This window comes from Aurantimonas marina (assembly GCF_017183135.1).
Classification (GTDB): domain Bacteria; phylum Pseudomonadota; class Alphaproteobacteria; order Rhizobiales; family Rhizobiaceae; genus Aurantimonas; species Aurantimonas marina.
On record NZ_JADDXW010000001.1, the window covers coordinates 57,672 to 169,887 of the forward strand.

Below are 112,216 nucleotides of genomic sequence, written 5' to 3' on the forward strand. Positions count from 1 at the left end.
AGGCGCCGACAGCGACCACAGGCCCCAGGTCAGGACCGCCGTATGCAGGATCGTGGAGACAACGACGCCGGATTTCATGGAGACCCGATTTGGCTATGCGTTGAGGTCTTGATCGGTGACGAGACCGATATTGCGGAAACCGGCCGCCGAGATCCGGGCCATGACCTTCATGACCGTGCCGTAATCCGCCGCGCGGTCGCCGCGCACGAAAATCCGCTCCTTGTAGCCAGCCTTCGCGACCGCTTCGAGTTTGGCGACGATCTCGTCGATCGGAATCTCGGCATCGTTCAGATAGACGGCGCCACTCGAGTTCACCGAGATGGTGATCGGCTGACTTTCCGAATTCAGTGCCTTGGCCTGGGTTTCCGGCAGTTCGATCGGCACGCCGACGGTCAACAACGGCGCCGCGACCATGAAGATGATCAACAGCACCAGCATCACGTCGACCATCGGCGTGACGTTGATTTCACTCATCGGTTGGCGCCGACCGCGGCGGCGGCGCGATCCCGGGGACCGTCCTGATCCCGCTGACATGCCCATGGCTGCTTACCTTTCCAGCCGAAAACGGCCGCTCTCGCCTAGCGCGATGTCAGCTTCTCGTCGATCTGTCGGGACAGGATCGCCGAAAATTCGTCCGCGAAGGCTTCGAGCCGCATCCCCAGCTTGCCGACATCCGACGACAGCTTGTTGTAGGCGACCACGGCCGGAATCGCCGCGACCAGACCGATCGCCGTCGCCAGCAGCGCCTCGGCAATGCCCGGCGCGACGACGGCCAGGCTGGTCTGCTGCGAACCGGCGATCGCCTGGAACGACGTCATGATGCCGATAACGGTGCCGAACAGCCCGACGAACGGCGCGGCCGAGCCGATGGTTGCCAGGAACCCCAGGCGCGACTCCAGACTGTCCATCTCACGGGCCAGCGTGACGTCCATGGCCTTGTCGATCCGCGTCTGCAGGCCGACCGGCGAGCGTGCGCCCTTCTCGAAGGATTTCTTCCATTCGCGCATGGCCGCGACAAACAGCGCCCCCATCCCCGACGTCTTGCGCTCCGACAGGCTGTGGTAGAGTTCCTCGAGCGACTGGCCAGACCAGAAATTGCTCTCGAACTTGTTGAGCTGGCGGCGGAAGCGCCCGTAGCGCATCGACTTGTCGATGATGATCGCCCACGTCCAGACCGACGCGAACAAGAGTCCGATCATGACCAGCTTGACCACGAAGCCCGCCTGCCAGAACAAATCCCACAGCGACACCGTGCCGGCGGCGGCTAGCGTTCCCTGAACGACTTCTCCGTCCATTCCCCAACATCCTCGATATGCAGAACTATTGGCCTGACAACCCGTGACGGGTCGCCTCTGCCTCGAACACGACCGGCTCGACATGCGCCGGCGTACCGCTCGCTCGCGTAAACCCTTGATGCCCTTTCACAAGCGAATCCGGTGAAAGAATGGCGCGCCTTGCGTAAGACTGGTCCAGTTTGATTGATGCATCGGTAGGGTTAACGATCCGTTAGCGCCCCACCGGCTCCTGAGCGACGCTCAATCCACCGCCGGCGCCAGTTGCGCCAGGACCGCGGCCGGCATCCGCATCGGCCTGCCCTCGGGCGAGATCACCGCCACCTTGACCTTGGCCTCGATCAGCGCCTCCTCGCCGCGCGTGATGCGCTGGATCAGCAGGATGCGCGCACCTCCGAGATGGTGTGTTCTGGTTTGCACGGTCAGGATGTCGTCGATCCGCGCCGGTCGCAGGAAATCGATATCCATGTGCCGGACCGCGAAGGCCATCGACGGTCCGTATTTTCCTGCCAGCAGCTCACCGTGGCCGATCCCCTTCAGACGCAGAAGATCCGACCGTCCTCGCTCGAGAAAATTCAGATAGCGCGCGTGATAGACGACCCCAGAAAAGTCGGTGTCCTCGAAATAGACGCGAATCCGCAGCTCGTGGCCGCTTGGTGTGAGGCGGCCGGCCAATTGATCGGTTATCAAGCGCCCCTCATCCCTGCGCGCCCCCCGGGGCTTCGGCTCACTCGGCTCCGCCACAGATCTCGCGCCTAGTCACATTCTACCACCAAAACGTCGCCTTCCGCATATCCGACGACGTCGGGCTGGACAAGGACATCCCGCAGGCCCGGACAGGCAAAGCGATCGGCACCGAAGGGGTATGGAAACATTGCCAGTTGCTGCATGTCGGGCCGAGCCTGTAGATGCCCCGCCGGACAGGCCGCGCCTTGCAGACCGGACCTCTGCTTATAGATCATAGCCCTCATTCTCCGATCTCCGGCATTCGAGGCCCAATGCGCGCACTTTTCCTTCAGTATTCCGAGCGCATCGGCGCCAGCTACTGGTTCATCCCCTCCATCATGGCAGTCGGCGCGGCAATCCTCGCCTTCGTGCTGATCGAGGTCGACCTTCGCGTTCCGCCGGATGCCTTTGGCAACAATCCCTTTTTCTTTGCCACTCAGCCCGACGGCGCCCGATCGATCCTCTCGGCCATCGGCGGCTCTATGATCGGCGTCGCCGGTACCGTGTTCTCGGTGACCATGGCGACCGTCGTCTTCGCATCGGGAAGCTACGGCCCCCGCCTGCTCAGCAACTTCATGAACGATCGCGGCAATCAGGTCACTCTCGGCGTCTTCGTCGCCACCTTTGTCTATTCGATGCTGGTCCTGCGCAGCGTTCGCGACGGTGGCAGCGAGGACATCTACGCCGCGATGTTCGTACCCAACATCGCGATCTTCGGCGCTATCGTCCTTGCGATCGGGTCGATCGGCATCCTGATCTTCTTCATCCACCATGTGCCGTCGACCATCCACATCTCGAACGTCATCGCCGGCATCGGCGGGGGTCTGCTGCGCGATATCGGCAACCGCTTTCCCAAACACCTCGGCGAGCCGGCGGAAGAGGAAAACCGCGCCGAGGTGCTTTGGCAGGTGCCCGCCTGCTTTCGGCCGGATGCGGCGGACGACGCCGCGCTGGCCCCCTATCGCGAGATCGAGATGGACTATACCGGCTATATCCAGGTCATCGACTACGAGACCTTGATGCACGCGGCCCGCGATCATGAAATCGTTGTCAGGATGAACTGCCGTCCTGGCACCTTCGCCCATTCCGGCCGGGTTCTCTTTGACGCATGGCCGAGCGAACGGGTGACGGATGAGGTACGCAGCGCCCTCGTCGCCGCGATCGCTCTCGGTCACACCCGAAGCGTGACACAGGACCTTCTCTTCCTGTTCGACGAACTGGTCGAAATCGCAGCCCGAGCCCTTTCACCCGGCGTCAACGACCCCTTCACGGCGCTCACCTGCCTGGATTGGCTCACCGCCGCGATGTCCGAGTTGGCGGGGCGTTCACCACCGGATTCGCTCCGTGTCGACGAGGACCACAAGCTCCGCGTGATCGGCGGCTCGATGGCCTTTGCCGGCTATGTCGACCATTCCTTCGGCCATTTGCGCCAATACGCGGCCGCAGACATGATCGCGGCCGAACATTTCATCGACTGTCTGGCGCGGGTTGCGCCTGCCTGTCGAAGGCAAGATGAACTGCGCGCGCTCCACGACCAGAAGGAGGCGTTGCTGGCCCTCGCCCGCGAAGGCCTCGGCGGCGCGTCGCTTGAAACCGTCGAAGCGGCCGGCCGGCGGTTCGACGAGCAACTCGCCCATCCCCGGCTCCGATCGACAGATCGCGGGCCGCTGTCATCTCCTGCACCGGAGCCGGCGGCGTAGCGCCGGCCGCGCGCCGGATTCCGACGACCTCCTGCGAATGATCAGTCGGAGGAACCGCCTTCCTCGAACAGGCCCGCCTGCGTCCCCTGGTAGGTCCGGGGCACGGCGAGCCCGATGTGCCGGAACGCATGCTGCGTCAACAGGCGACCGCGCGGGGTGCGCTGGAGGAAGCCCTGTTGCAGCAAATAGGGCTCGACGATGTCCTCGATGGCGTCGCGCGGCTCCGATAACGCTGCGGCGATGGTCTCGATCCCGACTGGCCCGCCGCCGAAATTCGAAGCAATCAGGTCGAGATAGCGCCGGTCGAGCTGATCGAGGCCAAGACTGTCGACCTCCAGCCGCGTCAGCGCGGCGTCGGCGACCTTGCGGTCAACCTCGCTCACGCCCGCGACATCGGCGAAATCGCGGACCCGCCGCAGCAGCCGGCCGGCGATACGTGGCGTGCCGCGCGCCCGGCGGGCGATTTCTCGCCCCCCCTCCTCGGCCATCGGCAGGCCCATCAACCGGGCGCCGCGCCGAATGATGTGCTCCAATTCCTCGACCGTGTAGAAATTCAGCCGCACGGGTATGCCGAAGCGGTCGCGCAAGGGCGTCGTCAAAAGCCCCACCCGCGTCGTCGCCGCGACCAGGGTGAATTTCGACAGGTCGATCTTCACCGAACGCGCCGCCGGCCCCTCGCCGATGATCAGATCGAGCTGGAAATCCTCCATCGCCGGATAGAGAATTTCTTCGACCGCAGGGCTGAGGCGGTGGATCTCGTCGATGAACAGGACGTCGCGTTCTTCCAGATTGGTCAAAAGCGCCGCGAGATCGCCGGCCTTGGCGATGACCGGTCCCGAGGTCGAACGGAAGTTGACGCCCAGTTCCTTGGCCATGATCTGCGCCAGCGTGGTCTTGCCGAGGCCCGGCGGACCGACGAAGAGGACGTGGTCGAGCGCCTCCCCCCGGGTCTTCGCGGCCTCGATGAAGACCTTCAGGTTGGCGCGCGCCGCCGCCTGTCCGACGAAATCGTCGAGCCGCTGTGGCCGCAGCGTTGCGTCTATGTCCTCGCCGCGTTGATCCGGGGTGATGAGACGGGTGTCGCTCATGAAAACACGATCATGTCAGCAATTCCATGCTCGCCAAATCTCTGGCGGCGTTCCGATCAAATGTCACCGTTCTCGCGCAGCCCTGTCCGTGATGGCGTTCGGCAATCACAGCGTCGGAGAAATCGACATTGCCTTCCTCGAACATCGAGAGGCATCGCACAATCGTATCGAAATCCTCGAAAATCAAAGAGCTCACTTCGAGTAGCTCGAAGAGCGTTCGCGACAGTTCGTTTCGCGGCAACTGATAGCGCGTTCGCAGCACCCAAAAGAGCTCGAGTATCACCGGAACCCCGACAAACCCTTGTTCGGCCGACGTCAGTTTTGACAGAAACCGCTGGGCCGCCGGTGACTGGACGGAATCATCGTTCAGAAGCGCCCGCAGCAGAACATTGGTGTCGACGCCGACGACACTCATGTGCCGCGCGACTCTTTCTCAAGATCGTCGCTGTCGAGATGATCGCTGATACCGGCACCGATCGCCGCATCATAGTCCTGCAGAGTGGTATTGGGTTTAGCGTGGGCCGACAGCCGTCCATAGAGTGTGTCGACCGGCCGGTTTCTTGGTACCAACCGCACGTCGCGCCCCACGGTGACGAATTCGACCCGGTCTCCTTCCCGCAGTTTCAGATGTTCACGCATCGCCTTCGGCAAGGTCAGCTGACCCTTCGACGTAATGGTAGCGGAAGTCATATCGTTTCCCCCAATTCCTTACATTTTCAAAATAGTAAGGATTTTCCCGTCGCACAACCCGCCTAGCGCCGGCTCAGCGCCTTCAGCCCCAGCCGGATCAGCGTCGCCGAATCCGCGTCCTCGGCTCCATCCCGCACGGCCGAGGCCACGGCATTGGCCGCCTGGTCCCGCGCATAACCGAGATTGACCAACGCCGAGACCGCATCGGTGATCGGCGCCGGCGCGACGCCCTCGCCAATTTCGCGTTTCAGCCCGAAGCTTTCGTCCGAGCCGGCGCCGGAAAAGGCCGGCACCTTGTCCTTCAATTCCGCGACGATGCGCGCCGCCACTTTCGGCCCGACGCCCGGCGCGCGTGCCACCATCGCCTTGTCCTGCAGCGCGATCGCGTTGGCCAGATCGCCGCTCGACAGCGTGCCGGTCACTGCCAGCGCGACTCTCGCGCCGACGCCCTGGACCGTCTGCAGCAGGCGGAACCAGTCCCGCTCGGCGGCGGAGGAAAAACCGTAGAGGCGGATCATGTCCTCGCGAACATACGTCTCGACGAAGAGCACGAACGCCTCGCCCGGCCCGGGCAAGGACGCCAGGGTGCGCATCCCGCAATAGGCGATGTAGCCGACGCCGTGAACGTCGAGGACGACATGATCTTCGCCAATCTCGTCGACGGTGCCCTTCAGCTTTCCGATCACGGGTGGGTCTCCGGCGAAATGATCTCGAGATCGGGAAAATAACTTCGGTAGCGGGAGGCGTCCCGCGTCAACAGCCGGTGACCACGAACGAGCGCGTGCGCGCCGATCAGAAAATCAGGCAGAGTGCGCTCCCGCCCCCCGCCGCGCGAGCGGTAGAACCGATGCGCCCGCCCGGCCGGAAACGCGGCCTCGAACGGAAACGGCTCCCGATGCGGCCGCATCCAAGCGACCCGCGAGAACAGCTCTTCTTCCCGCATCGGCACGGCGAGTTCCGCCCAGACGATCGCGCTGAGGACAATCTCGCCGCTCCGGCACTCTTGCCTGACGGCTTCGATCGATTCCTTGAAAAACCGCCCGGTGCCCAGCATGTCGATGAAGATGTTGGTATCAATCAACGTCGAGGTCTTCACGGGGTCCCCTCAACCAGTCCACATAGGACTTGCCGTCCATCCCGTCGGTATCGATCGTACCGCGCATCTCCGCCACATGCCGATCGAACGCCCGGTCCCAAACGACCGGATCGTCATCCGCACAGGTGCGAACGAGCCGCACCGCGTCACCCGCATCGACAAAGTCCACCTCGCTGCCGGGCACGATGCCGAGCTTGTCGCGGATCACCTTGGGAATCGTCACCTGACCTTTTTCCGTCACCCTCACCTGACGCTCGCCTTCCGTTTCAACAAAAGTAATACCTGCCGGTAATACCTATTGGCAGGAATGGAACATGTCAAGAACATCCGCCTCTGATCGACCACCGCATCAGCGCCCCGCCACCAAGGCCCGGGCCTGCGCCGACTGGCGATGATGTGTGTGGCAGATGGCGATGGCGAGCGCGTCGGCAGCATCGTCCGTATCGAAGCTGGCCTTCGGCATCAGCACCTTGACCATCATGTGGATCTGCTTCTTGTCGCCATGGCCGACGCCGATGACCGCCTTCTTCACCGCGTTCGGGGCGTATTCGGCGACCGGCAGACCGGCGAGCGCGGGCACCAGCATGGCGATGCCGCGCGCCTGGCCGAGCTTCAGCGTGGCGACGGCGTCCTTGTTGACGAAGGTCTGCTCGACCGCCGCCTCGTCAGGCTGATGGGTGTGGATCATCTTGGTCAACCCGTCATGCAACTGGCAAAGCCGCGAGGCGAGGTCCAGCTTGTTGTCGGAGATCACCGTGCCGCTCGCGACGAAGCGCAGCGAGTTGCCGAGCGTCTCGACGACGCCCCAGCCGGTGTGTCGAAGACCCGGATCGATGCCGACGATGCGAATGGATGCCTCCTGTAACACTTCCTTAATCTCCGATCTTAGCCGACTCGGAGCGCATCAGATAGGCAAATCATGAACGAAAAGAGAACGAAACGAGAGCAACCTGCGTAATGCTTCGGAAGGATCAACGAATGCGATGAATGTGCGCCTCAGGCGGCGGACAGCTTGGCCATCACTTCGTCGTCGACCTCGAAATTCGCGTAGACGTTCTGCACGTCGTCATCGTCCTCGAGATTGCCGATCAGCCGCATGACGCTTTCGGCCTTATCCTCGTCGACCGGCGTTCCGGTCTGAGGCCGCCAGATAGCCTTGACGCTTTCCGCCTCGCCGAGTGATGCCTCCAGCGCGGTGGAGACCTCGTTGATATCCTCGAAGGCGGTGATGATCGTGTGGCCGCTTTCGTCGGAGATCACGTCGTCGGCGCCAGCCTCGATCGCCGCTTCCATCACCTTGTCCGCGTCGCCCACCGAGGCCGCGTAGATGATCTCGCCGACATGATCGAACATGAAACCGACCGAGCCGGTTTCGCCCAGAGCACCGCCGGATTTGGTGAAATAGGAGCGCACGTTGGAGGCGGTACGGTTGCGGTTGTCGGTCAGCGCCTCGACGATGACGGCAACGCCGCCCGGCCCGTAGCCCTCGTACCGGACCTCGTCGTAGTTCTCCGCGTCGCCGCCTGAGGCCTTCTTGATCGCCCGGTCGATGTTGTCCTTCGGCATCGACTGCGCCTTGGCGTTGTTGATCGCCAGCCGCAGGCGCGCATTCATCGACGGGTCGGGCAGGCCGGCCTTGGCCGCGACCACGATCTCGCGCGCCAGTTTGGAGAACATCTTCGATCGAACCGCGTCCTGGCGGCCCTTGCGGTGCATGATGTTCTTGAACTGTGAATGGCCGGCCATGGAAAACCTGTCGATCGGATTGGAAGAAAAGCTGCCTGTCATATAAAAAATGCAGCGGGAAACGTCCAGAACGAGGTTCGCGATGTCCGATACCCACCAGTCCGAAGCCGGCCGAGCGAAGCGCAGTCCAAGTGTGCGGCTTCCGTCCCTGCCGCTCACCGGCGGCTGCCAGTGCGGCCAGGTTCGCTACGAAATCCGTAAGATCCCCCTCGTCTTCTACCTTTGTCATTGCACCGAATGCCAGCGCCACACATCAAGCGCCTATGGCGAGAGCCTTCGTGTCGAGTCCGCCAGCCTCGTCGTCACCGGCACGTTGAAAACGACCCGACGCGGGTCGCAAAGCGGTGCAATCCGGCTGGGCGATTTCTGCCCGGATTGCGGCGTGCGCGTCCAGCATCGCTCCGAAGGCAACCCGCACCGCGTCAACATCAAGGCCGGCACCCTCGACGATACGTCATGGCTGGCACCGGCGGGGCATATCTGGGTGCGCTCGAAGCAACCCTTTGTCGCTATCGACCCGGCCGAACTCGCCTATGACGGCCCGCCAGGCGATGCCGGCTCAGCGGCGATCGGCGCAAGATGGCGGGAGATGCTGGCCGCCGGAGAACAAGATTAGTCCGAGCGCGACGGGCTCCGGCAATGACGTCATCCGGCAATGACGTCATTATGATTTTGCTTCGTCGGCCCTCGGGTTAGCTTTCCCTCATGGTCGGCGAAACGGCACCTCTCATAGTCCCTACGGACACGACCGTCTCGGCCGACGGAGGACAAGGGAGATCGAGCCATGGGAGTCAGTGGCATGCGACATGGCGCGACAGTTCGACGCTTCGCGGTGCTCCTGGCGCTTCTGGCAGCGCCCGTCGCCGTGGCGACGGCCGAGACTCCACAGGAGGAATCCGCCGGCGCCATTGCCGTCGAGGCCGCGCCGGCGGAGCTCTTCGCCGCATTGAAAAGCGCGACATCAGAAGCCGAGGGACGCGCGGCGGAGACCGCGATCTGGCGTTTCTGGATGAGCGCGGCGCCCGATCCCATCGCGCGGCGCCTCGTCGACGACGCCATGAAGCGGCGCAACGATTACGATTTCGCGGGAGCGCATGACCTCCTCGATGAAGCGATCACGCGTGCGCCGGCTTACGCCGAGGCCTTCAACCAGCGCGGCTTCATCCGCTTCCTGCAGGACGATTTCGACGGCGCGCTCGAAGACGTCGATCGCGCCATCGAACTCGAACCCAGGCATTTCGCGGCCATGGCCGGACGGGCGCATATCCTGATGCGTCAGGGGCGGTTTCGGCTGGCCCAGGCGCAGTTGCGGGAGGCGGTCGACATCCACCCGTTCCTGAAAGAGCGCACGATGCTGGTGCCACCGGTCGGCACCGCACCTGCAAAGCCGGCGGGTGACGGCTTCGATTTGTGACCGCCTTGGGCCGCCCGGCCCGTCGTTTCAAAGGATCCAGCCAATGCACCGTGTCTTCGCCTTCGCTTTGCTCGCAGCCTTGCTGATCCTCGCGCCGCGCGAGGCCGCCGCCCAGTCCGTTCCGAGCACCTGCATCGCCGTTGCGGAAAACCTCCCTCAGACACTCCGCGCGACCTACGTTTCTCTGGACGCGAAGACGCCCATCCGTGTGGCCCAGCGCGGCCGAGACGAGGTTCGCATCACCTATGTCCATCATTCGACCTATCTGATCGAAAGCCCCAACGGCGTAACGGCGGCCACCGACTATTCCGGTTTCTCCGGTCCGACCGTCCCGGACATCGCCACGATGAACAGGGCACACACCACCCATTTTACGGAGTTTCCTGATCCGGCGATTGATCATGTCCTTAAGGGCTGGAATCCGCAGGGCGGCCCCGCCCGACACGCGCTCACCGTCGACGACATGTATGTGCGCAATGTACCGACCGACATCCGCTCCGTCGGCCGTGGTCTTGAGCCGGACGGGAATTCGATCTTCATCTTCGAGGTGGCGGGGCTGTGCATCGGCCATCTCGGCCATCTGCATCACCGTCTGACCGACGAGGACTATGCGGCGATCGGCCGCCTCGACATTTTGATGGTGCCCGTCGACGGCGGCTATACGCTCAGCCAGGAGGGCATGGGCGAGATCGCCAAGCGGCTGCGCTCCTCGATCGTCCTGCCAATGCACCGCTTTCGCGGGCCGATCGACCGGTTCCTCGATCGGCTGCCAGACTTCGCGGTCGACCGGCGCGCGGAGAACAGCTTCACCGTCTCGCTCCGCACGCTTCCCGGCCGGCCGACGGTGATCGTGCTCTCGGGCGTCTGACGCAGCGTTATCTCGCCCCGCTCAACCGATCGTCGGCGGCTCGCCATGCACTTGCGCCGGGACGGTACCGCCCATCCCAGCATTCAATACCGCAGCCTTCTGCCGCTTCCTCCGCGCCAGCATGTTCAGCCCTTCGACCAGGGCCGAGAAGCTCATGGCGGCGTAGATGTAGCCCTTCGGCACATGCACGCCGAAACCATCGGCGATCAGCGTCATGCCGATCATCAGGAGGAAGCCGAGCGCCAGCATCACGATGGTCGGATTGGCCTCGATGAAGCGCGACAGCGGTCCGGCGGCGACCAGCATCACCACGACGGCGACGATGACGGCGATGAACATGATCCCGAGCTCGTCAGTCATGCCGACGGCGGTGATGATGGAATCGATGGAAAACACCAGATCGAGCAGCAGAATCTGGAGGATCGCGGCGCCGAATGTCAGCGTCGCGGCCTTGCCGATCATCGTGTCCGGGTGATCGTCGGGATCGACGCTGTGATGGATTTCCTTCGTCGCCTTCCACACAAGAAACAGCCCGCCCGCGATGAGGATCAGGTCACGCCAGGAAAAGCCGTGGTCGAAGGCCTCGAACAGCGGCTCGGTGAGCTGCACGATGAAGGCAACGGTCGACAGCAGCCCTAGCCGCAGGATCAAGGCGAGACCGATTCCGACCCGACGGGCCCGCTGCCGGTGCTCCTCCGGCAGCTTGTTCGACAGGATCGAGATGAAGATCAGATTGTCGATGCCAAGCACGACCTCCATCACGATCAGCGTGGCGAGGGCCGCATAAGCGGTGGGGTCGGCGAGAAAGGCGAAGAAGTCGGCCATCGGGGCTCCTGAAGCGCGAGAGGTCGGCTAAGGTTGAAGGGAAGGTCGGGCGCGGCGCGCCAAAGGACAGAGGGCTGTCACCAAAAATCCGGCACGGCCCCGGTGAGCCTCGGTCCGATCCGTACCGGCGCGACCTTTTCGGCGAGGCCGGTCCGGTCGGATATCTCGACGGCAAGCCCTGCGAGCGTCGCCGGACCCTGCGCCGCCTCGAAGCGGCCACGCGGCACCTTGGCGACGAAGCGGTTGATCGGCTCCTCCTTCTCCATGCCGAGGGAGGAGTCATAATCGCCGCACATGCCCGCGTCCGACTGATAGGCCGTGCCGCCGACTAGGATCTGATGGTCGGCCGTCGGAACATGGGTGTGGGTGCCGACGACGAGACTCACTCGACCGTCGAGGAAATGCCCGAAGCACTGCTTTTCGCTGGTCGCCTCGGCATGGAAGTCGATCACGATCGCATCGGCCTGCTCCCCGAGCGGACAGGCGGAAACCAGATCGTCGGCGCAGGCGAACGGGTCGTTCAGATCCGGCGACATGAACACCCGGCCCATGATGTTGGTGACGAGCACGCGCGCGCCGTTCCTGGCCTCGAACAGCCCGGACCCGTTGCCAGGCGTGCCCTTGGGATAATTGGCCGGCCGGATGAAGCGGTTCTGGCGTGTCGCGAAAGCCAATGCCTCGCGCTGATCCCAGACGTGGTTGCCGGTTGTCACGACATCGGCGCCGGCCTCCAGCGTCCGTTGGAAAATCTCCTCGGTGATGCCGAAACCGCCAGCCGAATTCTCGCCGTTGACCACGACGAAATCGAGCTTCCAGTCGGAAATCAGACCGGGCAACTTGTCGTAGACGGCGGTGCGGCCTGACCGGCCGACCATGTCGCCAAGAAAGAGAAAGCGCATCAGGCGCGACCATTCCGGCTGTACAATCCCGCCTTGACAGAAGCGTCTTCATACTTCGGTGAACATTCTTCCGACATGATGACGGGTTCTTGGCCACGTAAGGGGGGCCAGGTGAAGCGATCGATCATGCCTAATCCTTTGCGGTCTGCGGTCCAGCGTACGAAGCTAGGACGGTGGTACGATGAAGGAAGAACGACGAACGCCGCATCCGGTCGCGAATCGGAACGGGCATCGACTACCCGAGGGTGTTGCAAAACTCATGAAAGCATTCATTCAGCGTCGTGCAAACGGCTTGAGTTTCGCTCTTACGCGATTTCTGGCCCTTCTTTCGGTCGCTGTCCTGGCGGCCTGTGTCGGATCGACCGGCGCGATCGACGTCGCCTCGACCAAAGCCCTGTCCGTGGATCGGGGCGTGGCGCTCGCCTCGATCAACGCATTCCGGGCACAGAACGGACTGGGCGCGGTCCGTTTCGACGCCGTATTGGACAAGGCGGCCGACCGGCAGGCCCGGGCAATGGCGGCGCGCGGCAATCTGAGCCATTCGCTTGACGGCGCCCTGCCGAGCCGCGTCGCATCCTTCGGCTACAACTGGGCTGCGGTCTCGGAGAATATCGGCTGGAACTATCGTTCCACCCCCGCGGTGATCACCGGCTGGAAGAACTCGCCTGGGCATCGCCGCAACCTTCTCAACCCCAACGTGACCGAGATCGGTTTCTCGGCGGCGACCGGCAGCAAGGGTGAGCCCTACTGGGCTCTTATCCTCGGCCGTCAGAAGCGGCGCTGAGCAACGGCGTTTCGCACGCCATCACCTCGCGTTCGGTGACGATCGCATGCAGCGGGATGTCGTGCGGCTCGGCCGGCACCGCGTCGACTTCCTGCACGGCGAAGCCGACGCCGATCAGGCGCGGCGCCTTGCCCTTCTCGCGCTGCCTGGCAATCGCCGCGTCGTAAAAGCCGCGACCATAGCCGATGCGGCCGCCGCTCCGGTCGAAGGCGGCGAGCGGCACCAGCATGACATCGGGATCGAGAACCGCCGCGCCCGGACCCGGCGCATAGGTGCCGAAGCCTTGTGGCTCCAGCGGCGCGCCGCGCAGAAGCTCCCGAAACCGCAGCCGATCTTCCACGATCGCCGGGACGCATAGCCGCGCGCCTCGGTCGGCAAGCGCCATCATCAATGGCCGTATATCGATTTCCGTGCGGATCGGCAGGAAGCCGGAGACGACGGAGCCAGGTTCGACCGCGACCATGTGCGCGCAGCGGTCGGCGACCGCGAGCGAGGCTTCGATCCGCGCCGCCTCCCCCATGGCGTCACGCCGCGCCAGTGCCTCCGCGCGCAGACGCTGTTTTGCTTGCCGCATGTCGTAGTCCCCGTCCCCCCTGCGAATGGGGTGCCGGATATCACCGGTGATGAGCAAGAGAAAGATGCCAAGATAGCCCGCATCGCCCGAACTCGGACGACCGTTGCGATACCCGGCCGGAACGAGGATGACGAGCCACCCGGCCGATGGAGATGTCGAACCCGGGAACCTACAGAGTAGGTGGGCGCCGTGTGCCCCGGCCCACGAGCCAAGGCAGGGACAGCTCCCTGGGAATGACTAAGGCCCCGAGATAATGTTACCCCTGTCGCACCGCGCAGCCCGCCGAAGCCAGATATAGGCCGGAATCGCCGCACTATCCATAGCAAGTGCGGCACCAGGCGATCTTTATTCGCGTGTGACCAAAGTCCGTCTGCCTCAGACGAAATGCTTCGACAGTTTCAAGCCCTGCGCCTGGTAGTTCGATTTGAGATCGAGGCCATACAGCCGGTCCGGCAACGCCTGCATCCGCTCATACACCAGCCGCCCGACGATCTGCCCGTCCTCGAGGATGAACGGCACATCGTGACTGCGGACTTCCAGCACGGCCCGGCTTCCCGTTCCGCCGGCCGCGGAATGGCCAAAGCCGGGGTCGAAGAAGCCGGCATAATGCACGCGGAATTCGCCGACCAGCGGATCGAAGGGCGTCATCTCCGCCGCGAAGGCCGGCGGCACATGCACCGCTTCCTTGGACACGAGGATGTAGAACTCGTCCGGATCGAGCACGAGTTCGCCGCTCTTGCCGCGATGGATCGGCTCCCAGAAATCGGCCAGCGGGTAGGCGCCGCGCCGGTCGACATCGACGACGCCGGTGTGCCGCTTGCCGCGATAGCCGACGAGCCCGTCGGCATCCCCCACCAGGTCGATCGACAGCGCGATACCGCCGCCGGAGATATTGGCCTCTGGCGCTGTCGTCAGCCGCTCATGGGCGTGGAGATCGGATAATTCCGTCTCGGACAGCAGCGGTTCGCCGGTGCGAAACCGAATCTGCGACAGGCGCGAGCCCTGCCGCACCAGGATCGGAAAGGTGCGCGGCGATATCTCGAGATAGAGCGGCCCTTCGTAGCCGGCGGGCAGCTTGTCGAACTCCTGCCCCGCGTCCGCGAGCACCCGCGTGAAGATGTCGAGCCGGCCGGTCGAGGATTTGGGGTTGGCCGTCGCCCGTACGCCTTCCGGCAGGCGCAAGGTTTCGAGCAATGGAACGACATAGACGCAGCCGGTTTCCAGCACCGCGCCCTCGGTCAGGCTGAATTCGTGCAATTGGAAGCGCGCAAGCTGCTGGGCGACGCTACGCCCCTGGCCCGGCAGAAAGCTCGCGCGAACCCGGTACGCTTTCGGCCCAAGCCGCAGGTCGAGACTCGCCGGCTGGATCTGGTCGACATCACGCTCAATCGGCGCCGCGATCGCGCCATTTTCGAACAGCGCCCCGATCTCGCTGTCCGGTAATATTCCGTCGGTCATCGGTTATCCCGTCATCGCCTGCATGTGCCCCGCCCGTGGACGGCCATTTGGTCCTCGATTGACGCCTAGCGGGATCGGGTCTATTTGCAAAGTCGAGAGTGGTGATTTGGCCGGCCGGCTTGCAGCCACGTAAAACAAGTCGCTAAAGGGCCGATCCGACGACTGGGTATTCGATGGACCGGCTTCGCGGCGTTGCTGCGGCCGGTTTTTGTTGTTCGGAGAAAAAGCGATGCTGAAGAAAGCGGAAGAGCGGCGCAAGTTGAGGCCGGCTACGGCGATGGTCCATGGCGGCACCATGCGCTCGGGTTTCGGCGAAACTTCCGAGGCGCTGTTTCTGACCCAGGGCTTCGTCTACGACAGCGCCGAGGCCGCCGAGGCGCGGTTCAAGGGCGAGGAGCCCGGCTTCATCTACAGCCGCTACGCCAACCCGACGACGCGCATGTTCGAGGAGCGGATGATGGCGCTGGAAGGCGCCGAGGATGCGCGCGCCACCGCGTCCGGCATGGCTGCGGTCGCCGCCGCCATGCAGTGCCAGGTGACGGCCGGCGACCATGTCGTCGCGGCCCGCGCTTTGTTCGGCTCGTGCCGTTATGTCGTCGAGACCGTGCTGGCGCGCTGTGGCGTCGCCTGCACGCTCGTCGATGGCCGCGACCTCGACGCCTGGCGCGATGCCGTGCGACCGGAAACCAAGGTGTTCTTTCTGGAATCGCCGACCAATCCGACGCTGGAGGTCATCGACATCGCCGCTGTCGCCGAAATCGCCCATGCGGCCGGCGCCTGTCTGGTCGTCGACAACGTCTTCGCGACGCCGATGCAGCAGCGACCGCTGGAGCTCGGGGCCGACGTCGTCGTCTATTCGGCGACGAAACATATCGACGGCCAGGGCCGCTGTCTCGGCGGCATCGTGCTGTCCTCCAAGAACTGGATCGACGAGAACCTCCACGACTATTTCCGCCACACCGGCCCGTCGCTGTCGCCGTTCAACGCCTGGACGCTGCTGAAGGGTCTGGAGACACTGCCGATCCGGGTCGCCCATCAGACCCGCTCGGCCGCGCGCATCGCCGACGTCCTCGCCAAGCGGCAAGAGGTCGCGAGAGTAATCTACCCCGGCCGCTCCGATCACCCGGACGCGGCCGTCATCACCCGGCAGATGAGCGGCGGTTCGACCCTGCTCGCCTTCGAGGTCAAAGGCGGCAAGCCCGCCGCATTCGCCTTCTCGAATGCGTTGGAGGTCATACTGATCTCCAACAATCTCGGCGACGCCAAGAGCCTGATCACCCATCCGGCGACGACTACCCATAAAAACCTGTCGCCGGAGGCACGCGCCGAGCTCGGAATCTCCGACGGGCTGCTGCGCCTGTCCGTCGGGCTGGAGGATGTCGAGGATCTGATCGAGGACATCGAAGGGGCGCTGGCAGCGGCTCGATGAACGGTCGCCGGTTCAGCCGAAGCTCTTGAGGCTCAGCCGGATTCGCGACACGAAGGTCCAGGTCGTCATCGCCGCGAACACATAGGCGATGACGGCGAAATATTGCGGAAACAGACAGAACAGCACGAAGGTAGTGATCGTCTCGGTCGCTTCCGCCAGCCCGGTGGTGAAGAATAGCGACTTCCTGCCCCGCTGCTCGGTGGCGAGCTTGCGTTTCTCGGCCATGATCGCGAAGGCGAGGAAGCTCGCGCCATTGGCGTAGAAGCTCATCAAAAGCACCGCCGCCGCCAGCCCGTTAGCCACCGGATCGAGAATCGCGAAGGCGAGCGGGATCGCGCCGTAGAAGACATAGTCGAAGACGATGTCGAGATAGCCGCCGAGATCGGTCGGGCCGGTATGGCGCGCCACCGCGCCGTCGAGCCCGTCGGCAAGCCGCGACAGAAGCAGAAGGGCCAGCCCGAGAAACAAGGAGCCGAAGGCGATCGCAACCGCCGCGGCGAGGCCGAGGACGAGGCCGGCGACCGTCACGCTGTTGGCGCCGACGCCCCGGCGACACAGGACGGCGGCGAGCCGGTTCATCGGCGGATCGATCCGCTTCTTCAGGACACCGTCGAGCAAAGTCTTCCCCGTCGCAAACTTCCCTTGCCGCCCGATTGACCCCGGCGCGCGGCACCGCGATAAAGGGGCGAGGCCACGCGACAGGCATTTGGATTGGGCCATGTACAAGGCGACGACCCAAGAGATCACGGTCACCGTGACACCCGCCTACCTTGAGGACCATTCCCAGCCGGACGACGGCCGTTGGTTCTGGGCCTACACGGTCGAGATTACCAACGGCAGCCGTGAACCGGCGCAACTGCGATCACGATACTGGCACATCACCGATGCCAACGGCCATGTCGAGGAGGTTCGCGGCCCGGGCGTCATCGGAGAGGAACCGACCTTATCGCCGGGGGACAGCTTCACCTACACCTCCGGCTGTCCGCTCGGCACATCCTCCGGCTTCATGCGCGGCCATTACGAAATGCAGGGGCCGGGCGGCAGGTTCTTCACGGTGGAGATCCCGGCGTTTTCGCTGGACGTACCCGTGCGGCAGCGAGTGCTGAATTAGGCCGAGACCATCGACATGAACGCGGTCTGATCCGTCTATTTTGACGCCGGCGCGTCGCCCGACGTCGCGTCCGCCTCGAATTCGGCCGGGTCGAACTCGTAGCCCTCGCCGCAGAACTCGCAGGTGACCGCGATCTTGCCGTCCTCGACGCTCTCGCCGATCTCCTCCTGGGAAAAGTTCGACAACACGTCGCGGATGCGTTCGCGCGTGCAGGAACAGTCGTCGGCGACGGGTTTGGCGGGGAACACCCGCACCCCGCGCTCGTGAAAGAGCCGGAACAGCAGCCGCTCGACGCCGACATCCGGGTCGGAAAGCTCCGATGCAGTGATCGTGTCCACTAACGCGCGAACCTCGACCCAGGCATCGTCCGGCTCGAAGCTTCCCTCGGGATCGTCGAAACCTTCCGGCGCGTCGCCGCCCGGCAGATCGGGCAGACGCATGCGCTCCGGCGCCTCGGGCAGAAACTGCGCGATCAGGCCGCCGGCCCGCCAGCCTTCGACGAACCCGTTCTCACCGCGCCGGGCGATCTTGGCGACCGCCAGCTTCACCGCCGTCGGGATCTGCTCCGACTGGCGGAAATAGGCCTCGGCCACCCCTTCCATCGACGTGCCGTTCAGTTCGACAACGCCCTGGTAGCGCTGCGTATAGGCGCCCTGATCGACCGTAAGCGCCATGACGCCCTTGCCCAGGAGTGCCTCGGAATTCGTCACGCCGGCGCTGATGGCGGCATCGAGCTTGGCGTCGTCGAAGCGGGCATAGGCCCTGACACTCGAGGGCGTGGCGAAATCGACGACAAGAAGGTCCACCGGCCCGTCGGTTTGGGTCTGTGCGATGAACTTGCCGTCGAATTTCAGCGATGTGCCGAGCAGCACCGTCAGCGCGATCATCTCGGCCAGCAGGCGCGCCACCGGCTCGGGATAATCGTGACGCCCGAGGATCTGATCGAGCATGGGGCCGAGCTGGACCGCCCGGCCGCGCGCTTCGAGCGCCTCGACGTTGAAGGGGACCACGGCGTCGTCGCCGGCATAGCCGAACTCGCCGAGCGCGCGTTCCGCCTCAGCCATGCGTCTTACCCGCTGTGCCCCGCTCCGACGGGCCCGTTCCGACTTCGCCGAAACACCAGGCCAGGATCGATTTCTGGGCGTGCAGCCGGTTCTCGGCTTCGTCGAAGACCACCGACTGCGGTCCGTCGATGACGGCGTCGGTCACTTCCTCGCCGCGATGGGCCGGTAGACAATGCATGAAAAGCGCCTCGGGCTTGGCATGCGCCATCAGGCGCTCGTTCACCTGATAGGGCATGAAGACATTGTGGCCGCGCGCTTGCTCCTCGCGGCCCATGGACACCCAGGTGTCGGTGACAACGCAGTCGGCGCCGGTCACCGCTTCCACCGGGTCGTCGGTAGTTAGGATCGAGGCCCCCGCATTGCGAGCCCTCTCGACGAAGCGCATGTCTGGTCCAGATCCGGCGGGCGTCGCGACCCTAAGCGCGAAGTCGAATCGGGCAGACGCCTCGACGAAGGAGGACAAGACATTATTGCCGTCGCCGGTCCAGGCGAAGGTCTTGCCGCGAACCGACCCGCGCTTTTCCTCGAAGGTAAGGAGATCGGCCATGATCTGGCAGGGGTGTGTGTCGTCGGTCAGCCCATTGATCACCGGCACGGTGGCAAACTCGGCCAGTTCCATCAGCCGCGCGTGCGCGGTCGTACGGATCATGATCGCGTCGACGTAGCGCGAGAGCACCCGTGCCGTGTCGGCGATCGTCTCCTCGCGGCCAAGCTGCATTTCGGCGCCCGACAGAAACAGCGTCTCGCCGCCGAGCTGACGCATGGCGACGTCGAACGACACCCGGGTGCGGGTCGAGGGCTTGTCGAAGATCATCGCCAGCACCTTGCCGGCGAGCGGCTTCGGACCGTTGCGGCCGAGCGCCTTGCGCGCCGCCGCGTCGCTCATGATGGCGCGAAGCTCGCCACTTTCGACCGCGGCGATATCGAGAAAATGCTTCGGATGTCCGTTCATCATCGTTCCGGCCTCATGCACTCTTGCGCCGGTTGCCCAGCGACAGGGAAGCAACGGCAGTTTCAATGCGCGCCATTCCTTCCCGGACTTCGTCCGCCGTCAGGATCAGCGGCGGCAGCAGTCGGACGACATTGTCGCCGGCCGGAACCGCCAACAGCCCCTCCTCCCGCATGCCCGCTACCAGTTCGGTGTTGGGGACTTTGGCCTTGAGGCCGAGCAGCAGGCCTTCGCCGCGGATCTCCTCGAGGACGTCGGGATAGCGATCGGCCAGCGATGCCAGCGACTGCTTGAACAACAGCGCGATGTCGCGGACATGCTCGAGGAAACCGTCAGCCAGCACGACGTCCAGCACCGCATTGCCCACGGCCATCGCCAGAGGATTGCCGCCATAGGTCGTGCCGTGGGTTCCCGGGGTCATGCCGATGGCTGCTTCCGCCGTCGCCAGGCACACGCCCATGGGAAAGCCGCCGCCGAGACCCTTGGCCGAGGCCAGGATATCCGGCGCGGCGCCCGAATGCTCGTAGGCGTAAAACGTGCCGGTGCGTCCAATCCCTGTCTGCACCTCGTCATAGATGAGCAGGATGCCATGCTTGTCGCAGAGCTCGCGCAACCCCCGCAGACACTGGGGCGGAACCTTGCGGATGCCACCCTCCCCCTGAATCGGCTCGATCAGGATCGCCGCGACGTCCGGCGCGGCCGCTGCCTGTTTCAGCGCTTCGTGGTCGCCGAACGGCAGTTGATCGAAACCCTCCACCTTGGGGCCGAAGCCTTCGAGATATTTCTTCTGGCCGCCGGCCGCGATCGTCGCGAGGGTCCGCCCGTGGAACGCGCCCTCGAAAGTGAGAATGCGAAAGCGCTCCGGCGCGCCACTGATAAAGTGATAGCGCCGCGCAGTCTTGATCGCGCATTCCAGCGCCTCGGCGCCCGAATTGGTGAAAAAGGCGCGATCGGCGAAGGTTGCGGCGGTCAAGCGTTCGGCAAGGCGCCGCTGGCCGGGAATTTCGTAAAGATTGGAGACATGCCAGAGCTTCTCTGCCTGCTCTTTGAGCGCGGCGACGAGATGCGGGTGGGCATGGCCGAGGGAATTGACCGCGATGCCGCCGCCAAAATCCATGTAACGTCGGCCATCGCGCGTCTCCAGCCAGACGCCCTCGCCGCGCTCGAAGGCGAGATCGGCGCGCGCGTAGGTCTCGAAGAGAGGCGATTGATGGTCCTTGCTGTCAGCCATGGCGATCGACTTCGCTGATGATCCGGTTCAGCTCCCGGGCGGGATCGTCGCGGATCGAGTTCTGGAAACGTCAAAGCCTGCCGAAAGGGCAGGCTTTGCGGGCAGCTCCGAATGCATCGGAACCCGAGCTATACCACGGCGGGTCGGGCGGGTGTCAATGAAACCCACCGGATGGCTTCGCCGACCGCGCCGTGGAGCCGGCCGCCGTGCGCTTCGACGCGAAGCTCGGAGAGTTCCTGCTGCCGTATGAGGCGGTTCGTGCCAGCGCCGATCCGGACGCGACGCTGATGGGGCTCCTACAGACGACCTACGAGGCGGCAGTCGAAACGGGCGGCTGGAATCGGGCCGCATTGGACTGCGAATTCGGCGTCCCACGCGTGCCGCGAAAAATTCACGGTCCCGGTTAACGCCCCATTAACCCACAAGTCTGGGGAAAAGCGCGAAAACGATTCGCGTGTGACACGCTGGACTCTTGTCACAGAGTCCAGCGATGGGTTAAATTGAGTTCAAGATACTAGATTTCGTGCGGCGGACCTAGTTCCTCAATAAATATAGTGCGTCACCTCGCGCACCGTTTGCGCGGGGTGGAAGGATTCCGCCCGCCCCACATTTTTGCTGTAAGGAGCTTGTCATGGGCTGGACCGACGAACGCGTGGAGTTGCTGAAGCGGCTTTGGACGGAAGGGCTTAGTGCCAGCCAAATTGCCGACAAGCTGGGCGGTGTCAGCCGCAATGCGGTGATCGGAAAGGTTCATCGGCTGAAGCTGGAGTCGCGTGCGAAATCTCCCGATGTCGCCGCGCCGGTTGCGGAACGTCCGGCGTCGCCCCATTTGAAAGAAGTCGAGAGCATCGAAATGGTGCAGCCAGCACGTTTTGTGTCGGCGCAGTCCGTTTCGGCTCGCTCGATGCCGCGTACCCTCGGTGCAACGGCTTTGAAAATGGAGCCCGAGGAGGTGACAGAAGTGATCGCTGAACCCCAACGCCAGTCCGGCGAGGTGGTCCCGATCGCGCGGAAGCTCAGCCTCGTGCAGTTGACCGAGAGCACCTGCAAATGGCCGGTGGGCGATCCGCTGAAGCCGGGTTTCCACTTTTGCGGCAACGGCTCGAACGAGTCATCGCCCTATTGCGAGTATCACGCGTCATTGGCCTTCCAGCCGGCATCCGAGCGGCGTCGGGTGCGCTGACAAGCGCACTTCCTTCCCTTTCGCTTGGAATTCGAGGCCGCCATTCGGCGGTCTCTTTGTATTGAGCGGTCGCGGTGTCGCAAAATGGTCGGCCTTGCGGATGCTCGTCCCTACGGCCGCGCGCTCTTCATCGATCCCGTCGCCGGCGATTTTGCGATGGCGCAGAATTGCTCGTCAAGGGCGTAGCCGGCACCACGAACCGTTCGGATCGGATCTCGTTCGCGGCCGCGATTGATTGCCTTGCGCAGTCGTCCGACATGGACGTCGACGGTGCGTTCATCCACATAGATGTCCCGGCCCCAGACGCCGTCAAGCAGTTGCTCGCGCGAGAACACCCGCCCCGGTGACTGCATGAAGAACTCCATCAGCTTAAACTCGGTCGGGCCCAGCCTGATCTCGCGGCCGGCCCGCCGAACGCGGTGGTTCTCCCGATCGAGATCGATGTCGCCGGCGGTCAGTAGCTTGGAGATCTTTTCGGGCTTGGCCCGTCGCAGCATCGCCCGGACCCGGGCGATCAGTTCCGGCGTCGAGAACGGCTTGACCACATAGTCGTCAGCGCCAACGGAAAGGCCCCGAACCCGCTCGCTTTCCTCGCCGCGCGCGGTGAGCATGATGATCGGCAACTGCTCGCTCTCGCCGCGCTGACGAAGTCTGCGGCAAAGTTCGACGCCGGACAGACCCGGCAGCATCCAGTCCAGGATCAGAAGATCGGGCAATTCCTCCTTCAAGCGCAGATCGGCCTCGTCACCCCGGGTGATGACGTCGACTTGATAACCCTCTGCCTCGAGATTGTAGCGAAGCAGAATGCCGAGCGCGTCCTCGTCCTCAACGACAGCGATGCGTGTCGCCATGTCGGTTTACCCTTTGGGTCCGGCTGGTGGCAGATTGGAGCCCGGCTGGACCAGCGACGGCGTGCTATCGCCCTTGGGTCGTTCCGCCTCCATCTGCTCGCCGGTCTGGATATAATAGATCGTCTCGGCGATGTTGGTCGCGTGATCGCCGATGCGCTCGATGTTCTTGGCGCTGAACAGGAGATGCGTGCAGGCGGTGATGTTGCGCGGATCCTCCATCATGTAGGTCAGCAGCTCGCGAAAGATCGAGGTGTACATCGCGTCGATCTGCTCGTCATTGTCGCGAACCGCCATTGCCCGAAGGTGATCGTGCTCGCCGTAGGCGTCGAGCACTTCCTTCAGCTGCACCAGCGCCAGTTCCGACAAATGCTCGATGCCGCGCACGAGTTGCACCGGCTGAGAATGGTCGTGCACGGCGATCACACGCTTGGCGATATTCTTGGCGAGATCCCCGATTCGCTCCAGATCGTTGGAAATGCGGATGGCGCCGACGATCTCGCGCAGGTCGACGGCCATCGGCTGGCGCTTGGCAATGGTGCGGATCGCCCGCTCGTCCAGATCGCGCTGGGCCGCGTCGAGCAGCACATCGTCAGCCACGACCGACTGCGCCAGATCCCAGTCACTGCGCATCAAGGCCGCGACGGACTGCTCGACCATGCGCTCGGCCTGGCCGCCCATCTCCGAAATCCGGCGCACGATGAATTTTAGCTCGTCCTCGTAGGACGTGACGGTATGCTCGGTCATCTGCGCGCTTCCCTCGTTGTTTTGGTTCAGCCGAAGCGCCCGGTGATGTAGTCTTGGGTGCGCTTGTCGTCGGGGTTGGAGAACATCTTCTCCGTATCTCCGACCTCCACGAGACTGCCCAGATGAAACATCGCCGTGCGCTGCGACACCCGCGCCGCCTGCTGCATCGAATGGGTGACGATCACGATCGTGTAGTTCTGCTTCAATTCGTCGATCAGTTCCTCGATCTTCGCGGTCGCGATCGGATCGAGCGCCGAACAGGGCTCGTCCATCAGGATCACCTCGGGCGAGACGGCGATGGCGCGGGCGATGCACAAGCGCTGCTGCTGACCGCCAGACAGGCCGGTGCCCGGCTCGTCGAGACGGTCCTTGACCTCGGCGAAAAGGCCGGCCTTGCGAAGACTCGTCACCACGATGTCCTCCAGCTCCGCCTTGGAGTTCGCCAAGCCGTGGATACGCGGTCCGTAGGAGACGTTATCGAAGATCGATTTGGGAAACGGGTTGGGCTTCTGGAAGACCATGCCGACCCTGGCGCGCAGTTCCACCACATCGATGTCGGGATCGTAGATATCCTGCCCATCGAGCGTGATATGGCCTTCGACCCTGGCGATGTCGATCGGATCGTTCATCCGGTTGAGACAGCGCAGGAACGTCGACTTCCCACAGCCGGACGGGCCGATCAGGGCCGTGACCTGACGCTCGTCGACGTCGAGATCGACGTCGAACAGGGCCTGTTTCTGGCCGTAATAGACAGACACCCTTTCGCCGCGCATCTTGATCGGACGGTTCGGTCGCACCGCGGCTCCCTTCGCTGACGTCGTTTGGATATCGTCCATCATGGCGGATTCCTGTCGCAAGATCACCAGCGCCTCTCGAAACGGCGGCGCAGAAGAACCGCGGTGAGATTCATCACTGTTAGGAACATCAAGAGCACGACGATCGCGGCGCTGGTACGCGCAACAAAGCCGCGCTCGGGACTGTCGAACCAGATGAAGATCTGGGTCGGAAGCGCGGTGGACGCGTCCATGATGCTGGATGGCGCCGACGTGATGAACGCGTTCATGCCGATCAGCAGCAAGGGTGCCGTTTCCCCCAGTGCCTGGGCCAGACCGATGATCGTTCCAGTCAGGATGCCGGGCAACGCCACGGGAAGAACGTGGTGGCCGATGACCTGCATCTCTGACGCGCCAACGCCCCTCGCGGCCTCGCGGATCGACGGCGGCACGCCCTTGAGCGCGCTGCGGGTCGTGATGATGATCGTCGGAAGCGTCATCAGCGCGAGCACGAGTCCGCCGACCAGAGGCGCTGAACGGGGCAATCCGAAGAAGCCCAGGAACAGCGCAAGGCCCAGGAGGCCGAAGACGATGGACGGCACTGCGGCAAGATTGTTGATGTTGATCTCGATGAAATCCGTCAGACGATTTTTCTTGGCATGTTCCTCCAGATAGACCGCGGCTCCGACGCCGAGCGGCACGGCCACCACCAGGCAGACGAGCAGCAGGAAGAACGAGCCGATGATTGCGCCCTTGAGGCCGGCCAGCTCCGGAAAGCGGCTGTCGGCATTGGTGAACAGACCCCAGTCGAATTTGGAGCGGATGCGCCCGGCCTGATCGAGCGCCTGATACACCTCGATCTGCCGGTCGCTGAGCGGACGCCGGCTGGCGTCCACCGTGGGATCGATCACGCCCTCATAGAGCTGCTCGTAAGGGTCGGACACAGGCACCCAGACGCTGATTCCCTCCGTGACGGCGGCGCCCGCCGCAGCGATCGCATCCCTGACGTCGTATTGCGCGCCGTCGCTGAGGATCGAGGTGATCGCGCGGCGCTCCTTTCGTTCCTCGGTCGCCGGAAAGAGCGACAAGATCGCCTCGTTGACCGCCGCCCGAGGGCTTTTTTTCGCGGCCTCCTCGACACTGGAAAACGGCGGTAATTCGATGCGAACCTGGGTCTGTGTCCAGGCGCCCATGGACGATGAGACGACCGACCCGACCAGGATCGCGAGCATCGCGAGGGCGAACAGGATCGCCACGATCCCGTACAGCTTCAAACGCGTCTGCGCGGTTTTACGCCGTTTCAGGCTCGAGCGGACCAGCTGCTGCGTGCGGGAGGTTTCGCCGCCTGAAGACACGATCTCAGTCATATTGTTCCCGGAAGTGCTTGACGACCTGCAGCGCGATGAGGTTCAGGCCGAGCGTCGCGATGAACAGCGTCAGACCGAGACCGAACGCGGCGAGTGTCTTGGGGCTGTCGAATTCCGTGTCGCCGGTGAGCAGCGAGACAATCTGAACGGTGACCGTCGTTACGCCTTCCAGCGGGTTGGCGGTCAGATTGGCGGTGAGGCCCGCGGCCATCACCACGATCATCGTCTCGCCGATCGCCCGGCTCGAGGCCAGAAGGACGCCGCCCACGATGCCAGGAAGGGCCGCCGGCAGCACGACGCGCATCACGGTTTCGGCCTTGTTCGCGCCGAGGCCGAACGAACCGTCCCGCAGCGACTGCGGCACTGAATTCAGCGCATCGTCGGAGAGCGAGGAGATAAACGGAATCAGCATCACGCCCATCACCAGGCCGGGAACGATTGCCGCCGTCGGCGAGACGGAGACACCGACAACCTCGCCGGCCCCTCGGATCGCCGGAGACACGACCAAAACCGCGAAGAAGCCGTAGACGATGGTCGGAATCCCGGCCAGAATCTCGATCAGTGGTTTGACGAGACCGCGAACAGCCCTCGGCGCGAATTCGGACATGTAGATCGCCGCGAACAGCCCGACGGGCAGAGCGACGATCATCGCGGTCGTGGCGATGACGAAGGTTCCCACGAAGATCGGCACGGCGCCGAATGCACCGGTGCTGCCGACCTGATCGGCACGAATGGCGATCTGCGGGTCCCATTTCGTTCCGAAAAAGAACTCGATCGGCGAGACCACCATAAAGAACCGGAAACCCTCGAACACCAGTGAGAAGAAAATTCCCGCGGTGGCCAGGATCGACACGGTGGCGCAACCGATCAGCAGCCATTTCAGGATCCGCTCGGCGTCGTTGCGCGCCTGGAACCGCACCCGGACCCGCGCCAGCACCCAGGCGATCGCGCCGGCACCGATAAGCATGAGGATCGCGGCCAGAATCCACCGCGACAGCGCAGCAGCGCTCTTGAATCGCTCCGCGGCTGCGACGACTTCCGCACTGGGCTCGCCGAAGGTAATACCCACAGCGGCCTGCCGGACCTCGCCGACGATGAGGCTGAGCCGGGATGGGCTCAGGCCGTCCGTCACTGACGACGGCAGCAGCGTGCGGATGTAAGCATTGAGCACGGCCGGCTCGAGCAACAGCCAGGCGACGATCAGCGCGAGACCCGGCACCAACACCAGCAGAACCGCCAGATATCCGTGATATTTGGGAAGCGAGTGGAGCCGCGCTTCGCTCGCCGCGCCCGAACGCCGCGCCTTGCGGCTGGCCAGAATGAAGCCGGCGATGCTCAATAGCACCGGAATGGCGAAGATGATGCTCAGCGGCACGGCCAGGCTCCATTGGGGTCCCCGCCGACCCGGAAAGGCCGGCGGGATTTTTTCAAGGCGTAGGCTAGCGAACGCCGGATGTCAGCCCTGAGGCGCTTCCATCGACACGCCGTTCACAGCCTTGTCCTCGACTTCCTTCAGTTTCTCATCCTTCAGCGGAACGAGACCGCGGTCCAACAGATAGCCGTCCTGCCCCATCGCGTTTTCGCTGACATATTCCGCGATGAACTCGTTGAGGCCAGGAATCGCCTCGCGATGGGCGTTCTTGATGTAGATGAACAGCGGACGGGATACCGGATACTCGCCCGATTCAACGGTCTCCTCCGATGGCGTGACGCCACCGATCTCCGCCCCCTTCAGCTTATCCTGATTTTCGTACAGGAAGGAATAGCCGAAGATGCCGAAGGCTTTCGGATCCGACTCCAGACGCTGAACGATGAGGTTGTCATTCTCGCCGGCTTCGACGAACGCGCCGTCGGTGCGCATGCGCTGGCAGACTTCGTCCTTGCGGCCGTCCTCGAGAGCTTCGATCCCGGCGAGCTCGCCGCAGCCTTCTTCCATGACGAGTTCGACCCAGGCGTCGCGGGTGCCGGACGTCGGCGGCGGGCCATAGACGAGGATCGGCTCGGCGGGCAGCGAGGCATCGATCTCATTCCAGCTCTTGTACGGATTGGCCTTGATCTCGCCGTCGACGGGCACTTCGGCGGCAAGCGCCTTGTAGAGCTGCTCTTTGGTGACGGACAGATCCGGACCGTTCTGCGACGACGCGAGCGACAGCGCATCATAGCCGAGCAACACCTCGGTGATGTCGGTCACGCCGTTCTTCTGGCACAACTCCCACTCGGACGGCTTCATGGCACGCGACGCGCCGGTGATGTCCGGGGTCTGAGCGCCAACGCCTTCGCAGAAGATTTTCATGCCGCCGCCGGTACCGGTGGATTCGACAACCGGAGAGGAAAACTCCGACTGGTTCGCGAACTGTTCCGCGACGGCCTGGGTGTACGGAAAAACAGTCGATGAGCCGACGATTTGGATCTGATCGCGGCTCTGCGCGCCGGCCTGGCCGGTCAAAGCGATTGCGGTGCCGAGCGCAAGGCCGGCGATGAGCTTGTTGTTCACGGGGAATATCTCCTTGAGGAGTTTCGTTGAGAACCGAGCGATTGAGTGCCACCCTGCTTGGCGGCTACGGTTCGCCGTCACCTCTATCGACGTCGCACGAACTCTATATGACAACTCGATCTCATTTTTATGACATCATAATACATTGATTGTTATGGTATTTACTGATCAATCAGAGTTTCCGGCCGGATCGGGGAAGCGCGCCGTGAAGACCGATCCCTCGCCGAGATTTGAAACGACCAGAAGCCGGCTGCGATGGCGCAGGAGGATATTGCGAACGATCGACAGGCCGAGGCCGGTCCCGTGCTTGGCGCGCGAGTTGCCAACATCCACCCTGTAGAACCGCTCGGTGAGCCGCGGCACGTACTCGGCGGGAATGCCGGGACCGAAATCGCGCACTGAAGCGTCGATCACTCGCTCGCCCCGTTCGCTGTTTCGGGACAGCTCCATTTCGACGCGCTCGCCGCTCTCACCGTATTTGCAGGCGTTTTCGACGAGGTTCGAGAACACCTGGATCAGTTCGTCCTCGTCGCCGGCAATGACAAACGCCTCCTCAGGCGCGGAAAAATCGATCGTCACGCCAAGTTCCGCGGCGAGCGGAGTCAGTTGTGATCGAACCTTGTTCAAGACCGCCACCAGATCGGCGGACGTCGCGACGGGCATATGGCGTTTCATCTCGATCCGTGACAGCGACAAAAGATCGTCGATTAGCCGCGACATCCGCGCCGCCTGCTCCCGCATGATCTGCAGAAAACGATCACGCGCGGCGGCATCGTTGCGGGCGGGTCCCTGCAGCGTCTCGATGAACCCGGTCAACGACGCCAGCGGCGTACGCAGCTCATGGCTCGCATTGGCGACGAAATCCGTCCGCATGCGCTCGATCCGCAATTCCGCCGTCCGGTCGCGGAACAAGATCAGGAAGAAATGCGGCCGCTCGCCCTGATGCGGCGGTATCGCCACGATCTCGGCTTGCCAGGTCCGCTCGGGCCGGCGCTCCTCGAGGATGGCCCGGGCCGGTTGGAGGCTTGCGATGGCGCCCTCGATCGTGGCGAGCAATTCCGGCGAGCGGAAGCGAAGCGAAATCGGGTCGCCGAGCGCCATGTTGCCGAAGGCGATCAGCGAGGCCGGGTTGCGGTAGCGCAAGAGCATCGCGCGGTCGACGATGAAGCCTGGTTCCTGCAGCGCCTCGACGACCGCCTTCATGCCCCGCCCCGGCCAAACCACCTGCGTTCCCTCTGCGGCAGGAGCTCGCCCGTGGGTGGCCCCCCGCCCCCGAGGCCAATGCATGACGAGCATGAGCACGGCGAACACGAGCAGCGCGCCGACCGCCGCCTCGGGAACCCACCAGGCGAGAGCGCCAAGCGCCACCGCCGCGGCAAAGCTCGTGCGCTTGGCGTGGGTGGCACCGATTACGCGGGTGGCGTCGGTGCTGAGTTCGTCTTCCGAACGTCCCGTCAAAGCCATCGGCATGCCTTTGCCGGGAAATTTGCGAATCGCAATGAAAGTTGCATGGAGCGAGTCTACGACGGTCCCGTCAGATTTCCATGACACGCTGACGGATTACCGCACCGCGCCGGACCAGCTGCCCATACCTTCAGTCGATCGGCCGAAGGCGAAATCCGTAGACATTGAGGTCGCGCGCGTTCCCGCCGACGCCAGGACCGATTGCAAGCTGCGCTGCTCCATCGGCGCTTGCCGGCACGTCCATCTCGAACACGAAGGTTTCCTCACCGATTGTCGTCGAAAACCGCTGCCGGCCACAAACCGTTTCGCCGGCGAACAGGCACCGGATGGTGAACTCGCGCGGCGTGTCGTCGGGCGAGCCGACGGTCAATTCGCCACGGGCCGTCAGACCGGCCAATCGTCCAACGATACCAGGCCCGATCAGTAGCGCGATTTCGGCCTCCTCCGCATCGGCCGGCCCCTCGATCTGGACGGCGGCGCGCCCGCCAGCCCCCTCGATCGTTTTTACCCGGCCACCGGTTTCGGCCGACACTCGGTCGATTTGTCCGCCGGCGAAAACCTCGATCCAGTTCTCCTGAGAGGCACCATCCGCGGGTCCCTCCGTCGGTCCGACACGGACACGACCTCCGGTGGCTTCCCGGTTCGACCTGACAGTCGACAGATCAGATGACGTGCCGTTCAGTGCGAACCAGGCGGCCATGGCAATGAGAAGCAGAATAACGAGGGCCATCGCCGGGACCACGAGGCGCCGAAGCGCCCGCCGAGTCGGCCGTGCGCGGCGGCGGCCCGGCAACCAGGCGTCGTCGGCCCGCGCGATGCGGTCTTCCTCCAGGTCGGCAAGGGTCGGCGCCGTATCGATCCCGCGTTCCCCCTTCAGCCGCGCGTCGCCGGCCGCAGCCGCACGCGGCACCGGTTCTTCGAGCGCCGCTTTCGGCACGCCCCTCCCATCATCGTCGAGCCCGCCGCGGGATGCCTCGCCAACGAAGGGGGGTTTGCCGCCGCCGGACGTGGCGGCCCCGGCGTCGATCGGAGCTCCCTCCCCGCCTTGCGGGTCTGGATAGGTCGCCGGAGGATAGTCGGCTTCGATCGCCTCGATGGCCGCCATCAACTCGTCGCGCTGGTGATTCGCCTCCGCCTCGCTCTGATTCTTGTCGGTCACCACGCGAAGCATGGCGCGCTCGGCCGCCTCATAAACCTCGACGCGGAAGTCCGGATCGGCCGCATTGCCCTTTTCCAGAGCGCGCCTGACACCCCGTTCGATCGCGCTGGCCACGATTTTCCGCCCCTGTCGGTAAGAAAAGCCGTGCCCCCTTCGATATAGCAAAAGAGGCACGCATGGCTTGTACCGGGGGGCGTCGCGGCATTCAATCCCGCATCTGCCGCGCGCGGGCGTCCTGGTGGTAGCGCGGTATGTGGATTTTGCTTCACACCGCGGCGAGCAATATCCTGCAGCGCGAAACCTCAGCGAACGAGCGAGCCAGCAATGTCGTCGAAGCAAGCGCCAGAGATTCCCAACCGCATCGCTGACCACGGGGTGATCGGCGACATGCGGACGCTGGCGCTGGTCGCCATAGATGGAACCATCGACTTCTTCTGCCATCCGAACATCGACTCGCCGACGCTGTTTGCCGGCCTCCTGGATCCGAAGAACGGTGGTTTCTTCCGGCTCGCGGCGAGCGGCGGGACGCAAGAGCGCAAGCATCGGCAGATGTATCTGCCGGACACCAACATCTTGATCACGCGGTTTCTGGACAATGACGGCATCGGCGAGGTCTGCGATTTCATGCCGGTTGATGGCTCCGGCCGCATCGTGCGCCGCGCCAAGGCCATCATGGGCGCGGTCACCTTCGAGCTGACGATCGCGCCACGGCCCGACTACGGCCGGCGCCCGCCTGTCATCCAGGCGATCGAAGGGGGTTTCACCGTCGGTTGGGAAGGGTCGAACGAAATCGTTTATTTCTACACGGAAATGCCCCTGGAGATCGACGGTGAAACCGTTCATGGCACTGCCCGCCTGGCCGAGGGCGAGACCTGCCATGTGGTGTTCTGTCCGGGCCGCAAGGACCAGCCGACGGTCGATGATCGTTACGTCGCCAAGGCATCGTCGCGCACACGCGATTACTGGCACGAATGGGTCCAGAGCGGCACCTATCCGACGTTTTGGCGCGATCTCGTTGTGCGCTCCGCGCTGACGCTGAAGCTTCTGACCTCGTCCGAATACGGCTCGATCGCAGCCGCCGCGACCTTCGGCCTGCCCGAGGTGATCGGTGGCGAGCGCAATTGGGACTATCGCTTCACTTGGGTGCGCGATGCCGCCTTCACCCTCTACAGCCTGTCGCGCCTTGGCTATTACGATGAAGCTGAGGCCTTCGTGCATTTCCTGATGGTGCGCGCCGTGGAAACCGGCGAATCGGGCCTGCAGATCATGTACGGCATGGACGGGTCGGAGAACCTTCCGGAATCCGATCTCGATCATCTCGAAGGCTATTTTGGGTCACAGCCCGTGCGGGTCGGCAACGAAGCCTACAGCCAGCGCCAGATGGACATCTACGGCGAGTTCATGGACGCGGTCTATATCGCGTCCAAGGCTCGCGGAAAACCCGCCTATTCCGTCTGGAAAAAGCTGTCCGGCATTCTCGACTGGCTCTGCGACAATTGGCAACTGCCCGACAAGGGCATCTGGGAAAGCCGGGGCGAGCCGCGGGAGTATCTGTCATCCCGGCTGATGTGCTGGGTGGCGCTCGATCGTGGCCTTCGTATCGCCCGCGACCAGTCGATGCCAGCCGATATCATTCGCTGGCGCGACCAGCGCGACCGGATACAGCAATCGATCCTCGAAGAATTCTGGGATCCGGACATTGGCGCCTTTACCCAGTTCAAGGGCAGCAAGGGGCTCGACGCCGTCGTGCTGCTCATGCCGCTGGTCAAGTTCATCAACCCGCGCGACCCGATGTGGACATCGACCCTGAAGGCCGTCAAACGCCATCTTGTCCACGACTGCCTGGTCAAGCGCTACATCAACACCGAGGAGAACCACGACGGCCTTGAGGGGGAAGAGGGCGCCTTTACCATATGCTCGTTCTGGTATGTCGAGGCGTTGGCGCGGACCGGATATGTCGCAGAAGCCCGGCTGCTGTTCGAAAAACTGCATACTTACGCCAATCATCTCGGGCTCTATTCCGAAGAACTTTCATCGGCCGGCGATCATTTGGGCAATTTCCCGCAAGGGCTGACGCATCTTTCGCTGATCTCCGCAGCCATTTGGCTCGATCGCGCGTTGAACGGTGACAGACAAGATCCGAACCATTTCGAGTTCCAAATGCTGGAGGATCCCGATGGCATCTTCTGAACGCCTCGACCTTGCACGGCAGACCGCCATCGTCACCGGCTCCTCATCCGGAATCGGCGCCGGAACGGCCAGGGAGCTGGCAAGCGCGGGCGCGGACGTCGTCATCAATTTTCACGGCTCGGAGCATGACGCTGATGCGCTCGTCGTCGATATCGAGGCCATGGGACGGCGTTCCTTCAAGATCGCGGCGGACGTTTCCAGCGAGACCGACGTCATCGCCATGTTCGATGAGGCGGAAACGCGCCTCGGCCCCATCGACATCGTCGTATCCAATGCCGGCGTGCAGAAGGACGCTCCGCTCGCGCAGATGAGCCTCGACGACTGGAACGCGGTGATCGGCGTCAACCTGACTGGCGCTTTCCTGGTCGGGCGGGAGGCGGTCCGGCGGTTCCGCGAGAAAGGAGTGAGGGAGGATGTCAGCCCGGCGCTCGGCAAGCTGGTTTTCGTTTCCTCCGTCCACCAGATCGTGCCCTGGGCCTTCCACGCCAATTACGCCGCTTCCAAGGGCGGCATCGACATGCTCATGCGCTCGATCGCGCAGGAAGTCGCGCTCGAGAAGATCCGGGTGAACTCGGTTGCGCCCGGCGCCATCGCAACGGCCATCAACGCCGAGGAGCGCGAGAACAACCATGACGCGATGCTCAAGCTAATCCCCTATGGCCGGATCGGCGAGCCGGCCGATGTCGGCCGCACCGTTGCCTGGATCGTCTCCGACGCGGCCGACTATCTGACCGGTCAAACCATCTTCCTCGATGGCGGCATGACGCTATATCCCTGCTTCAAGGGCAACGGCTGAAGGTCGACATCGACGCCGAAAGCCCCACCCTGCCCTTTTCCTTCGCATCTGCTATGGAACCGCGGTCAATCGCGTCGTTTCGCACGGTTCGCGACCGACGCAGCAAAAGGAGAAGCGCCATGGCCCTGGACGGCAAGGTCGCCATCGTTACCGGCGGTGCAAAGGGAATCGGCTACGCGATTTCGCGTCGCTTCCTCGAGGACGGCGCCAAGGTGGTTATCGCAGACGTCGACGAAAAGGCCGGCCTCGCAGCGTCGGCCGAACTCGGCGAGTTCGGTGAGGTTCACTCGGTCGTCTGCAACGTCGCCGACCGGCTGCATGTCCACAATCTCCTCGCCGCCGCGCTCGATCAGTTCGGCGACGTCGACATCCTCGTCAACAACGCCGGCATCGTCCACAAGGCGGATTTCCTCGATCTCGACGAAGAGGCGTTCGATCGCGTTCTGAACATCAATCTGAAGGGATCCTTCCTTTGCGGCCAGGCAGTCGCCCGCCATCTGGTCGAAAAGGTGAAAGCTGGCGGCGCGCCCGGCGCGATCGTCAACATGTCGTCGGTCAATGCCGTCTTCGCTATTGCCGATCAGGTCGGCTATTCGGTCTCGAAAGGGGGCGTCAATCAGCTGACCAAGGTCATGGCGCTGTCGCTGGCGCCGCACGGCATTCGCGTCAACGCCATCGGTCCCGGGTCGATCATGACTGACATGCTGCGCGCTGTCGCCGAAGACAAGGAAGCCTCGCGACGCATCTTGTCGCGCACGCCGCTGGGCCGGATTGGCCAGCCGGAGGAGATCGCCGCGATCGCCGCTTTCCTGGCGTCCGACGACGCCAGCTATATCACCGGCCAGACGATCTATGCGGATGGCGGCCGTCTTGGCCTCAACTACACCGTGCAGGTCGCCGAGGAAGACTGAGCGCTTCGACAAAGAAAGGCGACGCCGAAAAACTTCGACGCCGCTTCGTTCCCGCAAATCGGTGGGGAGCGCGCGTCAGCCCTGTTCCTCGCCGTCCTCCGGCTCGCTGCTGCGCATGGAGGTCAGCTTGGCGAAGACCGCGGCTGCGTCCAGTTCCTCGTCCTCGGCGGCTGCTTCGCCGCGGCCCCAATTCTGCGTCTGTGACGCCGACAAGAGCCGCTCTTCTTCCGCCAGTTCTTCCGGCCGCACGATACCGCGGGAGGCCTTTTCCACTTCCAGGTCGAGATCGATCTGCGTGCACAGACCGAGCGTCACTGGATCCATAGGCTGGAGATTGGCGGAATTCCAATGGGTGCGATCGCGAATCTGCTGGATCGTATTCTTGGTCGTACCGACCAGGCGCGAAATCTGCGGATCCTTCAGCTCCGGATGGTTGCGCACCAGCCAGAGGATCGCGTTTGGCCGGTCCTGGCGCTTGGAGACCGGCGTATAGCGCGGCGCCTTGCGCTTGGCTTCCGGCACACGGACCTTGGGCGCCGACAGCTTCAGCTTGCGATTGGGGTCCTTCTCCGCCGCCTCGATTTCGTCGCGCGATAGCTGCCCGGTCATAAGGGGATCGAGCCCCTTGATGCCTTGCGCCGATTCACCATCCGCGATCGCCTTGACCTCCAGATGATGCAGCGTGCAGAAATCCGCGATCTGTTCGAAGGACAGCGAGGTGTTGTCGACAAGCCAGACGGCCGTCGCTTTCGGCATCAATAATTGTTGTGCCATGAATACAATCCTCCTTAGTGCCTGCCCCGGGAGGCAGGCCGTGGATGTTCAACCACATGTCCGGGAATTCGGCCGCTCTTATAGGCGCCTCGCCGCGGCGACGCAAGGAAATCGAGACGAATTATCGGAATCGGAGGATCGGTACGGCGCGGGAGGCAGCGACATCTGATCGCGCGCTTGTGTAGGACGATGCAGTTGCACTGGGAAACGAGCACACCGGGCTACGATGCGGATTGGCGACGCGGACTTGCGTCCAGCCGACGCTTGATGGACAAGGCGGCGTTTTTCGCCGCGAATCCTTTCACGGCATGCGAAGCGACGGCGGTCGCCTCTGATCGAGACGGCCGCCAAAAGCGTCACTTGATGGTGACCGTGCCGAACATGCCGGCTTCCCTGTGCCCCGGAATCGCACATTCGACCGGGATATTCTCGCCGGTTTGCACCGGGACGATAAACCATTCGACCCTGCGGTTCGGCCCGACTTCCACCTCCGTCACGGGGCCTTTGATTTCGGCGACCAGCTCTCCGGACGGGTCCGTGATTTCCACCTTGCGCGTGAAGATCTTCTCGATGAATTCATGCCCTTCGAATTCGTGCTTTGCCTCATCGACATTTCGCAGCACGAGTTTATAGGCCTTGCCGGTCTCGAGCTCGATATGGTCCGGCTTGAAATACATCTTGTCACCGGATGCGCCCATCTCGATGACGATTTCCGTCGGGTCCGCCCGGCTGAGGTCGCCGGCGGCCTGCGCGGCCGACGACAACAACAACGCGGCGACCGGGAGCAGGATCGCGATCCGTTTCATCTGCCAATCTCCTTTGGAACGCCTTTGCCCTTGGGACCGTAGGTCGAAAGGCACTCGCGGTGATTGACCCAAATCAACGGGTTCGCTCTGCTCGGCCTCCATCGCCGCCGCCATCCGGCGGCCCGGACCTTTTCACGATCTCCGAGGCGGTACGCAAACGGCTGCGAGACGCTTATGCACCGGTTTCGATAGGCAGCCCCGCAGCTCTCCATTCCGGATAGCCGTCCTCCAGGCGATGCGCCACCAGTCCGCGCGAACGCAACGCGGCGACTGCCTCGAAGGAAAAGACGCACCAGGGACCGCGGCAATAGGCGACGATTTCATGGCTCGGATCGAGTTCGCCAAGCCGCGCCTCCAGCTCGCCGGGAGGGACGTTGATCGCGCCCGGCAGATGGCCGGAGGCGAACTCGTCCGCCGGGCGGACATCCAGGACAGTGACCCGGCCGTCGCTTGCGCGGGCCACCAACTCCTCGCGCGTCACGGGCTCGAGCGTGTCCCGCGCGTCGAAATACGATCGCTGGATCTGTGCGACCTCGTCGAGGGTTCGCGTCCCCAGCCGCGACAGCGCCGCCATCAGATCGAGCACGGCGTCGTCGGCGAGACGATAGCGCACGAATTTGCCGTCCCGCCGCGCCGCGACCAAGCCGGCGCGCTTCATCTGCTGGAGATGATGCGAGACATTGGCAAGCGGCAGCCTCACCCGCGTGGCCAGCCCTTCCACGCTACGCTCGCCCTGCGCCAGATGCTCCAGCATTTCCAGACGATGAGACGAGCCGAGCGCCTTCGCCACCACCGCGAACTCCGCGTAGAGGGCCTGCTTCGGGCCGATTGACATCACCGCCACGCTCTCACTATATCATTCAAAGCTTTGTTTGAATATAATTCGAAGCGGATCATATAACAAGCCGCTCGCGCAAAGGATGGCCGCATGACCGAGACCCTTCTGGCAAACGAACCGACCATCCGTCTGTCTTTCTTCCTCGCCATCCTCCTCGCCATGGCGCTCTGGGAAATTGCCGCGCCGCGGCGGCGGCGGGAGATACCTCGCCTCCTGCGCTGGACCAACAATCTCGGCGTCGTCGTCATCGACACGCTCCTTGTCCGCCTCACCTTTCCGATCGTGGCGGTCGGTCTCGCTCTTCTCTCCGAGGAGCGCGGCTGGGGCCTGTTCAACATCTTCGACGTGCCGAACTGGATCGCGGTGATCGTGGCGATACTGGCGCTCGATCTGGCGATCTATTTGCAGCATGTCATGTTCCACGCCGTGCCCGCCCTGTGGCGGCTGCACCGGATGCATCACGCCGATCTGGAATTCGACGTGACCACCGGCTTGCGCTTCCACCCGGTCGAGATTCTTCTTTCGATGGGGATCAAACTGACGGTCGTCGCGGCCCTCGGGCCGCCGGCGGCGGCGGTGCTGATTTTCGAGGTGCTCTTGAACGGCACCGCCATGTTCAATCACAGCAATATCCGCATCCCGCTGGCCGTCGACCGGGTGCTGCGCTGGTTCGTAGTGACGCCGGACATGCACCGGGTCCACCACTCCATCCACCCGAGCGAGACCAACAGCAATTTCGGATTCAACGTGCCGTGGTGGGACCGGCTGCTCGGAACCTACAAGGCACAGCCGAGGGATGGCCACGAGGCCATGACCATCGGGATCGAGCAGTTCCGCAACCGTCGCGACCTTTGGCTCGACCGGATGCTGATCCAGCCGGTGAAGGGGCCGGCGAGCGGCTACCCGATCAACCGAAGAAGCAAGCGATAATGATCGCGTCAGATTGCGATCGGAAGGCCATTTTGCGCGGCTTTGTCGGCCCTGAGCACCATGCCGAACAGATCGCGGGGATCGTCCGGGTCGGCGATCATGTCGAGCCGGTCGAAGAACGCCGTCGGCGCCACCTTTTCGCGCACATAACGAAGCGCCGAAAAATCCTCGATCGCGAAGCCGACGGAATCGAACAGTGTTGTCTGACGCGCATCCCGCCGGCCGACGGCGTTACCGGCGATCACCGTCCACAGTTCCGTCACCGGATGATCGGCGGGGAGCTGCTGGATCTCCCCCTCGACCCGGGTCTGCGGCGGATATTCGACGAAAATATCCGAGCGCAGCAGGATGTCATTGTGCAGCTCCGTCTTGCCGGGACAGTCGCCTCCGACCGCGTTGATGTGGATACCGGAACCGACCATGTTGTCGGTCAGGATGGTCGCGTATTGCTTGTCCGCGGTCACGGTCGTGATGATCTGGGTCCCCTCGACAGCGGCTTCCGCGCTGGCGCAGCCGACAATCTCGAAGCCCTTGCCCGCAAGGTTGCGCGTGCATTTCTCGGTCGCCGCCAGGTCGATGTCGTAGAGCCGCAGCTTCTTGACCCCGAGCAACGCCTTGAAGGCCATCGCCTGGAACTCCGACTGCGCCCCGTTGCCGATGATCGTCATGCACTCGGCCCCCTTGGGCGCCAGATACTTTGCGGCCATGGCTGACGTCGCGGCCGTCCTGAGCGCCGTCAGGATCGTCATTTCGGACAACAGCACCGGATAACCGTTGTCGACCCGCGACAGCACGCCGAACCCCGTGACGGTCTGCAGGCCCTCCTTGAAGTTCTTCGGATGCCCGTTGACGTATTTGAAGCCGTAGACCTCGCCGTCGCTCGTCGGCATCAGCTCGATCACCCCCTCGGCGGAATGCGAGGCGATGCGCGGCGTCTTGTCGAACAGGTCCCAGCGCCGGAAATCCGCTTCGATGAAGCCAGCCAGTTCCTGCAGGAAGGTCTCGATCCCGACGCTGAGGACGAGCTTCATCATGTTGTCGACGCTGACGAAGGGGACGATGTTGACGTTCTCCGGCGGTTTGGCGGTCATGGTCAGTAGCTCCTGGTGCGGCGGTCGAGAACCTGCCGGCCGAACAGGCTGGCGACGAGATCGACGATCAGTTTCGCGGTGCGGCCGCGTTCATCGAGAAAGGGGTTGAGTTCGACGATATCGAGCGATGCGACCAGGCCACTGTCGTGCAGCATCTCCATCACCAGATGAGCCTCGCGAAAGGTGGCGCCGCCGGGAACGGTCGTGCCGACGGCGGGCGCAATTTCCGGGTCGAGAAAATCCACGTCGAAACTCACATGCAGTCGGCCGTCCGCCGCCCGTACCCGATCGAGGAAGCTGCGTAGCGGCGCCGCAATGCCGAATTCGTCGATCGCTCGCATGTCATGAACCATGATGCCGGTCTCGACGATGCGGAGGCGCTCGGCCGCGTCGACCGAGCGAATGCCCATCATGCAGATGTTGTCCGGACGGATCGGCTCGTCGAGGGACGGAACCGCCCCCTCGAACCCCGGCGCTCCCGTAACGTAGGCGACCGGCGTTCCGTGCAGATTGCCGCTCTTGGTGCTGTCGAGCGTGTGCAGGTCCGGATGCGCATCGAGCCAGAGCACGAATGGCTCGCGGCCCTCCTGCCTGGCCCGCCGAGCGATTGCCGGCAGGGTTCCGGCGGCGATCGAATGATCACCGCCCATGAAGATCGGGACATGGTCACTGTCGAGCGATTGGCGGCAGACGTCGCCGAGCATGGCGATTAGAGCGGCGTAGCTGGCCAGATCATGAACCGTTGCGTTGGCGTGAGATTTCGATTCACCAGCTACCGCATGAAAATTGCCCAGATCCTCCACCCGGTGCCCCAACTCGGAGAGGGCCCCGACGACGCCGGCGGTCCGCAAGGCATCCGGCCCCATCAGGCAACCGGCATAGGCACCGCCGGTGTCGGCCGGGGCGCCGATCAGGGCGATGGAGCGTTGAGATGTCATCAGGGTCGCAATCCGAAAGAATTCAGTCCGAATATTCGATCTGGATCGGATGGCGGCGGCAATGCTAAAAGCCGATCAAAATGGGCAGGAAACCTCGTAAAATGGCAAGAAGAACTTCCGAAATGGACGATGTCGATCGTCGGCTAGTCGGCGCCTTGCGCCGGAATGCCCGCATGGCGATTTCGGATCTGGCGGCGGAGCTCGGCGTCTCCCGCGCCACGATCCGCTCTCGTTTGGAGCGGCTCGTCGCGAGCGGCGAAATCCTCGGCTTCACGGTGGTGCTCAGAGGCGACGCCACCGAAATGCCGGTTCGCGGCATCACGCTCATCGAAATCGAAGGCAAGGGGAACGAGCGGATCGTGTCGCGTCTCCGGGGCTTTCCCGAAATCCAGACCATCCATTCGACCAACGGGCGTTGGGATCTGATCGTCGAATTCGGCACCGAAACCCTGGCCGATCTCGACGAGGCGTTGAAACGCCTGCGTCTGATCGACGGCATCGTCGCCAGCGAGACAAGCCTTTATCTCGCGACCCAGCGCAGCAGCAAGGCAAGCGCCTCGGCGTCGAGATCACCGGGCTGACAGGCGCTGCTTGATTGGAGCGCCATTTGGCGGCGCACCGACCATTCGCCAGGATCAACCCTTCGAATGCTGTGTCGTCAGGATGATCTTGCCGACATGATCCTCGTCCATGTGCTGGTGCGCCTTGGCGGCGTCGACGAGCGGATAGAGCGTGTCGATCAGCGGCTTCACCTTGCCATTGGTGAAAAGCGGACCGACCTTGTGCTCGATCTCCCGCGCGATGGCGGCCTTGAACTCGACCGAGCGGTTGCGCAGGGTCGAACCAGTCAGCGTCAGCCGCTTGCGCATGACCAGGTTGAGATCGATCTGGACCTCCGGCCCCTTGAGAAATGCAATCTGGACGATGCGACCGTCCTCGGCCGCGACGGCGAGATTGCGATTGGTGTAATCCCCGCCGACCATGTCGAGTGTCAGATCGACGCCGCGCCCGCCGGTCGCCTCGCGCAGTACTTCGACGAAATCGTCGCTGCGATAGTTGACGCACCGTTCGGCGCCGAGCTGTTCGGCGGCACGGCATTTGTCGTCGCTGCCCGCCGTCGCGAAGACGGTGGCGCCGAACGCCTTGGCGAGCTGGATCGCCGTGGTGCCGATACCGGACGTGCCGCCATGGACCAGGAAGCTCTCGCCCACTTTGAGCCCGCCGCGCTGAAAGACGTTGTGCCAGACGGTGAAGAAGGTTTCCGGAACGCCCGCCGCCTCCTCGATCGACAGCGCGCCCGGCACAGCGATGGCGTTGGTCTCGGCAACGGTGGCGTATTCGGCATAGCCGCCGCCCGGTACGAGCGCCATGACCCGGTCGCCCAGCCCGTGCAGAACTGCCCCCTCCCCGAGCGCGACCACGGTGCCCGCCACCTCCAGCCCCGGCCAGTCCGGCGCGCCCGGCGGCGGCGGATAGGCGCCCTGCCGCTGCAGGACGTCGGGTCGGTTGACCCCGGCGGCTTCGACGGCGACGAGGATCTCGCCCGGTCCCGGCTTTGAAACGGGGCGGCGTCCGGCTTTCAACACCTCGGGACCGCCGAAGCCATCGAGAAGGACCGCCGTCATTTCCTGGGGGATCGCCATGAGTCTTGATATCTCCATGTGTCGGGTGCCGATGCAAAGGTAGCGGGAATCTTTCGAAGGCGGGAGCGGGTTAATCCTCAGGTAAGGTTTCCGGTGTTTAACTAACCCCGGTCCAGATTGATGCATTGGCAGCCTGATGGATAGACGAAGCGGCTTCCGCCTCGTTTGACGCCTCCCTGTTGTAAACTCCTGAGAGCCGCTCGCTGCGGCTCTTTTTTTTTCCGGCGATCCACCCGTTAACCTGAATTAACAATTGTGCGGGAGTTCGCTTGCAAACCGGCCGCTCTCGCAGCACCCTTTGACGACGCACGATGCCTTGGGTATCGCGGATTGCCGATCGTTGAATTTTACACTTTGGGGGACCGTCGCGGCCGATGACGATTCAGATGACTGGTTCGAAAGACGACGACCACACCATCCGGCTGGCTGAGCACCTCGCCTTCTCGCGATCCTTCCAGCCGCTGTTCAACGAGGGCATGACGCTCGTCGACGAGACGGCCGTCTATCTCGACAGCGATGGGCGTACGGACGCCAAAACGCTGTCCCGGCCCGCGGCGACGCTTTATGCGGCCGAATCCATGCGCCTGACCACGCGGCTGATGCAGGTGGCTTCCTGGCTATTGCTCCAACGCGCGGCGAACCAGGGCGACATGTCGCGCGCGCAGGTCGAGGCCGAGAAGGTCAAGGTCCGGCTCGAGGGTCTCGGAACCGCGAAGGATTCGCCCCAATATGGCCAACTTCCGGAGGCCTTCCGCCGGCTGGTCGAGCGCGCGCTGATGCTGGAACGCCGAATCGCCATGCTCGACCGTGAGATCTATGGCGAAGTCTCCCGCGAGACCCCAGACGGCCACAACCCGGTCGGCGAGCAGATCGATCTGCTGAAGACCGCCTTCAACGGCTAGCCACTTTCAACATATCTGGGCAAGGCTCGTAAGGGCACCGCGACCTGACGTCGCTCCTCCGATCGCCTGAGAACGCTTCTCATTTGTGCTTCAGGACCGGTTGCCGCCATTGTGGCGGGACGGAACTTGACCATGCTCAGGCGCCTGCCTGTGCATCGAGCGGAGCGCTTGGAGCGCATCGTCGGCGAGCGGCAGGCGCACGGCATGCTCGACCTGTTCGCGCCGCAGACCGGTAATGTCCTCCAGAATATCGGCATCGACCCCGAGTAGGGTCTGGAATGCCTCGCGCCGCAGGCGTTGTCGACGACGCTCCGCCGACCAGGATCGCAACCACGCGATCGCACTCGACGGCGTCCGAGATGAAGTGGCGTCGAGTGGTTTCGGAAGAAATACGGATCGCAGCATGATGGTCTCCCTTGTCCTGAGACCACCCTGCCGAAACGCTATTGATGAGTCGAACGATAAGTTGTAATGATTGATATGAGGTTTTCGAATAGAAATCCCTTCGCAAGGACCCCACCATGAGCCGCCCACTGGCATCGCTGCCGAATCTCGACATGGATCTGGCCCGCACCTTCGTGGCCATCTGCGAAAGCGGAAACTTCTCCAGGGCAGCCGAGCTCGTGCACCGCACGCCGTCGGCCGTCAGCCTGCAGGTCAAGAAGCTGGAGGATATGGTCGGTCGCGCACTGTTTCGCCGCGAACCGCGAGCCGTCGTACCAACCGGCGACGGCGAGATGCTGCTCGGCTATGCGCGCAAGCTCTTGCGGCTGAACGACGAGGCGATGGCGCGTTTCCTGGTTCCGCAGATCGAGGGGCGGGTCAGTTTCGGCGCGCCCAACGATTCGGGCATCTTCGCCATTCCCGGCATCTTGAAGCGTTTCGCCTCGACTCACCCGCAGGTCGCGGTGGCTGTCAGGCTCGATCACAGCGCCGAACTCCGGCGTCGTTGCGCCGCGGGCGAATTGGACGTGGCGATCGTCAGTTGCGGCGAGAAGCCCAATTCTTCGAGCGAGGAGATCTACAGCGAGGCGCTTGTCTGGGTCGGGCTGCGCAATGGCCGCGCAGTCGAGCAGACGCCCCTGCCTCTGGCCTTGGCCGATCCGGGCTGCTCCTGGCGCGGTCGGGCGCTCGATGCGCTGGACAGCGTCGGCAGGGATTACCGCATCGCCTATTCAAGCGAGCTTTGCCAAGGCCAGATCGCGGCCGTCGAGGCCGATCTGGCTATCGCTCCCCTGCCCGCGAGCGTGCTGTCGTCGACCCTGGTCCGGTTGAACGATCCGGAACGCCTGCCGCCGCTTGGCAGCTATCGCGTTTTCATGATGAAGCGGGACGGCGCCGGTCCAGCGGCTGATGCTCTAGCACAGCATGTGTCGGAGAGCTTTCGCGATCTTGCCGACCGCCAGACGCGCATTTTCGCCTGAGCAGCATCCCCTCGGCCCGGTATTTGCCCGACGGAAAAAGCCCGGCGCGCTCATCGCGGCCGGGCCGATGTCGTTGCGACGACCGGAGCAATGCTCCAGCCGCAAGCGACAGATTACATGCCGAGGCCTTCGTAGCGCTTCTTGAAGCGCGACACGCGGCCACCGCGGTCGAGAAGGTGCTGGTTGCCGCCGGTCCAGGCTGGATGACTGGTCGGATCGATGTCGAGATTCATCTTGTCGCCGTCCGAACCCCAGGTCGAGCGGGTCTGATACTCGGTACCGTTGGTCATCACCACGGTGATCGCGTGATAGTCGGGATGGATATCTTTCTTCATCGCCTTCGATCCTTGGTATTTGCCGGCTTCCCGACACGCCGACGCCGCAGCGTTCAGGCCGCCGAAACGTCTCGATGTCGTGGGAACAGGTCGGCGCAATCGCTTCCAAATTCGAGGAGGAGCCTATACATGAGGGCCGGGTCGGGCACAAGGGGCGACCGGGCCACGCAGAATGGGGAGGCGCGTTTGCGCGACATGACATCGGTCGACCGCGAGACAGAGCGGAAGCGACGCAATCTGAAGCCCCTCGCACGGCTGGTTCCCTATCTGAAGCGTTACAAGGGCAAGGTCGCCGGCGCGGTGTTCTTCCTCGCGCTGGCCGCGCTGACGACCCTATCGCTGCCGCTGGCCGTGCGGCGCGTGATCGACAACGGTTTTTCGGCGTCCGACACCGCCTTCATCGACACCTATTTCAGCATGCTGTTGGTGCTCGCCGCCCTCCTCGCCGTCGCCAGCGCCGGCCGCTATTACTTCGTCATCACGCTGGGCGAACGGGTCGTCGCAGACCTTCGCAAGGACGTCTTTTCCCATGTGACGCGGCTGTCGCCCAGCTTCTACGACCGGGCGCTGACCGGCGAAATCATCTCGCGGCTGACCGCCGATACAACGCAGATCAAATCCGCCGTCGGCTCCACGGCATCGCTTGCCTTGCGCAATGCCATCCTGTTCTTTGGCGCGGTGACGATGATGATCGTAACCAGCCCCGGCCTGTCGCTGATCGTGATCGGCGCGATCCCGTTGATCGTGCTGCCGCTCGTCGCCTTTGGCCGCTCGGTCCGCCGGCGCTCCCGCCTCGCCCAGGACACGCTCGCCAACGCCACCGCCTATGCCACGGAGGCAATCGGCGCCGTGCGCACCGTGCAGGCCTTCACCAGCGAGGCGGCGACGAGCGGACGGTTCTCCTCGGCCGTCGACCGGGCCTTCGAGGCTGCCCGTTCCTCGGTCAAGGCACGCGCGTTTCTGACAGCCTTCGCGATCTTCCTGATCTTCGCCTCGGTCGTCGCGGTCCTTTGGATCGGCGCACAGCAAGTGGCGGAAGGCACCATGAGCGGCGGCACGCTCGGCCAGTTCCTGCTCTATGCCGTCTTCGCGGCCGGCGCGCTCGGCCAGCTGTCGGAGGTCTGGGGCGAACTCGCCCAGGCCGCTGGCGCCGCCGAGCGCCTGACCGAACTGCTCGGCGAAGAGCCGGCGGTCAAATCGACCAGCGATCCGGTCGCGCTGCCGGTTCCGGCGCGCGGCGAAGTCGTGTTCGAGGGCGTCAGCTTCGCCTACCCGAGCCGCCCGGACGTCTCGACCGTCCACGATCTGTCCTTCACGATCCGGCATGGCGAGACCGTCGCTATTGTGGGCCCTTCGGGCGCCGGGAAATCGACGATCTTCTCGCTGATTGAACGCTTCTACGATCCGGATGCCGGGCGGATTCTCGTCGACGGCGTGGATGCGCGGCAGGCCGATCTTGAGCAGCTGCGCCAGCGCATTGCACTGGTGCCGCAGGATGTGACGGTTTTCGCCGCGAGCGCGGCCGACAACATCGGCTTCGGCGACCCGAATGCCTCGGCGGGCCGGATCAGAGCGGCCGCGAAATCGGCGCTCGCCGACGACTTCATTGAGGCGATGGACGACGGTTATCGCACGGTCATCGGCGAGCGCGGCATCACCCTGTCGGGCGGCCAACGCCAGCGGATCGCGATCGCCCGGGCGATCCTGCGTGATGCGCCGATTCTGCTCCTCGATGAGGCAACCTCGGCGCTCGACGCGGAAAGCGAGAAGCTGGTCCAGAAGGCGCTGGAAAAGCTGATGGAAGGCCGCACGACGCTGGTCATCGCCCATCGCCTCGCCACCGTCCTCAAGGCCGACCGCATTCTGGTCCTCGACGGCGGGCGGGTCATCGAAGAAGGCACACATGCGTCGCTGATTGCCAAGAACGGCATCTATGCCCGCCTCGCCCGCCTCCAGTTCGAGGCCGGGCATACGGACGCACTGCTCGGCGCGGCGGAGTAGCGCGGGCGGGCCGAGCGGGGTGTCCCGCTATTCGACCGCCGGCATCGTCGCCGTGATCTCGATCGCCGAATACCAGGCGGCGAGGTTGGCGATGTCCTCGTCGCTCAGGCCCGAAGCGATGATCGACATCTGCTGATGCTGACGGGACCCGGAGCGGAAGGCCTTCAGCTGTTCGGCGATGTAGAAGGCGCTGTCGCCGGCAAGATTGGGAGCGTCTGGCGCCTTGGCGATGCCATCGAGGCCGTGACAGGTGGCGCACATACCGGCCTTGTCCTTGCCAGCCGCAAGTTCCGCCGCGGCCACAGAAGAGCCGAGGCTCACCAGAACGAGCGGCACCGAGAGGATGCGGATCACGGTTGCGATCATGAGGATTTCCAGGATGCGTGGACGCGACCATAAATCTGGCGGCGCCTCGATAGAGTGATTGTGACAGCGGCATCCTCCTTGCGAGGTGCCCCGACCGAAACGTCAGCGCTGTGTGGGGAAACCGGGCGGCTTGGCGCCGCCCGGTTTTCAAGTCGGCGTCCCTATTTGTCGTAGGAGATGCGATAGAGCGCGCCGGCCAGATCGTCGGAGACCAGCAGCGATCCGTCCTTCATCATCTCCACGTCGACCGGTCGGCCGATATATTCGCCGCTCGACGTTAGCCATCCCTCGGCAAAGGGTTCGGACTCGCCAGCCGTACCGTCGTCATTGACCGGGGTGAACATGACGCGCGCACCCACCGGTTCGGTGCGGTTCCATGAGCCATGCTGAGCCGAGAAGATACCGCGCCGGTATTGGCGTGGGAAGCTTGTACCCGTGTAGAAATCCATCCCGAGATCGGCGGCATGCGCGACCATCTCGACTTCTGGCATGACCGCGTCGGTCGGCAACTCGGAATCCTTGTACTCGTTGGTGCGGACGCTGCCGCCGCCATAGACGGGGAAGCCGAAATCCTGTCCCGGTCCGGTGCTGCGGTTCAGCTCGCCGGGAGGAATGTCGTCCCCCATGCCGTCGACCTGGTTGTCGGTGAACCAGAGATCGCCGTTCGCCGGGTTGAACTGCATGCCGACGGAATTGCGCACGCCGGTCGCATAGACCTCACGCCCCGAACCGTCTCGGTTCATGCGGATGATCCCGCCGATGCCTTCCCGCTTGTAAAGATCGGCCTTCTCCGGCGGCGGCACGTTGAATGGCTGGCCGAGCGTTATGTAGAGCTTGTCATCGGGGCCGATGCGGCAGACGCGCGCGGTATGGTTGAACGACTCTTCCGCCGCTGGAACCAGCTTCCCCTTCTCCACCACGACTCCGACGGCGACATCCGGGCTTTCATAGAAGAATTCGGCGGCCGGCAGCACCAGCACGCGATTCTGCTCGGCGATATAGAGGAACCCGTCTTTGGAGAAGCAGACGCCATTGGGGATGGTGAAATCGATCGACGGGGCGAACTCCTTGACCTCGTCGGCGACGCGGTTCTTGTCGCGGTCGGTGACCACCCAGACGTTTTGCTTGCGCGTCCCAACGAAGGTGGCGACGCCCTGCGGCCCGATGGCGATGTGCCGCGCATCCGGCACGACGGCGTAGAGGTCGATCTTGAACCCGTCCGGCAGCTTGACGCTTTCGAGATTCTTGCGGAGTTGGTCAGCGTATTCCCCGGTCTGTTCGATGGTCTTGAAATCCATCGACGTGCCGGTCGACTGCATTCCCTGGAGTTTTTCCATGTTGTCGGCGGTCTGTGCAACCGCATGACTTGCAGCGAGAAGCCCAAACGCAGCCACGCTGCCGAGCAGTAGATGTTTCATATTATCCTCCCAGCCGCGCTTCGAGCGCGGTCTTCAAGAAGGGGTGCCCGTCCCTTCAAGGAAAGGCTCGCATGGCTGCGACGGCATCGTCAATCGTTACACTTGTAACGGCGTAGAGAGGCCGCGGCATCAAGGGCGGACGGCTGGACGATCTGACGATATCTAACGCTCAGTGAGCTTCAGTTCGATCCGGCGGTTGCGGTCACGCGCCTCGGGCGTGTTGTCGGTGTCGAGCGGTTGAAACTCGCCGAAGCCGGTCGCCGCCAGCCGCTCAGGTGGCACACCCTGGCTGATCAGGTATTTCACCACGGCCCCGGCCCGCTCGGTCGAAAGTTGCCAATTGTCCTCGAAACGGCCGCCGGTGACGGGAATATTGTCCGTGTGTCCGTCGACACGGATGATCCAGTTGATGTCGGAGGGAATCTCGCGCGCCAGTTCCTTGATCGCCGTTGCGAGCTTGGCCATTTCCTCCGCGCCTGCCGGCTGCAACACGTCCGAGCCCGACGGAAACAACACCTCCGACTGGAACACGAAACGGTCGCCGACGATGCGGATGTTTTCGCGGTCCGACAGGATTTCCCGCAGCCGACCGAAGAAATCCGAGCGATAACGTGACAATTCCTGCACGCGCTGCGCCAGTGCCACGTTGAGGCGGCGGCCGAGATCGGCGATCTTGGTCCGGCTTTCCTGATCACGGCTTTCCGACACATCCAACGCGTTTTCCAGAGCCGCAATCTGCTGCCGCAGGGCGGACAATTGCTGATTGAGCAATTCGATCTGCGACCGCGCGCGCTGAGAGAACTGCTGTTCGTCGTCGAGGGCCGATTGCAGACCCTCGACTTCGGCGCTTGCTGCCGCGGCCGAACCGGTGTCCGATTCCAAGGCGCGTTGCAGCCGGCTCTTTTCCTCTTCCGTAGAGGACAGCGAGGCACGCAGCGTCGCGATCTGATCCTGATAGTCCTGTCCTGTCGAGCGTTCGAGCGCCAAGAGCTGCGTCAACTCGTTGATCTGCGTGTTCAGCCGGTCGAGCACCTCGTCCTTGCCCGAGATTTCACGGCTGAGCAGAAACTGCACCAGCACGAAGACCGAGAGCAGGAACATGATCGCCAAAAGCAGCGTGGATAGCGCGTCCACGAAGCCCGGCCAATAATCGACCGTCCGTTCGCTCCTGCGGTTCCGCGCGAGCGCCATCGCTCAGCGATCCTTGCTCATGGAGCCGATCTGGCGGGAAAGACGGTCGAGCACTTGGCGCAATTCGCGCTGCTCGCCGGCCTGCGCCTCGACGAAATCACGCAGGAGCTGCTGCTCGCTGCGCATGTGTGTGACCAGCCCCTGAATGCTCTCGGCGAGATTGGCCATGGCTGCGCTGGTGCGCGGGTTCGCGCCCTGATCCTGGACGAGCTTGGTGACTTGATCCGACAGGACCCGCAACTCATCGCCATGGGCTGGATTCTGGCCGGCATGCGGCGCCAGCACCATGTCCGACCCGACGTCGGTCACCGACGAGAGCCAGTTCTCCAGCTCGGTATAGAAACGGTTCTGGGCCCGGCCGATCTGCAGGTCGAGAAAGCCGAGGATGAGCGAGCCGGACAGACCGAACAGCGACGAGGAAAATGCCGTCCCCATGCCGGACAGCGGCGCCGCGAGACCGGCTTTCAGCGAGTCGAGGACGCTCGCCGTATCGCCGGCGCCGGGATCCAGTCCCTGGATCGTCGCGCCGATCGACCCGATCGTGCGCAACAAGCCCCAGAATGTCCCCAGCAGGCCCAGAAAGACCAAAAGGCCGATCAGGTAACGGGCGATGTCACGGGTCTCGTCGAGGCGAGTCGCGATCGAATCGAGAATCGAGCGCATCGAATGGGTCGACAGAGAGATCGATCGCCGACGACCGAGCAGCCCGCGCATCGGCGCCAAAAGCACCGGGTCCTTCAGCGTCTCGAAATCCGCCGCGCCTTCGCGATAGGCGTTGACCCAGCGCACCTCCCGCGCGAGGCGCAGGACCTGCAGCAGCGCTAGAAAGATACCCACGGCGAGGACGCCGATGATCAGGCCGTTGAGCCCGGGATTGGTGGCGAAGGCCGAGGAAATCTGGCGGCTGAGGATCGCCGCGACGAACCCGGCGAGCGCCAGGAAAACGAGCATCGACCACAAGAAAACCATCGGACTCGAAAGCCGATTCGGGTCGAAATCGTCCGGTCTTACCGTCTTGTCGGTCGGCGAACTGAAGACCTGCATTACGTTCCAATCAACTCCTGCGGCAGTTGGCACGCCCCGGGCCGCGACCGCTCCGCGGGCCGGACCGGGCGCCTCGCACCTCTGCCCCGCGTCCCCGTGAGTCGACCGGTTCGCATTCCGGCCAAATCCCTGAAGCAGGATAAGGAATAATACGGCACTTTCAAACGTCCGCGATGGTTACCGGAACGCCTTTGAATTAATTCATCGTTAAACCCGCGTGGCTCAACTGGTCTTGGCCGCCTGGCGTTTTGCCTCCGCCTTCTGCAACTGGTCGATCAGAGCCTTGTGCATGAACTCGTTGCCGCAAACGATGTCGCCGGCGACGTGGTCGAACTTCTTGCCATCCATGCCGGTGACGAACCCGCCGGCCTCGCGGACCAGAATCGCCCCGGCCGACAGATCCCAAGGCTCGAGCGCCCGCTCCCAGAAGCCGTCGAGGCGACCGGCGGCCACATAGGCGATGTCGAGAGACGCCGCACCGATCCGCCGGATTCCGGCGGTCTCCGATATGATCTGCCTGAGTTCGTAAAGGAAGCCGGCATGATCGCCGCGTCCGAGAAAAGGAATTCCCGTGCCGAACAGGGCTTCCGGCAGTCGCTGGCGCGCTGCGACCCGCAGACGGCGATCGTTGAGATATGCCCCGCCGCCTTTTTCCGCCGTATAGAGCTCGTCCATCGCCGGGTTGAACACGACGCCCGCGACGATCTGGCCGTCACGCTCCAAAGCGATGGAGACCGCAAACATCGGAATGCCATGCAGAAAATTGGTGGTGCCGTCGAGCGGGTCGACGATCCAGCGGTGCTGGGGATCCTTGCCCTCGACGACGCCGCGCTCCTCCATCAGGAAGCCCCAGTCCGGACGGGAACGGGACAGTTCCTGGAAGACGATCTCCTCCGCCCGGCGGTCGGCATTGGACACAAAGTCCGCGGGCCCTTTCATGGATACCTGTAGATTCTGCACCTCGCCGAAGTCACGGGTGAGGGATCGGCCGGCCTTCATGGCGGCCTGCGTCATCACATTGAGAAGCGCGGAACGGGCCATTGGTTGCTTTCGTCAGATGCGGCGTAGCCGCCAGAGCGGCGTCAGGCACGGGGCGCGAGTGCCGCCAAACAAAGGGTATTCGGTGCCTGGCTTGGGTCGTGCGCCGCAGCGAAGTTCCGAAGGCGAGCGCCTCAGTCGGCGCGGCGCAGATAGGTGATTTCGTTCGTGTCGACCAGAATTTTCTCGCCGGAATCGATGAACGGCGGCACCATCACCCGCATGCCGTTTTCCATCACCGCCGGCTTGTAGGACGAGGTGGCCGTCTGGCCCTTCACCACCGGGTCGGCCTCGACGATCGACAGCACCACCTGATCGGGCAACTTAATGCCGATCGGCTTGTCCTCGTGGCTTTCCACGGTCACCATCATGCCATCCTGGAGGAAGGCCGCCCGCTCACCGACGAACTCCTTCTGCAACTCCAGCTGCTCGTAGGTTTCGGTATCCATGAACACCAGCATCTCGCCTTCGGCATAGAGGAACTGATAGTCCTTTTGCTCGAGGCGCACCCGCTCGACGGTCTCGGACGCCCGAAACCGTTCGTTCAGCTTGGTGCCGTCGATAAGGTTTTTGAGTTCGACCTGGGCAAAGGCGCCGCCCTTGCCCGGCTTGACATGGGCGGTTTTGATAGCCGCCCAGAGGCCGCCATTGTGCTCGATTACATTGCCCGGGCGAATTTCGTTTCCGTTGATCTTCATCGAAGCTCTCGAAGGTTCGGCGCCGGCGGCGGGAGGTCCGAGCGTGGCGGCGTCAGTGATTGGCGAGATGGTCGACAGCAACGCCGCGAGGGCGTCGGACGATAAATAGTGTGCGCTGTATCTGCCGGTTGGCGCTCAAGACCATAATTCCCCGATCCATTCAAGCCTCGACGCGACGCTGGCTCTGAACGACGATCGAGGCGGCCGGCCATAGCGGCCCAGCGTCAGCTTGAACGAAAGCGGTTTGCCGCTTCGAGGGCGGATTTTTGCGTCGCGGGATCGAGACCCCGGAAGAAATCGTCGAGGACCGGATCGGTGTTCTCCACCCGTTTGGCCAGGACCGCCCATTTGGCCGCCTCCATCCGGTCAGGCGCGGTGCCGATGCCGTCCTTGTAGAGATGCGCGATGCGATTGATGGCGATCGGATTGCCGCGGAGAGCCGCACGCTTGAGAAACTGGAAACCGGACTCGATCTCGGCGGGGCCACCTTTTCCGTTGACCAGCCAGATACCGTATTCCACCTGGGCGGTGTCCTGACCATTGATGGCCGCGGCTTTCAGCCAGGCCCGCGCCTTTATGTCGTCGGCGGGGACCCCTCGCCCGTAGAGGAAAAGCTGCGCCATGGCATATTGGGCGTCGGCGACTCCGGCATGCGCCGCCTTGGCGAAATAGTCCTTCGCCTCCTCGAAGCCCGCGGTCGGCGCCGCTTCGATCAGCATCTGCCCGTAATTGTACTGAGCCAGCGGCAAGCCTTCGTCGGCTGCGGCCTTCATCAGGTCGCGGGCCTTGGCGACGTCGGGCGCGACAACAGTGCCGTCCAGCAGCATCAACGCATAGCGAAACTGTCCTTCCGGACTGCCGGACGCGGCGGCGGCCTCGTACCAGCGCGCCGCCTCCTTCAGATCCTGGGCGACGCCCAGGCCACGAGAATAGATTTCGCCGAGCAGCGTCTGGGCCGCCGGATCACCCAGATTGGCGATCGGCTCGGCAAGCTTTAGCGCCGAGAGGTAGAAACCGCGCTGGAAGGCGCCATAGGCCAATTCGCTCTTCGAGGGCACCGCACCGCCGTCAGCCTCGCCTGTGGCACCGGGCCCGGACTTAGCGTCCGAAGGAGCTGGCAGTGCCGTGCCACCCGAGCCATCGGGCCCCGAGTTGGCATCCCCTGCCGCCGCCTCATCGCTCGGCCCGGCCGCCAGGGCTCCGGACAAGCTGCCGAGAACAAGGACCAAGGCTGCGACGAGCCGGATCGGCCGGCGGAAGGACAAGGGCATCACGCTGCCTCGCTCTCCATCCAGCTATCGATGATCGCGTTCGCCCTGGCGACCACGGCGCCGGCGTCCTGAGGCTTGTCGAACACCGCCCCCGAAAGAGCGACGAACTCGGCTCCCGTCTCCACCGCGGCTCCCACGCCCTCCACACTCCGACCCGCCATGACGATACAGGGAATCTCGACGATCTCGGCCCACCACTCCGCCATTTCGAGATTCTTGTCGTGGGGCAGGTCGGCGACGTCGCCACCGAAGCGGCCGAAAAACAGATAATCCGGCAAACGCTCACCGGCCTCTAGGGCGTCATGACGGGCCTCGAAACCGGAAGCGCCGACGATCACCTTCGGCGAATATCGCTCCACCGCTTCGTCCAAAGCTCGCAGATCGCCCGCGCTCAAATGGATGCCATCGGCTCCCACCCGGCCCGCACAACGGCTGTCGTCGGCGATGATGGCAGCCGCCCCGGCCGCTTGAATTATCGGCACAAGGCCCTCGGCGAACCGCTGGAACGAGGCGGAATCGCGTCCGGCCGGGTCGATTATGACGGAAGCGACATCACCGCCTGCGAGCGCGGCGCGCATAGCGTCTTCCGCGCCGGCATCGCCAAGCGCGGTGGTCAAGAGGACGAGTCTCGGACGAATGACAGGGTCGAGGGTCATGGAGCGGTTCTGGCGATGCGTTTTCGGCGACGGCAGCCCGTCTTCCAGGACCTTCTAGCAAATCGACCGGGGCCAGCGAAACCTTTGATGTGAGATAAACGCCAGAACAAAGACGCGGCGAGCACAAAATGAAATCGCTTTCGAAGCCGGCGGTCGTCACCGCCATGACGAAACCATCTCACCCAGGCACATGAAGACCCGTTACGTGAAGAGATCGCGATCGAACCCGCCGGATCGCCTGATCAGAAAACGAATCATCCGACGTCGCGCCCTAGACGCTAAGACCAGCGGCCTTGGCCCGATTGATAAGAGCGCCCACGCGCATCGCACAAGAGCGCTTTCGCGCCTCGATCGCCTCTTCGCTCAAACCCCACCGATCAAAGTCTCGGCCCAGTTTCCAAAGGCTGTCGGCGCGCGTGTCGAACTGCCCAGCCAGATCGTCCAGAACCTCCGCGCGAGTGCGCAATTCCATCTGCATCCCCATCTCCCTCTGTCGGCTTCCGAATAGCACAACATGGTGAACACAAGACGGTCCGGGCATCATTTTGCGGTGGATAAGCGGGATTAGGTCGCCCTGCCAAACCCTTACGTTCCCGGGCTCAAAAACGACGCCAGCGGCGCGCCATTCCGTTGCGTCGAACGCCATCGTCGCCTGTGAATTCATGGCATCGGCTACGAAGACTGCGGCGATCTTAACCACTTGTTAACATAGCGGTGGCCCGCCGTTGCGCTTCGTGCAAATGTAAGTCGAACGTGAAAGCACGTCGCGAGATTTAGTAGTCGGAGAGAGTATCATGGCGACAAATGCGGTGGACGAATTCAACGCCGGCATCGGTGACATACTGCGCAGCAAGCCCACCAGGGGATCGACGGGGGAAATCGACCGCAACCTCCCGAGCACGCCCATGCCGACCACGCAGGGAACTGCCGTGCAGAACGCTACGCCGGAGACGGCAGCCCGCTTACCCCGTCGCATTGCAGGCGGCTTTCAGGGAGTGGGCGACGACTTGGATCGGCGTGCCCGCGACTGGCGCAATACGGTGCGTCTTCTGGAGCAGCAGCGGCCGCAGCTTGAATCTGCCGAAGCGGAACATGCCAGGCTGCATGAGGCTCTTGCCCGGATCGTGCCGGAAGTCCAGGAAAATGGCCGCGCGTTGAAAGCCTTGCTGGACACGACGAAGACCGGAGACATTTCCGGCGACCTGGCGACTCAGTTCAACAAGAACCTGAACTCGCTTGATGAACTGGAAAGCGTCGCCGAAGCGCTGACCGCGAATTTGGTATGGGTTCGCTCGACCTGGGAGCAGTATGCCCGGACGATCATCAAGGCGCAAAAAATGCGCGAGGAGATGAAGCCGGGCGCGAGCGAACACTAGTTCACGGCCAGGCTGGATCGAGTCGACCCGATTGCTTGAACAGCTCGAGCCGGCTCGTGCGTTCGCGACGGCGGCACTCCAATAGCAGGATCGAAACATTGGAGCGGCCTCCCGTCGAAGGATGGGAGGCCGTTTTCGTTCCGCGTGATTGACCGGACCGCCTTTCCGGCGCATCTGACGGTATCGGGGACGCCGCTTTGTGACTCGGTTCGCCGAGACGATCCGCGCGGAGCATGGCGACGAGGGTAGCGGCCCTCCGTTTGCGCCGGCCGACAGTTCGAAGGTCAGCGCGTTTCCGGTCTAGGGTCCGATGCTCAATCAAGGTGGTAGAGCATCCGTCGTGCGTTCGAACGGCCGCACGCCGCATTAGACTGATTGAGCACAGCGTGATCACGGACCCTGTCTTCTACCTCGCCGCCATTCCGGCGGTTCTGCTCATCGGCTTGTCGAAGGGCGGCTTTGGCGGCTCGATATCGCTGGTCGGCGTCCCCCTGATGGCAATGATCGTGTCGCCGGTCGTGGCTGCCGGGATTCTCCTGCCGATCATGGTCGTCATGGATGGCATCAGCCTCTATGCCTGGCGCGGCCGATTCGATCGCGCACTGCTCCTCTCGATGTTGCCGGCGGCGATCGGCGGCGTTGGCCTTGGCTATCTGACGGCCGCATTCATCTCGCCCGACGGCGTTCGAGTTCTCCTCGGGCTCCTCGCCCTGTGGTTCGCCGCCGACTGGTTTTTCCGTTCGCGCCACAGGAGCGACCCGAAGGAGAGGCGCCCGCTCCGGGCAAGTGCCTGGGGCGCCGTCAGCGGCTTTTCAAGCTTTGTCAGCCATGCGGGCGGCCCGCCATACCAGATCTACGTGTTGCCCCTACGGCTGACGCCGCAGACCTATGCCGGCACGTCGGCGGTATTCTTCGCCGCCGTCAACGGGGTCAAGCTGCTGCCCTATTTTCTGCTGGGGCAGTTTTCGACCGGCAATCTCATGACGTCCGCCGTGTTGTTGCCGCTTGCCCCGGTGGCAACGCTCATCGGCGTCTGGCTCGTCCGCAAGGTCGATCCGGCCGCCTTCTATGTTTTCACCTATGCCCTGCTTGTTCCCGTGGGCCTCAAGCTCGTCTTCGACGGAGCCGCCGCGATGATCTCCTGACACCTGCTTGCCGTGACGCAGCGCGTGCGATCTTCTATAGCTCATGCTCTGGCGCGTCGACGAACCGCGCTGACCAGGGAGGACCGATGGGCATTTACGACGAGCATCTCGAGCGCAACGCGGCGAATTATCAACCGCTGACACCGCTGACCTTTCTGTCACGCGCGGCGCTGATCCATCCCGACCGGGTCGCCATCATTCACGGGTCGCTGCGCCGCAGTTATGGCGATTTCTACCGCCGCTCCAGGCAGCTCGCCTCGGCGATCGAGAAACGCGGCATCATGCCTGGCGGAACCGTGGCCGTCATGCTGGCCAACACGCCCCCCATGCTCGAAGCCCATCATGGCGTGCCGATGGCCGGCGCCGTGCTTTTGTCGATTAACACCCGGCTCGACCCCGATATCATCGCCTTCCAACTCGATCATTCGGAAGCGCGGATGGTGATCGTCGACCGCGAGTTTTCCGCCGTCATGGCGCAAGCGCTGGCCAAGGTGAAGGTCACGCCGATCGTCATTGACTACGACGATCCCGATTTTCCCGAGGACGCGCCCGCAAAGAAGGGCGAAGCGATCGGGACGATCGAATACGAGGCGCTCGTCGCCGAGGGCGATCCCGATTACGACTGGCATATGCCAGCGGACGAATGGGACGCGATTTCGCTGAACTACACGTCAGGCACGACCGGCAATCCGAAAGGCGTCGTCTATCACCATCGCGGCGCCGCGCTGATGGGCTATTCCAACGTCATCGCTTCGGGCATGGGCCGGCACCCGGTCTATCTGTGGACTTTGCCGATGTTCCACTGCAATGGCTGGTGCTTTCCCTGGACCCTGGCCGTCGAGGCTGGCACCCATGTCTGCCTGCGCTGGGTGCGGGCCAAGGCAATGTATGACGCAATCGCCGATCATCGCGTCACCCATCTGTGTGGCGCGCCCGTGGTCATGGCGATTCTGATCGACGCGGCTGAGGCGGACAAGCGCCCGTTCGACCACACGGTCACCTTCAACACCGCCGCCGCCCCGCCGCCCCAGGCCGTGCTCGCCGGCATGCGCGACGCCGGCTTCGAGGTAACGCACCTTTATGGATTGACCGAGACCTATGGTCCGGCCGTGGTCAATCAATGGAAGGACGAATGGGACACGCTGGACGGGCCGGCCCGCGCCGCCCAGACCGCGCGCCAGGGGGTTCGCTATCCCTCGCTGGAAGACCTCGCCGTGATGGATTCCGAAACGATGGAGCGGACGCCGCCGGACGGCGAGACCATCGGCGAGGTGATGTTCCGGGGCAATATCGTCATGCGCGGCTATCTCAAGAACCCGGAAGCATCGGCCGAGGCGTTTCGCGGCGGCTGGTTCCATTCCGGCGATCTCGGCGTTCTTCACGAGGACGGCTACATCGAGCTGAAGGATCGGGCCAAGGATATCATCATCTCGGGCGGCGAGAACATCTCGTCGATCGAGGTGGAGAACGCTCTGTACCGGCATCCGGCAGTGCAGACCGCGGCGGTGGTCGCCAAGCCTGACGACAGATGGGGTGAGACGCCGCTGGCCTTCGTCGAGCTCAAGCCCGGTCACGCGGTCTCGGCCGAAGACCTGATCGCCCATTGCCGCGCAACGCTGGCAAGATTCAAATGCCCCAGGGAGATCAGATTCGAGGAAGTGCCCAAGACCTCCACGGGAAAGATTCAGAAATACGTCCTGCGCAAGATGGTAGGATGACGACCACCGTCGCAGGCCGGACGGCTCAGCCTCAGACCAAGTGGCATGCTGGCCGCTCCAATGAAGAGGGAGGTTCCCGATGCGTCCCCTGCCGCTCGTCTTGTCGGCTGTTGCCGTAGCCTTTGTCATATCCGGATCCGCATACGCCCAGAGCAGCGAAACCGGGCCGGACGGTATCGATCGGGGAAAGGCACTGGCGGTTCGCAATTGTTCCGGCTGCCATGCAGTGGGGCCTGACGGCGAAAGCCCGAACCCCAAGGCGCCACCTTTCCGCACCCTGTCCCAGCGATTTCCGATCGACGCTCTGGAGGAAACGTTCATCGGGACCATCGACACGGGCCATCCCGGAATGCCCGTCTTCGTCGCCACGCAGGAGCAGATCGACGACATCATCGCCTATATCGCCTCCGTCATGCAGTAGCCAGCCGTGTGCTGCCGCCGGCACCGGTCGACATATGGCGCAGCTGAAACTTGCGGTCAGCTCTGTGCTGTCAGGCCAGGATCAGCGCAGGCTCCCGATATAGGCGACAATGTCGCGGATTTCCTGCCCTGTCAGGCTCATATCCGGCATGACGGGATGCGGATCGGCAAGAAAGGCCTTGAGTGAGCCGAGATCGTCGCCGGCCTGCCCGGCGATCGTCATGAAGGTCAGAACATCCGCATTTCCCGAAGTTTGCTCGGGCGAAACGATGTGGCACGCGGCGCACCATCGTTCGGCAATGACCCGCCCCGTTGCCGCATCTCCCTTCGACTGCGCTTCGGCCGCGCCGGGAAGAAGCAGGGAGAGGAGGAGCGTCAGCGCATATCTGTTCATGGCATTCCTCAAGAACGGTTGCCCGGCGGGCCAGCCGCTTTCCGCGCCGCCCCCGGGAATTACTCATACAAACCTGCGATAGCAGGCTAGCCCGCGGTATCAAGCGTGCCGAATCGCGGTCGCGATATCGTCGACCGGATGGCCGACGAGGTCTTTCGGCAACTCACCGACGATCTTGCCCTGCAGTTTCGCGTGAAAGTGCTTGCGCATCTCGCCCAAGGTCCTTGGATCGGCGATCAGAAAAAGATGATCGAGGGCTCCCCCGACCGCCAGCCGGTTCAGATATTCCGCGCTTGCCGCGGCGAAGCCGTCCTCGGCCGGGCGCCCCCGGTCCGGATTGGCCGAATCGCTGCGGTGCCTGGAACCTGAGCTGGGATTGACCGGCGCGACGGCCGGATCGTCGAAGAAGACGAGATCGAGCCGCGTCTCGACGCCTTTGTTCCGAAAGAGTTTAAGGGTCGTACCGTCTGCTACCGCTACGATTGCGCCATTTGGCAAGATCATCGATTCCAACTCCGGATAAGGGCGGCGAAGCGCCGCTTCCCCTCTATCCGAACATGGCGGCATTCATGCCACCTTGCGCTAGGTCAAACCGCAACCAGCTAACCTGTCACGAGCTCTGCAATTCCTGCTCGGCAACGGCGCGTCTTCAACCCCTAAGCAGGTACCCGCCGCCCGATCCCCGCGGGCCGGCACAAACGGCGAAGCCAAACAATGACAAGCCCGAGCGCCACCGAGCCGCGCTCGGGCCGAATATGTCTGTTCAGTTCTTGTTATGACGAAGCCTCTCGATTTCGTCCTTCAACTGCAATTTCTTTCGCTTCATCTCCCTGAGGTCCGCATCGCTCATCGCCGGCTTCGAGATCAGTGCCGCTGATATCTCGTGATCAAGCGCCGTGTGGCGTTGTTCAAGTGTCGCCAGATGAGTATCCAAGGACATGTGCGTCTCCTTTTTAAGGCTTGCCACGGCGTGCCTCGAGAGCCGTGGCCTCGACTGTTCGAAAGTGGCACAAAGCGCCCACACTGTCGAACGACAAGATCGGGTCGGTATCGTTGGAATACGCTTTTTGGTAATCCTCAACGAGGCGCCCGGGGTTGAAGTCCCGAGGGCCCGATTCGGTTGCATCCACGGCCGCATGAAAGGACAGGAATGGAGGATCAGGAACAGGCGGGCCTACGGCTGCAAGTCGCGCGCTTGCGCCAGGAGCACGCCGATTTCGACGCGGCGGTGAACGCCATGGAAACGACCGGCTGCGACCGTCTGCAGGTGCAGCGAATGAAGAAGAAGAAGCTGACGATCAAGGACCGCCTGCAGGATCTCGAAGACCAGATCATTCCGGACATCAGCGCATGATGCGACAGAAAACCGCCGTTCCCGTCGCGATCATCATGGGCAGCCAGTCCGACTGGGCCGTGATGAAGAACGCCGCTGACACGCTCGATGCACTCTCCATTGGCTTTGATGCTCGTATCGTGTCCGCCCACCGCACGCCGCAGCGGCTTTACGAATTCGCCCAAGCGGCCAAGGACGCCGGCTTCAAGGTCATTATCGCGGGCGCCGGCGGCGCCGCACACCTTCCGGGCATGACCGCCGCCCTGACCCCCTTGCCGGTTTTCGGCGTGCCGGTGGAAAGCCGTGCTCTTTCCGGCAAGGACAGCCTGTTGTCGATCGTGCAGATGCCGGCGGGCATTCCGGTCGGCACGCTTGCGATCGGACGCGCCGGCGCGGTCAACGCCGCCTTGCTCGCCGCCAGCGTCCTCGCCCTGTCGGACGAGGCCCTGGCGGTGCGCCTCGACGCCTGGCGCAAGGCGCAGACCGATTCGGTCGCCTTGGCCCCGAAGGATGCGGAATGAGCCCGGCTCCGCTACCGCCGGGCGCCACGATCGGCGTCGTCGGCGGCGGTCAACTTGCTCGCATGCTGGCAATGGCTGCCGCCCGCCTCGGCTACCGAACCGTCATTCTCGATCCGGATCCGGCCTGCCCGGCGGTACAGCTGGCGAACGAAACCCTGGTCGCAGCCTATGACGACGTCGCCGCCTTAAGCCGGCTGGCGGGCAGCTGCGACGTCGTGACTTACGAATTCGAGAATGTGCCGGTCCAACCGCTCCGCGCGGCGGTGCAGGGCGTTCCGCTGCATCCATCCGCCGATGCACTGGAAATCGCCCAGGATCGGGTGGTCGAAAAGGCCTTCCTGAACGGCATCGGAGTCGCGACCGCGGAATGGCAGGCGATCGACAGCGCAGCGGAAATGGATCACGCTCTGATCCAGCTTGGGGGTGAGGCGATCCTGAAGACGCGGCGTTTCGGCTACGATGGCAAGGGACAGGCGACGATCCGCAAGGACGCACCCCTCGACAACATTTTCGAGAGCCTCGGCGGCGTCCCTTCGATCCTGGAACGGCGCGTCCCCTTCGCTTACGAATGCTCGGTGATCGGCGCGCGCGGCACCGACGGGACCGTCGCCATCTACGATCCGGCAGAAAACGTTCATGGACTTGGCATTCTCCAGCGCTCCGCCGTGCCGGGCAGAATCACCGAGGACGTGGCGCGCGAGGCTAAGGGTATCGCGTCACGCATTCTCGAACGACTCCAATATATCGGCGTCATCGGCGTCGAGTTTTTCGTCGGCACCGACGGCAGCCTGCTCGTCAACGAGATTGCGCCGCGAGTTCACAATTCCGGCCACTGGACCGAAGCCGCCTGCGTGATCTCGCAATTCGAGCAGCACATCCGGGCCGTCGCCGGCCTGCCGCTCGGCTCGCCGGCCCGCCATTCCGACTGTGTCATGGAAAATTTGATCGGCAACGACGTGAAGCGCGCCGCAAGCCTGCTGACGGAACCGGCCGTCCTTGTCCATCTCTACGGCAAGGCGGAGGCACGGGCCGGCCGCAAGATGGGCCACTTTACGCGGTTGATCGGGCCGGCGCGCGCCTGAAGGGATGGAACGGTTCGCACGGGGTCGAAGCAACAGCGACACGGCTGCCAACATTGACAAGCGCGTTCGGTGAAGCTATCTCGGCGCCAATCTTTTCGGCGCGTCAGCGATGGCGCGCCGCTCATTTTGCGACGGAGCCGGGTGACCCGATCCTCGCACCAGACGACCCGGTGATGTCATGAAGATCAAGAACTCGCTCAAGTCCCTGCGCTCGCGCCATCGCGCCAACCGCCTCGTGCGCCGCAAGGGCCGCGTCTACATCATCAACAAGGTGGCGCCGCGCTTCAAGGCGCGCCAGGGTTGATTCCGAGGGAACCGAGCGTCCGCTCCTTCCCCGACGATCACGAAAATTCTCATTGACGCTGCGCTGTGGCGAATTACCCTCTCCGCATGCGCAGCTTTGTCATCTCCGGTGCGATCGGCCTCGCTTTCGTTGGCGCCATGGCCCTGCCAGCGGCGGCCCAGGATGCCGCCCCGCCGCTGTTCGACTTCCAGGTCGATCCCGAGACATCCCCCGACACCTCCCCTCCCCCCGAAGACCCGCCCCCCATGGTGATCCCGCCTCCCGACGAGGAGGCGACTGAGGCGCCCGAGGCCTTCGGCAGCGCCCCGATAGCCGAGAGCGAACCCGCCGACGAGCCGGACGGCCGCGCCGCCGACGAGACGCCGGCGGAAGAGCGTGAGCGGCTGTTCGCGGAACTCCGCAAGGAGCCGTCGGACAGCAAGGCGCGGCGCATCGCCTCTCGCATCGAAAGGCTGTGGCGCAACAGCGGCAGCGCAACGGTCGATCTTTTGATGCTGCGTGCCGCCGAGGCGATGGCCAAAGAGAAGAACGCCGCCGCGTTCGACGTGCTTGATCAGGCGCTGGTCCTCGATCCGGGCTATGCCGAAGCCTGGAACCGCCGGGCGACCCTCAATTTCACCGCCGGGGCCTGGGGCAAGTCGCTGGCCGACATCGAGCAGACCCTTACGCGCGAGCCGCGTCATTGGGGCGCCTTGATGGGCTTGGCGATGATCCTCGAGCGGACGGGCCGCAAGGACAAGGCGCTGGAGACCTATTTGCGGGTGCTTGCGGTCTATCCGGCCCTGAAATCCGCTCAGGACGCCGCCGGCCGGCTGTCGGAAGAACTCGTCGGCCCGGCGATCTGAGTAAGCAACGGTCCGCTGCTATCCGGTCAGGCGTGGCCGCCAGGTGGCACAAGGCTCAGTCTAACCTGCGGACGCTGGGCCTACGTGCTCACACCGCGCTCAAGCCGTCCGAACCGATATAGGCAATGCGCAGCATATTGGTCGCGCCCGGCGTTCTCAGCGGCACGCCGGCGGTGACGATCAGGCGCTGGCCGGCCTTCGCGTAACGCTGCTCTACCGCGATGCGGCAGGCGCGGTCGACCATGTCATCGAGATTCTGGGCGTCCTCGGTCACGGCGCAGTGCAGGCCCCAGACGATCGACAGACGCCGCGCCGTCTCGACCACGGGCGACAGCGCGAGGATGGGAATGTTCGGCCTCTCGCGTGCGGTCCTCAGCCCCGTCGTTCCGGTCGCCGTATAGGTAACGATCACAGCCACCCCCAGCGTTTCGGCCATCTGCCGCGCCGCCAGCGAGACCGCGTCGGCGCCTGTTGCTTCCGGCGCTGGGCGTTGGGCGAAGATGATGCCTGGATAAAGCGGGTCCCTTTCCACCTGCACGGCGATCCGGTCCATAGTCGCAACCGCCTCGACCGGATATTGGCCGGCCGCCGATTCGGCTGAAAGCATCACCGCGTCCGCACCTTCATAGACGGCGGTCGAAACGTCGGAAACCTCGGCGCGAGTTGGAACCGGCGCCGAAATCATCGACTCCAGCATCTGCGTCGCAACGACCACCGGCTTGCCGGCCCGGCGGGCGGCGCGGGTGATACGTTTCTGGATGCCTGGAACCGCCTCGAGTGGCATTTCCACGCCGAGATCGCCGCGAGCGACCATGACCGCGTCCGACAGGTCGATGATCTCGTCGAGACGCTCGACCGCCTGGGGTTTTTCGATCTTGGACATCAGGAAGGCCCGACCGCGCGAAACCTTGCGCGCCTCGGCGAGATCCTCTGGCCGCTGGATGAACGACAATCCCACCCAATCGACGTTTTCGAGCAGCACGGCGTCGAGATCGCGCCGGTCCTTGTCGGTTAACGCCCCGGTGGCGAGCGTCGTGTCGGGCAGGCTGACACCCTTGCGATCGGAAATCTTGTTGCCGGCGACGACGCGGCATTTGATCCGGTGCTTGTCGGTCTCCGTGCAGACGAGTTGCAGGCGCCCGTCGTCGATCAGCAGTCGATGGCCTACTTCGACCGCTTCGAGGATCTCCGGGTGGGGCAGGAAGACGCGAGTCGAATCACCCTCCTGCTGATTGTCGTCGAGGGTGAAGTCCTGTCCGACCGCCAGCTCGGCCTTGCCGCCGATGAAACTCCCGACGCGCAGTTTCGGGCCCTGCAGATCGGCGAGAATTCCGATCGGAAGCCCGACGTCGCTTTCGACCTTGCGGATGCGCCTGACCAACTCGCGCATCGTTTCATGGTCGGCATGGCTCATGTTGATTCGGAAAGCGTCGGCGCCGGCCTCGTGGAGCTTGCGGATCATCTCTTCCGATGACGATGCGGGGCCCAGAGTTGCCAGGATCTTGACCCTGCGATTGCGTCTCATTGTGTCCCCGTAGATTCGCGCGGCGCTTCGGTCAGCTGAACCATCCAACTGGCCTGCTCGCCCGTGTCATACTCCCGGAAGCCTATTTTTTGATAGCCCCGTTTGAAGCAGTCGGTCACGCCCGCGATCTTGAACTCGTTCTCGGCGACGCAGAGGTCGACCGGCCCGGCCCATCGCCCCTGCCCCTCCGCGTCCTCGGCGTACACATAGTAATACCGCGACGACAGCGGCCCCTCGATGATCGTCTTGCAGGTGGTTGCCGGAATGCGCCACCAGCCCTCCGTGGTCCAGCCCGCTTCGGCGCGATAGCCGATGGCGACACCCACCAGCGACTGGGTGCCATTGCATACGCGGAAAGCCGCTTGCGCAGTGACTGCGGCGATCGGAGCTGATGCCAGGAAAAACCCGGCGGCAAACAGGCACAGCATGGCCGCGCTCCGCAGCCGGCCCAGGGGTCTTGATATCATCATGCCATCCTCGAAACTGGCGGTGGTTCTCGTGATTTTAGTCTTGGCATAGCGGCTGAACCTGTCAACGAGGTGACCTTGGGGTCCGGCCGGTTCACACGAGTGCCCTTGCCAGTAGCCTATCCGGGCGCGGCTTTCGAGCCCTGCTAAGGGCGACGCCGGTCATCTTCTATGCCGCGGGGTTGATGCCGGTTCTGTTCGGCTCGATATGTCGGAGCGGGGCCGCAAGCGCCACCCAATCGTAGGAGCATCGAGAATCATGGACGAGATCAGCGTCAGGCAACGCCTGGAATACGAGGCAGCGGCCTTCCGCCGGTTGCGAGACCATCTGCGGGAGCGAACAGACGTCCAGAACATCGATTTGATGAATCTTGCCGGTTTCTGCCGCAACTGCCTGTCCAACTGGTACCGTGAGGCGGCCGAAGCCGACGGTGTCGCGATCAGCAAGGACGAATCTCGGGAGATCGTCTACGGCATGCCCTATGAGCAGTGGCGCTCCCAGCATCAGACCGAGGCCGCTCCAAGAGCACAAAAGCTGTTTGAAAGCGGGCAGCCGCACGACTGACGAAACCTACGACGCCATTTGAGGCCGTTCAGCCATTCAACGAATCACCGGGGTCTGCTAGGGGCCGGCAGGCCCCTTTCAGGAATGCGCCAGACGGAGACGGAAACATGTCGGACGTAAATGGTGTCGCTCAAGATCAACTGCGCTCATTCGTCGAGCGGATCGAGCGGCTCGAGGAAGAGAAAAAGACGATCAGCGATGACATCAAGGACGTCTACGCCGAAGCCAAGGGCAACGGTTTCGATACCAAGGTGCTACGCCGTGTCGTCTCGCTGCGCAAACAAGACCAGAACGAACGCCAGGAGCAGGAGGCCATCCTCGACCTCTATCTGCAGGCGCTGGGCATGGCACCGGATCTGCCGAAAGATTGATTTTGGGCCGGCGACTTGTTCGCCTTCAATGACAAAAGCCCGCCAGATCCAATCTGGCGGGCTTTTGTGTTGCCGGGGTGGCTTGGCGCGGAATGAAGAAAAGTGGAAACCGGTTTTCCACTCGCATTCCCATTCACTTCACGGAAGTGATCAATTTCATGAAACTGGATCGACCCGATCCGATTTTACCGTGAACTCCCGCGCGCGGCGCCCACGCACCCACCGGAAGGAACTCACACTGGAACGCGCCGGAAGCCGAACGGCCGCCGGCGGTGTCCCGCGCGCCTTTGGCCTCCGGGATTGACCACCCTTTGCCTAGCGAGCGGCGCGGCGGCGCTTATGGCCGAGACCCATCTGCTTGGCCAGCCGCGAGCGAGCCGCGGCATAGTTCGGTGCAACCATCGGATAGTCGGACGCAAGATCCCACTTCTCACGATACTCTTCTGGCGAGAGGTTGTAGTGGGTCATGAGGTGACGCTTGAGCGACTTGAACTTTTTGCCGTCCTCGAGACAGATAATGTAGTCGTCCGTCACCGATTTCTTCACCGGGACCGCCGGCTTCGGCTTTTCTGCCTGAACGGTCTGAGGAGCATTCGTGGTGCTGCCAAGTGCCCCATAGACATCCGATATCAGCCCCGGCAGTTCCGATACCGGGAGGGAATTGTTGCTGACATAGGCGGCGACCACTTCAGCCGTCAGCTCCATCAGCATTTCGTTGTTTTCGATGTTTGCGATCTGATCCATATTTTGCCCCATTGTGCTCAGTAGCCTGCCGGTCAAGCCACAGCGGAACGTCTAATGTTCCGATATCGTTCGTAAAACAGATAATTGAACGGTGGCGCTGCTTTATCCGACCTTGCCACTCACATCCGTGTATTGATGGGCATATACTTAATGTCAATATGCTTGGTTACAATCCCAAGATTTTTGCGAATCTCCGGCAAACGTAAAGCCCAAACAAACAAGGAATGATTCAGGACTGCCGACATTACCAAAGTGTAAGAATTTGCAGAGCCCGTGAGAACGATAAACTCTTGCAACCTACCCGTGAAAAACTTCCCTGCGAAATTTGAGGGAGCCGGTTTGCCTGTCCGGCGGCTGCTGGAAATCCCTTGATGAGACGGCAGGCGGTGCGCGAAGTCCTGTTTTGAGTTCCGGCCTCCGATCAACTGCCGGCCGTCCTGAAATCCGCATGACCCATGCCATTTCCGGACGTGGGTAGGCCTCCCGCCGGGACGGCATCATAGCATCGGACAGCAAGCACACCCGACAATGCGGCAGAAATGCCGGTGGCCGACCGCCAAGGCCTTGCGAACGGCCGCCTTCAAAAGTTCGAGAACCGGGCGCGCTATTGCTTGAGCTTGACCAATGGCAGGAAGTTCACGGCAGAGCCGGAGAAGCGATCGGTCTTGCCCGTTGCATGGGACGGCGTGAAGCCGCCGGCAAACAGCGTGCGCGGCAGATCGCCGACGAGCCGGCCCGTATCGGGACTGCTCCGCGCCATTTGTTCCGCGCGACGGTTGGAATCGGATACGAGCGAGGCGATTTCGATCCGCGAATTGATCGCCTCCTGTGGATCGATCCTCATCGACTTCACCGCCGGCCTGGCCGCAGCTCGCATCACTCGATCGCCCTTGCCGTCGCTGGAGACGTTGCCGTCCAGTGGGATCTTCGTCGCCGTCGGCCGGGAGCGAGCCGGCGTCGGCGGCGTCGCCGCCGCCGCGACTTTCATCATCGCCGCGGGCTGCGCCGTCTTCGGCTCGATCACCGGTCGCGCCACGGGCATCGCCGCCGCGACGACGCTCTCGATCGCTTGCCGCGTCGTGGCGGAAGGAGCTTTGTCGGTCTTCAACAAATCGTCGAACATCGGCCGGTCGCGCGGTGTCGGAACGACATACGCCAACTGACCGCTGGCGGCCGTCTCCGTCGCTTGCGCCTCGAGCGCCGCAACCAGAGTAGAAACGGCATCCGACTTGGATCGAGCGGCGGGCACGACTGGCGCTTGCGACCCGGCAATCGGCGTTTGCGCCGTAGCGCGGACGGGTGCCCAGGTGGGGACGGGAATTCGCGCCGTGTCGAGAGACGCGACGACAGTCGGCTCTTCCGACGAAGCTACATTCGTTGGCGCTCCGGTGTCGAAGCGATCACCGACGGGCATGGCGACGCCGCCCGGCAGCGAGGGCCGGGATTGGGGAACAGCGGAGGCCAAGGCGACAACTGGAGCAGACACGGCGCGCTGGACTGGAGCGGCTCGGGCCGGTGCCGCGCCTGCTTCCGCATCGTCTTCCGCTTCGTCACTGCCGCCGCCGAACAGCATGGCCAGCAGCGTCTTGCCGCCGCCGGACGAGCTGGAACTGGCATTGGCCACCTGGATTTCGGAGGCGCCCCGGCGCTGCTTGTACGACGCTAGCGCCTGCTGATAGCCGGGCAGAGGCTTGCCGTCCGAGGGAACATGAACCGTGTTGCCGTTCGGAAAGACCGCCAGCAGCTGTTTGCGGCTCATGCGCGGCCAGTGCCGGGCATTGCCGACGTCGAAATGCACGAAGGGCGAGCCGGATCTCGGATAGTAGCCGACGCCGCCGACCTGCATCTTCAGGCCGATTTCGCGCATCTTCGCCAGCGGAACATCCGGAATTTGAAAGTCGAGCGCCTTGCCAAGAGTGTGCTGGCTCTTCTTGGCGACGCCTGACGATCGCGAGCGCAGCATCGAATTGGTGCCGGGCGAGCGGTAGCCGGAAATGACGTTGATGTAGGAGCGCGAGCCGGACTGGCGATACGCTTCCCAGATCACGTCCATCAGGCGGGGATCCATGGTTGTCGGCTCGGACTTGCGCCAATCCCGGAGGAACCAGTTGATCTTCTTCAGTTCGGAGCGGTCGTAGCGACCGTTGCGCTTATAGGCGAAGCTCGCCTTTTCCTTGGTATGGAGATTGTAGAACTTGAGAACCCTGGTTTCCGCCTGGGCCGCAGTGGCCGCGCTAACGGCAAGGAGGGACAAAGCTGCGAACGTCGCAATGCGCCAAGCCCTACGGCCGGCATGAGCGGCATGTCCGAACATGCGGTCTTCCCCTCAATGATCATGTCTGTCCCCGCAAAAAATCCCCCGGGGACGACACCGTCTTAGAAACTGTTTTCACGCTCGTCTAGTTTTGCCCAAACTGCGGCATGAAAATGACAGTCACGAACTTTCTATGGATTTTGGCGGGAAAGCGTTAAGCTTGGATTAAGTTTAACTTGACGTTGCGCGGACGGTCAGTGGGTTTGTATCGCTGAAGCTGCTGTTCAACAGATGACGCGGAACGTCAGTCCACCGCAATATCGTAGGCCCGCAGCTTTCGGTAAAGCGTCGAGCGACCGATGCCGAGCCGCCGCGCGATCTCGCTCATCCGCCCGTCGTACTGACGCAACGCAAGCCGGATCAGGTCGGCCTCCACCTCCTCCATGCGGCGGATTTGTCCATTCGCGTCGCGGAGCGGGAAAGCTGGCGCCTCGTGCCGCCGTTCGATACCGTTCCAGAGTTTTTCCAGATCTTCGACTTCCCGCGGTTCCGGTTGGCCGGCGGCGGATTCTTCGGGCCGGAGCGGCTGCGACGGATCGGCGGTGATGAGCGTCGTGATCTGCGGGAAATCGGCCGCAACGAGACTCTCTCCCTCCCCCAACACCACGGCGCGATGGATCGTGTTTTCCAATTGACGGATGTTACCTGGCCAGTCGTAGCCGCACAAAATTGCAATTGCCTCCCGGGAGAGACGGCGGACCCGTGTGCCACGCTCCACACCGACGAAGTGCTCGACGAAGCCACGCGCAAGGGCCGCGATTTCGCTGCGGCGCTCCCGCAGTGGGGGAACGCGAAGTTCGAACGCGTTGAGGCGATAGTAGAGATCCTCGCGAAACCGGCCTGTGGCGACCGCCGCAGCGAGATCGCGGTTGGTCGCGGAGATGATCCTGACGTCGGTCCTTGTGGGCGTCTTGCTTCCGACCGGATCGATTTCGCCGTCTTGCAGTACCCTCAGTAATTTCACCTGCGCATTGGCCGATAATTCGCCGACCTCATCCAGAAACAGCGTGCCTCCGTCGGCCTCGATGAACTTGCCCTCGTGATGCGCCGTTGCGTCCGTGAACGCCCCCTTGGCGTGGCCGAATAGAATGCTTTCGACGAGTTCGGTCGGCATCGCGCCGCAATTGACGGGAACGAAGGGGGCCAGCGCGCGGTCCCCATGCGCCTGGATGGCGCGGGCGAGCCATTCCTTGCCGACTCCCGTCTCACCTTCGATCAGCACCGGGATCGTCGAAGTAGCCGCCTTCGCCGCGTTTGAAAGCACCGGGCGCAGGGCGGCGGACGCCGCCGCATCGTCGAGGCGTGGCACGTCGCTTGTTTTGCGAGAGCGTCGCCGGGTCGCGGCACGCATTCGCAGCGCCTTGTCGAGGGTGGCCCGCAGCTTTTCCGGCGAGACCGGCTTGACGACGAAGTCGAAGGCGCCGGCGCGCATTGCCTCGACCACTGTGTCGATCGACCCCTTGGCAGTCTGGACGATCACCGGAATGTCCAGTCGCCGGCGCCGCATCTCGGCCATCACCTCCAGACCACTCATGTCCGGCATCATCAGATCGAGGATGATCGCGTCGATCTGCGCCGCCTCGCCGTCCCGCAGCGCATCGATTGCCGCGCGTCCGCCGCCGCATGGCACCGGCCGCAGTCCCGCACGCGCCACTTGAGCATCGAGGAGGCGTCGCTGTATGGGATCATCGTCGACGATAAGTACGGCTTGGATCATGTCGGCCTCCGTCTCGTCTTGCAGCGAGAATGACCCAATCTGACACGCACCGCTAAAATTCGACTGAACAAGCAAGGCTAACGATGCGCTGTTGATTTCAGTCCGATTTGAACGACATGGCTGCTACCGGCCCTGCCCGTCGCCCAGCCTTTCCCTTCGCCAACGAGATCGATGCCATGACCCAGAGCTTTTTCCCGACCCGCTCGGCAACCGAAGCGGCCGCCGCCGACGCAGGCGCGCTGCCGGAGTGGAATCTGGCCGATCTCTATCCGGCGATGGATAGCGACGAACTCAAGAGCGATCTTGAAAAGGCACGAGCAAAGTCCGAGGCCTTCCAGAACCGCTGGCGCGGCCGGCTTGCCGAGGCCGCTGGCGGCGACGGGGACGGCTTGGCGACGGCGGTCGTCGAGTTCGAAACGCTGGAAGAGCTGCTCGGCCGGATCATCTCCTATGCCGGGCTGGTTTATTCCGGCGACACCTCGGACCCGGCGCGGGCAAAGTTTTACGGCGATATCCAGTCAAGCGTCACCGACATTTCCTCGCGGCTCCTGTTCTTCCCGCTGGAGCTCAACCGTATCGAGGATGCCGAGATGGACGCCGCCATGGAGCGGGACCCTGCCCTGGCGCACTATCGCCCCTGGATCGTCGATCTGCGGAAGGACAAGCCGTTCCAACTCGAGGATCGCGTCGAGGAATTGTTTCACGAGAAGGCGATCACCGGCCGTGGCGCCTGGAACCGCCTCTATGACGAGACGCTGACCTCACTGCGTTTCACCGTCGATGGCGACGATTTGGCGCTCGAAGCCACCTTGAACCTTTTGCAGGACCCGGAGCGCGAGAAGCGGCGCAAGGCGGCGAGCGCCCTCGCCAACGTTTTCAGCGAAAATTTGCGCGTCTTCACCCTGATTACCAACACCCTTTCCAAGGACAAGGAAATTTCCGACCGCTGGCGCGGTTTTACGGATGTCGCCGACTCGCGCCATCTCGCCAACCGGGTCGAACGCGAGGTCGTGGACGCGCTGTCGGAGGCCGTGAGCGAGGCCTATCCGGCGATTTCCCATCGCTACTACGCCATGAAGGCGAAATGGCTGGGACTGGATGTTCTGGAATACTGGGACCGCAACGCACCCCTGCCCGATTCCACCCGCCGCGACATCTCCTGGGACGAAGCGCGCCAGACCGTGCTGTCGGCCTATTCCGGTTTTGCCCCGGAAATGGCGACGATCGCCGACCGCTTCTTCGCCAATGACTGGATCGACGCGGCGAACCGCCCCGGCAAGTCTCCGGGCGCCTTCGCACATCCGACAGTGCCGAGCGTCCACCCCTATGTGCTGCTCAACTACATGGGCAAGCCGCGCGACGTCATGACGCTCGCGCATGAGCTGGGCCACGGCGTCCATCAGGTGCTGGCCGGCCGGCAGGGCGCGCTGATGGCGGCGACGCCGCTGACATTGGCCGAGACCGCCTCGGTGTTCGGCGAGATGCTGACCTTCCGCTCGCTGCTGGAGCAGGCCAAGACCAAGGCCGAGCGCAAGACGCTGCTGGCTTCCAAGGTCGAGGACATGATCAACACGGTGGTCCGGCAGATCGCCTTCTATCAATTCGAGCGGGCGCTGCATGAAGAGCGTCGCCAGGGCGAACTGACGACAGAGCGGATCGGCGAAATCTGGCTGGAGGTCCAGACCCGCAGCCTCGGCCCGGCGCTGCGCCTCGGCGACGGCTATGACACCTACTGGACCTATGTTCCGCATTTCATCCACTCGCCGTTCTATGTCTACGCCTACGCGTTCGGCGACTGTCTGGTGAATTCGCTCTATGCGGTCTATCGCAATTCCGAGACTGGCTTTCAGGAGAAGTATTTCGAGATGCTGAAGGCCGGCGGCACCAAGCACCATTCCGAGCTTTTGAAGCCCTTCGGACTCGACGCCTCCGATCCCGCCTTCTGGTCGAAGGGCCTGGCGATGATTTCCGGCTTCATAGACGAATTGGAGGCGATGGACGATTGAGCGACAAAGGGAAATATCGGATCTTCATATCGCATGGTTGGGCCGATCGTTGGCTGGCCAGTCAGATCGATCGGCGCCTTCGTGAGCTGTCCGTAGATACCTTCATCGACATCACTCACATTGGAAGTGGCGATGAGATCGAAGAGCGCATTTTCTCCGAGATGCCAAAGTGCGACGAGGTTCTCGCGCTCTTTACACCTTGGTCGGTCGATCGAAACTGGGTTTGGGTCGAGCTTGGGGCGGCACGTGCGCTGGGCAAACGTGTCGTCGCCGTGCTCTATGAAGTCTCACTCGCGACGATCGAAGCGGAGAAGGGTGGCACGACATTTTTGCGCAGCCGAAACGTCATGGACATCAACGGCATGGAAGCTTATTTTCGGGATGTATCAATTCGTGCGAAGCGAGGGTCCGAATGACTGAGCGGCTTCAGCCCAACCCGAAAAGGGGGAAGGTGTTCTTGTCCTACGCGATGGCAGACCAAAATTTCGCCGAGAAGCTCGCAGCAACGCTTCGAGACAAGGGATACGAGGTCCTCGATCCGAACTACTTCATCGGGGTGGGGGACAAAATTCAGGACCAGATTCTCGAATCCCTTCGCGATGCGGATCGGATCATTGTCGTCGTACCGCCGTCGACTTCCAACAAATTTGTCCTGTTCGAACTCGGTGCGGCGCGCGCTCTCGGAAAGCCGATCATGGCGGTCATGCCGGATGCATCGCGGTCTTGGAATAGCGACGAGGTTCGAGCCTTGAGCCATCACGCTCTGATCGACGCCAGCAAACTGGAGCCTGAACAGCTTCTTGGTGCGCTACAGATCGCGTCCTGAGCAAGAATGATCCTCGGCCGAGCCGCATGAGGCTCAGCCATCCTCATCCAGCGCATCGCCCCAATCGAGGCGGCGAGCGGTGCGGAATATTTCGCCCTCGCGTTTGGTGACCAGCCGCTCCCGCATTTCGCCGTCCGCCGTGCAGAGTTTCAACTGCACCTTGCCGCTGCCGTTTCGGGGCGAGGCCAGAACGCGAGCGTTCAACGGCACGGCGGGTTGCCGGGCGACCGCGAGATAGGTGAATTTTTCGTCCTCGTAGGGAACCGTCCCGCGCTTGGTAAGACGGTGGGTGCGCGAGCGGGCGACCCGTTGGCCGAAATGGCACCAGTCTGGCGCGGCAACGGGACAATCTTCGGCGTGTGGACACGGCGCCAGCAGCCGCGCGCCCTCGGCCAGTAGCTGCCGGCGCGCGGCGAGGATGCGTTGCCAGCCGGCCGGCGTACCGGGCTCGATGATCAGAAGGACATCGCGCGCGAGCCGCCACAGCCGCGAGACGAGCGGCCCCCGAGCCTCGGGCGGCAATTCGTCGAGGACATAGGCGAGCGTCACCAGATCGGCCGGCGCGCGTTCCGCCAGATCCGCCGTCGCGTCGCCGCTAACCCAACGCGTCGCCACCGCCAATCCCTCTTGCGCCAGCCCTTGGCCAACGGCGAGCGCCGGCGCGCTCGCCTCTACCAGCGTCGCCTCGCGCAGGCTGTCGAAGGCATCGTTGGCGGCCCACAGCGCCGTGCCCGGCCCGGCCCCTATATCGAGCAGGGTTTTTGGCGCGAAATCCGGACGCCGCAGAACGATCTGCTCCAGGCTCGCCCGAATGGCGGCGAAAGTCGCCGGCATGCGGGCGGCGAGATAGGCGAGCACCGCCGGCTCACCATCGAGGTGGCGCCTCCCGTCGCGGATCTCTGCGCGGTAGCGTCCCGAAAGCCGTTCCCCCGCACTCCGCAAGTCATCGAGCGCATGGCGGTCGAGACGTGCGTCGAGCGCCTGTCTCAACGCGGCGGGAAGTTGCATCGAACAGCCTGCCGCAATGGTGAGCTCGACGGTCTCGCTATCACGTCGATCACGGCTGCTTTACTCCTCGATCAAGCCGCCCGGTCATCGCGCTGGCTCCCCCTGCTCTTCCATTCGTCGTCGAACTGCTCTAGCGGCTTCGCCCAACGTTACGGCGCAACGATCATCGAAAGGAATGCCGCATGGCCAAGAAGAACCACCCGATCCACGCCAAGATAACCGGCCCGGTTGTGATGATTGGTTTCGGCTCTATCGGCAAGGGCACGCTGCCCCTCATCGAACGCCATTTCGATTACGACAAAAGCCGAATGACGGTCATCGATCCGAACGACGCCGACAAGCATCTCCTCGACGAACGCGGTATCCGCTTCGTCAACGAAGCGGTGACGCGGAAAAACTATCGGGATCTTTTGACCCCGCTGCTCACCGAGGGCGACGGCCAGGGCTTCTGCGTCAATCTGTCGGTCGACACCGGGTCGCTCGACCTGATCAAGCTCTGCCGCGAGCTCGGCGTGCTCTACATCGACACCGTCGTCGAGCCGTGGCTCGGCTTTTACTTCGACGAATCCCTGTCCAACGCCGATCGTACGAACTACGCATTGCGTGAGACAGTCCGCAAGGAGAAGCGCAAGAACCCCGGCGGCACGACGGCCGTCTCGTGCTGCGGCGCCAATCCGGGCATGGTCTCCTGGTTCGTGAAACAAGCCCTCGTCGACGTCGCCCGCGAGGTCGGCATCGATTTCGAGGAGCCGGCGCAGGAAGACCGCGACGGCTGGGCCAAGCTGATGAAGAAGACCGGCGTCAAGGGCATCCACATCGCCGAGCGCGACACCCAGCTCGCCAAGGCGCCGAAGCCGATGAACGTGTTCTGGAACACCTGGTCCGTTGAGGGTTTCCTGTCGGAAGGCATGCAGCCGGCGGAACTCGGCTGGGGCACCCATGAGAAGTGGATGCCGAAGAACGCCAACAAGCACAAGAAGGGCCACCAGTCGGCAATCTATCTGGAGCAGCCGGGCGCCAATACGCGGGTACGGACCTGGTGCCCGACACCGGGCGCACAATATGGTTTCCTCGTCACCCACAACGAATCCATCTCGATCGCGGACTTCTTCACCCATCGCAACCGCGACGACGAGGTCACCTACCGGCCGACCTGCCACTATGCCTATCATCCCTGCAACGACGCCGTCCTGTCGCTGCACGAGCTATTCGGGGCGGCCGGCAAGATCCAGCCGCAGCATCATGTCCTGGACGAAAACGAGCTGACCGACGGCATCGACGAACTCGGCGTCCTGCTCTACGGCCACGACAAGAATGCCTACTGGTATGGCTCGCAGCTGTCGCTGGAGGAAACCCGCAAGCTCGCGCCCTACCAAAACGCCACCGGCTTGCAGGTGACCTCAGCGGTGCTGGCGGGCATGGTCTGGGCGCTGGAAAATCCCGAGGCCGGCATCGTCGAGACCGACGAAATGGACTACAAGCGCTGCCTTGAGGTACAGTCCCCCTATCTTGGTCCGGTCAAGGGTTATTACACCGACTGGACACCGTTGACCGACCGTCCGGGGCTCTTCCCCGAAGACCTTGACGAAAAAGACGTCTGGCAGTTCCGGAACATCCTCGTTCGTTGAGCATTACCGGCAGGGTACGCATGTGCGTATCCGACTGGCGATGCGGCGTCGGGACGTATGATGTCTAGAATTTGGGGGATCGGCTTCTTGTCCGGTCCCTCCCGGAGCAATGCATGGCTGATTCCGACGCGAAGCGTGCGGTGGTCGAAGAGGTGATGGAAGCGGTGATGGCGGGAGCGGCCGGGTCGATAGCCCGGCATTTCGCCCCTGGGGCAACCATTTCCCAGCGTAGCAACGCAGAGCAGTCCGACACGCCGTGGTTTGGACGGATGGAAGGTGAATTCCGCCTTCATGGGCACGAGCAGGCGCGCGCCTTTTTCGACGAGATGCTGAAGCGCACGAGCTACATTTCCTACGAGTTGCGCGGTCTCGTCTGTGAGATGGACGAAGCCGCCAGCCGTTGTGACTGGTCACGCAGAGACGAGAAGACCGGGACGCTGATCACCGGCACGACCATGTACTGGTTCGCCTTTACGAGCGACAACCGTATAAGGTCGATCGAGACGATCGGTTCGATTCATTCCGTCATCCCATCCCGCAAGGCCGAACCCGTCGGGTAGAGCGCCGGCAAAGCACGGTTACGCCTATCGAACCGGCTCGGCCTCGACCCAGGCCCAGGCATCCGCCTCCCGTTCCGCCGGAAACGTTTGCATGTCGACATCGTTGAACAGCGGATTCATGGCTGAAATCATCTTGGTCATCCATCCAGGCGCGCCGACGATGGCATAGCGTTCCACTTTCCGCATGGCCGCGAGCTTCATGGAGATGAGGCCGCTCTGCATGAGGATGGCCGGATCGAAGCCGCCCAGATGCTTGATACGGCCGAGCAGGCGGACCTTTTCATGACTGTCGAACAAGGCATTGATCCGAGCGAGCACGGCCGGAAATTCCTTCTCCGAGATCACACCGTCGAGCTCGAAACCAAGCACGTCGTTGCGCGACGTCGGCAGAAACCGCACAGCTGGATTATCGGATTTCGGCGCCGCGGGAGGCTCGGCGGCCCATTTCAGCGCTTCATCATATTGCTCCGGAGCGAAGCTTTTCATTTCGAAGTTCGGGAACAGAGGGCCGAAAAAGCCGGTGAGCGCGCGCGGCCATTCCTTGTCGGAGATCAGGGCGCCGCGCCGGAATTGACGGAGATGGGACAGCAATTCAAGGTCGGCTTTCATCCCTGCGATGAGCGCATCCCCTTCCATGTCGGACAGGCCGGTGATGTCGACGCACAGGCTTATGGCGTCGTGTGCTTTCAGCATCGCTTCGAGCAGGGTCTTGTAGCGTGCGATATCGTCGCCGGTGACTTTGCCGCTCAGCCGAAAAGCTAGGACATGCTCCGGGGCGGCCAGTTGCGCGAACATGGTGATCTCCTTTCGAGCATCTTGTCGGACGGCGATGATGACGCCGGCGACGCCGCGACACCTTGATCGAGAGCAATTCGCTCAAATTACGATAGACTTTTAATCGTGGCGTGGCTTAGGCTTGCAGGGCTTGTTGCAGTCAGTCCCGATGGGGTGTGGTACACGCGTGATACCGCCCATGAGGGTTTCGCGCCTAGATTTTTGGGGTTCTTCTGATGCGTCCTATTGCCGTTTCTCTTTTGCTCATGACTTTTGCCCTGAGCGCTTGCCAGACCCAGCAGCGAGCCGAGGTGCTGCCGACCCAGCCGCAGGGCATCGAGGGGCGCTGGGCTTCCATCGGGGGACCGGTCGCCTATACGGCGACCTTCCAGAATGGCCGTTTCACCTCGGTCGAGCGGGCGACCAATGGTCTCTTGGCCTCCGGCAATTACACCAATCTTGGGCCTGGCCAGGTCAATCTTCTTTACACATCGACCACGCGCAACCAGCAGGTGTCCGCCAACTGCAATCAGGTCGAGGTGAATCGTCTTTCCTGCGCGACATCCAGTGGCAATCGCTTCGACCTCGCCCGCGCCTGAGGAGTTTTGTCGCAGTCGCAAAGGGAATCGAGCCGCTTCACCCACCAGCAAGATCCCCTATATCCCGATCTCTGACGACGGCTCTCCGACAAGGCGGAATGGCCCGCGAGTGGTCTACCGGGTTACCGGGCCATGCGGTCCCGGTGACACACGGATGGTCCGGCGACGAGCCAAGCGAGGCCGTGCCCCTCGCGAGACTGTACAAGGACGCGACGATGAATGCCCTGACCAAGACGATCGCCGAGCGGGCGATCGGCCCCCTCCCCTCGGGTCATCCGCCGGTCAAACAGCCGAAGGTCGGCGTTCTTCTGGTCAATCTCGGCACGCCGGACGGCACCGATTTCAAGTCGATGCGGCGCTACCTGAAGGAGTTCCTCTCCGACAAGCGGGTCATCGAGTGGCCGCGCACCGCCTGGTACCCGATCCTCTACGGCATCGTCCTCAACACGCGACCGAAGAAATCCGGCGCCGCCTATGCCGAGATCTGGAACAAGGAACGCAACGAATCACCGCTGCGGACCTTTACGCGGGCGCAAGGCGAGAAACTGGCGGCGCGCATGGCCGAGGAGGGCTCGGTGGTCGTCGACTGGGCGATGCGCTACGGCCAGCCCTCGATCGCTGAGCGCACCGACGACCTGCTAGGCCAGGGCTGCGAGCGCATTCTGGTTTATCCGCTCTATCCGCAATATGCCGCCTCGACCACGGCGACGGTGAACGATAAGTTCTTCCAGCACATGATGAGCAAGCGCTGGATGCCGGCGGTGCGCACTGTGCCGGCCTATCACGACGAGCCGGTCTATATCGATGCGCTCGCCCGCTCCATCGAGACTCATCTCGCCGGCCTCGATTTCGAGCCGGAGCGTGTGATCACCTCCTATCACGGCATACCGCAGAGCTATTTCCGCAAGGGCGATCCCTACCACTGCCACTGCCAGAAGACCTCGCGGCTGCTTGAGGAGCGGCTCGGCTGGCAGCCGGGCCGGCTGATGACCACCTTCCAGTCCCGCTTTGGGCCTGAGGAATGGCTGCAGCCCTATACCGACAAGACCGTCGAGGCATTGGCCAAGGAGGGGATCAAGCGCATCGCGGTGCTCAATCCCGGCTTCGTCTCCGATTGCCTGGAAACCCTGGAGGAGATCGCCGGCGAGGCTGGCGAGATATTCCACGAGGCCGGTGGCGAGAAATTCAGTCACATCCCCTGCCTCAACGATTCCGAACCGGGCATGGACGTCATCGAAGCGATGGTACGGCGGGAGCTGAAGGGCTGGATCGACTGATACCTGCCTGCGGCATGGGCGGAAGATCGCTTGCGTCGCGGACCGCCTGACGCAATAGTCAGACACCGGTCGGTGGTACGGGTCCGCGCCGAGCGACCCCGTCCCGAGCGGGTGGAGGTGACATGCTCTCGGGCTCTGGAATTTTCGTACTCGTTCTTCTGTTCTTCGCGATCGTCGTTCTTTTCTCGACGATCAAGACGGTGCCGCAGGGCTACAACTACACGGTCGAGAAATTCGGCCGTTATACCCGCACCCTGACGCCGGGCCTCAATATCATCGTGCCGTTCATCGAGCGGGTCGGCCGCAAGCTGAACATGATGGAGCAGGTCCTGGACGTTCCCACCCAGGAGGTCATCACCCGCGACAACGCGTCGGTGGCAGCCGACGGTGTCGCCTTCTATCAGGTGCTCGACGCGGCGGCGGCCGCCTACGAGGTCTCCGGGCTGGAAAACGCCATTCTCAATCTCGTCATGACCAATCTGCGCTCGGTCATGGGCTCGATGGACCTCGACGATCTTCTGTCGAACCGCGACGCGATTTCGGAAAAGATCCTGCGGGTCGTCGATCAGGCGGCCAATAGCTGGGGCATCAAGATCACCCGCATCGAGATCAAGGACATCAATCCCCCGAAGAACCTCGTCGATTCCATGGCCCGGCAGATGATGGCCGAACGTGAGAAGCGGGCCGAAATCCTGGAAGCCGAAGGCTCGCGTAATGCCGCGATCCTCAGGGCCGAGGGCGAGAAACAGTCGCAGATCCTGCAGGCCGAAGGCAAGCGCGAGGCGGCATGGCGCGAAGCGGAGGCGCGCGAGCGGCTGGCCGAGGCAGAGGCGACCGCCACCCGCGTCGTCTCGGAGGCGATCGCCGCCGGCGACATTCAGGCGATCAACTATTTCGTCGCGCAGAAATACACCGAAGCCCTCGCCAAGATCGCCTCGGCCCCCAATCAGCGGGTTGTGCTGATGCCGCTGGAAGCCTCCTCGCTGATCGGCTCGATCACCGGAATCGCCGAGGTCGCCCGCGCCACCTTCGGCGAGGCGGGTCAGGCTGCTTCGCGAACTACCCCGCGCGTGCCCGCAAGCGGCAACCGGGCCTCGGAGTCGCCACTGGGACGGAGCGAACCGTGAACACCCTCGTCGAGGCACTGTCGGACTATGGCTGGTGGATTCTCGGCCTCGTCCTGCTCGCGCTCGAAGTCGTCTTGCCGGGCGTCTATTTGCTGTTTTTCGGCATAGCCGCGCTGATCGTCGGCATGAACACCCTGTTTCTGGGCACCAGCGGCTGGTTCGGCTGGGAGCAACAGGTCCTCGCCTTCGTCGTGCTGTCGGCCATCAGCGTCTATCTCGGGCGGCGCTGGTACGGCTCCAAAAGCGAGGCCGGCGAATCGGGATTGCTCAATCGCCGGACGCGCCGCCTGATCGGCCGCGAGGCGGTACTGACTCAGGCGATCGTCAACGGCCGCGGCCGTGTCGCCATTGAGGATAGCTGGTGGAGCGTCGAGGGGCCGGACCTGCCCGAGGCGGGCCGCGTGCGCATTATCGGCGCCAAGGGATCGGTTCTGACGGTGGAGCCGGTTCAGCCCAACTGACGGGCCGTTTGCCATGCCTTGCGGTCAGGCGACGCCGATCCGCAACAAATCGTGCAGATGCACGATCCCGACCGGCCGCTTCTGACGCACCACCATCAACGCCGTGATGTTGAGGCTGTTGACGATGTCGAGCGCCTTCGCCGTCAGCGTTTCCGGCTCGATCGTCTTGGGGTCGCGGGTCATCACCGCATCGACCGTCTGCCTGAGAAGGTCGTCGCCCAGATGCCGACGCAGATCGCCGTCGGTGACGAGGCCGGTCAGGCAGCCATCTGGATCGATCACGGCCACGCAGCCGAACCCCATGCGCGACATCACGATGATCGCTTCCGACATCGGCGTGCCGGACGGCACCAGCGGCATCGCCTCGCCGACATGCATGATGTCGCCGACATGCATCAGGCTCGCGCCCAGCTGGCCGCCGGGATGGAAGACCCGGAAGTCGCCCGGCGTGAAGCCGCGTCGCTCGAGCAGCGCGACCGCGAGGGCGTCGCCGAGCGCCACTTGCAGCGTCGTCGAGGTGGTCGGAGCCAGGCCGTGCGGACAGGCTTCGGCCACCCGCGGCAATGTCAGCGCCTCGTCGGCCTCGCGTCCGAGTGTCGAATCGGGGCGGGACGTGACCGCGACGAGCGGAATACGGAAGCGCCTCGAATAGGCGACGATCCCCTTCAGTTCTGCGGTTTCCCCGGACCACGACATGGCGAGGATGGCGTCGCCCCGCCCGATCATGCCGAGATCGCCGTGATTGGCTTCGGCCGGATGGACGAAGAACGCCGGGGTACCGGTCGAAGCGAAGGTGGCCGCGATCTTCGCGCCGATATGTCCGCTTTTGCCGACGCCGGTGACGATCAGCCGGCCCTCGATCTGCTGAATGATGTCGAGAACGCGCTCGAACGGCGCCGCCATATCGGTCTTCAACAGACCCGCCAGCGCCATCAGCCCTTCGGCTTCGGTCTCGATCGTGCGCACGGCGGACAGCGCGCCGAGGCGCGCTGCGGCATTCTCAGGCTCGGGATTGGGAATCACGTTGTCGCATGCTCCTGTCGGGCTCCGCCGCCACGGTTTCATTGCCGTCAATCGCAGGCCGTTCGGGCCAGATGATGACATGGGCCGGCATTCCAAGTCCACGTCGGGATGTGTGCCCGCGCGGTAACGACTTCTTAACCATGAAAATTTACCTATCGACAAGCTCGGGTTTTGCCGCGCGTGCTCGCAGAAGGTGCAGACGACGCCGCGATGGTTTGGACATTCCGCCGATTCCGATTGACGCTGGCCACTGCCGCTCTTGGCCTCGCCTCGCCCTTCCTATCCGGGCTGAGCCCTGTCGCGGCTTTGGGCCAGACACTTTCCATGCCGGAACTGCGGACAGATGGCGAACTGCTGGGATCGCGGGGTCTCGATGGCTTGCGAACGAACACCCGCACCCTCAGCAGCGCATCCCAGGAATTGAATGCCCAGGATCCGGCGTCGCGTCCGCGAGACCGCCCGCCGCTCGACGAGGCTTTGGAGCCTCCGGTCAACAAGCCTCCGAGGCCAGCGCGGGAATTCGACCTGTTCAGCGGACCTGCGAGCAAGGCGGACGCACTCGACACCACACCCCGTCGCGCGCGCCCGGCCCAACCGGCCAAGGCGTTGGATTCGCGATCCGGCCGCGTTGACGAAGCTGCGAAAGATCAAGCCGTGCAGGAAGACCTGCGGCGGCAGAACCGCCGTCCGTCGGCCCGCCTTCAGCCCAGCAATCCGCCGCTCGCCGCAGGCGTCGCCGGCGAAGCCCTGGCCGCCGATTCCAGCGTGCGGACCAACCGGCCGGCCGAGGCAATCGGACGCATTATCCGCCGCGACGCGGACGATCCTTTTGCGCCCGTCGGCATCCGCGCCGGCAGCCTGATACTCTATCCCGAGCTGATCCAGACCCTTGGCGCCTCGACCAATCTCGACAAGATCCCAGGCGGAGAAGGCGGCGTCTTCAGCGAGACGACCATCTCGGCGCGTCTCCTGTCCGACTGGTCGCATGACGAGGCGGAGTTGAACTCGCGCCTCACCTTCCGCCGAAACTTCTCCGGCGAGAACCGCGACGACCCGGAGGCGGCGGTCGACGGTCGATTGCGGTTCGACCTCGACCGCGTCACGACCGCAACGCTCAGGGGCGCGGTGGCGTATCGCCGCGAGGACGTCAGCGAGCTCGACCCCGCCCTGCGCAATTCCGACCGCCCCGAGGTGCTCAACGCCTCGACCTCGGCGCAGCTTCAACGCGGTTTCGGCCGGTTGCGCGTCACCGCCACAGGAACCGCTGCCCGCGAGGCCTATTTCGGCCTGCCTTCCGGATCCCGCGACCAGAGCTACACGACGCTCACGGCGGGGTTGAGAACAGGCTACGAACTGTCGCCGGCGCTCACGCCCTTCATCGAGGGCAGCGTCGGCTGGCGCCTGTTCGACGATTCGAGCAACGGGGGCGCGAACGATGTCGAGCGGGATTCGCTGCTTCCCTCGCTGCGCGCGGGTATGGCGCTGGACCTCACTGAAAAGCTGACAGGCGAGATCGCCGCCGGCTACGCCTGGAACCTGCCGGACGATCCAGCCGCCGAGGCGACCGGCACACCGACCCTCGACGCCAATCTCGTCTGGTCGCCGCGACGCGGGACGGACGTAACCTTCGCCGCCCGCACCGCTTTCGATCCTGACACCACAGGCCAGTCCACCACGACATCCTACGAAGGGTCCATCGGCCTGCGGCACGTGCTGACGGCGCGCACGGACCTGACCGCGGCGCTGACCGCCGAATACAGCGACTCGACGCTTCCCCAGGCCGACGAGACCACCGTGACCGGCGAGACCGGCATCACCTATTGGCTCAACCGCACCCTCGCCTTCACCGGCCTCTACAGCCATCAGGAGGTCTATGCGAAATCGCCTGGCGGCGACTACAGCGCCGACACGATTCGTCTCGGAGTGAAGCTGCAGCGCTGAACCGGCCGACGCGAACGCGACCGGCAAACCATCCCGCGAGGGGATCGAGCGCTATTCGACGGTCGGGTCGTCACCATTGGGCTCGACCGTATGGATGAGCCGTTCGATATTACCGATCACCTTTTCCCGGATATCGGGGCGCCACAGGGCGAAGGCGACGTTGGCCTCGACAAAACCTTCCTTCGACCCGCAATCGAAGGTCCGTCCGGCAAACGGATAGGCCGAGAATTCCTGGCGGCCCGCCAGTTTCAGCATGGCATCGGTGAGCTGGATCTCGTTGCCCGCGCCTTTTTCCTGGGTCTTCAGGATGTCGAAGATTTCCGGTTGCAGAATGTAGCGGCCCGAAATGTAGTAATTCGACGGCGCGTCGGCTGGCTGCGGTTTTTCCACCATGCCGTCGACGCGGAAACCGGCGCCGACCGCCTCGCCCTCGCCGACGATGCCGTATTTCTGCGTCTCGTTCGGGTCGCATTGTTCGACCGAGATCACATTACCGCCGGCGGTTTCGTAAAGCTCCACCATCGCCGCCAGACAGCCCTTTTCCGCCTGCATGATCATGTCCGGCAGAAGCAGAGCGAACGGCTCGTTGCCGACCAGATCGCGGGCACACCAGACCGCGTGCCCGAGGCCGAGCGGGGCCTGCTGGCGGGTAAAGCTCGCCGTGCCCGGCTTTGGCTGGAGATCGTCGAGCAGCTTGAGTTCGACGGATTTGCCGCGCTCGGCCAAGGTGTTGGAAAGCTCGACCTGGATGTCGAAATAGTCCTCGATGACGCCCTTGTTGCGGCCGGTGACGAAGATCAGGTGCTCGATTCCAGCCTCCCACGCCTCGTCGACGACATACTGGATGACCGGCCGATCGACGACCGTCAGCATTTCCTTCGGGATGGATTTCGTCGCCGGCAGGAAGCGCGTGCCCAGGCCCGCGACCGGAAAGACAGCTTTTCTGACTTTTTTCATGATGGCTTGGTCCTCAAATCCTTGGCGACATGTGCGCGAGAAGGCTGCTTGGTCGACATCGCTATTTTAGCGTCTCGCCGCCTTTTCGCCGTGAAATAGCGAAACAAGTCGGCAAAACCAGTCGACCGCGCGTTTGCAACCCTGCGGAGTGGTGAACGAACTCTTAACGACCTCACCGTAGTCTTCCAACCTCGCTCAGCCGAATGAAACGACCAAGGAGAAGACACATGCAACGAACGACCGGACCCCGCTTGAGATGGCTCGGATCGGCCCTCGTCGCGGTGGTCGTATCGATCTTTCTCGCGGCCCCGGCGGTCGCCGATGCCGGCTTTCAGCGCTGGATCCAGAATTTCGAGAGCGTCGCGGCGAAGAGCGGCATCAGCCGCAACGTCTATCGCGCCGCGTTCGCGGGCGTCACGTCGCCCGACCCCGATGTTCTTGAGAAAGCCCGCTACCAGCCTGAGTTCAAGGACACGGTGTGGGACTACGTCGACAACCGCGTCAACGACGAGCAGGTCGCCAAGGGCCAGGCGATGCGCGCCAAATATGATAGCTGGCTCGATCGCATCGAAAAGCGGTTTGGGGTCGATCGCGACATCCTTTTGGCGATCTGGTCGATGGAGACCAATTACGGACGGATTCTCACCCGCGATGACGTGATGAAGAGCCTGCCGCGCTCGCTCGCCACCCTCGCCTATCTCGACAAGCGCCGCGGCAAATTCGCCCGTCAGCAGCTCATCGCGGCGCTGAAGATCGTCCAGGCGGGCCATATCGCTCCGCAAAAGCTCACCAGTTCCTGGGCCGGGGCGATGGGCCACACCCAGTTCATCCCGACCAGTTACCTCGCCTACGCCGCCGACATCGACGGCGACGGTCGCGCCAACATCTGGGAATCGATTCCCGACGCGCTCGCCACGGCAGCCAATCTTCTGCGCAAGAACGGTTGGCAAGGCGGCAAGACCTGGGGTTACGAAGTCGTCGTTCCCGACCGCTATCGGGGCAAGCTCGAGCGCGACAATCGAACCTTGGGCGAGTGGCAGAGCCTTGGATTTCGCCGGCCGAACGGCAAAGGTTTCCCGTCTCCTTCCGACAATGCCAATCTTGTTCGTCTGGCCGGCGACAACGGACCGGCGTTTCTGATGACCAAGAATTTCTTCGTCCTGAAACGCTACAACAACGCCGACAAATATGCGCTCGCCGTGGGCATGCTCGGCGACCGCATCGGCGGATATGGCGGGCTTTATCGCGACTGGCCGCGCGGTTACACGCCGCTTTCCAGCCAGGAGCGCTACGAACTCCAAAAGCATCTTGCCTCCAGAGGCCTTTATGACGGCAAGATCGATGGTAAGATCGGTTCGGGATCGAAATCGGCGATCATGTCGTTACAGGGAAGGGCCGGCATGGCGAAGGACGGCAACGCGTCCAAGGCGCTGCTGGAGTTCCTGCGCCGGAACTGAACCGCAGCAAGCAAGGCTCCGATCGGAAATGATGGCACGGCAAGCGACGATGACGGTCTGGCGAAGGGCGCGATTGGCCCTCGTCGCCGCTATTGCCGGTTGCGCCGTGCTGATCACCGGACTGGCGCCGACCGGCACGGTTTCCGCGCAAGAGCGTCCGCGGACCGTCCTGGAGATGCTGTTCGGCGGCGGTACGCGCGCTGCTCCAGAACGCCGTGTCATCCGCAAGAAGGTGATCCGTAAGAAGAAATCCTCGGTGCGCAAAAAGACCAAGGCCAGCAGAAAGGCCAAGGTTCGAAAGAAGGCTCGGCGCAGTTCATCCAAAAAGCAGGCTACAAGCCGCAAATCAACGACTCGCGCCAGCGCCGCGCAAATCGCCGAGGACGAGCAGACAACCAAGGATGCCAATGCCCAAAAGGTGCTGGTGGTCGGCGATTTCCTTGCCGATTCACTCGCCGATGGCCTCGACACGATCTATGGCGACAACGAAATGGTCACCGTCGAATCCCGGATCAACGGCTCGTCCGGGCTGGTCCGCGATGACTTCTACGATTGGCCGAAAAACCTCGGCCCGATCATCGATGAGGAAAAACCGGCGGTGCTCGTCATGATGATCGGCTCCAATGATCGTCAGCCGATCGAATTGGGATCGAGGACCCTGTCGCCGCGATCGGAAGCCTGGACGAAGGAGTACGAGAGCCGCATCGGGGGAATCGCCGAGATCGTAAAGAACCGCAATATTCCCCTGATTTGGGTCGGCATGCCGTCATTCAAATTCGAGCGGATGAGCGAGGACATGGTCTTCCTCAATGATCTCTACCGCAAGGGCGCGACGAAGGTTTCAGGCCAATTCGTCGATATCTGGGAAGGCTTCGTCGACGCCAATGGCAATTTCGTCTATTCGGGGCCCGGCGTCAGCGGCCAACAGGTACAGCTTCGCAACTCCGACGGCATCACCATGACCGAGGCGGGCGATGACAAGATGGCTTTCTTCGCGGAGCGCGCCATCGCCCGCGTCTTGAAGAATTCCGCCTCTCCCTTGATCAGCCTGTCGGCCGAACAGTTGCCGAACATGCAATTGCCGCCGCTCGGCAATGCGGCCAACGCGGTGACGGCAGCGCCCATGTCCATCGATGATCCGGCGCTCGATGGGGCAGACACACTGCTGGGCGGTGGAACGACCCGCGGCTTCACGCTGGAGCCATCGCCGCGCGATCGCCTCATCGCCGGCAACGGAACCGGGGACGTGCAAGGCCGGGCGGACAATTTCGCCTGGAACGAAAAGACCCGCGCCGTAGTGCCGGAGGGGCCGCCGATTGCCTATCGCGGCTCGCTGGACCTGAACGCCGTTCGCGCCTCCGAGGGCCTCAAGCCGCCTGAAGAGATGCCATCGATACTCGATGCGATCATCCAGGATTGGAACGCGGACAGCGACGCCGCCAGGGGCGACGGCCCCGCCAACTGACATCGATCAACAAAGCGCGGCGCGGCGAGTGACGCGCAGCAGTATCTGTCAGGGCAGCGAGGCCGTATGTTCCCGTCAGCGCGGCAAGGTCGTTTCGCCCATCAGGTCGAGATCGATCGCCCGCGCCGCCTGCCGGCCCTCCCGGATAGCCCAAACGACCAAGGACTGGCCGCGACGCGTATCGCCCGCCGCGTAGAGCTTGTCCAGCGACGTCAGATAGCGCTCGTCATCGGCCGCGATCGCGACGTTGCCGCGCCGGTCGGTGCGGGTCGCCAGCGCATCGCCCGCGTCGCGCATGAAGCCATCCATGAACGGACCCGCGAAGCCGATGGCGATGAAAGCGAGATCCGCCTTGATGACGAACTCGGTTCCAGGCAACGGCTTGCGTTGCTCGTCGACTTCCGCGCACTCGACGCCGGTGAGGATGCCGTCCTCGCCGACGAAGGCGAGCGTCGCGATCTGGAATTCGCGGATCGCGCCTTCCGCCTGGCTCGACGAGGTCCGCATCTTGGTGGCCCAATAGGGCCAGACTTCGAGCTTGTTCTCTGTCTTCGGCGGCTGCGGGCGAATGTCGAGCTGCGTCACCTTGACCGCGCCCTGGCGGAATGCGGTGCCGACGCAATCCGATGCCGTATCGCCGCCGCCAACGACGACGACATGCTTGCCGCCGGCCCAGATCTCCTCGCTCGGCCAGCCGACGCTGGCGATATTCTCGCTGGCAACCCGGCGATTCTGCTGCACGAGATAGGGCATCGCGTCATAGATGCCGGTCAGCCCCTCGTCGGGAATCCCGGCGTCGCGCGGGCGCTCGGCACCGCCGCAGAACAACACCGCGTCGTATTCGGCGGTCAGTTCCTCCACCCGCTTGTCCTTACCGACATTGACGCCGCAAAAGAAGGTGACCCCCTCGCCTTCCATCTGCGCGACGCGCCGGTCGATCCAGTGCTTTTCCATCTTGAAGTCCGGAATGCCGTAGCGCATCAGGCCGCCCGGGCGCGATTCCCGCTCGAACACATGCACGTCATGGCCGGCGCGGCCAAGCTGTTGCGCGGCGGCGAGACCCGCCGGCCCGGAGCCGATGATCGCAACCCGCTTGCCTGTCTTGGTCTTGGCCGGCTGCGGCTTGATCAGCCCGAGCTTGTAGGCCTTGTCGGCCAGAGCTTGCTCGACCGTCTTGATCGCCACCGGTACGTCTTCGAGGTTCAGCGTACAGGCTTCCTCGCAGGGCGCCGGGCAGATACGGCCGGTGAACTCGGGAAAATTGTTGGTCGAATGCAGGTTGCGGATCGCCGTCTCCCAGTCGCCCTGGTAGACGAGATCGTTCCAGTCCGGGATCTGGTTGTGGATCGGACAGCCCGTCGGCCCGTGGCAATAGGGAATGCCGCAGTCCATGCAGCGCGCCGCCTGCTTGCCGACCTCTTCGTCCGACATCGGCAGGGTGAACTCGCGGAAATGGCGAATGCGATCGGATGCCGGCTGATACTTGTGCGTCTGCCGATCGATCTCGAGAAATCCGGTAACCTTGCCCATGCCGTCACTCCATTCTTCCAGCTCGTCCCAAGCCGGGAGCACTTCCTAGAACGAAGCCCGAGGAGCGCGCCGCCGCCCCCGCTCCGGACCCGGTTCATCTGAATGCAGGCGTCGTCGTGCCGAAGCCGCTTTGCCTGCGCTGTTGCCGCAATTCGCGGGGAACGTCGACCATCCGCCACATCCCGGAGGTGCCGTGCATCTTTGGTACGCGCGGCAGTATCAGTCCGTCGGTTCGATGGAAGAACGTTGAGAGAGCCCCCTACTCCGCCGCCACGCCCATACGCATGCGCTCCATCTCCTGTAGCGCCCGGCGGTATTCGACCGGCATCACCTTGACGAATTTCGGCCGGTGAACCTCCCAGTTCTCCAGCACCTCGGCCGCGCGCCCGGAGCCGGTGTAGTGGAGGTGGTTGGAAATCAGCTGGAACAACCGTTCGTCGTCATGGCCCGTCATGTCCGAGGACACGTCGACGCGGCCCTTGTAGGCAAGGTCGCCGCCATGGTGATGCAGCTTCTCCAGGAGATCGTCCTCTTCCGGCACCGGCTCCAGGTCGACCATCGCCATGTTGCAGCGCTCGGCAAAGTCGCCGACCGCGTCGTAGACATAGGCGACACCGCCCGACATCCCGGCCGCGAAATTGCGCCCGGTCTGGCCGAGGATCACCACGACGCCACCGGTCATGTATTCGCAGCCATGGTCGCCAACGCCTTCGACCACCGCGATCGCGCCTGAATTGCGGACCGCGAAGCGCTCACCGGCCACGCCCCGGAAGTAGCATTCGCCCGAGATCGCGCCGTAGAGCACGGTATTGCCGACAATAATCGACTCCTCCGGCATGACGCGGGAGTTGGCACGCGGCTTGACGACGATGCGGCCGCCCGAGAGCCCCTTGCCGACATAGTCGTTGCCGTCGCCGGTCAACTCGAAGGTGATGCCGCGCGCGAGAAACGCGCCGAAGCTCTGTCCGGCAGTGCCGCTGAGCTTCACCGTGATCGTATCGTCGCGCAGCCCCTTCAGGCCGTAGCGCCTAGCGACTTCGCCCGACAGCATCGCCCCGGTCGAGCGATCGACATTGGTGATCGGCGTTTCGATCACCACGGTCTGCCGCGCCGTCAGGGCCGGTTCGGCCTCGGCGATCAGCTTGCGGTCGAGAATATCGATGATCGGGTGCTCCTGACGCTTGGTCCAGCGCAGTTCCTCAGCCGGTGCGTCCGGCTTGAAGAACACCTTGGAGAAGTCGAGTCCCTTGGCCTTCCAGTGGTCGATCATCTCCTTGCGGTCGAGCAATTGCGACTCACCGATCAGATCGGACAGATGGCGCACGCCCATCTCCGCCATGATCATGCGCACCTCTTCTGCGACGTAGAAGAAGAAGTTGATGACATGCTCGGGCGTGCCCTTGAAGCGCTTACGCAGGACCGGATCCTGCGTCGCGACGCCGACCGGGCAGGTGTTGAGGTGGCATTTGCGCATCATGATGCAGCCGGCGGCGATCAGCGGTGCGGTCGAGAAGCCGAACTCGTCGGCGCCGAGCAGCGCTCCGATAATGACGTCGCGACCAGTTCTGAGCCCCCCGTCGACCTGCAGGCAAACCCGCGAGCGTAGGCCGTTCAGCACCAGCGTCTGCTGCGTCTCGGCCAGCCCCATCTCCCACGGGCTGCCGGCGTGCTTGATCGAGGTCAGCGGCGAAGCACCCGTGCCGCCGTCGTAGCCGGCGACGATGATATGGTCGGCGCGCGCCTTGGCGACGCCCGCCGCGACCGTGCCGACGCCGACCTCGGAGACCAGCTTCACCGAAATATCGGCCGCCGAATTGACGTTCTTCAGATCGTAGATCAGCTGCGCCAGATCCTCGATCGAATAGATGTCGTGGTGCGGCGGCGGCGAGATCAGGCCGACGCCCGGAGTCGAGTGCCGGGTCTTGGCGATGGTCGCGTCGACCTTATGGCCGGGCAGCTGTCCGCCCTCGCCGGGCTTGGCGCCTTGCGCGACCTTGATCTGCAGCATGTCAGCGTTGACCAGGTACTCCGCCGTCACGCCGAACCGGCCCGACGCGATCTGCTTGATCGCCGAGCGCTCCGGATTAGCCGATCCATCACGCAGCGGCGTGAAGCGGTCGGATTCCTCGCCGCCCTCGCCGGTGTTCGACTTGCCGCCGATCCGGTTCATCGCGCGCGCCAGCGTCGTGTGCGCCTCGCGGGAGATCGAGCCGAAGCTCATCGCGCCGGTGCAAAACCGCTTGACGATCTCCTTGGCCGGCTCGACCTCGTCGAGCGGTACGGGCTGACGCCCCGCCTCTTCGGCGGTTTTGATGCGGAAGAGGCCTCGGATGGTCGAGTTCTGGACGGCGGACTCGTTCACCATCTTGGCGTAGTCCTGGTACTTGTCCCAGGAATCGGTCCGCACCGCATGCTGCAGCGTCGCCACCGCGTCCGGCGACCAGATGTGGCTTTCGCCGCGCATCCGGTAGACATACTCACCGCCAATCTCGAGCGAGCGGGCCAGCACCGGATCGTCGGAGAAGGCGCGGGCATGGCGCTCGGCCGTCTCGCGCGCCACCTCGTCGAGGCCGACGCCCTCGATGGTCGTCGCCGTTCCGGTGAAATACCGCTCGACGAACTCCGACTGAAGGCCGACGGCGTCGAAGATCTGGGCGCCGCAATAGGACTGGTAGGTCGAGATGCCCATCTTGGACATCACCTTCAAAAGCCCCTTGCCCACCGACTTGATGTAGCGGGTGACCACCTCGTTCGGATCGACCTCCGGCGGGAATTCCTGGCGCCGGTGCATTTCGAGCAGGGTATCGAAGGCGAGATAGGGGTTGATCGCCTCGGCCCCGTAGCCGGCCAGACACGCGAAGTGATGCACCTCGCGCGGTTCGCCGGATTCGACGACGAGCCCGGCCGCCGTACGCAGCCCTTTGCGAATCAAATGATGATGGACCGCCGCGCAGGCGAGCAGCGACGGGATCGGAATCCGGTCAGGGCCGACCTGCCGGTCCGACAGGATGATGATGTTGTAGCCGCCGACCACCGCGGCCTCGGCCCGCTCGCACAAGCGATCGAGCGCCCCCGCCATGCCCGCCGCGCCGCTTTCGGCCGCATAAGTCATGTCGAGCGTCTTGGTGTCGAAGCGGTCCTCGGTATGGCCGATATTGCGGATCTTTTCGAGGTCACCATTGGTCAGGATCGGCTGGCGCACCTCCAGACGCTTGCGGCGCGAGGAGCCTTCCAGATCGAAGATGTTCGGCCGTGGCCCGATGAAGGAGACGAGGCTCATCACCAGTTCTTCGCGGATCGGGTCGATCGGCGGATTGGTGACCTGGGCGAAATTCTGCTTGAAATAGGTGTAGAGCAGCTTCGAGTTCGACGACATCGCCGAGATCGGTGTGTCGGTGCCCATCGAGCCGATCGCTTCCTGGCCGGTGGTCGCCATCGGCGCCATCAGCGTGCGGGTCTCCTCAATCGTGTAGCCGAAGGCCTGCTCGCGGTCGAGCAGCGAGACGTCCGAGCGCGAAGCCCGCGGCGCCACGGGCTTCAAATCTTCCAGGATGATCTGGGTGTTCTTTAGCCAATCGCGATAGGGGTGCGCGCCGGCCATCTCGCGCTTGATTTCGTCATCGGAGACGATCCGGCCCTTTTCCAGATCGATCAACAGCATCCGGCCCGGCTGCAGCCGCCACTTGGTGACGATCCGCTCCTCGGGAATTTCCAGCGTTCCGGCTTCCGAGGCCATGATGACGAGATCGTCGTCGGTGACGACGTAGCGCGCTGGTCGCAAGCCGTTGCGGTCAAGCGTCGCGCCGATCTGCCTGCCGTCGGTGAAGGCGACGGCCGCTGGCCCGTCCCAAGGCTCCATCAACGCCGCATGATACTCGTAGAAGGCCTGTGTGTCCTTCGCCATCTGCTTGTTGCCGGCCCATGCTTCCGGGATCAGCATCATCATGGCGTGGGCGAGCGGATAGCCGCCCTCGGTGAGGAATTCCAGCGCGTTGTCGAAGCAGGCGGTGTCCGACTGGCCCTCGTAGGAGATCGGCCAGAGCTTCGAGATATCGTTGCCGAAGAGCTCCGAATCGACCGACGCCTGACGCGCCGCCATCCAGTTGACGTTGCCGCGCAGGGTGTTGATCTCGCCATTATGGGCGACCATCCGATACGGATGAGCCAATCTCCAGGAGGGGAACGTGTTGGTCGAGAACCGCTGGTGGACGAGGGCGAGCGCGCTGGTGAAGCGCGGGTCCGTCAGATCCGCGTAATACGAGCCGAGCTGATAGGCAAGAAACATTCCCTTGTAGACGATCGTCCGCGAGGAGAGCGACACAACATAAAAGCCGATATCCTCGCCCTTGGCCTCCGAATAGACCCGGTTCGAGACGACCTTGCGCAGGATGAAAAGCCGACGCTCGAACTCGTCGTCACCGGGGACGGACGCGGCACGTGCGATGAAGATCTGCCGATGCACCGGCTCGGTCGCGACGATCTCCGGTGCCTCGGACAGCTCTTTATTCGACACCGGCACGTCGCGCCAGCCGAGCACCGTCTGGCCTTCCTCACGCGCCACGTCCTCGAACACCGCCTCGATGTGCTGCCGCTGTTCGGCATCCCTCGGCATGAAGACATGACCAACGCCGTAGTCACCGGGCTCCGGCAGATCGACGCCCTGAGCCGCCATCTCCTCTTTGAAGAAATCATGCGGGATCTGGACGAGCATTCCCGCCCCGTCCCCCATCAGCGGGTCCGCCCCGACGGCACCGCGGTGGGTCAGGTTCTGAAGGATCTGCAAACCCTTCTCGACGATGGAATGGGACTTTTCGTTCTTCAGATGGGCGATGAAGCCGACGCCGCAGGCATCGTGTTCGTTGCGCGGATCGTAGAGTCCCGTCCGTCTGGGCGCCGTGCGCGGTTTGATCGCGGCGGCAACGTCCGTGGTCGAGATCGCTGTCTCGAAGGTTTCAGCGTGGGACAGATTCGTCATCGCGTCGTCTCCCGTCGTCGCGGCCCGGCATTCAGCCGCGCCCATGTCTTTGCCTGGCCTATCCGCAGCCACACTTTTGGGCCCGGTTCGGCGTGGCCATCGGAGTATGTCCCCGCATCCGGCCGTCGCCCGAGCATTCAATTTCAGCCGGCTTGTCGCACGACCTCTGGCGTCAGGATAGAACCCGGCCGCGTCTTTTAGGCGCGAAGCCCACGCCCGCACGACCTATTTGCATCATATTATGACAGCATTGCTGTCCTATAAGCGGCAATATGGCAGAACTCACCGGGATCGGCAAGATGGCGGGCGCGAACCCTTTCCCACTCTCTCGCGCGGGCCTGGGAATCCTCAATCGCCGGCCTCTTGAGCACGCTCCGCCTCCCGCGCCTGCCGAATATCGATTCCGCTCCGCCACAGGAACAACAGGCCGACCGTGACCATCAGCACGATGGTGAAAACGTGGTTGAACAGGATCATCGCCAGCGCCTGCTCGTCGGGCACTCCGAGCAGCTTCAGCGCGAAGCCGGAGCCGATGACGAAGCCGCCGGGGACGCGGACGAACCGCGCCAGCACCAGGGCAAAGCCCGCGAAAATCATCAGGAAGAGATAGTCGAGCGGAGCCAGAATGACACCGACCGCCAGACCGGCCCAGAGGAAATGCGTCGCCGCGATGAGTTTCATAACGACGCTGGCCAAGACCGCCCCGATCTGGCGGCGTCGATCGCGCGGCCAGACGATGCCGTCGCGAACGGCCTGCCTCAGCCCGTCGAGCCGGCCCCGCCCCCTGGCGCCCAGCCAATCGATACAGCGGCTGACCCGCGCGTTCTCGTCGCCCAGCGGCGAGCGCCCAATGAACAGCAGATACAATAGCCCGGAAAACAGCACGAGGTTCAGACCACCCGCGACCGCCAGACCCGTCCTCACATCACCGTCAACATCCGGAATTCGGCCGGCCAGCGCCACGAAAGCGGCGAGCAAGGCGAACACGATTCCGTCCAGAAACCGCTCGATCGCCGAGGTCATGAGCACACTGGCCATCCGCAGCCCCTCCAGCCGCGCGATCAGCCATGAGCGCACGAGCGGGCTGATGCCGAGGGGAACGAGAATCGCGAGCCCGTAGCCCGCCATGATCGCCCCGAACAGCCTGACACTTGAGATCGGCTTCAGATCGAACAGGATCTGGCGCCATTTCCAGCCGCGGGTCAGTTGCTCGAGCAGAATCGTTGCCGCCAGCATGACCAGCCAGCCCATGTGGGCGGTCGCGACCGCCGACAGAAATCGGCTGACGTCGAGGCCCCGGTAAAGCCAGAACAGGGTTGCGAGCGCGACGGCCGCCCCGATGACCGGAAGCGCCCAGCGGAAAAATAGGCCGGCTCCATTGCCAGCAGTCGTGGATTTCGCGGTCGCCATTCGGTGCTGCTAACATCCCGATGCGAGCCTGGGCACGACAAATTCGTCTTCGCTGAGATCTGACACACGAAGGTGAGCGGATTTCACAACCCGCCGCGAGCCGGCAGAGCGGTCCCCGCCGTCTCCAGCTACGACATGAAACGGGGCATCGCCCTGCCTTGCCCTTGGCGCCGCGGCGCGATACGGCACTGCCATGATTTTCGCTTCCGACAACTGGTCCGGCGCCCATCCGGCGATCAATTCGGCTCTTTCCGTCCATGGTGAGGGAATGGCCGCCGCCTACGGCGCCAGCGATCTCGACAAGACCGTCGAGCGTCGCTTCGATGAACTGTTCGAACGCGAGGTGGCGGTGTTTTTCGTCGGCACCGGAACCGCGGCCAATTCGCTCGCCTTCGCGGCCGTGAACCGGCCCGGCGGCGTGGTGCTGTGCCACCGTGAGGCCCATGTCATCGAGGACGAGTGCGGGGCGCCGGAATTTTTTACCCACGGCGCCCGCCTTGCGCCGATCGACGGGGTCGGTGGCAAGATCGATCCGCTCAATCTTCAGCGCGAGATCGCCCGCTTCAAGCCGGATTTCGTCCATGCGGGTCAGCCGATGGCGGTGACGATCAGCCAGCCGGGCGAAGCAGGCACACTCTATTCCGGCGACGAGATCGAGGCGATCGCCCGGATCGCCCATGGCCGCGACCTGACGCTGCACATGGATGGTGCGCGCTTTGCCAACGGTCTCGTTGCGACCGGCCTGACGCCGGCCGAAATGACCTGGAAGCGCGGGGTCGACATTCTGTCCTTCGGCGCCACCAAGAACGGCTGCTGGTGCGCCGAAGCAGTGGTATTCTTCGATCCCGACAAGGCTCGCCAGTTTCCTTACATTCGCAAGCGCGGCGCCCAGCTCTTCTCCAAGACGCGCTTTGTCGCCGCCCAGTTCATGGCCTGTCTCGAGGACGATCTTTGGCTCGACCTCGCGGCCCACGCCAATCGCATGGCCGATCGCCTGCGCGCCGGAATCGACGCGAGCCCGCACGCGCGGCAGGCCTGGGAGACCCACACCAACGAGAGCTTCGCCATTCTCGATTCCAGTCTTGCCGAGACTTTGCGCGGCAAGGGTGCCGTGTTCTATGACTGGAATCCGCCACATGGGATGCACGATCTCGTCGGCGATGACGAGACCCTGGTCCGCCTGGTGACCAGCTGGTCGACCTCTAAGGCTGAGATCGACCGCTTCTGCGACTTGATCACCTAGATCGCGATGAAATCGGACCGATTCCAGGAGATCAAGACGGCAAACCGGGTCGCACTCGGCCCACAAGCGTCTTGACGCGGAACCGGCGGCCGGTCATGGTCCCGGCCGGAGCGCGGGCGTAGTTCAGCGGTAGAACGCAAGCTTCCCAAGCTTGATGTCGTGGGTTCGATCCCCATCGCCCGCTCCAGCTTTTCAACAATGTTCTTTGTCACATCCGGCCCATGGCTTGCTATCGTGCTTGGGCGCCGGCGCAACACGTCGCTGCTTGGTTGCAGATCACGCGCCGATGCTGGCGGCACGCGATCGTTGTTGTTTTGCGGGCCGCCCGGGCTGGGTGATCCTGTTCTCCGTCGTGGCTTCGCCGTCAGATCTGGACGAGCAGGGCGGTTGTGTACATCGCCACCGCCCCGACGCCGATGCCGGAAAGGGCGGTGCCAGACAGCCAGGGCTGCCCCTCGGTTCGCGCCTGCCGGATCAACAGAGTGCCGACCTCGATGATGACCTGAAGGATCGCGCCGACCCCCACGGCGAATGCCAGAGCCGCCCAGTGTGGGGAGAAGGCATAGCTGCCGATCCAGACCCCGGCCACGGCGGGCAGCCCGGCCAGCGCCGCCAGGGCGGCGAAGACCCACAGGCTCGGACGTTTTTTCGTCATCGGCGCCACGATGCCAATGCCCTCGGTGAGGTTGTGCAGGGTGAAGCCGAGCACAAGGAACGAGCCGAGCGCCGCCGATCCTGTTGCGAAGGCGGAGCCGATCGCCAATCCCTCGCCGAAATTGTGCAAACCGATCCCCACCGCGATCGCGGTGGCGAGGCGGACGCCTTCCAGCGCTCCGCCCCTCCGCCTGCCGACCATCATCAGCACCGCGAAGGTCAGCGTTGCGACGAGCCAGACCAGGATGCCGCTGTGGAAACCGGGCGCCGCCTGTCCCGCCAGCTCTAGCGCTTCCTCGAGCGTGTCGATCAGCAGAAACCCCAGCAGGCCGATGGTCAACGCCAGCGCGAACTGGAACGTTCGCCTGCCACCGGAGCGAAGCGCGGGATAGAACAGCATGCCCAGCGCCACGGGTACGACCCCGACGAACAGCCCGATGAGGCCGAAGGCACCAAGCATGCCGGTCGTGGCGGCGGGCGTGGCGATGGCAACGTCGATGGTGTGATTGAAGGTGACGCCGGTCGACGTCAGCAACGTCAGGTGATGGGTTTCGCCCTGCATCCAGGCATAGGGAATGCGCAGCCACGCCGCATCCATGCGCTTCAAAGCGCCGGCCGGCTCCTGCGTGAATGTCCAATAGGCACCGTCGACCTGCAATTGGGCGATGGTCATCGGCTCGGACCCGCCAGCGCGGATGTGCAGCGAGATGCCATCGCCGTCGAGGACGCTTCGCTCGACCGTCAGTTCCTCGATGGGTGGCGCCGAACCGGCCAGAAACTTGAGGGGATCGCTGGCCAGAAAGGTGATCGCCACGGCGAGGATCAACACGAGGGGCAGGACAATACGAAGAATGGTTCGGGTCATCGCGATCAACCTTCCCGTGCCGGCTTCGTTGTGCCGTCTTGCACATCGAAGAGGCTCATCCAGCCAAGCTCGGCGAATTCCGACTGGTGGGCGTGGAACATGTAGAGGCCCGGCTCGTGGTCCTTGAAACTGATCTCGACGATGCCGCGCTGGCCCTGGCATTGCATGACCGTATCGACGGTCTTCAGCGTCGGTGTCAGCGTCGTTCCGTGATCGAAATAATCGAAGAAATTCGCATGCAGGTGCAGCGAGTTGATCGGGTCGAACTCGGTGATGTTGATCAGATAAAGCCGGATCGGCTGCCCCCGATCGACGACGATGGGGCGCTTGGAATAGGCGTGCGCGATCGAATTGACCGCGTAGATCTCGTTCTCGTCGTCGAAGTTCGTGTCGAAGCCGTTCATCACCAGCACGAACTCCTGCCAGAGCGCGTTGTCGGGAGAGCCGAGGACGCGTGAGCGGGCGACATCGGCAAGCTCGATGTGACGGGCCGGGTCCGGATCGATGATGAAGGCGCCGTAAAGCCCTTTGTGGATATGCCGCTTCAGCGGCACCGAATGGCAGTGGTAAAGGTGGCAGCCAAAGGGAAAGGCGTCGAACTCATAGGTGAACTCGCCACCCGGCAGCACGTTGCCCGCGCCGGGAACGCCGTCCATCCGTGCCGAATGAATGCCGTGGAAATGGATCGAGTGCGGATGCGACCCGAAATTGCGGAACCGGACGCGAACGCGGTCGCCTTCGCCGACCCGCAAGGTCGGACCCGGCACACGGCCGTTATAGGTCCAGGCGGGGAAGAAGACCCCGGGCGCGATCTCGACCTCCTTGTCTTCGGCGATGACATCGAATTCCCGGAGCGTACGGCCGTCTGGCGAACGCGACGCGGTGCCGGTGTCCCAATCGGTCAGGATGTCATGCGGGTCGAAGCCGTTGCGCTCGTTATCCACCTCGCCGACCGTAGTCATGCCGTCATGGGTGTCATGCCCAGCCTCTGCCACGGGCGGCGCAACCTTCGACCCGCCGTTATCCCCAGCCGGTGTCGCAGCCGAAGGCACCTGCGATTGCCCGAGCGCCAGGTGGACCGCCGACGACCCGCCGAGAAGCGCTCCTGCCCCCAGCAGAAACCGGCGTGTGGTCGGATATTCGAACCAAGACGGCATTGCGAATGCTGCTCCCGTGTCAATTCCTTGGTCTGCGAAGGAATCTCGTGAATCGGTATAATTGCATGATGCTATAAAATATAGCCTTGGCTACAAATGGCTTGGAAGCCGCAGTTTTGTCAACCGGCAAAGGCGTCCGATTTGCAGGTTGGCGATGCCAACCCGATTGGCTATGGGTGACGGTGATGACGAAGGTCGAATCGAGCGCCATTCCCGCCTTGCCCGATGCGGAACAGCAGGCAGCCAATTTCCAGCGGGTGCGGGAAGTCCATCAACAGGAGGTGGCGGAAGATTACGTCGAGCTAATCGCCGACCTGATTGACAGCACCGGCGAGGCCCGGGCGGTCGACATCGCCCGACGTCTGGGCGTCGCCAACACCACCGTCGTCAAGACCGTTGCGCGATTGCAGCGGGAGGGACTGGTTTCGAGCCAGCCCTATCGTGCGGTGTTTCTGACCGAGGCCGGCCGAAAAATGGCGGTCCGCTCGCGGCGACGGCATGAACTCGTCGTCAGCTTCCTTCGCGCGATCGGCATCAGCAACGAAACCGCCCAGCGCGATGCCGAGGGCATCGAGCATCACGTTAGCGAGGAGACGCTGGCGGCGTTCGAACGGGTCGTGCAGGCCAAGGCAGCCGACTCGCTTTAGCCGGATATAATGAGACCGTCGGGAGCCGCGATGCCACCGTCGGACCGACCAACGGTGCGCCTTCGTGGCGCGTCAGCCCTCCGCGATCAACTGCCCGTCCAGGGCATCGCGGATCAGCGCTCGCGTTTCCGCGATCCCATAGAGCGCCGCGAAAGAACCGAAACGCGGTCCGCGCTCCTGGCCGATCAGGATCTGGTAGAGCGCCTGGAACCATTCGACCGAGACGCCGGGGCCGCCCTGCGGTCCGGTTTTCTTGTGGTCCTGATAGCGTTCGATCGGCCGCGCGACATCGAGCAGCGCGTTCTGGATCGCCTCGCCGTCGGCGTTCTTCGGCAAGGCGGCCAGCTTGGCGTCAAGTGCCTCCAGCGCCTCGCGCTCGACCGCGTCGGGCGCGCGGAACGTCTTCGACGGCCTGACGAAATCCTCGAAATAGCGCAGCGCATAGGCGACGAGCCGGTCGAGGTCCGGATCGGTCTCGGGAGTAACGCCGGGTGCGTAGCGGGTGATGAAGCCCCATAGCGTTGCCGTGTTCGACGCATGGGACGCGGAGACCAGATTGAGCAGCATCGCGAAGGGCACCGCGACGGCCTTTTCCGGCGGGTGACCGTCATGGACATGCCAGACCGGGTTCTGCAGCCGCTGGCGCAGATCCTGACGCTGATAGGCCGCGACGAACTGGTAGTAGTCGTCGACGGCCTTGGGGATGACATCGAAGAACAGGCGCTTGGCCGCCCTCGGTTTCTGGAACATGTAGAAGGCAAGACTCTCCGGCGAGGCATAGGCCAGCCATTCGTCGATGGTCAGACCGTTGCCCTTGGACTTGGAGATCTTCTGACCCTTCTCGTCGAGGAACAGCTCGTAATTGAAGCCCTCCGGCGGCGGCGCGCCGAGCGCCCGGCAGATCTTCGACGCCAGGGTGACGGAATCGATCAGATCCTTGCCCGCCATTTCGTAATCGACGCCGAGCGCCGCCCAGCGCAGAGCCCAGTCCGCCTTCCACTGGCACTTGACCGCGCCGCCGGTCACCGGCGTTTCGATCCGCTCGCCGCTGTCTGGATCGAGATAGGTGATGGTGCCGGCGTCAGGATCGCGGGCCACCATCGGAACCTGGAGGACGATTCCCGTCTTCGGATGGACCGGGAGGAAAGGCGAATAGGTGGCGCGACGGTCGGGGCCGAGCGTCGGCAGGATGATCTCCATCACTTCGTCATAGGCGGCGAGCATCTTCAAAAGCGTCGCGTCAAAGCGTCCGGAAGCATAGTAATCGGTCGCCGAGGCAAATTCGTAGTCGAAGCCGAAACGGTCGAGAAATGCCATCAGACGGGCGTTGTTCGCCGCCCCGAAGGACGGATGCTCATTGGAAAACGGGTCCGGAACCTGCGACAGCGGCTTGCCGAGATGGGTCAGCATCATCTCCCGGTTCGGCACATTGTCCGGCACCTTGCGCAGGCCGTCCATGTCGTCGGAGAAGCACAGCAAGCGCGTCGGCACCTTGTCTTCGGTCAGGACGCGAAAGGCATGGCGCACCATCGAGGTCCGAGCGACCTCGCCGAAGGTTCCGATGTGCGGCAGGCCGGACGGACCATAGCCGGTCTCGAACAGTACCGTCGCGGGCGTGCCGCCGGCCTCGAAGCGTTTGAGAAGCTTGCGCGCCTCCTCGAAGGGCCAGGCGTTGGAGGCCAGGGCTTCCTCGCGCAATGGTCGTTCGGCGACCGTGTCCGTCTCCGGGGTCTGCATGGTGCGTCCTTGCATGGTTGGCTTTTCCGCTGCGCCCGGCTCCTCATCGTAAGAGAAGGCATTGCGGGCAGGAAAGGTCGCGCCCGGTCTAGAAAGAAGCGGGGGGGGTCGTCAACAAAACCCGCTTACGCCTTGTTGCGGCGACGGTCGATGTCTAGCTTCGAGCGATCGCAAGTTTGAAGGAGCAGCGCATCATGGCCGACCTCGAACCGCAGGAAGCCCTGGTCCATCTGATGGTTTCGATGGCCGCCGCCGACGGCGCGATCAGCGAAAACGAACTGCGCGAGTTGGAAACGCTGATCCGCACGCTCCCCGTGTTCGAAGGCTTCGACCCGGCGAGTGTGGACGAGATGGCACGCCATTGCAGCGATATCCTGGAGCGCGAGGACGGGCTCGATACCATCATTGCGAATATGAAGCGGGTGCTGCCGGCCAAGATGTACGAAACCGCCTATGCGCTCGCCATCGAAGTGGCGGCCTCCGACGTCCATGCGACGCAATCGGAATTGCGGTTTCTGGAAATGCTGCGCGATGGGCTCGAACTCGACCGGCTAGTGAGCGGGGCGATCGAGCATTCCGCCCGGGTACGCTACCGACGGCTGTAGCGACTGATACAAAGCAACCTTTCGCGCCGATCCGCTCGCCTACTGCCCGACGATCTCGCGGGTGGCGTCGAAGATGATGTCCTTGTTGCGCTCCATGGTGAAGCGCAGGTCCCAGTCGTCGCGGCACAGGAACACCGGCCGCTCGTCGCGGTCGCGCGCGACATGGGTGATGTTGTCCTTGATGAATGCCGCAAGCGCGCTTTCGCTGTCGGAGCGAATCCAGCGCGCGACGTTCGAGGACACCGGCTCGAAGGTGACGTCCGCCTTGTATTCGGCGGCGATGCGCGAGGCGAGGACGTCGAGTTGCAGCGGGCCGACGACGCCGACGATCCAGGCCGAACCGATCGACGGCCGGAACACCTGGACGAGGCCCTCCTCGGCGAGATCGTCGAGGGCCCGGCGCAACTGCTTGAGCTTCATCGAATCTTCCAGGCGAACGCGCCGCAGCACCTCCGGCGCAAAGGCAGGAAGGCCGGTGAAGCGGAAGCTCTCGCCCTCGCTCAGCGTGTCGCCCACGCGCAGCGTCCCGTGATTGGGAATGCCGATGACGTCGCCGGCAAAGGCCTCCTCGGTACGGGCACGCTCCTGGGCGAAGAAATAGATCGGGTTCGATACGGCCAGCGCCTTGCCGGAGCGCACGTGGTCAAGTTTCATGCCGCGCTTGAAATGACCCGAGCAGAACCGCACGAAGGCGACGCGGTCGCGGTGTTTGGGGTCCATATTGGCCTGGACCTTGAAGACGAAGCCGGAGACGCGGTCGCCGTCCGGATCGACAGGACCCTTGTCGGAGGGCTGCGGGCGCGGCGAAGGCGCGTGGGCTGCGATGAGGCCGAGCAGCCGGTCGACGGCGAAGTTCTGCAGCGCGCTGCCGAAGATGACCGGCGTCAGATGGCCTTGGCGATAGGCGACGGGATCGAAGTCGGCATAGCCTTCGCTGGCCAGCGCTGCGGCGTCGCGGAACGGCGCGTAAATGTCGGCGGGAATGAGCGCCGCCAGAGCCGGATCGTCGAGCCCCTCGGTGTGCGTTACCTGCCGCGCGCCGCCGGCGGCGAGGAAGTCGTTCGCTGCGAGATCGTAGCAGCCCTTGAACTGGCCGCCCTGACCGACCGGCCAAACCACTGGCGCAACGGAAAGCGCCAGCATCTCCTCGATCTCGTCGAGCAGCTCGAACGGATCGCGGCCCTCCCGGTCGATCTTGTTGACGAAGGTGACGATCGGGATGTCACGCAGCCGGCAGATCTCGAACAGCTTGCGGGTTTGGGTCTCGATGCCCTTGGCCGCGTCGATCACCATGATGGCGCTGTCGACTGCGGTCAGGGTCCGGTAGGTGTCCTCGGAAAAGTCGCTGTGGCCGGGCGTGTCCAGGAGGTTGAAAGTGATGCCGTGCTTCTCGAAGGTCATCACCGAGGAGGTCACAGAGATGCCGCGGCTCTTCTCGATGTCCATCCAGTCGGACTTGGCTCTGCGCCCGTCGCCCTTCGAACGGACGGCGCCGGCCATCTCGATGGCGCCGCCGGCGAGAAGCAGCTTTTCGGTCAGCGTGGTCTTGCCCGCATCGGGGTGTGAAATGATGGCGAAGGTCCGCCGGGCGCGGTGACCCGTTCCGGCCTGTCCGCCGCGGCCGGAGTCTACCGGCGCAGTTGAGCGATCGTCGAGGGCTTCGGTTTGGTCGTCCATGATGGGCATATTGGCGTATTCCGTGTTGTCGGTGGGCGACCGCATCTGCCGTGGTCGGCGCCGATGTCCCGGACAGGCTTTGGCAGCGGCGAGGCGTCAGGCTCGCAGTCCCGCAAAGCATAAGCCCGTACTGCCGGATGATCCGGCATGTCTATCACTCAGGCAAAGAGTTGAAGGCGGATGGTGGGCGTGACAGGGATTGAACCTGTGACCCCTTCGATGTCAACGAAGTGCTCTCCCGCTGAGCTACACGCCCATCCGACGAGGCGGCTTAGAACACGAGATTTGAGCCCGCGTCAATAGGATCGCGGCCGGCCGAAAGACTGTTTTCGAGCCCGGCCGAGAGACCTGCTGACGGCTCTGCTACGCCGCGTCTTCCAGCATCTTGCTAACTTCGTCGACGAGCTCGCGCAGGTGAAACGGCTTCGACAGGATCTTGGCGTCCTTGGGCGCCTTGGAGTCCGGATTGAGGGCGACGGCCGCGAAACCGGTGATGAACATCACCTTGAGGTCCGGGTCGAGTTCGGTCGCCCGGCGGGCGAGTTCGATCCCGTCCATCTCGGGCATGACGATATCGGTCAGGAGCAGCGAGAACGGCTCCTCGCGCAACCGTTCGTAGGCGCTGCCGCCGTTGTCGTAGCTGACGACCTCGTAGCCGGCTTTTTCCAACGCCTTGGCGAGGAAGCGACGCATATCGTTGTCATCTTCTGCGAGGAGTATCTTTGACATTCGTGTTATCCGGATACGGCGGGGCGACGATCCCGGCGCCTGGTTCATTCTAGGGACAATTCCATAGCAGAATGGCCCAAGATTTTCTAAAATGAATGAACGTCTGGCCATCCGTATGAGAAAATGTGATGCGTCACCCGGCTGGAAAGGCTCAGTTTGGCGAAAACCCCGATAATCGAGACCGCCGCCGGAACGATCCCGGCCTTCGAGATCCTCGAACCCAACGAGCCGACCATCCCCTTCGTGTTCTGCTCGCCTCATAGCGGGCGGGACTACCCGTCGGATTTGATCGCGACGACACGCCTATCGAGCGAATCGATCAGGCGGTCGGAGGACCTTTACGTCGATCGCCTGTTCGACTTCGTACCCGATCTCGGGGCCCCGCTTTTGGCGGCCCGCTTCCCGCGGGCCTATCTCGACGTCAACCGCGAACCTTATGAACTCGATCCCAAGATGTTCGCGGAGCCGCTGCCCGATTTCGTCAACGCCGGCTCGATACGCGTGGCGGGCGGACTGGGCACGATCCCGCGCATCGTCGCGGAGAACGAGGAAATTTACCGCGGCGTTCTGCCCGTCGCGGAGGGCCTGCGACGAATCGAGGATATCTACAAGCCGTTTCACCGGGCGCTCGAAGAGGTCTTGCAGCGCACGCGGGAGCGCTTCGGCCTGGCGATCCTGGTCGATTGTCACTCGATGCCATCGAGCTTGCGCGCGCTGCCGGGAGGGCGACGGCCCGATATCGTGATCGGCGACCGGTTCGGAACCAGCGCGGCCGCACGGCTGGTGTCCATCGCGACCAGTCGAATCGTCGCGCTCGGATATGATGTGGCGCGCAACAAGCCCTATGCCGGCGGCTTCATCACCGAACGCTATGGCCGCCCCCCGGTCGGCTTCCATGCCTTGCAGATCGAGATCAATCGCGGCCTTTACGCCGACGAGCGCCAATACCGCCCGCATGCGGGGTTCGATGCCTTACGCCAGCGGCTGACAGCCTTCGTCGCGGGATTCGCTGCCGATGTCGCGGCGGATTATGCTTGGCCCGCCGCTGCCGAATAGAGCGGGTTGCGATTGCTAGGGCGCACAGCGATTCGCAGACAAAAAAAACCGCACTGCGTTGAAACAGCGCGGTCTAGAGTCTAGGGAGGAAACGCCCACAAGGGCGGCGGCAAATCAATGCCGCAGAGCATCAGTTATGTTGCGCTGCGAAATCCGTCAATCCCATTTTGGCACGATTTGAGACGCTGTGTAAAAATGCCGCATATCGAGGCGCCGATATCCTGGTGTTTCGGCTCTTCGACCTCTTGCCGTCCAGCAGCGAGTCCGCGCCATGGAACTGCCCGAGATCGCGTTGCTCTTCGAGCTCGCCGATATCGCCGACGCCGAGACGCTGCCGCGGTTTCGCGCCGGTGGCGGCGTCGACAATAAGCTAGCCTCTGCTTTCGACCCAGTCACGGAGGCCGATCGGGCCGCCGAGCGGGCGGTCGTTGCGGCCATCGCCGCGCGCTACCCGGACCATGCGGTACTCGGGGAGGAGTTCGGCGCGCAAGGAAACAGCGAGCATCTCTGGGTGATCGACCCGATCGACGGCACGAGAGCCTTCATTTCCGGCGTTCCGGTATGGGGCACGCTGATCGGCTATTGTCAGGCGGGCCGGGCGCGGATGGGGCTAATGTCGCAACCGTTTACCGGCGAGCGGTATTTCGCCGACGGTGAAGCCGCCTGGTACGAGCATCGAGGCCAGCGAAGACGGCTCGGCGTGCGGTCGACACGCAGGCTCGACAAGGCGACACTGTTCACCACCTCGCCGCGACTCTTCTCCGGCGAGGGGCTTCGCCGCTTTGAGAAACTGGAAGCCAGGACGATGCTGACACGCTTCGGAACCGACTGCTACGCTTATTGCATGCTGGCGGCCGGCCACGCCGATCTCGTGGTCGAGTCGGATCTGAAACCCTATGACATCGTGGCACTTGTGCCGATCATCGAGCAGGCGGGCGGTGTGGTGACGACCTTCGACGGTAGCCGGCCGGAAGCGGGCGGTGATATCGTTGCCGCCGCGACACCTGAATTGCATGCGGCGGCGCTGGCGATTCTCCACGGCTGACGGCGTTCGCCGCCCCGGTCAATCCAGCGGCAGGGCGTCCCCCACGAAAGCGTCGAACGCTTCGAGGAATGGCTCCCGAAACCGATCGGCCTCCTGCAACAATTCATGCCGGGCGAAGGGAATCGTCAGGCTGGAGCCGGAACGCATGCGCCAGGCTAACCGCTCGGCCGCCGGGGTTGCCACCACCCGGTCGTCGCCGGCGCCGATGATCAGCGTCGGGATGGCCAGCCGCGCGATCGAGTCGGAATCGGTCAACCGCACCATCGCGCCGGAGACCGCAGCGAGCCAGGCGATCGTCGGGCTGCCGAGAAACAGCCTAGGGGCGGCCTGTGCGAGGGCCAGATTGCGCTCGTGGCGCTTCGGGTCGCTGGTCAGAACGCTGGTCGTCGGGCTGGGTTCGTGGGTTCGACCCTGAAATGGATGGGTCGGCATGCGCCCCAATCCCATGAATTGCGCGATCCGTGCCATGCGGTTCAGTCCGCGCAGGCCGATCCGGCCGGGAGGGAAGGATATCAGCGGCGCACTGAGGACCATCCGTTCAATGACGTTCATCAGCCGCGGCGAAGCTTGCAGCGCGATTAGTCCGCCCATGGAATGGGCGAGAATCGCGTAGGGGCCGCGACAATCGGGAAGCACCACATCCTGGACGATGCTTTCCAAGTCGGTGACGTAATTGCGGAATTTCTGGACATAGCCAAGCCCGGCCTTCCGAATCAGGCGCTGGGATCCGCCCTGACCGCGCCAGTCGAAGGTCATGACCATGTAGCCGCGACGGGTCAGGTCGCCGATGGTCTCGAAATATTTCTCGATCGCCTCGTTACGCCCCTGCAACAGGATGATCGTCCCGCGGGTCTGTGGCAGCTGACTGGGCGCGATCGCATAGCGCAGGCGCTTGCCGTCCGAAGCGTGGAAACTCGACGCGCTGATGCCAGGCGGTGCGGGATTGCCGGCGCTGCTGACCAATTCGCTTGGATCGAAGCCTTCGTTCATCGCCCCTCGGCCTACAAACATCGTTTCGCGCCGCCACGGGCGTAGCCCGAACAGCATGGACGATTCGGCTTGTAGAGTGGCCGGCGGGGCCGGTCAAAGAGCATCCGGTGCTCTCGCGGCGCGGCGAGAGGGGACAAAAAACCGGGAGCCCCCTTCGAGGCTCCCGGCTGGAGCGGTCACAGCGGAAGGGACGGGACGCTGCGACCGTTTCGGTTCCGCCGGAACCCGGCGGAAAACTGTCCGGCGCGATGACCTTGCCGCCGGGCGCTCCGTTTTCGCGGGGACCGGCCGGGCTGATCGACCGAACCATGAGCACCACTATGCCCAGCGCCACCTGAACGGCTGCGGAAGGCAACGTTCATTTTCAGTTCAGGAGAACATTATTAAAAATCATAGGGTTACATTGTCTGTCGACGCCGTTCCGCTCTGCCGAACGAATCGATCCGTCGCTGTCAAAAACCCTTGAACCGCAAAAACCGGCTCACCATTTTATGCGTGCGGTCGCCGACATGGGGCCGCTGGCCGGGCAGCATCGCCGGATTGGGATGCACGCTTGGAGCCAAACGCAAACACCGTTGCTTCTGAATGGAGAACATCATGCGTCAAGTAGACTTTGCTCCCCTGTACCGCTCGACTGTCGGTTTCGATCGGCTTTTTTCGCTGCTCGACAGCCAGACGGTGGCGGACAACAGCCCGACTTATCCGCCCTACAATATCGAACGCACCGGCGAGAACGCCTATCGTGTGACCATCGCCGTAGCCGGCTTCGGTGACGAGGAGCTGTCGATCGAAGCGCGCGAGAACGTGCTGACGGTGAAGGGCGAAAAGGCGGAAGCCGAAGAGGGGACCGAAAACGAGCTCCTTTATCGCGGCATCGCGGGCCGCACCTTCGAGCGCCGCTTTCAGCTCGCCGAATATGTCGAGGTGAAGGGCGCGAGCCTGAAGAATGGCCTGCTCCACATCGATCTCGTCCGGGTCATTCCCGAGGCGATGAAGCCGCGCAAGATCGAGATCGCCACGGCTGATAACGGCAACTCCAAGCAGATCGAGGCGAACGCCGCCTGATCCTGCTTTTCACGTAAAAGAGAACGGCGCTCGAAAGGGCGCCGTTTTCTTGTTGGAATTCAGGATTCGTGCGGTGCGTCGACCCGGTCGAGATTAACGGCCGTCCGCGCATCCTTCATCATGCCGGGATGATGAGCGGAGCTCTCCGGCGCCGCGTTACGCGCCTCGGTCCAGCCATTCATCCAGGCCGCCCGCAAGGATGAGCCGACGGGATATTGGCAGGACGACATCGGAAAGTTTTTGCGGAAGGCGAGCCTGCCTTGCTCGGTAGCGTCTGTGGACATGACGATCTCCTTCGTTGCAGGTGACTGAATCTGGCCCTCTGGCAACGGTCCGTCAACCCGCGTCGTCGCGTATGTACGAGCGCGGAGGAGCTGCAGGCGACACCGCCGCCGCAAAGTCCGAACCGGGCCGCGACCACATGACCCTCGACTGGTAAGTCCGGCGAGCGGCGGCGGCTCAGCCGCCGTCCCGTAGCGCCACGGCCTCGCGCGCCAACCGGGTGATCTCGGCCCAGTCACCGGCGGCAACCGCCGCCTTCGGCGCCACCCACGACCCGCCGACGCAGATGACATTCGGCAGCGCGAGATAATCACGCACATTGTTCATGGAGACGCCGCCGGTCGGGCAAAAGCGCAACGCGGGGAACACCGGCGCGATCGAGCGCAGGAAGGCCGCGCCGCCGATCTGTTCGGCCGGGAAGAATTTCAGCACCTCGTAGCCCTCTTCCAGCATCGCCATCAATTCGCTGGCTGTTGCCGACCCGGGCAACAGCGGCACATCCGAGGATCTCGCGGCGTCCAAAAGCTCGACCGTCGCGCCGGGCGACACGATGAATTTCGCACCCGCTTTCGCCGCGCGGTCGAATTGCTTCGGCTCGAGAATGGTGCCGGCGCCGCAGGCCGTCTCCGGCACTTCGCTGCTGATCGCCCGAATCGCGTCGAGGGCGGCCGGCGTGCGCAGCGTGACCTCGATGGCCTTCAGGCCGCCCGCGGCCAAGGCACGCGCCAGTTCGACGCCTTCCGCGGCGCTGTCCACCGCGACGACGGGGATGACCGGCTGGGCGGTCAGGATATGGAGCAGGTGCTTGGTTTTCTGAGCCATGGGGTCCGACCGTTGCAAATGAGGAGCTTTGGGCTCTAGCGCATTTTTCGGCGACGGCAAAATGACCATGGCGCGCGACCGAATCGATTCGGTCGAACCCGGAAATATTTCACGGGGGACTTCCCGGGGGAAAGAAGCATTCGGAATTCGGCCAAGGCCGGAGGAGCTTCGGTGGCGCGTGCCGCTTACCAGCCGCCGTTGAAGGTGCGATAGAAGATGTGCTTGCCGATCTTGTCGACCCTTTCCATCGCGTTTGCCCAGCGGGGGTGAACGTAATTGGCGTGATAATGGGTCGCCGAGCCGACGGCGTTGATCCAGAGCTCGCCCTTGGTCACCTGTTCGGCGACGCGTGCGACACGGGCCCAGGCCCCGCTGTCGGCGATGCGATCACGGGCGCCATCGCAGGCGAAGGAGAACTGGCAGCGATTACGCCAGTTCTTGTTCTGGTAGACGACGCCACAGATCGTGTTGGGAAATGCCGGGTTGCGGACGCGGTTCAGGATAACTTGCCCCACTGCCGCCTGCCCCAGCGTCGATTCGCCTCGCGCCTCGAAATACAGGCCATTGGCAAGGCAATTCTGCTCCTTGTCGGAATAGGCGGTGGCCGGAAGAGGTGTCGCGGCCCAGGCATGGTCCTTCTCGCCGATCGGCGGAATGAACGCCTGCGGTGTTTCCTTCAGGATCTTCTCGAACAGCGAGGAAGTGCGTCCCGACTCCGGCCCCGAGGGCGCATAGCCCAGCGCGGCGGACGCCGCGTCCGAAGGCTTCAGGGAAGCCAGCATCAACATGTCGTTGGTCGTCCTCTCCTTGCTTGGCTTGATCGTCGGCGGACCCTTGAGCTGGAAATTCATGGCGACGGTCATCGCGTCCTTGGTGGACTGCGTCACCTTGGAAAAGGCGCTGCGAATACGCTCCTGGCCGCCGGTGACTCGCGATCCGAGCAGCGACTGCCGCTCCAGGATCGAGCCGGCGGAAAAGCCGCGCGGCGGCAGTGCGGCGGCGGGCGTCAGGAAAATGACCCGGCGCCCCTTCTCGGCCCGCGCCACCCGGCTCTCGTCGGGCGTGTCGAGCGCCTGCTGAACCGTGTTGACGGTGAAGAGGTCCCCGTTGCCGGCCTTGACGCCGCTGCCGGCCGGCAGACGGCCACTCTTGCTGGAATCGGCGAAGGCGATCCTGGCGGTCTCAACTGATCCCGCCGGCGATGGAACAAAATACGACTGCCAGCGGTTTGCTTCCCTGGAACCGCCGAGCAGGCTGGTCATGTCCTGATAGGCGAGTTGGCCGGTAAACGCGGTGAGCGTCGCAAAGCTTCCGGCTGCGACGATCATCACGCGCGCAGCACGTTTCGACGAACGGCGTTGCATGCGTCCCCCTGCTACCGAACCAACAACCGTCATTACGTCCCCAACGTCGTCTTCATTCGATGGATGTCCACCGAATTTCCCCCATTAACCTTGTTTCTTGGTTAACAGATGATGGTATTTTCATGACCGCCGCTTCGCTTTTGCGGCGTAAGGATTGTCCGGCTTGCGCAATC

General features: G+C 63.5%; 115 protein-coding genes, 2 tRNA genes, 1 other RNA gene, 1 pseudogene and 1 riboswitch (2 of these 120 only partly in view). Of the genes and pseudogenes, 48 read left to right on the plus strand and 71 right to left on the minus strand.

All coding sequences use genetic code 11. The annotated features are described in order from the left end of the window. The 4 genes from ING15_RS00245 to ybgC form a co-directional block, all read right to left on the minus strand. Positions 1–78, minus strand: partial view of a cell envelope integrity protein TolA gene (locus ING15_RS00245; protein WP_206452766.1) — the 5' portion only. Its footprint begins 984 nt before the window's first position; the window shows 78 of its 1,062 coding nt (coding positions 1–78); it begins with the start codon at positions 76–78; the stop codon falls past the left edge of the window. 15 nt (positions 79–93) lie between these two features. Continuing rightward, positions 94–540: a protein TolR gene (tolR, locus tag ING15_RS00250; RefSeq protein WP_206452767.1), complete on the minus strand. Its 447-nt coding sequence runs from the start codon at positions 538–540 to the stop codon at positions 94–96. Positions 541–578: 38 nt separating this feature from the next. Next, on the minus strand, positions 579–1,295 hold the full coding sequence (gene tolQ, locus ING15_RS00255; RefSeq protein ID WP_206452768.1) for a protein TolQ: 717 nt from the start codon (positions 1,293–1,295) through the stop codon (positions 579–581). Positions 1,296–1,535: 240 nt separating this feature from the next. Beyond that, positions 1,536–1,979, minus strand: coding sequence for a tol-pal system-associated acyl-CoA thioesterase (gene ybgC, locus ING15_RS00260; protein ID WP_206453214.1), 444 nt, complete (start codon positions 1,977–1,979; stop codon positions 1,536–1,538). Between the two features lie 311 nt (positions 1,980–2,290). Between ybgC and ING15_RS00265 the strand changes: the two genes are divergently transcribed. Then, on the plus strand, positions 2,291–3,718 hold the full coding sequence (locus ING15_RS00265; RefSeq protein WP_206452769.1) for a DUF2254 domain-containing protein: 1,428 nt from the start codon (positions 2,291–2,293) through the stop codon (positions 3,716–3,718). A gap of 41 nt (positions 3,719–3,759) precedes the next feature. Here ING15_RS00265 and ruvB read toward each other — a convergent pair whose 3' ends face one another. From ruvB to ING15_RS00305, 8 genes are all read right to left on the minus strand, one after another. Next, complete coding sequence (gene ruvB, locus ING15_RS00270; protein ID WP_206452770.1) at positions 3,760–4,806, minus strand: Holliday junction branch migration DNA helicase RuvB; 1,047 nt, start codon at positions 4,804–4,806, stop codon at positions 3,760–3,762. A gap of 10 nt (positions 4,807–4,816) precedes the next feature. Further along, positions 4,817–5,221 carry a PIN domain-containing protein gene (locus tag ING15_RS00275; protein ID WP_206452771.1) on the minus strand — a complete coding sequence of 135 codons (405 nt, stop codon included), beginning with the start codon at positions 5,219–5,221 and terminating at the stop codon, positions 4,817–4,819. Next, positions 5,218–5,496 carry an AbrB/MazE/SpoVT family DNA-binding domain-containing protein gene (locus tag ING15_RS00280; RefSeq protein ID WP_206452772.1) on the minus strand — a complete coding sequence of 93 codons (279 nt, stop codon included), beginning with the start codon at positions 5,494–5,496 and terminating at the stop codon, positions 5,218–5,220. The genes ING15_RS00275 and ING15_RS00280 overlap by 4 nt, the downstream gene beginning before the upstream one ends. Positions 5,497–5,558: 62 nt before the next feature. Beyond that, positions 5,559–6,182, minus strand: coding sequence for a Holliday junction branch migration protein RuvA (gene ruvA, locus ING15_RS00285; protein ID WP_206452773.1), 624 nt, complete (start codon positions 6,180–6,182; stop codon positions 5,559–5,561). Next, positions 6,179–6,592: a type II toxin-antitoxin system VapC family toxin gene (locus ING15_RS00290; RefSeq protein WP_206452774.1), complete on the minus strand. Its 414-nt coding sequence runs from the start codon at positions 6,590–6,592 to the stop codon at positions 6,179–6,181. Before ING15_RS00290 ends, ruvA begins: the two co-directional genes overlap by 4 nt. Next, positions 6,570–6,839 (minus strand): AbrB/MazE/SpoVT family DNA-binding domain-containing protein, encoded by a 270-nt coding sequence (locus tag ING15_RS00295; protein ID WP_206452775.1) that lies wholly within the window; start codon positions 6,837–6,839, stop codon positions 6,570–6,572. The genes ING15_RS00290 and ING15_RS00295 overlap by 23 nt, the downstream gene beginning before the upstream one ends. Before the next feature lie 102 nt (positions 6,840–6,941). After that, the gene (gene ruvC, locus ING15_RS00300) at positions 6,942–7,460 is read right to left on the minus strand and encodes a crossover junction endodeoxyribonuclease RuvC (protein ID WP_206452776.1); all 519 of its coding nucleotides are present in this window, start codon (positions 7,458–7,460) and stop codon (positions 6,942–6,944) included. A 128-nt stretch (positions 7,461–7,588) separates the two neighbouring features. Beyond that, positions 7,589–8,338: a YebC/PmpR family DNA-binding transcriptional regulator gene (locus tag ING15_RS00305; RefSeq protein WP_206452777.1), complete on the minus strand. Its 750-nt coding sequence runs from the start codon at positions 8,336–8,338 to the stop codon at positions 7,589–7,591. 82 nt (positions 8,339–8,420) lie between these two features. Between ING15_RS00305 and ING15_RS00310 the strand changes: the two genes are divergently transcribed. From ING15_RS00310 to ING15_RS00320, 3 genes are all read left to right on the plus strand, one after another. After that, positions 8,421–8,954: a GFA family protein gene (locus tag ING15_RS00310; protein WP_206452778.1), complete on the plus strand. Its 534-nt coding sequence runs from the start codon at positions 8,421–8,423 to the stop codon at positions 8,952–8,954. 168 nt (positions 8,955–9,122) lie between these two features. Continuing rightward, the gene (locus tag ING15_RS00315; RefSeq protein WP_206452779.1) at positions 9,123–9,752 is read left to right on the plus strand and encodes a tetratricopeptide repeat protein; all 630 of its coding nucleotides are present in this window, start codon (positions 9,123–9,125) and stop codon (positions 9,750–9,752) included. A gap of 43 nt (positions 9,753–9,795) precedes the next feature. Continuing rightward, positions 9,796–10,620, plus strand: coding sequence for an MBL fold metallo-hydrolase (locus ING15_RS00320; RefSeq protein ID WP_206452780.1), 825 nt, complete (start codon positions 9,796–9,798; stop codon positions 10,618–10,620). A gap of 21 nt (positions 10,621–10,641) precedes the next feature. Here the strand turns inward: ING15_RS00320 and ING15_RS00325 are convergent, their stop codons facing one another. Both ING15_RS00325 and ING15_RS00330 read right to left on the minus strand, forming a co-directional pair. Beyond that, a complete protein-coding gene (locus ING15_RS00325) occupies positions 10,642–11,445 on the minus strand; it encodes a TerC family protein (RefSeq protein WP_206452781.1) in 804 nt (267 codons plus the stop codon). A 77-nt stretch (positions 11,446–11,522) separates the two neighbouring features. After that, positions 11,523–12,344 (minus strand): TIGR00282 family metallophosphoesterase, encoded by an 822-nt coding sequence (locus ING15_RS00330; protein WP_206452782.1) that lies wholly within the window; start codon positions 12,342–12,344, stop codon positions 11,523–11,525. Between the two features lie 292 nt (positions 12,345–12,636). On the opposite strand from ING15_RS00330, the gene ING15_RS00335 reads away from it, so the two are divergent. Next, the gene (locus ING15_RS00335) at positions 12,637–13,128 is read left to right on the plus strand and encodes a CAP domain-containing protein (RefSeq protein WP_232845470.1); all 492 of its coding nucleotides are present in this window, start codon (positions 12,637–12,639) and stop codon (positions 13,126–13,128) included. Here ING15_RS00335 and ING15_RS00340 read toward each other — a convergent pair. The 3 genes from ING15_RS00340 to ING15_RS00350 form a co-directional block, all read right to left on the minus strand. Beyond that, the gene (locus ING15_RS00340; RefSeq protein WP_206452784.1) at positions 13,100–13,702 is read right to left on the minus strand and encodes a 5-formyltetrahydrofolate cyclo-ligase; all 603 of its coding nucleotides are present in this window, start codon (positions 13,700–13,702) and stop codon (positions 13,100–13,102) included. The genes ING15_RS00335 and ING15_RS00340 overlap by 29 nt on opposite strands. 128 nt (positions 13,703–13,830) lie before the next feature. Then, a non-coding RNA gene (gene ssrS, locus ING15_RS00345) (6S RNA) lies at positions 13,831–13,986 on the minus strand. A 91-nt stretch (positions 13,987–14,077) separates the two neighbouring features. After that, positions 14,078–15,160 carry a 2'-deoxycytidine 5'-triphosphate deaminase gene (locus tag ING15_RS00350; RefSeq protein ID WP_206452785.1) on the minus strand — a complete coding sequence of 361 codons (1,083 nt, stop codon included), beginning with the start codon at positions 15,158–15,160 and terminating at the stop codon, positions 14,078–14,080. A gap of 88 nt (positions 15,161–15,248) precedes the next feature. After that, a riboswitch (SAM riboswitch) is annotated at positions 15,249–15,326 on the plus strand. A gap of 63 nt (positions 15,327–15,389) precedes the next feature. On the opposite strand from ING15_RS00350, the gene ING15_RS00355 reads away from it, so the two are divergent. Beyond that, positions 15,390–16,589, plus strand: a complete 1,200-nt coding sequence (locus tag ING15_RS00355) for an O-succinylhomoserine sulfhydrylase (protein WP_206452786.1) — start codon at positions 15,390–15,392, stop codon at positions 16,587–16,589. Between the two features lie 12 nt (positions 16,590–16,601). Here the strand turns inward: ING15_RS00355 and ING15_RS00360 are convergent, their stop codons facing one another. Further along, positions 16,602–17,207: a CDP-alcohol phosphatidyltransferase family protein gene (locus ING15_RS00360; protein ID WP_206452787.1), complete on the minus strand. Its 606-nt coding sequence runs from the start codon at positions 17,205–17,207 to the stop codon at positions 16,602–16,604. Between the two features lie 100 nt (positions 17,208–17,307). On the opposite strand from ING15_RS00360, the gene apaG reads away from it, so the two are divergent. Then, positions 17,308–17,700, plus strand: coding sequence for a Co2+/Mg2+ efflux protein ApaG (apaG, locus tag ING15_RS00365; RefSeq protein ID WP_206452788.1), 393 nt, complete (start codon positions 17,308–17,310; stop codon positions 17,698–17,700). Between the two features lie 35 nt (positions 17,701–17,735). Here the strand turns inward: apaG and ING15_RS00370 are convergent, their stop codons facing one another. From ING15_RS00370 to ING15_RS00380, 3 genes are read right to left on the minus strand one after another with little or no spacing between them, the layout of a single operon-like run. Next, the gene (locus ING15_RS00370) at positions 17,736–18,764 is read right to left on the minus strand and encodes an Hsp33 family molecular chaperone (protein WP_206452789.1); all 1,029 of its coding nucleotides are present in this window, start codon (positions 18,762–18,764) and stop codon (positions 17,736–17,738) included. Continuing rightward, positions 18,757–19,719, minus strand: coding sequence for an ornithine carbamoyltransferase (argF, locus tag ING15_RS00375; RefSeq protein WP_206452790.1), 963 nt, complete (start codon positions 19,717–19,719; stop codon positions 18,757–18,759). The genes ING15_RS00370 and argF overlap by 8 nt, the downstream gene beginning before the upstream one ends. Positions 19,720–19,729: 10 nt before the next feature. Then, the gene (locus ING15_RS00380; protein WP_206452791.1) at positions 19,730–20,944 is read right to left on the minus strand and encodes an aspartate aminotransferase family protein; all 1,215 of its coding nucleotides are present in this window, start codon (positions 20,942–20,944) and stop codon (positions 19,730–19,732) included. 179 nt (positions 20,945–21,123) lie between these two features. On the opposite strand from ING15_RS00380, the pseudogene ING15_RS00385 reads away from it, so the two are divergent. Beyond that, positions 21,124–21,351: pseudogene (locus tag ING15_RS00385) on the plus strand (DUF5996 family protein); the annotation flags it as partial. Between the two features lie 224 nt (positions 21,352–21,575). Next, a complete protein-coding gene (locus ING15_RS00390) occupies positions 21,576–22,127 on the plus strand; it encodes a GcrA family cell cycle regulator (protein ID WP_206452793.1) in 552 nt (183 codons plus the stop codon). Between the two features lie 110 nt (positions 22,128–22,237). Here the strand turns inward: ING15_RS00390 and phoB are convergent, their stop codons facing one another. From phoB to ING15_RS00430, 8 genes are all read right to left on the minus strand, one after another. Next, complete coding sequence (gene phoB / locus ING15_RS00395) at positions 22,238–22,978, minus strand: phosphate regulon transcriptional regulator PhoB (RefSeq protein WP_206452794.1); 741 nt, start codon at positions 22,976–22,978, stop codon at positions 22,238–22,240. A gap of 6 nt (positions 22,979–22,984) precedes the next feature. Beyond that, positions 22,985–23,722 carry a phosphate signaling complex protein PhoU gene (gene phoU, locus ING15_RS00400; protein WP_206452795.1) on the minus strand — a complete coding sequence of 246 codons (738 nt, stop codon included), beginning with the start codon at positions 23,720–23,722 and terminating at the stop codon, positions 22,985–22,987. A gap of 26 nt (positions 23,723–23,748) precedes the next feature. Next, the gene (gene pstB / locus ING15_RS00405; RefSeq protein ID WP_232845505.1) at positions 23,749–24,558 is read right to left on the minus strand and encodes a phosphate ABC transporter ATP-binding protein PstB; all 810 of its coding nucleotides are present in this window, start codon (positions 24,556–24,558) and stop codon (positions 23,749–23,751) included. Positions 24,559–24,581: 23 nt separating this feature from the next. Further along, complete coding sequence (pstA, locus tag ING15_RS00410; protein WP_206452797.1) at positions 24,582–25,862, minus strand: phosphate ABC transporter permease PstA; 1,281 nt, start codon at positions 25,860–25,862, stop codon at positions 24,582–24,584. After that, positions 25,855–27,237: a phosphate ABC transporter permease subunit PstC gene (gene pstC / locus ING15_RS00415; RefSeq protein ID WP_332873741.1), complete on the minus strand. Its 1,383-nt coding sequence runs from the start codon at positions 27,235–27,237 to the stop codon at positions 25,855–25,857. The genes pstA and pstC overlap by 8 nt, the downstream gene beginning before the upstream one ends. An 81-nt stretch (positions 27,238–27,318) precedes the next feature. Continuing rightward, a complete protein-coding gene (locus tag ING15_RS00420; RefSeq protein WP_206452798.1) occupies positions 27,319–28,356 on the minus strand; it encodes a substrate-binding domain-containing protein in 1,038 nt (345 codons plus the stop codon). Positions 28,357–28,524: 168 nt separating this feature from the next. Further along, positions 28,525–29,820, minus strand: coding sequence for an ATP-binding protein (locus tag ING15_RS00425; RefSeq protein WP_232845471.1), 1,296 nt, complete (start codon positions 29,818–29,820; stop codon positions 28,525–28,527). A 130-nt stretch (positions 29,821–29,950) separates the two neighbouring features. Then, positions 29,951–31,093 (minus strand): hypothetical protein, encoded by a 1,143-nt coding sequence (locus ING15_RS00430; protein WP_206452800.1) that lies wholly within the window; start codon positions 31,091–31,093, stop codon positions 29,951–29,953. A 210-nt stretch (positions 31,094–31,303) separates the two neighbouring features. On the opposite strand from ING15_RS00430, the gene ING15_RS00435 reads away from it, so the two are divergent. The 3 genes from ING15_RS00435 to ING15_RS00445 all read left to right on the plus strand — a co-directional run bounded on the left by ING15_RS00435 (position 31,304) and on the right by ING15_RS00445 (position 34,876). Next, entirely contained in the window at positions 31,304–33,169 is a 1,866-nt protein-coding gene (locus tag ING15_RS00435; RefSeq protein WP_232845472.1) for a glycoside hydrolase family 15 protein, read from the plus strand. Next, positions 33,156–33,965, plus strand: coding sequence for an SDR family oxidoreductase (locus ING15_RS00440; protein ID WP_206452801.1), 810 nt, complete (start codon positions 33,156–33,158; stop codon positions 33,963–33,965). Before ING15_RS00435 ends, ING15_RS00440 begins: the two co-directional genes overlap by 14 nt. Before the next feature lie 119 nt (positions 33,966–34,084). Further along, entirely contained in the window at positions 34,085–34,876 is a 792-nt protein-coding gene (locus tag ING15_RS00445; RefSeq protein WP_206452802.1) for an SDR family NAD(P)-dependent oxidoreductase, read from the plus strand. Positions 34,877–34,951: 75 nt separating this feature from the next. Here the strand turns inward: ING15_RS00445 and ING15_RS00450 are convergent, their stop codons facing one another. The 3 genes from ING15_RS00450 to ING15_RS00460 all read right to left on the minus strand — a co-directional run bounded on the left by ING15_RS00450 (position 34,952) and on the right by ING15_RS00460 (position 37,291). Beyond that, positions 34,952–35,650, minus strand: coding sequence for a DUF1013 domain-containing protein (locus tag ING15_RS00450; protein WP_206452803.1), 699 nt, complete (start codon positions 35,648–35,650; stop codon positions 34,952–34,954). A 356-nt stretch (positions 35,651–36,006) separates the two neighbouring features. Continuing rightward, the gene (locus ING15_RS00455; RefSeq protein WP_206452804.1) at positions 36,007–36,570 is read right to left on the minus strand and encodes a cupredoxin domain-containing protein; all 564 of its coding nucleotides are present in this window, start codon (positions 36,568–36,570) and stop codon (positions 36,007–36,009) included. A 58-nt stretch (positions 36,571–36,628) separates the two neighbouring features. Continuing rightward, entirely contained in the window at positions 36,629–37,291 is a 663-nt protein-coding gene (locus ING15_RS00460) for an ArsR/SmtB family transcription factor (protein WP_206453217.1), read from the minus strand. A gap of 93 nt (positions 37,292–37,384) precedes the next feature. Between ING15_RS00460 and ING15_RS00465 the strand changes: the two genes are divergently transcribed. Then, on the plus strand, positions 37,385–38,224 hold the full coding sequence (locus ING15_RS00465; protein WP_206452805.1) for a sterol desaturase family protein: 840 nt from the start codon (positions 37,385–37,387) through the stop codon (positions 38,222–38,224). Positions 38,225–38,232: 8 nt separating this feature from the next. On the opposite strand, the gene ING15_RS00470 is transcribed toward ING15_RS00465, so the two are convergent. Beyond that, positions 38,233–39,315 carry an ornithine cyclodeaminase gene (locus ING15_RS00470; RefSeq protein WP_206452806.1) on the minus strand — a complete coding sequence of 361 codons (1,083 nt, stop codon included), beginning with the start codon at positions 39,313–39,315 and terminating at the stop codon, positions 38,233–38,235. A gap of 2 nt (positions 39,316–39,317) precedes the next feature. Then, complete coding sequence (gene rocF, locus ING15_RS00475; protein ID WP_206452807.1) at positions 39,318–40,253, minus strand: arginase; 936 nt, start codon at positions 40,251–40,253, stop codon at positions 39,318–39,320. 122 nt (positions 40,254–40,375) lie between these two features. Between rocF and ING15_RS00480 the strand changes: the two genes are divergently transcribed. Continuing rightward, a complete protein-coding gene (locus tag ING15_RS00480; RefSeq protein WP_206453218.1) occupies positions 40,376–40,834 on the plus strand; it encodes an Lrp/AsnC family transcriptional regulator in 459 nt (152 codons plus the stop codon). Positions 40,835–40,888: 54 nt separating this feature from the next. Here the strand turns inward: ING15_RS00480 and ING15_RS00485 are convergent, their stop codons facing one another. Then, positions 40,889–41,896, minus strand: a complete 1,008-nt coding sequence (locus ING15_RS00485) for an NAD(P)H-quinone oxidoreductase (RefSeq protein WP_206452808.1) — start codon at positions 41,894–41,896, stop codon at positions 40,889–40,891. A gap of 386 nt (positions 41,897–42,282) precedes the next feature. Between ING15_RS00485 and rcdA the strand changes: the two genes are divergently transcribed. The 3 genes from rcdA (at position 42,283) to ING15_RS00500 (ending at position 44,222) form a co-directional block, all read left to right on the plus strand. Then, positions 42,283–42,798: a protease adaptor protein RcdA gene (rcdA, locus tag ING15_RS00490; protein WP_206452809.1), complete on the plus strand. Its 516-nt coding sequence runs from the start codon at positions 42,283–42,285 to the stop codon at positions 42,796–42,798. A 132-nt stretch (positions 42,799–42,930) separates the two neighbouring features. Further along, a complete protein-coding gene (locus ING15_RS00495) occupies positions 42,931–43,068 on the plus strand; it encodes a hypothetical protein (protein WP_206452810.1) in 138 nt (45 codons plus the stop codon). A gap of 251 nt (positions 43,069–43,319) precedes the next feature. Next, the gene (locus ING15_RS00500) at positions 43,320–44,222 is read left to right on the plus strand and encodes a LysR substrate-binding domain-containing protein (RefSeq protein WP_206452811.1); all 903 of its coding nucleotides are present in this window, start codon (positions 43,320–43,322) and stop codon (positions 44,220–44,222) included. Positions 44,223–44,335: 113 nt separating this feature from the next. Here ING15_RS00500 and rpmE read toward each other — a convergent pair whose 3' ends face one another. Beyond that, positions 44,336–44,557, minus strand: a complete 222-nt coding sequence (gene rpmE, locus ING15_RS00505; RefSeq protein ID WP_206452812.1) for a 50S ribosomal protein L31 — start codon at positions 44,555–44,557, stop codon at positions 44,336–44,338. A gap of 195 nt (positions 44,558–44,752) precedes the next feature. Here rpmE and ING15_RS00510 point away from each other — a divergent pair, with 195 nt between their 5' ends. Beyond that, positions 44,753–46,558, plus strand: a complete 1,806-nt coding sequence (locus tag ING15_RS00510; protein WP_232845508.1) for an ABC transporter transmembrane domain-containing protein — start codon at positions 44,753–44,755, stop codon at positions 46,556–46,558. 27 nt (positions 46,559–46,585) lie between these two features. On the opposite strand, the gene ING15_RS00515 is transcribed toward ING15_RS00510, so the two are convergent. The 9 genes from ING15_RS00515 to ING15_RS00555 form a co-directional block, all read right to left on the minus strand. Next, positions 46,586–46,924, minus strand: coding sequence for a c-type cytochrome (locus ING15_RS00515; RefSeq protein ID WP_206452814.1), 339 nt, complete (start codon positions 46,922–46,924; stop codon positions 46,586–46,588). A gap of 161 nt (positions 46,925–47,085) precedes the next feature. After that, positions 47,086–48,342, minus strand: a complete 1,257-nt coding sequence (locus tag ING15_RS00520; RefSeq protein WP_206452815.1) for a PQQ-dependent sugar dehydrogenase — start codon at positions 48,340–48,342, stop codon at positions 47,086–47,088. Between the two features lie 162 nt (positions 48,343–48,504). After that, the gene (locus tag ING15_RS00525; protein WP_206452816.1) at positions 48,505–49,533 is read right to left on the minus strand and encodes a peptidoglycan -binding protein; all 1,029 of its coding nucleotides are present in this window, start codon (positions 49,531–49,533) and stop codon (positions 48,505–48,507) included. Positions 49,534–49,536: 3 nt separating this feature from the next. Further along, positions 49,537–50,577: a MotA/TolQ/ExbB proton channel family protein gene (locus ING15_RS00530; RefSeq protein ID WP_206452817.1), complete on the minus strand. Its 1,041-nt coding sequence runs from the start codon at positions 50,575–50,577 to the stop codon at positions 49,537–49,539. 222 nt (positions 50,578–50,799) lie between these two features. Continuing rightward, positions 50,800–51,618 (minus strand): inositol monophosphatase family protein, encoded by an 819-nt coding sequence (locus ING15_RS00535; protein ID WP_206452818.1) that lies wholly within the window; start codon positions 51,616–51,618, stop codon positions 50,800–50,802. A gap of 131 nt (positions 51,619–51,749) precedes the next feature. Then, the gene (gene efp, locus ING15_RS00540; protein WP_206452819.1) at positions 51,750–52,313 is read right to left on the minus strand and encodes an elongation factor P; all 564 of its coding nucleotides are present in this window, start codon (positions 52,311–52,313) and stop codon (positions 51,750–51,752) included. A gap of 224 nt (positions 52,314–52,537) precedes the next feature. Next, positions 52,538–53,584, minus strand: coding sequence for a tetratricopeptide repeat protein (locus tag ING15_RS00545; RefSeq protein WP_206452820.1), 1,047 nt, complete (start codon positions 53,582–53,584; stop codon positions 52,538–52,540). Further along, complete coding sequence (locus ING15_RS00550; RefSeq protein WP_206452821.1) at positions 53,584–54,240, minus strand: thiamine phosphate synthase; 657 nt, start codon at positions 54,238–54,240, stop codon at positions 53,584–53,586. The genes ING15_RS00545 and ING15_RS00550 overlap by 1 nt, the downstream gene beginning before the upstream one ends. A 271-nt stretch (positions 54,241–54,511) precedes the next feature. Continuing rightward, on the minus strand, positions 54,512–54,718 hold the full coding sequence (locus tag ING15_RS00555; protein ID WP_206452822.1) for a hypothetical protein: 207 nt from the start codon (positions 54,716–54,718) through the stop codon (positions 54,512–54,514). A gap of 316 nt (positions 54,719–55,034) precedes the next feature. On the opposite strand from ING15_RS00555, the gene ING15_RS00560 reads away from it, so the two are divergent. From ING15_RS00560 to ING15_RS00575, 4 genes are all read left to right on the plus strand, one after another. Continuing rightward, positions 55,035–55,616, plus strand: coding sequence for a hypothetical protein (locus ING15_RS00560; RefSeq protein WP_206452823.1), 582 nt, complete (start codon positions 55,035–55,037; stop codon positions 55,614–55,616). Positions 55,617–56,002: 386 nt separating this feature from the next. Next, positions 56,003–56,761: a sulfite exporter TauE/SafE family protein gene (locus tag ING15_RS00565; protein WP_332873742.1), complete on the plus strand. Its 759-nt coding sequence runs from the start codon at positions 56,003–56,005 to the stop codon at positions 56,759–56,761. Positions 56,762–56,847: 86 nt separating this feature from the next. After that, positions 56,848–58,479 (plus strand): acyl-CoA synthetase, encoded by a 1,632-nt coding sequence (locus tag ING15_RS00570; RefSeq protein ID WP_206452825.1) that lies wholly within the window; start codon positions 56,848–56,850, stop codon positions 58,477–58,479. A gap of 79 nt (positions 58,480–58,558) precedes the next feature. After that, complete coding sequence (locus tag ING15_RS00575) at positions 58,559–58,900, plus strand: c-type cytochrome (protein WP_206452826.1); 342 nt, start codon at positions 58,559–58,561, stop codon at positions 58,898–58,900. Positions 58,901–58,981: 81 nt separating this feature from the next. Here ING15_RS00575 and ING15_RS00580 read toward each other — a convergent pair whose 3' ends face one another. From ING15_RS00580 to ING15_RS00590, 3 genes are all read right to left on the minus strand, one after another. After that, a complete protein-coding gene (locus ING15_RS00580) occupies positions 58,982–59,293 on the minus strand; it encodes a c-type cytochrome (protein ID WP_206452827.1) in 312 nt (103 codons plus the stop codon). 99 nt (positions 59,294–59,392) lie between these two features. Next, on the minus strand, positions 59,393–59,797 hold the full coding sequence (locus ING15_RS00585; RefSeq protein ID WP_206452828.1) for a host attachment family protein: 405 nt from the start codon (positions 59,795–59,797) through the stop codon (positions 59,393–59,395). Between the two features lie 259 nt (positions 59,798–60,056). Further along, complete coding sequence (locus ING15_RS00590) at positions 60,057–60,233, minus strand: YdcH family protein (protein ID WP_206452829.1); 177 nt, start codon at positions 60,231–60,233, stop codon at positions 60,057–60,059. Positions 60,234–60,443: 210 nt separating this feature from the next. Here ING15_RS00590 and ING15_RS00595 point away from each other — a divergent pair, with 210 nt between their 5' ends. The 5 genes from ING15_RS00595 (at position 60,444) to ING15_RS00615 (ending at position 63,378) form a co-directional block, all read left to right on the plus strand. Beyond that, the gene (locus ING15_RS00595) at positions 60,444–60,647 is read left to right on the plus strand and encodes a YdcH family protein (RefSeq protein ID WP_206452830.1); all 204 of its coding nucleotides are present in this window, start codon (positions 60,444–60,446) and stop codon (positions 60,645–60,647) included. Further along, entirely contained in the window at positions 60,647–61,147 is a 501-nt protein-coding gene (gene purE, locus ING15_RS00600; protein WP_206453219.1) for a 5-(carboxyamino)imidazole ribonucleotide mutase, read from the plus strand. The genes ING15_RS00595 and purE overlap by 1 nt, the downstream gene beginning before the upstream one ends. Continuing rightward, positions 61,144–62,229, plus strand: coding sequence for a 5-(carboxyamino)imidazole ribonucleotide synthase (locus ING15_RS00605; RefSeq protein WP_206452831.1), 1,086 nt, complete (start codon positions 61,144–61,146; stop codon positions 62,227–62,229). Before purE ends, ING15_RS00605 begins: the two co-directional genes overlap by 4 nt. 178 nt (positions 62,230–62,407) lie before the next feature. After that, entirely contained in the window at positions 62,408–62,533 is a 126-nt protein-coding gene (gene ykgO, locus ING15_RS00610) for a type B 50S ribosomal protein L36 (RefSeq protein ID WP_206452832.1), read from the plus strand. Between the two features lie 86 nt (positions 62,534–62,619). Beyond that, positions 62,620–63,378, plus strand: a complete 759-nt coding sequence (locus ING15_RS00615; RefSeq protein WP_206452833.1) for a tetratricopeptide repeat protein — start codon at positions 62,620–62,622, stop codon at positions 63,376–63,378. Between the two features lie 88 nt (positions 63,379–63,466). Here ING15_RS00615 and pyk read toward each other — a convergent pair whose 3' ends face one another. Beyond that, positions 63,467–64,903: a pyruvate kinase gene (pyk, locus tag ING15_RS00620; RefSeq protein WP_206452834.1), complete on the minus strand. Its 1,437-nt coding sequence runs from the start codon at positions 64,901–64,903 to the stop codon at positions 63,467–63,469. Continuing rightward, positions 64,900–65,331, minus strand: a complete 432-nt coding sequence (locus ING15_RS00625; protein ID WP_232845473.1) for a DUF1036 domain-containing protein — start codon at positions 65,329–65,331, stop codon at positions 64,900–64,902. Before ING15_RS00625 ends, pyk begins: the two co-directional genes overlap by 4 nt. Positions 65,332–65,629: 298 nt before the next feature. On the opposite strand from ING15_RS00625, the gene ING15_RS00630 reads away from it, so the two are divergent. After that, positions 65,630–65,935, plus strand: coding sequence for a DUF1244 domain-containing protein (locus tag ING15_RS00630; RefSeq protein WP_206452836.1), 306 nt, complete (start codon positions 65,630–65,632; stop codon positions 65,933–65,935). Between the two features lie 107 nt (positions 65,936–66,042). Then, a complete protein-coding gene (locus tag ING15_RS00635) occupies positions 66,043–66,306 on the plus strand; it encodes a DUF2312 domain-containing protein (RefSeq protein ID WP_206452837.1) in 264 nt (87 codons plus the stop codon). A 315-nt stretch (positions 66,307–66,621) separates the two neighbouring features. Here the strand turns inward: ING15_RS00635 and ING15_RS00640 are convergent, their stop codons facing one another. From ING15_RS00640 to ING15_RS00650, 3 genes are all read right to left on the minus strand, one after another. Beyond that, the gene (locus ING15_RS00640; RefSeq protein WP_206452838.1) at positions 66,622–67,050 is read right to left on the minus strand and encodes a MucR family transcriptional regulator; all 429 of its coding nucleotides are present in this window, start codon (positions 67,048–67,050) and stop codon (positions 66,622–66,624) included. 604 nt (positions 67,051–67,654) lie between these two features. Continuing rightward, entirely contained in the window at positions 67,655–69,364 is a 1,710-nt protein-coding gene (locus ING15_RS00645) for a DUF882 domain-containing protein (protein ID WP_206452839.1), read from the minus strand. 244 nt (positions 69,365–69,608) lie between these two features. Then, positions 69,609–71,081 carry a sigma-54-dependent transcriptional regulator gene (locus ING15_RS00650; RefSeq protein ID WP_206452840.1) on the minus strand — a complete coding sequence of 491 codons (1,473 nt, stop codon included), beginning with the start codon at positions 71,079–71,081 and terminating at the stop codon, positions 69,609–69,611. A gap of 176 nt (positions 71,082–71,257) precedes the next feature. On the opposite strand from ING15_RS00650, the gene ING15_RS00655 reads away from it, so the two are divergent. From ING15_RS00655 to ING15_RS00665, 3 genes are read left to right on the plus strand one after another with little or no spacing between them, the layout of a single operon-like run. Continuing rightward, positions 71,258–73,087 (plus strand): M3 family oligoendopeptidase, encoded by a 1,830-nt coding sequence (locus ING15_RS00655; protein WP_206452841.1) that lies wholly within the window; start codon positions 71,258–71,260, stop codon positions 73,085–73,087. After that, the gene (locus ING15_RS00660; protein ID WP_206452842.1) at positions 73,084–73,503 is read left to right on the plus strand and encodes a toll/interleukin-1 receptor domain-containing protein; all 420 of its coding nucleotides are present in this window, start codon (positions 73,084–73,086) and stop codon (positions 73,501–73,503) included. Before ING15_RS00655 ends, ING15_RS00660 begins: the two co-directional genes overlap by 4 nt. Then, a complete protein-coding gene (locus ING15_RS00665) occupies positions 73,500–73,913 on the plus strand; it encodes a toll/interleukin-1 receptor domain-containing protein (RefSeq protein ID WP_206452843.1) in 414 nt (137 codons plus the stop codon). The genes ING15_RS00660 and ING15_RS00665 overlap by 4 nt, the downstream gene beginning before the upstream one ends. 33 nt (positions 73,914–73,946) lie before the next feature. Here ING15_RS00665 and ING15_RS00670 read toward each other — a convergent pair whose 3' ends face one another. Continuing rightward, entirely contained in the window at positions 73,947–74,921 is a 975-nt protein-coding gene (locus ING15_RS00670) for a small ribosomal subunit Rsm22 family protein (RefSeq protein ID WP_206452844.1), read from the minus strand. A gap of 182 nt (positions 74,922–75,103) precedes the next feature. Here ING15_RS00670 and ING15_RS00675 point away from each other — a divergent pair, with 182 nt between their 5' ends. Both ING15_RS00675 and ING15_RS00680 read left to right on the plus strand, forming a co-directional pair. Beyond that, positions 75,104–76,549: a homospermidine synthase gene (locus ING15_RS00675; RefSeq protein WP_206452845.1), complete on the plus strand. Its 1,446-nt coding sequence runs from the start codon at positions 75,104–75,106 to the stop codon at positions 76,547–76,549. A gap of 113 nt (positions 76,550–76,662) precedes the next feature. Beyond that, positions 76,663–77,109 carry a nuclear transport factor 2 family protein gene (locus ING15_RS00680; protein ID WP_206452846.1) on the plus strand — a complete coding sequence of 149 codons (447 nt, stop codon included), beginning with the start codon at positions 76,663–76,665 and terminating at the stop codon, positions 77,107–77,109. A gap of 24 nt (positions 77,110–77,133) precedes the next feature. Here ING15_RS00680 and ING15_RS00685 read toward each other — a convergent pair whose 3' ends face one another. After that, the gene (locus tag ING15_RS00685; protein ID WP_206452847.1) at positions 77,134–77,904 is read right to left on the minus strand and encodes a SpoIIAA family protein; all 771 of its coding nucleotides are present in this window, start codon (positions 77,902–77,904) and stop codon (positions 77,134–77,136) included. A gap of 290 nt (positions 77,905–78,194) precedes the next feature. Here ING15_RS00685 and ING15_RS00690 point away from each other — a divergent pair, with 290 nt between their 5' ends. The 4 genes from ING15_RS00690 (at position 78,195) to ING15_RS00705 (ending at position 81,347) form a co-directional block, all read left to right on the plus strand. Beyond that, positions 78,195–78,482 (plus strand): hypothetical protein, encoded by a 288-nt coding sequence (locus ING15_RS00690; protein WP_206452848.1) that lies wholly within the window; start codon positions 78,195–78,197, stop codon positions 78,480–78,482. A 215-nt stretch (positions 78,483–78,697) separates the two neighbouring features. Then, a complete protein-coding gene (gene hemH, locus ING15_RS00695; protein WP_206452849.1) occupies positions 78,698–79,759 on the plus strand; it encodes a ferrochelatase in 1,062 nt (353 codons plus the stop codon). Between the two features lie 122 nt (positions 79,760–79,881). Further along, entirely contained in the window at positions 79,882–80,886 is a 1,005-nt protein-coding gene (locus ING15_RS00700) for an SPFH domain-containing protein (RefSeq protein WP_232845474.1), read from the plus strand. Continuing rightward, positions 80,883–81,347, plus strand: a complete 465-nt coding sequence (locus ING15_RS00705) for an NfeD family protein (protein ID WP_206452850.1) — start codon at positions 80,883–80,885, stop codon at positions 81,345–81,347. The genes ING15_RS00700 and ING15_RS00705 overlap by 4 nt, the downstream gene beginning before the upstream one ends. Before the next feature lie 24 nt (positions 81,348–81,371). On the opposite strand, the gene ING15_RS00710 is transcribed toward ING15_RS00705, so the two are convergent. Continuing rightward, positions 81,372–82,370, minus strand: a complete 999-nt coding sequence (locus ING15_RS00710) for a KpsF/GutQ family sugar-phosphate isomerase (protein ID WP_408628657.1) — start codon at positions 82,368–82,370, stop codon at positions 81,372–81,374. Between the two features lie 654 nt (positions 82,371–83,024). On the opposite strand from ING15_RS00710, the gene ING15_RS00715 reads away from it, so the two are divergent. Next, positions 83,025–84,311, plus strand: a complete 1,287-nt coding sequence (locus ING15_RS00715) for an outer membrane beta-barrel protein (protein ID WP_206452851.1) — start codon at positions 83,025–83,027, stop codon at positions 84,309–84,311. A 51-nt stretch (positions 84,312–84,362) separates the two neighbouring features. Here ING15_RS00715 and galU read toward each other — a convergent pair whose 3' ends face one another. Next, on the minus strand, positions 84,363–85,268 hold the full coding sequence (gene galU / locus ING15_RS00720) for a UTP--glucose-1-phosphate uridylyltransferase GalU (RefSeq protein WP_206452852.1): 906 nt from the start codon (positions 85,266–85,268) through the stop codon (positions 84,363–84,365). 227 nt (positions 85,269–85,495) lie between these two features. Here galU and ING15_RS00725 point away from each other — a divergent pair, with 227 nt between their 5' ends. Next, the gene (locus tag ING15_RS00725; protein ID WP_206452853.1) at positions 85,496–86,725 is read left to right on the plus strand and encodes a lytic murein transglycosylase; all 1,230 of its coding nucleotides are present in this window, start codon (positions 85,496–85,498) and stop codon (positions 86,723–86,725) included. 28 nt (positions 86,726–86,753) lie between these two features. Next, positions 86,754–88,190 carry an SGNH/GDSL hydrolase family protein gene (locus tag ING15_RS00730; protein ID WP_232845475.1) on the plus strand — a complete coding sequence of 479 codons (1,437 nt, stop codon included), beginning with the start codon at positions 86,754–86,756 and terminating at the stop codon, positions 88,188–88,190. A 75-nt stretch (positions 88,191–88,265) separates the two neighbouring features. On the opposite strand, the gene ING15_RS00735 is transcribed toward ING15_RS00730, so the two are convergent. The 3 genes from ING15_RS00735 to ING15_RS00745 all read right to left on the minus strand — a co-directional run bounded on the left by ING15_RS00735 (position 88,266) and on the right by ING15_RS00745 (position 96,105). After that, positions 88,266–89,720, minus strand: coding sequence for a glutamate synthase subunit beta (locus ING15_RS00735; protein WP_206452854.1), 1,455 nt, complete (start codon positions 89,718–89,720; stop codon positions 88,266–88,268). A 259-nt stretch (positions 89,721–89,979) separates the two neighbouring features. Next, complete coding sequence (gene gltB / locus ING15_RS00740; protein ID WP_206452855.1) at positions 89,980–94,695, minus strand: glutamate synthase large subunit; 4,716 nt, start codon at positions 94,693–94,695, stop codon at positions 89,980–89,982. A 348-nt stretch (positions 94,696–95,043) separates the two neighbouring features. Beyond that, the gene (locus tag ING15_RS00745) at positions 95,044–96,105 is read right to left on the minus strand and encodes a lysylphosphatidylglycerol synthase transmembrane domain-containing protein (RefSeq protein ID WP_206452856.1); all 1,062 of its coding nucleotides are present in this window, start codon (positions 96,103–96,105) and stop codon (positions 95,044–95,046) included. 193 nt (positions 96,106–96,298) lie between these two features. Here ING15_RS00745 and ING15_RS00750 point away from each other — a divergent pair, with 193 nt between their 5' ends. Continuing rightward, positions 96,299–97,348, plus strand: a complete 1,050-nt coding sequence (locus ING15_RS00750; RefSeq protein WP_206452857.1) for a threonine aldolase family protein — start codon at positions 96,299–96,301, stop codon at positions 97,346–97,348. Positions 97,349–97,460: 112 nt separating this feature from the next. Continuing rightward, positions 97,461–97,535: transfer RNA gene (locus ING15_RS00755), tRNA-Gly, on the plus strand. A 177-nt stretch (positions 97,536–97,712) separates the two neighbouring features. Here ING15_RS00755 and ING15_RS00760 read toward each other — a convergent pair. Both ING15_RS00760 and ING15_RS00765 read right to left on the minus strand, forming a co-directional pair. Beyond that, positions 97,713–98,867: a ZIP family metal transporter gene (locus ING15_RS00760; RefSeq protein ID WP_206452858.1), complete on the minus strand. Its 1,155-nt coding sequence runs from the start codon at positions 98,865–98,867 to the stop codon at positions 97,713–97,715. A gap of 5 nt (positions 98,868–98,872) precedes the next feature. Then, positions 98,873–100,024: a multicopper oxidase domain-containing protein gene (locus ING15_RS00765; RefSeq protein ID WP_206452859.1), complete on the minus strand. Its 1,152-nt coding sequence runs from the start codon at positions 100,022–100,024 to the stop codon at positions 98,873–98,875. A gap of 185 nt (positions 100,025–100,209) precedes the next feature. Here ING15_RS00765 and mntR point away from each other — a divergent pair, with 185 nt between their 5' ends. Then, on the plus strand, positions 100,210–100,671 hold the full coding sequence (gene mntR / locus ING15_RS00770) for a manganese-binding transcriptional regulator MntR (RefSeq protein WP_206452860.1): 462 nt from the start codon (positions 100,210–100,212) through the stop codon (positions 100,669–100,671). A 72-nt stretch (positions 100,672–100,743) separates the two neighbouring features. On the opposite strand, the gene ING15_RS00775 is transcribed toward mntR, so the two are convergent. Then, a complete protein-coding gene (locus ING15_RS00775) occupies positions 100,744–102,408 on the minus strand; it encodes a lysine--tRNA ligase (protein WP_206452861.1) in 1,665 nt (554 codons plus the stop codon). 194 nt (positions 102,409–102,602) lie between these two features. Between ING15_RS00775 and ING15_RS00780 the strand changes: the two genes are divergently transcribed. Beyond that, positions 102,603–103,013 (plus strand): tellurite resistance TerB family protein, encoded by a 411-nt coding sequence (locus ING15_RS00780; RefSeq protein ID WP_206452862.1) that lies wholly within the window; start codon positions 102,603–102,605, stop codon positions 103,011–103,013. 39 nt (positions 103,014–103,052) lie between these two features. Here the strand turns inward: ING15_RS00780 and ING15_RS00785 are convergent, their stop codons facing one another. The 3 genes from ING15_RS00785 to cpdR all read right to left on the minus strand — a co-directional run bounded on the left by ING15_RS00785 (position 103,053) and on the right by cpdR (position 105,419). Next, a complete protein-coding gene (locus ING15_RS00785; RefSeq protein ID WP_232845476.1) occupies positions 103,053–104,699 on the minus strand; it encodes a peptide chain release factor 3 in 1,647 nt (548 codons plus the stop codon). 172 nt (positions 104,700–104,871) lie between these two features. Continuing rightward, positions 104,872–104,946: transfer RNA gene (locus ING15_RS00790), tRNA-Val, on the minus strand. Positions 104,947–105,053: 107 nt separating this feature from the next. Continuing rightward, a complete protein-coding gene (gene cpdR, locus ING15_RS00795) occupies positions 105,054–105,419 on the minus strand; it encodes a cell cycle two-component system response regulator CpdR (protein ID WP_206452863.1) in 366 nt (121 codons plus the stop codon). A gap of 156 nt (positions 105,420–105,575) precedes the next feature. Here cpdR and ING15_RS00800 point away from each other — a divergent pair, with 156 nt between their 5' ends. Both ING15_RS00800 and hisN read left to right on the plus strand, forming a co-directional pair. Then, positions 105,576–106,475: an N-formylglutamate amidohydrolase gene (locus ING15_RS00800; protein ID WP_206452864.1), complete on the plus strand. Its 900-nt coding sequence runs from the start codon at positions 105,576–105,578 to the stop codon at positions 106,473–106,475. A 271-nt stretch (positions 106,476–106,746) separates the two neighbouring features. Further along, positions 106,747–107,520, plus strand: coding sequence for a histidinol-phosphatase (gene hisN / locus ING15_RS00805; RefSeq protein ID WP_206452865.1), 774 nt, complete (start codon positions 106,747–106,749; stop codon positions 107,518–107,520). Positions 107,521–107,538: 18 nt separating this feature from the next. Here the strand turns inward: hisN and ING15_RS00810 are convergent, their stop codons facing one another. Beyond that, positions 107,539–108,510, minus strand: coding sequence for an alpha/beta fold hydrolase (locus ING15_RS00810; protein ID WP_206452866.1), 972 nt, complete (start codon positions 108,508–108,510; stop codon positions 107,539–107,541). A 597-nt stretch (positions 108,511–109,107) separates the two neighbouring features. On the opposite strand from ING15_RS00810, the gene ING15_RS00815 reads away from it, so the two are divergent. Further along, positions 109,108–109,575, plus strand: coding sequence for an Hsp20 family protein (locus tag ING15_RS00815; protein ID WP_206452867.1), 468 nt, complete (start codon positions 109,108–109,110; stop codon positions 109,573–109,575). Between the two features lie 59 nt (positions 109,576–109,634). Here the strand turns inward: ING15_RS00815 and ING15_RS00820 are convergent, their stop codons facing one another. The 4 genes from ING15_RS00820 to der all read right to left on the minus strand — a co-directional run. Continuing rightward, complete coding sequence (locus ING15_RS00820) at positions 109,635–109,859, minus strand: ribosome modulation factor (RefSeq protein ID WP_206452868.1); 225 nt, start codon at positions 109,857–109,859, stop codon at positions 109,635–109,637. A 175-nt stretch (positions 109,860–110,034) separates the two neighbouring features. Beyond that, positions 110,035–110,679 (minus strand): 2-dehydro-3-deoxy-phosphogluconate aldolase, encoded by a 645-nt coding sequence (locus tag ING15_RS00825; protein ID WP_206452869.1) that lies wholly within the window; start codon positions 110,677–110,679, stop codon positions 110,035–110,037. A 185-nt stretch (positions 110,680–110,864) separates the two neighbouring features. Next, complete coding sequence (locus tag ING15_RS00830) at positions 110,865–112,007, minus strand: cell wall hydrolase (RefSeq protein WP_232845512.1); 1,143 nt, start codon at positions 112,005–112,007, stop codon at positions 110,865–110,867. Between the two features lie 156 nt (positions 112,008–112,163). After that, positions 112,164–112,216, minus strand: partial view of a ribosome biogenesis GTPase Der gene (gene der, locus ING15_RS00835; protein ID WP_206452871.1) — the 3' end only. 1,366 nt of this gene lie beyond the right edge of the window; the window shows 53 of its 1,419 coding nt (coding positions 1,367–1,419); its start codon lies beyond the right edge, outside the window; the stop codon is at positions 112,164–112,166.

Coding starts and splice junctions, on each gene's coding strand:
- tolR (WP_206452767.1), bottom strand. CDS start 540: ATGGGCATGTCAGCGGGATCAGGACGGTCCCCGGGATCGCGCCGCCGC.
- tolQ (WP_206452768.1), bottom strand. CDS start 1,295: ATGGACGGAGAAGTCGTTCAGGGAACGCTAGCCGCCGCCGGCACGGTG.
- ING15_RS00265 (WP_206452769.1), top strand. CDS start 2,291: ATGCGCGCACTTTTCCTTCAGTATTCCGAGCGCATCGGCGCCAGCTAC.
- ruvB (WP_206452770.1), bottom strand. CDS start 4,806: ATGAGCGACACCCGTCTCATCACCCCGGATCAACGCGGCGAGGACATA.
- ING15_RS00275 (WP_206452771.1), bottom strand. CDS start 5,221: ATGAGTGTCGTCGGCGTCGACACCAATGTTCTGCTGCGGGCGCTTCTG.
- ING15_RS00280 (WP_206452772.1), bottom strand. CDS start 5,496: ATGACTTCCGCTACCATTACGTCGAAGGGTCAGCTGACCTTGCCGAAG.
- ING15_RS00305 (WP_206452777.1), bottom strand. CDS start 8,338: ATGGCCGGCCATTCACAGTTCAAGAACATCATGCACCGCAAGGGCCGC.
- ING15_RS00310 (WP_206452778.1), top strand. CDS start 8,421: ATGTCCGATACCCACCAGTCCGAAGCCGGCCGAGCGAAGCGCAGTCCA.
- ING15_RS00315 (WP_206452779.1), top strand. CDS start 9,123: ATGGGAGTCAGTGGCATGCGACATGGCGCGACAGTTCGACGCTTCGCG.
- ING15_RS00320 (WP_206452780.1), top strand. CDS start 9,796: ATGCACCGTGTCTTCGCCTTCGCTTTGCTCGCAGCCTTGCTGATCCTC.
- ING15_RS00325 (WP_206452781.1), bottom strand. CDS start 11,445: ATGGCCGACTTCTTCGCCTTTCTCGCCGACCCCACCGCTTATGCGGCC.
- ING15_RS00330 (WP_206452782.1), bottom strand. CDS start 12,344: ATGCGCTTTCTCTTTCTTGGCGACATGGTCGGCCGGTCAGGCCGCACC.
- ING15_RS00340 (WP_206452784.1), bottom strand. CDS start 13,702: ATGCGGCAAGCAAAACAGCGTCTGCGCGCGGAGGCACTGGCGCGGCGT.
- ING15_RS00350 (WP_206452785.1), bottom strand. CDS start 15,160: ATGACCGACGGAATATTACCGGACAGCGAGATCGGGGCGCTGTTCGAA.
- ING15_RS00355 (WP_206452786.1), top strand. CDS start 15,390: ATGCTGAAGAAAGCGGAAGAGCGGCGCAAGTTGAGGCCGGCTACGGCG.
- apaG (WP_206452788.1), top strand. CDS start 17,308: ATGTACAAGGCGACGACCCAAGAGATCACGGTCACCGTGACACCCGCC.
- ING15_RS00370 (WP_206452789.1), bottom strand. CDS start 18,764: ATGGCTGAGGCGGAACGCGCGCTCGGCGAGTTCGGCTATGCCGGCGAC.
- argF (WP_206452790.1), bottom strand. CDS start 19,719: ATGATGAACGGACATCCGAAGCATTTTCTCGATATCGCCGCGGTCGAA.
- ING15_RS00380 (WP_206452791.1), bottom strand. CDS start 20,944: ATGGCTGACAGCAAGGACCATCAATCGCCTCTCTTCGAGACCTACGCG.
- ING15_RS00390 (WP_206452793.1), top strand. CDS start 21,576: ATGGGCTGGACCGACGAACGCGTGGAGTTGCTGAAGCGGCTTTGGACG.
- phoB (WP_206452794.1), bottom strand. CDS start 22,978: ATGGCGACACGCATCGCTGTCGTTGAGGACGAGGACGCGCTCGGCATT.
- phoU (WP_206452795.1), bottom strand. CDS start 23,722: ATGACCGAGCATACCGTCACGTCCTACGAGGACGAGCTAAAATTCATC.
- pstB (WP_232845505.1), bottom strand. CDS start 24,558: ATGGACGATATCCAAACGACGTCAGCGAAGGGAGCCGCGGTGCGACCG.
- pstA (WP_206452797.1), bottom strand. CDS start 25,862: ATGACTGAGATCGTGTCTTCAGGCGGCGAAACCTCCCGCACGCAGCAG.
- ING15_RS00425 (WP_232845471.1), bottom strand. CDS start 29,820: ATGGCTTTGACGGGACGTTCGGAAGACGAACTCAGCACCGACGCCACC.
- ING15_RS00435 (WP_232845472.1), top strand. CDS start 31,304: ATGTCGTCGAAGCAAGCGCCAGAGATTCCCAACCGCATCGCTGACCAC.
- ING15_RS00440 (WP_206452801.1), top strand. CDS start 33,156: ATGGCATCTTCTGAACGCCTCGACCTTGCACGGCAGACCGCCATCGTC.
- ING15_RS00445 (WP_206452802.1), top strand. CDS start 34,085: ATGGCCCTGGACGGCAAGGTCGCCATCGTTACCGGCGGTGCAAAGGGA.
- ING15_RS00450 (WP_206452803.1), bottom strand. CDS start 35,650: ATGGCACAACAATTATTGATGCCGAAAGCGACGGCCGTCTGGCTTGTC.
- ING15_RS00455 (WP_206452804.1), bottom strand. CDS start 36,570: ATGGCGGCGGCGATGGAGGCCGAGCAGAGCGAACCCGTTGATTTGGGT.
- ING15_RS00460 (WP_206453217.1), bottom strand. CDS start 37,291: ATGTCAATCGGCCCGAAGCAGGCCCTCTACGCGGAGTTCGCGGTGGTG.
- ING15_RS00465 (WP_206452805.1), top strand. CDS start 37,385: ATGACCGAGACCCTTCTGGCAAACGAACCGACCATCCGTCTGTCTTTC.
- ING15_RS00470 (WP_206452806.1), bottom strand. CDS start 39,315: ATGACCGCCAAACCGCCGGAGAACGTCAACATCGTCCCCTTCGTCAGC.
- rocF (WP_206452807.1), bottom strand. CDS start 40,253: ATGACATCTCAACGCTCCATCGCCCTGATCGGCGCCCCGGCCGACACC.
- ING15_RS00480 (WP_206453218.1), top strand. CDS start 40,376: ATGGACGATGTCGATCGTCGGCTAGTCGGCGCCTTGCGCCGGAATGCC.
- ING15_RS00485 (WP_206452808.1), bottom strand. CDS start 41,896: ATGGCGATCCCCCAGGAAATGACGGCGGTCCTTCTCGATGGCTTCGGC.
- rcdA (WP_206452809.1), top strand. CDS start 42,283: ATGACTGGTTCGAAAGACGACGACCACACCATCCGGCTGGCTGAGCAC.
- ING15_RS00495 (WP_206452810.1), top strand. CDS start 42,931: ATGCTCAGGCGCCTGCCTGTGCATCGAGCGGAGCGCTTGGAGCGCATC.
- ING15_RS00500 (WP_206452811.1), top strand. CDS start 43,320: ATGAGCCGCCCACTGGCATCGCTGCCGAATCTCGACATGGATCTGGCC.
- rpmE (WP_206452812.1), bottom strand. CDS start 44,557: ATGAAGAAAGATATCCATCCCGACTATCACGCGATCACCGTGGTGATG.
- ING15_RS00510 (WP_232845508.1), top strand. CDS start 44,753: ATGACATCGGTCGACCGCGAGACAGAGCGGAAGCGACGCAATCTGAAG.
- ING15_RS00515 (WP_206452814.1), bottom strand. CDS start 46,924: ATGATCGCAACCGTGATCCGCATCCTCTCGGTGCCGCTCGTTCTGGTG.
- ING15_RS00520 (WP_206452815.1), bottom strand. CDS start 48,342: ATGAAACATCTACTGCTCGGCAGCGTGGCTGCGTTTGGGCTTCTCGCT.
- ING15_RS00525 (WP_206452816.1), bottom strand. CDS start 49,533: ATGGCGCTCGCGCGGAACCGCAGGAGCGAACGGACGGTCGATTATTGG.
- ING15_RS00530 (WP_206452817.1), bottom strand. CDS start 50,577: ATGCAGGTCTTCAGTTCGCCGACCGACAAGACGGTAAGACCGGACGAT.
- ING15_RS00535 (WP_206452818.1), bottom strand. CDS start 51,618: ATGGCCCGTTCCGCGCTTCTCAATGTGATGACGCAGGCCGCCATGAAG.
- efp (WP_206452819.1), bottom strand. CDS start 52,313: ATGAAGATCAACGGAAACGAAATTCGCCCGGGCAATGTAATCGAGCAC.
- ING15_RS00545 (WP_206452820.1), bottom strand. CDS start 53,584: ATGCCCTTGTCCTTCCGCCGGCCGATCCGGCTCGTCGCAGCCTTGGTC.
- ING15_RS00550 (WP_206452821.1), bottom strand. CDS start 54,240: ATGACCCTCGACCCTGTCATTCGTCCGAGACTCGTCCTCTTGACCACC.
- ING15_RS00555 (WP_206452822.1), bottom strand. CDS start 54,718: ATGCAGATGGAATTGCGCACTCGCGCGGAGGTTCTGGACGATCTGGCT.
- ING15_RS00560 (WP_206452823.1), top strand. CDS start 55,035: ATGGCGACAAATGCGGTGGACGAATTCAACGCCGGCATCGGTGACATA.
- ING15_RS00570 (WP_206452825.1), top strand. CDS start 56,848: ATGGGCATTTACGACGAGCATCTCGAGCGCAACGCGGCGAATTATCAA.
- ING15_RS00575 (WP_206452826.1), top strand. CDS start 58,559: ATGCGTCCCCTGCCGCTCGTCTTGTCGGCTGTTGCCGTAGCCTTTGTC.
- ING15_RS00580 (WP_206452827.1), bottom strand. CDS start 59,293: ATGAACAGATATGCGCTGACGCTCCTCCTCTCCCTGCTTCTTCCCGGC.
- ING15_RS00585 (WP_206452828.1), bottom strand. CDS start 59,797: ATGATCTTGCCAAATGGCGCAATCGTAGCGGTAGCAGACGGTACGACC.
- ING15_RS00590 (WP_206452829.1), bottom strand. CDS start 60,233: ATGTCCTTGGATACTCATCTGGCGACACTTGAACAACGCCACACGGCG.
- ING15_RS00595 (WP_206452830.1), top strand. CDS start 60,444: ATGGAGGATCAGGAACAGGCGGGCCTACGGCTGCAAGTCGCGCGCTTG.
- purE (WP_206453219.1), top strand. CDS start 60,647: ATGCGACAGAAAACCGCCGTTCCCGTCGCGATCATCATGGGCAGCCAG.
- ING15_RS00605 (WP_206452831.1), top strand. CDS start 61,144: ATGAGCCCGGCTCCGCTACCGCCGGGCGCCACGATCGGCGTCGTCGGC.
- ykgO (WP_206452832.1), top strand. CDS start 62,408: ATGAAGATCAAGAACTCGCTCAAGTCCCTGCGCTCGCGCCATCGCGCC.
- ING15_RS00615 (WP_206452833.1), top strand. CDS start 62,620: ATGCGCAGCTTTGTCATCTCCGGTGCGATCGGCCTCGCTTTCGTTGGC.
- pyk (WP_206452834.1), bottom strand. CDS start 64,903: ATGAGACGCAATCGCAGGGTCAAGATCCTGGCAACTCTGGGCCCCGCA.
- ING15_RS00625 (WP_232845473.1), bottom strand. CDS start 65,331: ATGCTGTGCCTGTTTGCCGCCGGGTTTTTCCTGGCATCAGCTCCGATC.
- ING15_RS00630 (WP_206452836.1), top strand. CDS start 65,630: ATGGACGAGATCAGCGTCAGGCAACGCCTGGAATACGAGGCAGCGGCC.
- ING15_RS00635 (WP_206452837.1), top strand. CDS start 66,043: ATGTCGGACGTAAATGGTGTCGCTCAAGATCAACTGCGCTCATTCGTC.
- ING15_RS00640 (WP_206452838.1), bottom strand. CDS start 67,050: ATGGATCAGATCGCAAACATCGAAAACAACGAAATGCTGATGGAGCTG.
- ING15_RS00645 (WP_206452839.1), bottom strand. CDS start 69,364: ATGTTCGGACATGCCGCTCATGCCGGCCGTAGGGCTTGGCGCATTGCG.
- ING15_RS00650 (WP_206452840.1), bottom strand. CDS start 71,081: ATGATCCAAGCCGTACTTATCGTCGACGATGATCCCATACAGCGACGC.
- ING15_RS00655 (WP_206452841.1), top strand. CDS start 71,258: ATGACCCAGAGCTTTTTCCCGACCCGCTCGGCAACCGAAGCGGCCGCC.
- ING15_RS00665 (WP_206452843.1), top strand. CDS start 73,500: ATGACTGAGCGGCTTCAGCCCAACCCGAAAAGGGGGAAGGTGTTCTTG.
- ING15_RS00670 (WP_206452844.1), bottom strand. CDS start 74,921: ATGCAACTTCCCGCCGCGTTGAGACAGGCGCTCGACGCACGTCTCGAC.
- ING15_RS00675 (WP_206452845.1), top strand. CDS start 75,104: ATGGCCAAGAAGAACCACCCGATCCACGCCAAGATAACCGGCCCGGTT.
- ING15_RS00680 (WP_206452846.1), top strand. CDS start 76,663: ATGGCTGATTCCGACGCGAAGCGTGCGGTGGTCGAAGAGGTGATGGAA.
- ING15_RS00685 (WP_206452847.1), bottom strand. CDS start 77,904: ATGTTCGCGCAACTGGCCGCCCCGGAGCATGTCCTAGCTTTTCGGCTG.
- hemH (WP_206452849.1), top strand. CDS start 78,698: ATGAATGCCCTGACCAAGACGATCGCCGAGCGGGCGATCGGCCCCCTC.
- ING15_RS00700 (WP_232845474.1), top strand. CDS start 79,882: ATGCTCTCGGGCTCTGGAATTTTCGTACTCGTTCTTCTGTTCTTCGCG.
- galU (WP_206452852.1), bottom strand. CDS start 85,268: ATGAAAAAAGTCAGAAAAGCTGTCTTTCCGGTCGCGGGCCTGGGCACG.
- ING15_RS00725 (WP_206452853.1), top strand. CDS start 85,496: ATGCAACGAACGACCGGACCCCGCTTGAGATGGCTCGGATCGGCCCTC.
- ING15_RS00730 (WP_232845475.1), top strand. CDS start 86,754: ATGATGGCACGGCAAGCGACGATGACGGTCTGGCGAAGGGCGCGATTG.
- ING15_RS00735 (WP_206452854.1), bottom strand. CDS start 89,720: ATGGGCAAGGTTACCGGATTTCTCGAGATCGATCGGCAGACGCACAAG.
- gltB (WP_206452855.1), bottom strand. CDS start 94,695: ATGACGAATCTGTCCCACGCTGAAACCTTCGAGACAGCGATCTCGACC.
- ING15_RS00745 (WP_206452856.1), bottom strand. CDS start 96,105: ATGGCGACCGCGAAATCCACGACTGCTGGCAATGGAGCCGGCCTATTT.
- ING15_RS00750 (WP_206452857.1), top strand. CDS start 96,299: ATGATTTTCGCTTCCGACAACTGGTCCGGCGCCCATCCGGCGATCAAT.
- ING15_RS00760 (WP_206452858.1), bottom strand. CDS start 98,867: ATGACCCGAACCATTCTTCGTATTGTCCTGCCCCTCGTGTTGATCCTC.
- ING15_RS00765 (WP_206452859.1), bottom strand. CDS start 100,024: ATGCCGTCTTGGTTCGAATATCCGACCACACGCCGGTTTCTGCTGGGG.
- mntR (WP_206452860.1), top strand. CDS start 100,210: ATGACGAAGGTCGAATCGAGCGCCATTCCCGCCTTGCCCGATGCGGAA.
- ING15_RS00775 (WP_206452861.1), bottom strand. CDS start 102,408: ATGCAGACCCCGGAGACGGACACGGTCGCCGAACGACCATTGCGCGAG.
- ING15_RS00780 (WP_206452862.1), top strand. CDS start 102,603: ATGGCCGACCTCGAACCGCAGGAAGCCCTGGTCCATCTGATGGTTTCG.
- ING15_RS00785 (WP_232845476.1), bottom strand. CDS start 104,699: ATGCCCATCATGGACGACCAAACCGAAGCCCTCGACGATCGCTCAACT.
- cpdR (WP_206452863.1), bottom strand. CDS start 105,419: ATGTCAAAGATACTCCTCGCAGAAGATGACAACGATATGCGTCGCTTC.
- hisN (WP_206452865.1), top strand. CDS start 106,747: ATGGAACTGCCCGAGATCGCGTTGCTCTTCGAGCTCGCCGATATCGCC.
- ING15_RS00810 (WP_206452866.1), bottom strand. CDS start 108,510: ATGAACGAAGGCTTCGATCCAAGCGAATTGGTCAGCAGCGCCGGCAAT.
- ING15_RS00815 (WP_206452867.1), top strand. CDS start 109,108: ATGCGTCAAGTAGACTTTGCTCCCCTGTACCGCTCGACTGTCGGTTTC.
- ING15_RS00820 (WP_206452868.1), bottom strand. CDS start 109,859: ATGTCCACAGACGCTACCGAGCAAGGCAGGCTCGCCTTCCGCAAAAAC.
- ING15_RS00825 (WP_206452869.1), bottom strand. CDS start 110,679: ATGGCTCAGAAAACCAAGCACCTGCTCCATATCCTGACCGCCCAGCCG.
- ING15_RS00830 (WP_232845512.1), bottom strand. CDS start 112,007: ATGATCGTCGCAGCCGGAAGCTTTGCGACGCTCACCGCGTTTACCGGC.